62 protein-coding genes and 1 pseudogene are annotated in these 84499 nt (G+C 46.4%); 31 read left to right on the forward strand and 32 right to left on the reverse strand.

Annotation, left to right across the window (positions count from 1 at the left end; translation table 11 throughout):
- Positions 1 to 39 precede the first annotated feature (39 nt).
- The gene (locus VFC92_02590; GenBank protein HZK07065.1) at positions 40 to 288 is read right to left on the reverse strand and encodes a hypothetical protein; all 249 of its coding nucleotides are present in this window, start codon (positions 286 to 288) and stop codon (positions 40 to 42) included.
- Positions 289 to 395: 107 nt separating this feature from the next.
- A complete protein-coding gene (locus tag VFC92_02595) occupies positions 396 to 4850 on the reverse strand; it encodes a two-component regulator propeller domain-containing protein (GenBank protein HZK07066.1) in 4455 nt (1484 codons plus the stop codon).
- 469 nt (positions 4851 to 5319) lie between these two features.
- Between VFC92_02595 and tsaE the strand changes: the two genes are divergently transcribed.
- The 4 genes from tsaE to VFC92_02615 all read left to right on the forward strand — a co-directional run bounded on the left by tsaE (position 5320) and on the right by VFC92_02615 (position 9643).
- Positions 5320 to 5739 carry a tRNA (adenosine(37)-N6)-threonylcarbamoyltransferase complex ATPase subunit type 1 TsaE gene (tsaE, locus tag VFC92_02600; protein ID HZK07067.1) on the forward strand — a complete coding sequence of 140 codons (420 nt, stop codon included), beginning with the start codon at positions 5320 to 5322 and terminating at the stop codon, positions 5737 to 5739.
- An 18-nt stretch (positions 5740 to 5757) separates the two neighbouring features.
- Complete coding sequence (locus VFC92_02605) at positions 5758 to 6951, forward strand: alanine dehydrogenase (protein HZK07068.1); 1194 nt, start codon at positions 5758 to 5760, stop codon at positions 6949 to 6951.
- A 195-nt stretch (positions 6952 to 7146) separates the two neighbouring features.
- Positions 7147 to 8157 (forward strand): tRNA-dihydrouridine synthase, encoded by a 1011-nt coding sequence (locus tag VFC92_02610; GenBank protein HZK07069.1) that lies wholly within the window; start codon positions 7147 to 7149, stop codon positions 8155 to 8157.
- A 304-nt stretch (positions 8158 to 8461) separates the two neighbouring features.
- Positions 8462 to 9643: a class I SAM-dependent rRNA methyltransferase gene (locus VFC92_02615; protein HZK07070.1), complete on the forward strand. Its 1182-nt coding sequence runs from the start codon at positions 8462 to 8464 to the stop codon at positions 9641 to 9643.
- A 33-nt stretch (positions 9644 to 9676) separates the two neighbouring features.
- Here the strand turns inward: VFC92_02615 and VFC92_02620 are convergent, their stop codons facing one another.
- The 3 genes from VFC92_02620 to VFC92_02630 all read right to left on the reverse strand — a co-directional run bounded on the left by VFC92_02620 (position 9677) and on the right by VFC92_02630 (position 13325).
- Positions 9677 to 10075 (reverse strand): (deoxy)nucleoside triphosphate pyrophosphohydrolase, encoded by a 399-nt coding sequence (locus VFC92_02620; protein HZK07071.1) that lies wholly within the window; start codon positions 10073 to 10075, stop codon positions 9677 to 9679.
- Positions 10076 to 10173: 98 nt separating this feature from the next.
- Positions 10174 to 11943: a chloride channel protein gene (locus VFC92_02625; protein HZK07072.1), complete on the reverse strand. Its 1770-nt coding sequence runs from the start codon at positions 11941 to 11943 to the stop codon at positions 10174 to 10176.
- Between the two features lie 251 nt (positions 11944 to 12194).
- The gene (locus tag VFC92_02630; protein ID HZK07073.1) at positions 12195 to 13325 is read right to left on the reverse strand and encodes a transglutaminase-like domain-containing protein; all 1131 of its coding nucleotides are present in this window, start codon (positions 13323 to 13325) and stop codon (positions 12195 to 12197) included.
- A 173-nt stretch (positions 13326 to 13498) separates the two neighbouring features.
- Here VFC92_02630 and buk point away from each other — a divergent pair, with 173 nt between their 5' ends.
- Entirely contained in the window at positions 13499 to 14575 is a 1077-nt protein-coding gene (gene buk / locus VFC92_02635) for a butyrate kinase (GenBank protein HZK07074.1), read from the forward strand.
- A gap of 127 nt (positions 14576 to 14702) precedes the next feature.
- The gene (locus VFC92_02640; protein HZK07075.1) at positions 14703 to 15335 is read left to right on the forward strand and encodes a hypothetical protein; all 633 of its coding nucleotides are present in this window, start codon (positions 14703 to 14705) and stop codon (positions 15333 to 15335) included.
- 119 nt (positions 15336 to 15454) lie between these two features.
- Here VFC92_02640 and VFC92_02645 read toward each other — a convergent pair whose 3' ends face one another.
- The 8 genes from VFC92_02645 to VFC92_02680 form a co-directional block, all read right to left on the reverse strand.
- Positions 15455 to 16465 (reverse strand): hypothetical protein, encoded by a 1011-nt coding sequence (locus tag VFC92_02645; protein ID HZK07076.1) that lies wholly within the window; start codon positions 16463 to 16465, stop codon positions 15455 to 15457.
- A gap of 92 nt (positions 16466 to 16557) precedes the next feature.
- On the reverse strand, positions 16558 to 18492 hold the full coding sequence (locus tag VFC92_02650; GenBank protein HZK07077.1) for an acetoacetate--CoA ligase: 1935 nt from the start codon (positions 18490 to 18492) through the stop codon (positions 16558 to 16560).
- A gap of 405 nt (positions 18493 to 18897) precedes the next feature.
- The gene (locus tag VFC92_02655; GenBank protein ID HZK07078.1) at positions 18898 to 19098 is read right to left on the reverse strand and encodes a CDGSH iron-sulfur domain-containing protein; all 201 of its coding nucleotides are present in this window, start codon (positions 19096 to 19098) and stop codon (positions 18898 to 18900) included.
- Positions 19099 to 19271: 173 nt separating this feature from the next.
- The gene (locus VFC92_02660; protein ID HZK07079.1) at positions 19272 to 20420 is read right to left on the reverse strand and encodes an acyl-CoA dehydrogenase family protein; all 1149 of its coding nucleotides are present in this window, start codon (positions 20418 to 20420) and stop codon (positions 19272 to 19274) included.
- Between the two features lie 260 nt (positions 20421 to 20680).
- Positions 20681 to 22684, reverse strand: a complete 2004-nt coding sequence (locus tag VFC92_02665) for an acetyl-CoA carboxylase biotin carboxylase subunit (protein HZK07080.1) — start codon at positions 22682 to 22684, stop codon at positions 20681 to 20683.
- Positions 22685 to 22845: 161 nt separating this feature from the next.
- Positions 22846 to 23634, reverse strand: a complete 789-nt coding sequence (locus VFC92_02670; GenBank protein HZK07081.1) for an enoyl-CoA hydratase-related protein — start codon at positions 23632 to 23634, stop codon at positions 22846 to 22848.
- A 118-nt stretch (positions 23635 to 23752) separates the two neighbouring features.
- Positions 23753 to 24760 carry a DUF1028 domain-containing protein gene (locus VFC92_02675; protein HZK07082.1) on the reverse strand — a complete coding sequence of 336 codons (1008 nt, stop codon included), beginning with the start codon at positions 24758 to 24760 and terminating at the stop codon, positions 23753 to 23755.
- A 229-nt stretch (positions 24761 to 24989) separates the two neighbouring features.
- The gene (locus VFC92_02680; GenBank protein HZK07083.1) at positions 24990 to 26597 is read right to left on the reverse strand and encodes a carboxyl transferase domain-containing protein; all 1608 of its coding nucleotides are present in this window, start codon (positions 26595 to 26597) and stop codon (positions 24990 to 24992) included.
- A gap of 215 nt (positions 26598 to 26812) precedes the next feature.
- Between VFC92_02680 and VFC92_02685 the strand changes: the two genes are divergently transcribed.
- From VFC92_02685 to VFC92_02720, 8 genes and pseudogenes are all read left to right on the forward strand, one after another.
- The gene (locus VFC92_02685; protein HZK07084.1) at positions 26813 to 28366 is read left to right on the forward strand and encodes a DUF4301 family protein; all 1554 of its coding nucleotides are present in this window, start codon (positions 26813 to 26815) and stop codon (positions 28364 to 28366) included.
- Positions 28367 to 28447: 81 nt separating this feature from the next.
- Positions 28448 to 29014, forward strand: a complete 567-nt coding sequence (gene frr / locus VFC92_02690) for a ribosome recycling factor (protein HZK07085.1) — start codon at positions 28448 to 28450, stop codon at positions 29012 to 29014.
- 234 nt (positions 29015 to 29248) lie between these two features.
- Positions 29249 to 29857 (forward strand): TetR/AcrR family transcriptional regulator, encoded by a 609-nt coding sequence (locus tag VFC92_02695; protein HZK07086.1) that lies wholly within the window; start codon positions 29249 to 29251, stop codon positions 29855 to 29857.
- A gap of 2 nt (positions 29858 to 29859) precedes the next feature.
- Complete coding sequence (locus VFC92_02700; GenBank protein ID HZK07087.1) at positions 29860 to 31137, forward strand: TolC family protein; 1278 nt, start codon at positions 29860 to 29862, stop codon at positions 31135 to 31137.
- Between the two features lie 25 nt (positions 31138 to 31162).
- Entirely contained in the window at positions 31163 to 32071 is a 909-nt protein-coding gene (locus tag VFC92_02705; protein ID HZK07088.1) for an efflux RND transporter periplasmic adaptor subunit, read from the forward strand.
- Positions 32068 to 32988, forward strand: a complete 921-nt coding sequence (locus VFC92_02710; GenBank protein ID HZK07089.1) for an ABC transporter ATP-binding protein — start codon at positions 32068 to 32070, stop codon at positions 32986 to 32988. The genes VFC92_02705 and VFC92_02710 overlap by 4 nt, the downstream gene beginning before the upstream one ends.
- Before the next feature lie 91 nt (positions 32989 to 33079).
- Positions 33080 to 33793 (forward strand): annotated as a pseudogene (locus tag VFC92_02715) (ABC transporter ATP-binding protein).
- Between the two features lie 206 nt (positions 33794 to 33999).
- Positions 34000 to 34392, forward strand: a complete 393-nt coding sequence (locus VFC92_02720) for a hypothetical protein (protein HZK07090.1) — start codon at positions 34000 to 34002, stop codon at positions 34390 to 34392.
- Here VFC92_02720 and VFC92_02725 read toward each other — a convergent pair.
- Entirely contained in the window at positions 34389 to 35651 is a 1263-nt protein-coding gene (locus VFC92_02725; protein HZK07091.1) for an asparagine synthetase B, read from the reverse strand. The genes VFC92_02720 and VFC92_02725 overlap by 4 nt on opposite strands.
- Positions 35652 to 35716: 65 nt before the next feature.
- The gene (gene dnaB, locus VFC92_02730; GenBank protein ID HZK07092.1) at positions 35717 to 37276 is read right to left on the reverse strand and encodes a replicative DNA helicase; all 1560 of its coding nucleotides are present in this window, start codon (positions 37274 to 37276) and stop codon (positions 35717 to 35719) included.
- Positions 37277 to 37719: 443 nt separating this feature from the next.
- Between dnaB and VFC92_02735 the strand changes: the two genes are divergently transcribed.
- Positions 37720 to 39039, forward strand: coding sequence for a serine hydrolase domain-containing protein (locus VFC92_02735; protein ID HZK07093.1), 1320 nt, complete (start codon positions 37720 to 37722; stop codon positions 39037 to 39039).
- 188 nt (positions 39040 to 39227) lie between these two features.
- Here the strand turns inward: VFC92_02735 and VFC92_02740 are convergent, their stop codons facing one another.
- From VFC92_02740 to VFC92_02760, 5 genes are all read right to left on the reverse strand, one after another.
- Complete coding sequence (locus tag VFC92_02740; protein ID HZK07094.1) at positions 39228 to 40490, reverse strand: patatin-like phospholipase family protein; 1263 nt, start codon at positions 40488 to 40490, stop codon at positions 39228 to 39230.
- A gap of 525 nt (positions 40491 to 41015) precedes the next feature.
- Complete coding sequence (locus tag VFC92_02745; GenBank protein ID HZK07095.1) at positions 41016 to 42752, reverse strand: nucleoside transporter C-terminal domain-containing protein; 1737 nt, start codon at positions 42750 to 42752, stop codon at positions 41016 to 41018.
- A 49-nt stretch (positions 42753 to 42801) separates the two neighbouring features.
- Positions 42802 to 43392: a bifunctional nuclease domain-containing protein gene (locus VFC92_02750; GenBank protein HZK07096.1), complete on the reverse strand. Its 591-nt coding sequence runs from the start codon at positions 43390 to 43392 to the stop codon at positions 42802 to 42804.
- Between the two features lie 307 nt (positions 43393 to 43699).
- Positions 43700 to 44644 (reverse strand): MlaD family protein, encoded by a 945-nt coding sequence (locus tag VFC92_02755; GenBank protein ID HZK07097.1) that lies wholly within the window; start codon positions 44642 to 44644, stop codon positions 43700 to 43702.
- A gap of 65 nt (positions 44645 to 44709) precedes the next feature.
- On the reverse strand, positions 44710 to 45786 hold the full coding sequence (locus VFC92_02760) for an N-acetylmuramoyl-L-alanine amidase (protein ID HZK07098.1): 1077 nt from the start codon (positions 45784 to 45786) through the stop codon (positions 44710 to 44712).
- A gap of 174 nt (positions 45787 to 45960) precedes the next feature.
- Here VFC92_02760 and VFC92_02765 point away from each other — a divergent pair, with 174 nt between their 5' ends.
- From VFC92_02765 to VFC92_02780, 4 genes are all read left to right on the forward strand, one after another.
- The gene (locus VFC92_02765) at positions 45961 to 48789 is read left to right on the forward strand and encodes a putative LPS assembly protein LptD (GenBank protein ID HZK07099.1); all 2829 of its coding nucleotides are present in this window, start codon (positions 45961 to 45963) and stop codon (positions 48787 to 48789) included.
- A gap of 128 nt (positions 48790 to 48917) precedes the next feature.
- Positions 48918 to 49295, forward strand: a complete 378-nt coding sequence (locus tag VFC92_02770; protein HZK07100.1) for a RidA family protein — start codon at positions 48918 to 48920, stop codon at positions 49293 to 49295.
- A 427-nt stretch (positions 49296 to 49722) separates the two neighbouring features.
- Positions 49723 to 51888 carry a S46 family peptidase gene (locus VFC92_02775; protein ID HZK07101.1) on the forward strand — a complete coding sequence of 722 codons (2166 nt, stop codon included), beginning with the start codon at positions 49723 to 49725 and terminating at the stop codon, positions 51886 to 51888.
- Between the two features lie 79 nt (positions 51889 to 51967).
- Positions 51968 to 52909 (forward strand): nitronate monooxygenase family protein, encoded by a 942-nt coding sequence (locus tag VFC92_02780; GenBank protein ID HZK07102.1) that lies wholly within the window; start codon positions 51968 to 51970, stop codon positions 52907 to 52909.
- 55 nt (positions 52910 to 52964) lie between these two features.
- Here the strand turns inward: VFC92_02780 and VFC92_02785 are convergent, their stop codons facing one another.
- Positions 52965 to 54578, reverse strand: a complete 1614-nt coding sequence (locus tag VFC92_02785; GenBank protein HZK07103.1) for an ATP-binding cassette domain-containing protein — start codon at positions 54576 to 54578, stop codon at positions 52965 to 52967.
- Between the two features lie 314 nt (positions 54579 to 54892).
- Here VFC92_02785 and VFC92_02790 point away from each other — a divergent pair, with 314 nt between their 5' ends.
- Together VFC92_02790 and VFC92_02795 are read left to right on the forward strand one after the other, a co-directional pair.
- Entirely contained in the window at positions 54893 to 55135 is a 243-nt protein-coding gene (locus VFC92_02790; GenBank protein HZK07104.1) for a hypothetical protein, read from the forward strand.
- Positions 55136 to 55422: 287 nt separating this feature from the next.
- Positions 55423 to 57156 (forward strand): DEAD/DEAH box helicase, encoded by a 1734-nt coding sequence (locus VFC92_02795; protein HZK07105.1) that lies wholly within the window; start codon positions 55423 to 55425, stop codon positions 57154 to 57156.
- A gap of 374 nt (positions 57157 to 57530) precedes the next feature.
- On the opposite strand, the gene VFC92_02800 is transcribed toward VFC92_02795, so the two are convergent.
- Together VFC92_02800 and VFC92_02805 are read right to left on the reverse strand one after the other, a co-directional pair.
- On the reverse strand, positions 57531 to 57854 hold the full coding sequence (locus VFC92_02800) for a hypothetical protein (GenBank protein HZK07106.1): 324 nt from the start codon (positions 57852 to 57854) through the stop codon (positions 57531 to 57533).
- 21 nt (positions 57855 to 57875) lie between these two features.
- Positions 57876 to 58355 carry a hypothetical protein gene (locus tag VFC92_02805; protein HZK07107.1) on the reverse strand — a complete coding sequence of 160 codons (480 nt, stop codon included), beginning with the start codon at positions 58353 to 58355 and terminating at the stop codon, positions 57876 to 57878.
- Between the two features lie 122 nt (positions 58356 to 58477).
- On the opposite strand from VFC92_02805, the gene VFC92_02810 reads away from it, so the two are divergent.
- Positions 58478 to 59212 (forward strand): lysophospholipid acyltransferase family protein, encoded by a 735-nt coding sequence (locus tag VFC92_02810; GenBank protein HZK07108.1) that lies wholly within the window; start codon positions 58478 to 58480, stop codon positions 59210 to 59212.
- Between the two features lie 121 nt (positions 59213 to 59333).
- Here the strand turns inward: VFC92_02810 and VFC92_02815 are convergent, their stop codons facing one another.
- From VFC92_02815 to VFC92_02830, 4 genes are all read right to left on the reverse strand, one after another.
- On the reverse strand, positions 59334 to 60863 hold the full coding sequence (locus VFC92_02815) for a bifunctional GNAT family N-acetyltransferase/carbon-nitrogen hydrolase family protein (protein ID HZK07109.1): 1530 nt from the start codon (positions 60861 to 60863) through the stop codon (positions 59334 to 59336).
- Positions 60864 to 61019: 156 nt separating this feature from the next.
- A complete protein-coding gene (locus VFC92_02820) occupies positions 61020 to 61847 on the reverse strand; it encodes a class I SAM-dependent methyltransferase (GenBank protein HZK07110.1) in 828 nt (275 codons plus the stop codon).
- A 58-nt stretch (positions 61848 to 61905) separates the two neighbouring features.
- Positions 61906 to 62109, reverse strand: a complete 204-nt coding sequence (locus tag VFC92_02825; GenBank protein ID HZK07111.1) for a hypothetical protein — start codon at positions 62107 to 62109, stop codon at positions 61906 to 61908.
- A gap of 92 nt (positions 62110 to 62201) precedes the next feature.
- Positions 62202 to 64202, reverse strand: a complete 2001-nt coding sequence (locus VFC92_02830; GenBank protein ID HZK07112.1) for a hypothetical protein — start codon at positions 64200 to 64202, stop codon at positions 62202 to 62204.
- 114 nt (positions 64203 to 64316) lie between these two features.
- On the opposite strand from VFC92_02830, the gene VFC92_02835 reads away from it, so the two are divergent.
- From VFC92_02835 to VFC92_02855, 5 genes are all read left to right on the forward strand, one after another.
- Positions 64317 to 66188 carry a hypothetical protein gene (locus VFC92_02835; protein ID HZK07113.1) on the forward strand — a complete coding sequence of 624 codons (1872 nt, stop codon included), beginning with the start codon at positions 64317 to 64319 and terminating at the stop codon, positions 66186 to 66188.
- A 369-nt stretch (positions 66189 to 66557) separates the two neighbouring features.
- Positions 66558 to 68732 carry a TonB-dependent receptor gene (locus VFC92_02840; GenBank protein ID HZK07114.1) on the forward strand — a complete coding sequence of 725 codons (2175 nt, stop codon included), beginning with the start codon at positions 66558 to 66560 and terminating at the stop codon, positions 68730 to 68732.
- A gap of 160 nt (positions 68733 to 68892) precedes the next feature.
- Entirely contained in the window at positions 68893 to 69540 is a 648-nt protein-coding gene (locus tag VFC92_02845; GenBank protein HZK07115.1) for a hypothetical protein, read from the forward strand.
- A gap of 456 nt (positions 69541 to 69996) precedes the next feature.
- Positions 69997 to 71070: a histidine kinase gene (locus tag VFC92_02850; protein HZK07116.1), complete on the forward strand. Its 1074-nt coding sequence runs from the start codon at positions 69997 to 69999 to the stop codon at positions 71068 to 71070.
- Positions 71067 to 71825, forward strand: a complete 759-nt coding sequence (locus VFC92_02855) for a LytTR family DNA-binding domain-containing protein (GenBank protein ID HZK07117.1) — start codon at positions 71067 to 71069, stop codon at positions 71823 to 71825. Before VFC92_02850 ends, VFC92_02855 begins: the two co-directional genes overlap by 4 nt.
- A 194-nt stretch (positions 71826 to 72019) precedes the next feature.
- Here the strand turns inward: VFC92_02855 and VFC92_02860 are convergent, their stop codons facing one another.
- Positions 72020 to 72673: a protein-L-isoaspartate(D-aspartate) O-methyltransferase gene (locus tag VFC92_02860; protein HZK07118.1), complete on the reverse strand. Its 654-nt coding sequence runs from the start codon at positions 72671 to 72673 to the stop codon at positions 72020 to 72022.
- A gap of 395 nt (positions 72674 to 73068) precedes the next feature.
- Between VFC92_02860 and VFC92_02865 the strand changes: the two genes are divergently transcribed.
- From VFC92_02865 to VFC92_02875, 3 genes are all read left to right on the forward strand, one after another.
- The gene (locus VFC92_02865) at positions 73069 to 74040 is read left to right on the forward strand and encodes a Gfo/Idh/MocA family oxidoreductase (GenBank protein ID HZK07119.1); all 972 of its coding nucleotides are present in this window, start codon (positions 73069 to 73071) and stop codon (positions 74038 to 74040) included.
- An 82-nt stretch (positions 74041 to 74122) separates the two neighbouring features.
- Entirely contained in the window at positions 74123 to 74995 is an 873-nt protein-coding gene (locus VFC92_02870) for a hypothetical protein (protein ID HZK07120.1), read from the forward strand.
- 12 nt (positions 74996 to 75007) lie between these two features.
- The gene (locus tag VFC92_02875; GenBank protein HZK07121.1) at positions 75008 to 76432 is read left to right on the forward strand and encodes a sugar transferase; all 1425 of its coding nucleotides are present in this window, start codon (positions 75008 to 75010) and stop codon (positions 76430 to 76432) included.
- 276 nt (positions 76433 to 76708) lie between these two features.
- On the opposite strand, the gene eno is transcribed toward VFC92_02875, so the two are convergent.
- The 4 genes from eno to VFC92_02895 form a co-directional block, all read right to left on the reverse strand.
- On the reverse strand, positions 76709 to 77992 hold the full coding sequence (eno, locus tag VFC92_02880; GenBank protein ID HZK07122.1) for a phosphopyruvate hydratase: 1284 nt from the start codon (positions 77990 to 77992) through the stop codon (positions 76709 to 76711).
- 378 nt (positions 77993 to 78370) lie between these two features.
- A complete protein-coding gene (locus VFC92_02885; protein ID HZK07123.1) occupies positions 78371 to 78832 on the reverse strand; it encodes a hypothetical protein in 462 nt (153 codons plus the stop codon).
- A gap of 89 nt (positions 78833 to 78921) precedes the next feature.
- Entirely contained in the window at positions 78922 to 80940 is a 2019-nt protein-coding gene (locus tag VFC92_02890; GenBank protein HZK07124.1) for a T9SS type A sorting domain-containing protein, read from the reverse strand.
- Between the two features lie 674 nt (positions 80941 to 81614).
- The gene (locus VFC92_02895) at positions 81615 to 81914 is read right to left on the reverse strand and encodes a hypothetical protein (GenBank protein HZK07125.1); all 300 of its coding nucleotides are present in this window, start codon (positions 81912 to 81914) and stop codon (positions 81615 to 81617) included.
- A 270-nt stretch (positions 81915 to 82184) separates the two neighbouring features.
- Here VFC92_02895 and VFC92_02900 point away from each other — a divergent pair, with 270 nt between their 5' ends.
- The gene (locus tag VFC92_02900; GenBank protein ID HZK07126.1) at positions 82185 to 84284 is read left to right on the forward strand and encodes a S9 family peptidase; all 2100 of its coding nucleotides are present in this window, start codon (positions 82185 to 82187) and stop codon (positions 84282 to 84284) included.
- The last annotated feature ends 215 nt before the right edge of the window (positions 84285 to 84499 follow it).

Consider the following 84499-nt stretch of genomic DNA (forward strand, 5'->3'; position numbering starts at 1 on the left):
TGTTTTCATAGTTGTAGGTTTTAGTAATGTTTATAAATGTTAATTACTTTTTAATAATTTTCCCTTTGTACGAAGGATCGCTGTATTTATCACATCTCCTTCTGTATCAGTACAGTTGGAGTGAATGGTTTGGAAATTTTCTATGTCTGCCTGAGTTGAAAACTCAATGCCATCAGGCTGGCAGGCGTGCCCGCCAAATGCTGGCTGTGACTTTGGCAGGCGGGGTGGCGAAAATGCCATAGCTTGAATGGATATCGCCAATACGATTGATAAGGTTAGATTTTTCATGATAACAGTGTTTTAGGTTAAGCGACAAAACTAAGCCACGCGAATACTAACCGCTATCACTATTGTAACAATTGATATCAATCTGGTAACATGGAGGAAAAAGGCTACTATTTTGCGTATTCTAAAGGGGTTTCTCCAAAGTGTTCCTTGAAGCAGGCTGAGAAATAGGAAGGGCTGCTAAATCCTGTATCATAAGCAATTTCGGCAACAGTGGCACTTTTCGATTTAAGCAAAACAGCGGCTTTGTTCAGCCGGATTATTTTGATGAACTCCGTTGCGGATTGATCTGTGATTGCCTTTAATTTTCGATGCAGTTGCATTCTGCTCAGACCCATCTGACCGCTAAATGACGAAACGCCGAACTCACTATCCGACATTCCTTTTTCGGCCACTTCGTATGCTTTTATCAAAAATTGCTCATCCATGGAAGTAATTCCGCTATCTTTTAAGTCGGTCAGTTTTGGGGAAACTGAATAGGATAATTTCTTGCCAAAGACTTCGCGGAGCCTTTTTCTTTGTTTGATCAGGTTGTTAATCCTGACAAGCAATTCATCGGCATCAAAGGGCTTGGTGAGGAAATCGTCAGCCCCGGTCTCAAGCCCTTCCATTTTACTTTCTTTGGATACTTTTGCCGTTAAAAGTATAATCGGGATGTGACTTGTCCTTTCATCGGTTTTTAGTTGGAGGGTCATTTCGTTGCCATCTAATTCGGGCATCATCAGGTCGCTTACAATAAGGTCTGGAATACGTTCGATGGCTTTTTCTGCGCCTTCTTTTCCATTTGTAGCTTCCATAATATTATATGAACCAACAAGGTGGCTTTTAATGTACGACCGCATATCTTCATTGTCCTCTACAATCAAAAGCAATGGCAGGTTGCTGTTCTCAATCACTTCTGTTTTTATTTCCGTTTTGATTTCTACATCCTGTGAGAATAGATAATCATCGTTCAATAAATCATCATCCGTTTCCGAAATCTTCTTGCCGGCGTCTGAATTGGAGACCTTACGGAGATAGATTTCATCTTCTGTAAGATGGTCTTTGCCCAACGGAAAGAAAACAGTGAAAGTCGTTCCCACTCCGGCTTCACTATCCACTGTTATTGTTCCATGGTGTAATTCAACAAGTTCTTTGGTGAGGGCCAGTCCGATGCCGGTTCCGAGATAGGTTTTCATTTGTTGTTCATCCACCTGGTAAAAACGGTCGAAAACATGGGGCAGCTTTTCTTTTCGGATACCAATGCCAGTGTCGGAGAAGGTGATTTGAACCCCCCGAACCCCTTTTGGTAAATTGGGAGTGCCGTGGGTCTCCCCCCTCAAGGAGGGATTAAGGAGGGTAATGCTAACTTTAATCTTCCCCCCTTTTTCAGTAAATTTAAAAGCATTCGACAGCAGGTTATTGACTACCTTTTCAAATTTGATCGAATCAATGTAAACAATGTGCTCCTCCGCATCGCTTTCAAACTCAAGTTTGATACCTTTGTCCTCAGCCATTGAATGAAAAGATTGTAAAAACAAGCTGGTTAATTTTACAATATTTTCAGGGCGGGCTTTTAATTTCATCTTTCCCGATTCCAGCTTGGAAAGGCTCAACAACTGGTTGATCAGGGTTTGCAACCTTCGGGCATTTCGCCTTACCAGATTAATTTCCTGTTTTTGTTCTTCATTGTTTAGCGTACCAATGAACCTATCCAGGGGTCCCAGTATCAATGTTAGGGGTGTTCGGAATTCGTGGGAAATATTCGAGAAGAATTTATTTTTTTCTATATCCAGCTCTGCCAGGTTCTCAGCATTTTGGTGCTCCAGTTCCAATTCCTGTCGTAAGTATAGTTTTCTTAATTCGTTTCGACGAACCAGGTATAACAAGCCTGCGAATGCCAAAGCATAAATCAAATAGGCCCACCATGTTTTCCAAAATGGCGATAAAATCAGCAATTCCAGGCTGGCTCCTTCTTCATTCCAGTAGCCATCGTTGTTGCTGCCTTTTACCCTGAAAGTGTAATTCCCCGGACTAAGGTTTGTGTAATAGGCAGTCCGCCTGCCTCCAACATACTCCCAGTCTTCATCATAGCCTTCGAGCATATAGGCATATTGGTTCTTCCCCGAATTAATGTAATTGAGGGCAACGAAATCAAAGCTAAAATCATTTTCGTTGTATCGTAATTCAATATCCTCCAACTCGTAAAGTGGTTTATCAAAATACTTTGGTTCTCCCGCAACTGACAATGAAGTGATGTAAACCGGAGGTAAAATTTTGTTTTCTTTAATACTGTCCGGATGAAAAACGTTAAACCCATCCCTGCTGCCAAAACACAACCAGCCATCAGCATCTTTGTATGAACTTCTGTTTATGAATTCAAGACTGACCAATCCATCACCCATATCAAAGTTCCGGATAGAATAATCATGTGGATCAACCCTTGATAGACCCTGGTTTGATGATGCCCAGACAACTCCGCGGTCATCAATCTCAATGGCATTAATCGTATTGCTTGGTAGCCCATCATTTTTAGTAAGTTCGGTAAAGGTCATATTTTTTCGGTTCAATTTTAATATGCCTCCTTGAGAAGAGGAAAACCAAAGATTTGTAGAATCATCCTCTTCTATACCCCAAATTACGGATCGATCTGTACCACTTTTATCGAGAGCATCCGGTAAATAATGGACAAAGCTGGTATCCTTTCTGTTTAATCTTTCAAGATAATCCCCCCCAAACCAGAGTTCGCCATAAGAATCCTCAAAAATTACCCGGATATCATGATTCAAAATACTGGTGCTATCATTGTCATCAGGGTAAAAGCGTATAAATTTACCTGTTTCTCTATCCATTATGTTCAATCCATTTCTTGTTCCTATCCATAATGTGCCATGGCTATCTTCAACAACGCTCTCGATAATATTTTGGCTTATGGTTGCACTATCATCCAGATCATGTTGAAAACGTGTAAAACTGTTGGTGTTGTAATCATAGTGGTTCAAACCAGCCCAGGTCCCAAACCATAGGTTTTGATCGTGATCTTCATACATAGCACTTATCCTGTTTCCACTTATACTTTTAGGATCATCAGCATCATATCCGAAATGTTCAAGATTTTCATAAATTTTATGGTTATTCGTTTTTGACCTGTTCAATCCACCGCCATGCGCATCGCCAATCCAAAAGTTGCCTTTGCTATCTGAAAGGAACGTAGATATCCCTTTACCAGAAAGATTATTATTGACATTGGTCTTTTTTTGTATTTTCCTAAAAGCGTTCGAAAACTGGTTTATCCTGTTAACTCCACTGTTTGGCACAATTATCCACGTTTGGCCAGATCGGTCATCCAGTATTTGTTTTACATAACTATCACCTATACTGCTTAGGTTTTCCGGAGCGTTAAGGTAGTGATGCAAAACCTTTGTTGAGGGATTGTACCTGAAAAATCCATCAGTGCAGGGAAAGTTTAAATTACCGTTATTATCTTCATAAATATCGCTTAAAAAAATGTACCTGTCATGAAAATCAGATCGCTTTGGTACATGATAATTAGTAAATTGACGTGTTTTCTTGTTTAACAAAGAAAAGCCTTTTACGCCTGCGATCCAGATATTCCCGTTTGAGTCTTTAAATACTTTGTACAGGTAATTATTGATTATGGAATTTTTGTTGTTTTCATCATGCAGATATTGCCTGAACTTCCCTTTTTCTTTGTCAATGATTTCGAGTAAGCCTCCACCGAGAGTTGCAATCCAAATCGTTCCTTCATTATCTTCTACCATCGACCTAACCTCTTTACCTACAAAACTTTTGGGATTAGCCGGATCATTTTTAAAATGTGAAAATGTTGCGGATTTTTTGTTAAACCTATTGAGTGTAAAATCACCTCCAGTTTCACTTGAGCAAACCCAAACTACTCCGGACGCATCTATAAATATGTAATCAGTGGTGCTACCATAAATGCCTTTTGATGGATTCAAGGTATCTTTTGAGAAGGATCTGAACCGCTCTGTTTCTTTGTTAAATCGAAATAAACCTAAACCATAAACATCAATCCATAAATAATTACCATCTTGTAATATCATCTTAATGCTATTGTGATCACCTTTAAAACTCAGGGTATCCGGCAAGTAATTGATGAAAGTTTGGTTTGCCCGGTTGTATTTACTGATCCCCAAATATGTTCCAAACCACATGGTTCCGTTAGGTTCTTCTAAAATATCAAGAATCCAACTATTTAATAAAGATTCAGGGTTTTTAGGATCGGCAGTGAATACTTTGAATTCATAGCCGTCATACAGATTCAATCCATATTGTGTCCCAATCCAGAAAAACCCGTACTTATCCTGATGCATACAATAAACATATCCTGAGGTCAGGCCTTCTTCAGCGCCCATTTTTTCGAAACGGGTGGTTTTGTCGAGTTCGTAGGTGAATTGGGCATACGAGTAGGAAGTGCAAAATGAAATAGTCAGGAATGAGAAGATAAGAAATAATGATTTCACTGTTTCCCGGATATTTCTATTCCGGATACAGTTTTGCCTCGGCAAAGTCAACTGATTGATATGTTTGTGATGTGCTATCAAACTTTTCGTTTTACTCTTAAAAAAAACAATAAAACCCACTTACTTGTTTAAAAAAACCTTGAATCTGAAGCAAAGATTATTTTTCTAAAATTCATGTTGTTAAAGTATTACAGCTTTTTCAGCAGCTTCTAAATACTTCATGCTCACCACTCATTTCTTTCTTCTCACTTCTATTCTCTTCTTCAGAGGCAGGGATTGAAGCGGTAAAGCGGAAGGCCAGCCCTGACTCCCCAATCATCAAAATGATACGTGTAATTCTACTTTAACACATTAGATTTTTCTGCATTTTTACCCCGAACCCTAAAGGGAGAATGCAGAAAAATCAATCCACCTCCCTTTAGGGTTGGGGTTAAAGTGGATTGATTTTTCCATTTGAACTCAATCTGTTAAAGTAGCAGTAATTTGACAGTGAAAGTAATTTCCATAATCATTATCTTTGCACACCATTTTTGATAATTAGCAAGCAATCATGTCGCAGCAAGTTATAGCTCATTCTGTTGGTGATCTCGATCGGGTTGCCGGCCTTCTGCTGGCTGCACATCCGCAGGCGCGGGTATTTGCCTTTTATGGTGAGATGGGCGCCGGGAAAACTACTTTCATCCGAACGCTTTGTGGCCGGATGGGAATAACCGACAATGTTACCAGCCCTACCTTTGCCATCATCAACGAATATCATGGACGCAGCAATGGTGCTGTTTTTCACTTCGATTTTTATCGCATCAATAAATTGCAGGAAGCGCGTGACGTGGGTGCCGAAACTTATTTCGATAGTGGCGAATATTGCTTTATCGAATGGCCTGAGCAGGTCGAAGCATTGCTTCCGGACGAAACTGTGGAGGTGCGCATAGAGCGCGGAGAAGATGACCAGACAAGAGTTTTTACTTTTTAATAAAAAGATATGATAAACATGAGCACAAAAGAGCAGCTGATGCCACGTGAGGAGATGCTCGAGCTGGCCGGCAGGGGTCGACGTTTTAGCATTGGATTGCCGCGGGAGATGTCGTATCAGGAAAAGCGCATAGCGCTGGTGCCGGCGGCGGTGAAGATGCTCGTCGGGAATGGTCATCAGGTTTTTGTGCAACGCAACGCAGGCACGGCTGCCTGTTTTACCAATCAGGAATATTCCGAAGCAGGCGCGCAGATTGTCGATACTGCTGAAGAGGTGTTTCGCAGCGAAATTGTACTCAAGGTGGCGCCGCCTACAATGGATGAAATATCGATGATGCCCGGGCGCCAGTCGTTGCTCAGCGCATTGCACCTGGCTGGCTGCTCCAAAGAATACCTTCGGGCACTCATCAACAAGCGAACTACGGCTATAGCTTTCGAATATATCAAAGACAAATCCAAAGCTTCGCCAGTGGTGAAATCCATCAGCGAGATTGCTGGCACAGCTTCGATACACATTGCTGCCGAATATCTGAGCCACGAAAAATTTGGCGCAGGTCGTATGTTAGGTGGATTCACCGGCATTGCACCCTCGGAGGTGGTGATAATTGGCGCTGGCACCGTGGGCGAATATGCCTGCAAAATGGCGCTTGGTATGGGGGCGCTGGTAAAGGTTTTCGATAACTCCATCTACAAACTGCAACGGCTCAAAACCAATCTGCACCAGAATATTTTTACCTCTACCTTACAAGAAGCTGAATTGCTTCGTGCGCTAAAAACTGCCGATGTGCTTATTTGTGCCGTCTATGCGAAATCGCGTCGTGCGCCCGTCATTGTATCAGCGCCGATGGTAGAAAATATGAAACAAGGAGCTGTGATTGTGGATGTAAGCATCGATCAGGGAGGTTGCGTTGAGACGAGTCATGTTACTTCGCACAAAGACCCTGTTTTTAAGTACGCCGGCGTTACGCATTATTGTGTTCCCAATATCGCCTCGCGTTTTCCACAAACGGCTTCCATTGCGCTAAGCAATTATTTTGCTCCTGTGCTTACACGTGCCGGCGAACTTGGTGGTTTAGAAAAGCTACTGGTGCGCGATTATTTCTTTCGACAGGGAGCTTATCTTTTTAATGGAATCCTTACCAGCAAGGTTTTAGGCGAATATCTCGATCTTTCCTACCAGGACATCGACCTGCTGATGGCTGCGTTTCATTAACAAGTTATCGTCCTAATCTTTACAATTCATTCAAAATCCATTTACAGTTTTCCTCGACTGGAATTTCACAGTTTTACATTGTGTAAAACTCTGTGTTACTCAGTGTAATTATTTATTTTCAATCATCATTTGTAAATCCAACCATTTCCTTCCCCTAAACTGAAAACACTATTTTTGCCGCCTTTTAGCTTTTGTATGAATAATTTTTGGAACCAATTGCCACAACCCGCCTTTATGCTTGCGCCGATGGAAGACGTAACGGATACCTCTTTCCGTGAGGTGGTGATGCAGGTTTCCGACCCGCAGTTTTTTCAGGTTGTCTTTACTGAGTTTACCTCTACCGACGGACTTTGTCATCCTGTGGGCAGAGATAATGTGGTCAGCCGCTTGCGCGTAAACGAAAGCGAGCGCGCGGTGCTGCGCAGCAAAGGGATGAAAATAGTAGCCCAGATTTGGGGCGCTAATCCCGAAAAGTATTTTGAGGCCACCCAATTTATTACCGAAAATTTCGATTTCGATGGGTTGGATATTAATATGGGATGTCCTGTAAAGAAGATCATAAAACAGGGCGCTTGTTCGGCTTTGATTGGCAAACCGCAGCTTGCCGCCGAAATCATCCAGGCCACCAAAGAGGCGACCCATCTGCCGGTGAGCGTAAAAACACGGACGGGCATTAAACGGCACGACACCGAACAATGGATTGCGCATCTGCTCGACCAGAATCCGGCGGCCATTATTCTACACGCCCGCATGCAGAAGGATCAGTCGGAGGTACCTGCCGACTGGGACGAACTTCGAAAGGCTGTGGCAGTGCGCGATGCCACCGGAAAAAATATCCCGATCTACGGAAATGGCGACGTGAACTCAGTGGAGGATGCCATCGAAAAATGCAATCGGACCGGAGCTCAGGGCGTGATGGTGGGCCGTGGTATCTTTCACAATCCTTGGATGTTTAACCATCCGCAGCCGGAAATTACCACTGCCGACAGGCTGGAACTTCTGTGGCGGCACGTAAAGTTATTCGATAGTACGTGGGGGCGGGATAAGAATTTTTCTGTTTTGAAGCGTTTTTTCAAAATCTACACCAGCAACTTCTCCGGCGCAGCGCATTTGCGGGCAGCACTCATGGAGACCAATAATCCTGAGCAGGTGCGTGAAATCCTTGATGAGTTTTTGCGTCAAGCGGAAATAATTGATGTTCGTTGATCTCCAAAACACAAATTTTAAAAGAAAAATAAAAACCAAAAAACATTTTTCATGTCCAGTGGCCCGCAAACGTATTTATTTTGATATCGATGAAATTCGGAATATTCTCAGTGCCTTTAGGCACAAAATACGGGTAGAAAAAATCATGATAACAAAATGCCGTCCCGTTCGGGACGGAATATCTGGTTGTAGCGTCATTTCTACCCACATCGCATCCCTACGGAATGTTTGTTTAGAAGCATTTGGGAGTAAACATTTTCTTCATCTAATTAATTAAAAAAAACATTCAATAAACCATATTCCTATGCCAAATGATCTTCCAAAAGTAATCCTCAAAAGTGGCCGCGATCGTGCCCTGCGTCGTTATCATCTGTGGGTGTTTTCGGGCGCCATTCAATCTATCAGCGGCAAGCCTGACGAAGGCGAAATGGTAGAAATTTTTTCGGCTTCGGGCGATTATCTCGCTACCGGTCACATTCAGAGCGGTTCGATCATGGTGCGGATTGTTTCTTTTGAGCGCACTGATGGGGGCGAAGATTTCTGGCGACATAAAATTGAGCAGGCGCTGGCGGTGCGCAAAACACTGGGGTTTGTCGATAATCCGAAAACAAATGTTTTTAGATTGATACACGGCGAAGGCGACGGCATGCCCGGACTTATCGTCGATTATTACAACGGTGTGGTGGTGTTGCAGGCACACGATACAGGCATGTGGCGCCGCCGGCAAATATTTGCCAATATTTTGGGAAGCCTCTCCAGATTGAAGGTGCATGCGGTTTATGATAAAAGTGAAAATACATTGAACACTGCCAGCGAACAGGATGGGTTTTTGTTTGGAAATGCCGATGCCGTTGAAGTTGTAGAAAATGGTCATCGGTTTATTATTGATTTCCGCGAAGGGCAAAAAACCGGCTTTTTTATCGATCAGCGTGAAAACCGACGGCTGCTCGGAAATTATGCTCAGGGCAAAAAAGTTGCAAATGTCTTTGGATACACCGGAGGGTTTTCAGTGTATGCGGCTGCCGCCGGAGCTACGCAGGTTGACACGGTGGACGCATCGGCGAAAGCCATCGAGCTGGCCAGGCAAAATATGATGCTAAATGGTTTCGACAACGAAGCGCATCAATATTTCACGATGGATGCTTTTGCTTTTTTTCAGCAACAGCAAAATAAATATGATGTGATTGTGCTCGACCCGCCGGCTTTTGCCAAGCATCGTGCTGCTTTGCCCAATGCGCTGAAGGCTTATCGTCGCATCAATGAGGCGGCCATTGCTGCCATCGCACCCGGCGGATTGCTGTTTACGTTTTCGTGTTCGCAGGTAGTCACGCCCGAAGATTTCCGTACGGCGGTTTTTACGGCAGCACTGGCCAACGGACGTCCGTGCCGTATCTTGCACCGCATGACGCAGCCGGCCGATCATCCGATAAATATGTACCATCCCGAGGGCGAATATCTCAAAGGATTGGTGTTGCAGTTTGAATAATGATTTCCGGGTTTCCGGAATTCTCAAGTTCTTTTATAAAAGATGATTTGCTTCGAGCATCTCCCGATCGGCATCCGTCCAGTCCATATCCTTTAGGTTTTCCATTTCGACCCATTTCATCTGGTCGTGTTCGCTAAGGCGAAGCACGCCGCCAATTATTTTGCACACCACGGGAATCAGGTGAACGGACTTATCGGGATAGTGCCATGTAATCGGCTGGAGCTCCTCGATAGGCTTTATCTCCAGATTAAGCTCTTCGTGAATTTCACGGATGACACATTGATTGGGACTCTCTCTCGGTTCTATTTTGCCGCCCGGAAATTCCCACTTGCCCGGATGTTGCATTCGCTGCGATCGGCGCACCGCCAGATAACAATCGTTTCTGCGAATCAGTGCACAAGCTACATCGATGACTTTTGTTTTGCTATTCATGAATCTTATTTTTTACCCGATTACAATACCTCCAAAGTTTTGGCTTATTGAGATTTAGCTATTGGAATTTATTTTATTGTGATTTGGAATTTATTCTATCATTCCATCGAAACATCTTTTAAAACTTTGCGATAAGCATTAAAAATATTGGCGCGTGAAACAAAGCCCGCATACTTTCCCTGATCGATCACCGGCAAATTGTAATAACCCGTCTTACGAAATTTCTCCATCACGCTGTCCATCGGTTCGTTCATCGTCACATGCTCTTTGGCCTGCATGATATAGTTAGTGATAGGCTCGGAATATTTTTCGGGTTTAAACATATCCACCCGCACGTCGTCCAGGTCGATTAGGCCAACATAGGTTCTGTCGTCGGCCATCACCGGGAAGATGTTTCTTTTGGAGCGTGAGATCAGTTTGGTCAGGTCGCCCAGCGTGCTATTAGGAGAGATGGTGAGCAGGTCGGTATCGATAACGCGTTTTACATTGAGTAGGGTAAGCACCGTTTTATCTTTGTTGTGGGTGAGCAGATCGCCGCTTTCGGCCAGTTGTTTTGTAAAAATCGAATGTGGGCTAAAGATTTTTATGGTAGTAAAAGAGATGGCGGTAGTAACCATCAGCGGAACGATGAGCACATAGCCATTGGTCATTTCGGTAATCAGGAATATTGCTGTTAGCGGCGCCTGCATTACAGCGCCCAAAACCCCTGCCATACCCACAAGCGTAAAGTTGCCTTCGTGGAGCGGATTAACAAATCCAATTTCGTTGAACAGCCGGGAAACGGTGAAACCGGTAAGTCCGCCCATAAAGGCTGCCGGGGCAAAGATTCCACCGATGCCGCCTGCTTCGGTAGTGAGCGCCGTAGCGATAATTTTGGTTACGATAAGAATGATCATAAACAGGATCAAAACCCACCATACGTCGCGGTATTCGTAAAGTGAAGTATTGTTGAGTATTTGATCGCTCTGTCCGGTCATGATAAGCCTGACAGATTCGTAACCCTCCCCATAGAGCGGTGGCAGCAGGAAAATCAGAACTCCCAAAGCCAGCCCGCCGATTAGAAGTCGGTGTTTGATACGTTTCGTAAAAAGCTGGCGTATCAGATCATGCATCTTATTGAAGTAAAGCGAAACCAGCCCGCAGACAACCCCCAGCACTATATAATAATGCAGGTCGAATACTTCGAAAGGTTGCGTTACCGCAAAATGAATCAGAATGTCTTCAGCAAGCAGGAGTTTTGTAGTGATGGCGCCGGTGGCTGAAGCAATGAGCAGTGGTATGATGCTGGAGGTGGTAAGGTCGAGCATGAGTACTTCCAGACTAAAAATTACAGCAGCTACCGGAGTTGTAAATATGGATGCCATAGCGCCTGCTGCACCACAGCCAATGAGCAGCGTGGTGTTTTTGTAGTTCATGCGGAGCGTTTGCCCTACGCCTGAACCAATGGAGGCGCCGGCAGAAATGATAGGAGATTCCAACCCGATACTACCCCCGAAACCTGCCGTAAATGAACTTCCCAGCATTGCCGAGAAATATTTATGACGCCGCATTTTTCCGTCAAATCGCGAGATAACATGAAGGATGCGTGGTATGCCATGTTCGGTGTAATCGCGGATGACATATTTTACCAGCACCACAGTTATGACGATGCCTATGCCGGGATATAAAATATACCATAGGTTTTGAGCCGAGACGTCGAAAAATCCTGTTAGTACATTTTTGATGTAATAAACAAAGCTCTTGAGCAGAAAGCTCGAAAGGCCGGCACCCAGGCCGATGATGATGCTCAGGAAAATTACAAAATAGTTGTCGGGAATGTTTTTTACACGCCACACAAAAAACCGCCCGATGTATTTTTTTAAGTTCACGCTGTGAAAATAGTAATTTCCCCAAAGATAGAGTTAGAAACCGGGCTTTCGGGACGAAGAAGTTGTCGGGTCATCAAATTGCCAGGTTGTCGGAAGCCATTGGGTTCGCAGCCCCGAAGGAGATGCAACCCTATCGGGCTAAATCTTTTTTTTTACATCGCACAAGAAAAATTACGAACCTTCATCAGGGGTGCCTTCCTCTCCCGGGTTTGTGGCAACGACTGTCCGACATAAACCATCCTGCAATATTTTCATTTTTTTCTTTCTTTGAGTCTCTTTTGATCGGCAGCAATTCTGTTGAGAAGGGCATTTAGGTTTTTTCGGTTGTCATAAAATTTTTGTTGCAGATCGGTAGGAGGGTTCAGGGTGTCGAACATCGCACTTACCGCCTGTGCATTTTGTTCTATTCTGCTGAGCCATTTTTCCATGCGTTTAATGTCGTCAGGATCATCGCCACGTTGGGTGTTCGCGAATTTGACATATTTATTATAATCTTCGATCACATCGTTAAGTTTGTAAACCGCCCGGTTGTGCAACAAAACCTGTTGGTTGGCAAGGTGCACTTTATGCTGATGGCGGAGAATTGCGTAATGATCCTGCACCATCTCGCTGGCAAATCCTTGTTTTTCCATTCGAGCCATCGTTTCAGAACGCTGTTGCTCTTCCGAAAGCATTAGGTAACGCTCTACTTCCGAAAGATAATCCAGATAAATACCATCAGCTGGTGGTGCTCCTGACGCAAAGTCGTTGTGGCTCCACGGGCAGCTCAGCATCTGCATCAATGGGTCGAATGGCATGTGTGTTTTGATCATTTGCGACGGCGAAATTTTAAAATATTTCTCCGAAAACTCGTGCTGGTAAAGTTTGGTGCCCCTGTCTAAATAACCCGATCCCCAGGTAGGATCGAAAAAGAACCATGCACCATCAATTTTGAGCACATTCCAGGCATGGGGAGTTTTGTAGATTTCTGCATCAGGCTTCACATAGCCCGTTACAACCAGCGAAGCAATGCCTGCCTCGCGGGATAAAGCATCGAAAAGCTGCGCATAGTGGCTGCACACGCCCTTGCGTTTGGTTAGCGCCTCTGCGGTCACCTCTTCCATCGAGGCATAGGCGGTCACGTTTTCTACGCCAGGCAGGTCGTAGGTAAGATTGTGCGCCACCCAGTTATATATAGCGTAGGCTTTTGCTTCGTCGCTGGCAAGTCCGCTGGTAAGCGCTGCCGAAAGCGTTCCAGTCGAATGTGTGGCCTCGTCAGGAATCTGTTGCACACGCTGTGAAATTTCCGATTTTGAATAGGTTCCCTTCTGTGCATGCAACACACCGGCTGAGCCAATTACAAATATTAGTACAACAACAAGTTTTGGGATGGTAATTCTCATGGCAGAGCTAACGCATCGGTTCGCGTTTGCGTATCTGCCAAAACAAGGTATCGAAGCAAAATACCGGGGCAAACTTCCCTCTCTTCTTCTATTATTTCTTTGTTGGTGTTGTTGGCTTTCTGAAAAAAATCTATTTTTGAAAATTCATTCATAAAAAGATAGGGAGTATTACTATGCTGAACAAAAAAATCCTTGTAATCTATCCGCAGGTTTGCGATACAAAGATTGCTGTTTATCAAAATAATGGCTGGGAATTTTTTAAGACAATCAAGTTTGATGCGCTTTACGGAGCCGAAGGACGGATGGTATTGGATCAGGAAGTGCCGCGCACCGAGCAAGTGTTGCGGGAGCTTAAAGACAACGATATCGAACTCATCGATATAGAAGTGGTAATTGGGCGCGGCGGATTGGTAAAACCGGTGGCATCGGGAGTCTTTGAGATCAACGAGAAGCTGAAGGAAGACCTAAGACAGGGAGCCAGAATGCACGAAACCAACCTTGGTGGTCTGATTGCCGAGCGCATTGCTTCTATGATTCCGGAGGCAAAAGCCTATTTGGCCGATCCGGTGGTAGTAGACGAAATGGATGAAATTGCCCGTGTGAGTGGCCATCCTTTGTTTGAGCGTAAATCAATTTTCCATGCGCTCAACCACAAATTTGCCGGTCGTAATTATGCCAAATCCATCAACAAACAATACGACGAGCTAAATCTGATCATAGCACACGTGGGCGAAGGCGGCATTTCGGTGGGCGCTCACCGCAAGGGCAAAGTGGTGGATGTAAATCAGGCCTACGATGGCGAAGGGCCATTTTCGTGCACTCGCTCCGGAACCATTCCTTACGGCGATCTTATCGAAATTTGTTACAGCGGAAAATACGATAAAGCTGAGCTGCACAAAATGCTTGTCAATCAGGGAGGTCTGGTGGCGCATTTGGGTACCAGCAGCATGACAGTGATCGAAACACGCATGAAAGACGGCGATGATAAAGCAAAATTTATCGTCGAAGCCATGGCTTATCAGTTGGCCAAAGAGATCGGCGCCATGTACATCGCCATCGAAGGACAACTCGATGCCATTATCCTTTCGGGAAATATGTTCCAGTCCAAGTTTTTCACCGATCAGGTTAAGCATCGCATTCTGAAGCTGGGTCATGTGGTAATATCACCTTTCGTCACCGACATGGATGCCCTGGCCGACAACGCCATGATGATAATAAAAGAAGAAGCCAGAATATTAGAGTATGAGTAGGGAGAAGTCACCGGAAGGGTATTTTTAATTTATTATTTTAGTCATTTCTTATTTCTGATTTTCAGGTTTTGAAAAGTTAATTGGAGAAAACGTAATCAAATAGTTCTATAAAAATTTCAATAATAAAATGGATAATTCGCACTGGCTGGAAGATGCCGAGAGAGAAGAGCAGCAGAAACGTATGCGCCCCTTGCGCGAAGGAGCACGCATACAGGATAAAATTCACCTTGTAAAGGAAAATTATGAAGCCAATCATGCGCTTTACGATGAGTTTTTGCAATACATGACCGATTTGTGTGAACGTGCCAACCAACTGCCCATGGAGAAAAAACAACCATGGTTGAACATCGAGTACGTAGAAAAGGAATCAAAATACGAGAATCATCTTTACGCTTTTTCTACCAGCGAGCGCATTTCTAAAAATGTCATCACCAAGGCGTTTCCTTTTGTAAAAACCCAACATTACAAGCACGTACATAATCTTTATGTGTCGGTTTCAAAAAAAATGGGACTGGCAGAAGTGGAAGTGTGGGACGACTATTTGGCCAAGACGCGGCTTAACCTGGATGACGGGAAAGAACCTGAGACTTTGATAGATGATGGCCTGCCTCGTCTGCGTGTGCTTTTCGAATATCCCATGGAGCAGCTCGACAAACAGGTGGCTTATAAAATCCTCGACTGGCTTGCCTTCAAATCTGATGCGAAAAGTCTACCCTTCAATGAGGAACATTTTAAATACAACAAACGCGGGAGAAAGTAGAATAACGAAAAAGAGTTATCGGGTTTTCAGGTTATCAAATTGGCAAAATTGAATGGCGAACAATTACCGGAAATTCACTCAATCGGAGAAAAATTTTGAATAAATTCGGATGTTGAGATTTATTTACGCCCCGACATGATTTTGGGAATACGTCCGTTGCGGATAGATTCCGACCTGAGTTTGCGCCCGACAATTTTCTCCACCATCTTACCAATCTCCAAAATCCTGTCGATATCCAGATCAGTGTCGATGCCCATCTCGTCCATCATCACCACCATATCTTCCGTCGACACCAGCCCCACATCCGTCGGATCTTTGTAATAATAAGCTCCTGTTCCGGAAACCGGTACGCCACTCACGAAGTTGGCCGGCTGTCCGCCCAATCCGCCCATGGTCGATTCAAAATTTGTCATTCCGGCCTGCAATGCCGCCAGCACATTGGCCAGCCCCCAGCCACGGGTAGTATGAAAATGGGCGATTTGCTTGTGCGGGTTGTCCACACTGTCGAGCAGGCGCGAGAAATATTCGTACACGCGGTCGGGCGAAGCAGAGCCGTCGTGGTCGGCGTGTTCTACGTCGCTAACGCCAATATCGAACCAGCGTTTGGTAAACTCGATGGCGCGTTTCATCTCGGTGGGCCCTTCGATGGGGCAGCCCCAGATGGTGCTCACCGTACCGTTGACTTTAAGACCCGCGTCGCGCGCTTTCTTAACCCACTTCTCACTCATCTTCCAGTATTCGTCGAGGCTCAGGCCGGAGTTTTTCTGTTGGTGCGATTCGCTTGTCGATACCATCAGCAGGATGCGGTCGGGACCCCAGCCTTCTTTCCGTGTATCGATGGCGCGTTGCACGGCGCGTTCGCGGATGGTGATAGCCGTCAGCATCACTTGGTCGAGCAGATGCGCAATGCGTTTGCTGTTGCGAATCTTTTTAAAAAGCTCGTCGGCATCGGCAAACTGCGGCATCCCTTTAGGATTCCCAAAGTTGGATACTTCTATATGTTTGAAACCTGCCAGCAACAATTCTTCGGCAAGCCATAGTTTTGCTTCGGTAGGAATAAAGATTTCTTCGTGCTGAAATCCGTCGCGCACGGTGATGTCGCCGATGACTACTTTTTTGGGATATTTCATATAATATCAGGTGTTTTGAATAGAATGTTCTTTTTATTTATCTTTCTCAAAGAAGTGTAAAAAGGCAAATTAGTACCTCTTTGTTCAATCCTCTAATCCAAAATTCCCTGATACTGCTCCAGCGTCTCAGGATTCTTCAATGCGTCGCGATTGAAAACCTGCTGACCATGGATGATCTTTTTAACAGCTACCTCCACTTTTTTTCCGTTCAGTGTGTAAGGCACTCCGGTTACCTCTTTAATCACAGCAGGCACATGGCGCGGGCTGCAGCCCTTGCGGATGCTGGCTTTTATTTTTTGTATTAATTCTTCAGTCAGCTCATTGCCGGAATTCAGTTGAACGAAAAGCACCACGCGTTCATCGCCATGGTGTTGTTGCCCAACGATGACGGAGTCGGCAATTTCCTGCATATTTTCGACGATGGCGTAAATTTCGGCAGTGCCAATACGAACACCACCGGGATTGAGTGTAGCGTCGGAGCGGCCGTACATGGTGATGCCGCCATGATCGCTGATGGAGATGTAATCGCCGTGATGCCAAATGTTTTCGTAAACTTCAAAATAGGCTTTGTGATATTTCTCGTTGTCGGGATCATTCCAGAAATAAACGGGCATTGAAGGAAAAGCTGTTTTGCAAACCAGCTCCCCTTTCTGGTTGCGCACGGGTCGTCCGTTTTCGTCGAAGCAATCGATGTCCATTCCAAGGCCTGCGCATTGTATCTCGCCGCGATGCACAGGAAGAACCGGATTTCCCAGCATAAAACAGGATACGATGTCGGTGCCGCCCGCTATCGACGAGAGCTGCACATCTTTTTTCCAGCTTTCATACACATATTCAAAACTCTCGTCGGTGAGGGGAGAGCCGGTGCTGGTGATGAGCTTTAGCTTTGGAAATTCCGATATCTCTTTAGGAATTACGTCGGCTTCCTGCAGCGAAGCGATGTACTTGGCGCTGGTGCCGAAAATGGTAATGTCCAGCTCTTCGGCCATCCGCAGAAGTGCATCGGGAGCCGGATAAAACGGATTGCCATCAAAAAGCACCAGCGTGGAACCCACCGCCAGGCTGCTCACCACCCAGTTCCACATCATCCAGCCGCAGGTGGTATAGTAAAATATGGTGTCGTTTTCTTTCAGATCACAATGCAGACGCAGCTCCTTGAGGTGCTGGAGTAGCGTGCCACCTGCCGAATGAACGATGCTTTTTGGCAGCCCGGTAGTTCCCGACGAATACATGATGTACAAAGGATGATCGAATGGCAGTTGCTCAAAGTTGAGATCAAGGTTGCGTCGGCCAAAGCTTTCCCATGCAACCGCATCTTTAATTTTTGAAATATCACGCTTATGCGAATAATCTACCAGCACCACCTTTTTCACCGACGGAAGGTGCTCAAGAATCCCCTGCAATTTCTCCTGTGAATCGAACTGACGGCCGTTGTAGAAATATCCATCCGCAGCAATAATTACCGTAGGCTCAATTTGCGAAAAGCGATCGAGCACGCCCTTTATACCAAAATCGGGTGATGACGACGACCAGATAGCACCGATAGAAGCGGCAGCCAGCATAGCGATCACCGTTTCGGGCAGGTTGGGCATAAAGGCAGCGACACGGTCGCCGGATTTTACGCCAGCCGCCCGCAAACCATCGGCTATGCGGCAAACTTCGGCGTAAAGCTCATCGCGCGAAATGCGCCGCTCTTCGCCCTGCTCGCCTCTGAAAATGATGGCAGTTTGCCCTCCTCGGTGCTGCAACAAATTTCCAGCAAAGTTGAGACGAGCGCCTTCAAACCAACGTGTACCCGGCATCTTGTGTGCATCGTCCACTACTTGTGTTGCCTTTCGGGAATGAATGATTTTAGTGTAATCCCAAAATTCGCCCCAAAACTTATCCGGATGCGTCACGCTCCAATGGTGAAGCGTTGCATAATCGGCTTTGGTCAGATCATATTTCTCAGCAATCAACTGCAGGAACTCCCACATCTGCGATTGTTTCATTTTTTCAGGATCGGGTTGCCAAAGTATTTTGTCCATGTTGTTGAGGGTTTTGTTGGTTTATGATTTGAATTTGTCCTCATCCCAATTTTTTGGATTGTGCATGATGTAATTTTTTATTCGGCGGTATTCCTCATCCGATCGAATAATATGGTCGTGATAATTGATTTGCCACAGTCGGTTTTGTTTATTGAATTTTTTGATAGGTAAATTGTGGTCATCAATGTAATGGTCAATTTGGGTGGTTGAAGCCGATTTGAAGCCGGCCATAAATGATGAAATAGATTTGGGTCGGCGGTGTAATTTTAATTCTTCGGAACGCAGAGACGCACGGCCGGGCGTCTGTACATTCCCACCGTGCGTCTGTACATGCCGAATCCCAATTAGGGGAAATTATTGATCAGTCCGGCCGTGCGTTTGTACATCCCCAAATCCATCCCCAAATCAAATCGTTTTGAATCCAATTTGTTTGTGCATTCCGTCGCAGAAAGGTTTGTTTTTGGAATGGCCGCAGCGGCACAGGTATGTAGGATCTGCTATACGCAGCTCGTTGCCTTTGGCGTCGGTGAGCGTAAAATCCCCTTTGATGATGATCGGGCCGTTGTCGAGAACGGTGCATTCGGTTTTTTTTGTAGGTTTTTCCATTGTTTAATTTTTTAAAAATGAGTGATTGAAATGATTAAAGATTTTTTAGCCAGTTACAGATCAGGATGGTACCATCGATCATGTTGGTGCATTATTTTTTGAGAAACGTTTCAGTGATCCCTTTTGTTCCGTTGAGTTTTTTGGACATTACAAAAAAGAGGTATGAGAATAATTTAAAGCCCCAGGTGCCGCGAGATGACCAGTCGTTGAATCTCTGAAGTTCCTTCGCCTATCTGCAGTAGGCGTTGGTCGCGGTAGATGCGCTCGATGGGATAGTCTTTCATCAGGCCATAGCCGCCATGAATCTGTACGGCTTCGTCGGCCACTTCGCGAGCTATCTCGGAGCAGTAAAGCTTTGCCATGGCGGCTTCCTTTCCAAAGGGTAGCTCGTTGTCTTTGAGCCAGCAGGCGCGGTACAGAAACCAGCGTGCATGTTCTATTTTGGTGGCCATGTCGGCAAGCTTAAAAGCGTTGATTTGAAATTTGGCGATGGGTTTGCCGAACTGCCTGCGTTCCTGTGCGTATTTCATTGCCAGTTCAAAGGCGCCTTGTGCTGCGCCAAGACCCATAGCGGCTATCGACAGGCGGCCGTTGTCGAGGGTGGAGAGCATTATTTTGGAACCTTCGCCTACTTGTCCCAGCAGGTTTTCTTTTGGGATGCGGCATTCATCGAAATAAAGCTCGGAGGTGTCGGAAGCGCGCCACATCATTTTGCCGTGCATGGTAACACGTTTAAATCCGGGCGTATTTTTCTCGACGATGAAGGTGGTGTATTCCTTATGTCCGTCGTCGTGGGTTTTGGTGACGGTTTGCACGGCAGAGCCGATAGAGATTTCGGCTGAGCCGTTGGTAATAAATATCTTGGAGCCGTTGATGATCCAGTGGTCGCCGTCGGGCACTGCCGTGGTTTTGGTGCCGCGCGAGTCGGAACCGGCGTCGGGTTCGGTGAGGCCAAAGCCCCATAAAGCTTCGCCGGTACAGAGGCGGGGCAGGTATTTTTGTTTTTGTTCTTCGGTGCCGTAGTAATAAATCGGACCGATGCCCAAGCTGTTGTGGGCGGCCAGTGTGGCGGCCTGGCTGCCATCCACGCGGGCTATCTCTTCCACAGCGATGATGTAGGCGAGGGTGTCCATATTTTGGCCGCCGTATTTCTCGGGCAGATACATACCAAACAATCCCAGCTCGCCCATCTTACGGGTAAGCTCTGGAGAAAATTCTGCATCCTCGTCGAGCTGCTGCGCCACTGGTGCTATCTCGCGTTCGGCAAAGTCACGCACTGCCTGGCGAATCATCTTTTGGTCGTCGGATAGTTCAAAGTTCATATTATTTTGTGTTAGGTTTTTAAATCAAATTCAATCTCATAACAACTCATTGTTCGTTTCTGTTGTCGGCCAAGCCAATGTCGCACTGCGCGGCAGGGATTGGAGCGGCATCCCGCCGCAAGGCGGATATAGCGGAAAGCCCGTATGGCCGCCCAAAAATGTCATTTGTTAATCGTTATTCGTTAATGATTAATTGCGATCCGCCGGCTGGCGGAGAAGCAATCTGTTTATTTCTTCGCGTTGTTTCTTTGTCCCTCAATTTATTCTTCCTGCGCCTGAAGCATGAGCACCGGTTTGCTGCCATCGACCATGCGGCCGGCTTTTACATTTATCTTTTCTACGATGCCGTCGCGTGGCGCAAGTATGTTGTTTTCCATTTTCATGGCTTCTACGATGAGCAGTACGCTGCCTTTGGTGACTGTGTCGCCGGGGCTGACGTTTACTTTGACGACTTTGCCGGGCATGGGCGAAAAGATGAGGCCGTCGGCGCCGCCGTCGGGGCTGTCGATGCCGGTGTAGAAGTCTTCGCAGATGAGCAGGTCGTCGCGGTGGATGATGAAGATGTGGCCGTTGACGGAGACGTAAGCGTTGCCCATGTCGTCGTGGGAAATGTCGGCGCGGAAGATACCTACATCAGCTTTGATAGTGATTTTGTTTTGGCTTAAGTGTGAAATTCCGACGGAATAACTGCTCTCGTCGATGATGACCTGCGAAAGGCCGGCCTTGTCGGGATAGACGATGACTTCGTAGGTCTGGCCGTCGAGTTTGAGGCTGAAAGCGAGCACGTCGCGCCAGTAGCCGATGCGTTGCCAGATGGTGGATTTCTCTTTGCAGAACTGGCAGTTGAGATAATACAACACGTAAGCAGCCAGTGGCGCGTGGTAGAGGATGTTGCTGCGTTTGCCTTCGGATTTGCGTACCAGCTCGTCGAGGTGCTCGTCGCAGAATTTGGTGCTGATGGTGTTGTTGACGTAGTTTTGCTCTTGCAGCAACTCGATGAGAAAACGGATGTTGGTTTTGATGCCCTGAATGATATAGTCTTTGAGCACGTCGATCATTTTGGTACGCGCCCGTTCGCGGTCGTATTCCCACACTATAACTTTGGAGATCATGGGGTCGTAAAAGCTGTGGATGGTGGCGGCCTTGTTGGTGCAGGCGTCGATGCGCACGCGGTGGTTTTCGGGCTCGCGGTAAAAGATCATCTTGCCGGGCGACGGCAGGAAGTTGTTGGCGGGGTCTTCGGCATAGACGCGGCATTCGATGGCATGGCCGTTCTGGCGGACGTCGGCCTGCGTGAAGCTGAGCGGGTTTCCGGCAGCTACCAATATCTGTTCTCTTACCAGGTCGATGCCGGTAACCATCTCGGTTACGGGATGTTCCACCTGGATGCGGGTGTTCATCTCAAGGAAATAAAAATTAAGCTCTTTGTCGACGAGGAATTCAATAGTGCCGGCATTGCTGTAGTTGATAGCCCGTGTGATATTAACGGCAGCCTCGCCCATCTTTTGGCGCACTTCGGGCGTGAGGGTGGGGGAGGGCGACTCTTCGATGATCTTTTGGTAACGCCGCTGGATAGAGCATTCGCGCTCGAAAAGATGTACCGCGTTGCCGTGCTCGTCGCCCATCACCTGAATCTCGATGTGACGTGGCTCTTCCACATATTTTTCGATGAACACGGTTCCATCGCCAAAATAGGTTTTGGCTTCGCGCTGAGTGGTCTCGATGGCGTCGGGAAGTTCTTTCAGGTCGCGGACTATGCGCATGCCTTTGCCGCCGCCGCCGGCAGCAGCTTTTACCAGAATAGGCAAGGTAATTTTTGAAGCTTCGGCAATGAGCGTTTCAGTATCACCGGTGACGCCTTGCGTGGTGGGAACGTTTAGTTTTTTTACAAATTCTCGTGATTCTATTTTGTTGCCCATGAGCTTGATGGCGCGCGTGTCTGGGCCGATAAATGTGATGCCGCTTTTTTCGCAGGCTTCTGCCAACACCGGATTTTCGCTCAGAAAGCCATAGCCGGGATGGATGGCGTCGGCACCGGTTTCGCGGGCGATGGCAATGATTTTATCGACATTTAAATAAGTATCGGCCAGTTCCTGCTCGCCGAGGCAATAGGCTTCGTCGGCAAAAGTTACGTGCCAGGAGTCGCGATCCACCTCAGCATAAACGGCAACGGTGTGTATGCCCAGTGCCTTGGCAGCACGCATCACGCGGATGGCTATTTCGCCGCGGTTGGCGATGAGGATTTTGTTGAACAATTTATTCATAATGTATTAGTTTTCAATTTCCAATGGAATAATGTAGAGACGCACGGCCGTGCGTCTGTTCCGTTTTGAATATTATGCATTGCGTTGTATGGCCGTGCGTCTGTACGTTCCGTTTTGAATATTTATGCATTGTGTTTTATGGCCGTGCGTCTTTACTTTCCTCAGGGTATCCATTTGGGTTTTCGTTTATTCAAAAACGCAGCCATTCCTTCCTGCCCTTCGTCGGAGGCGCGGATTTCGGCAATCATCTTAGCGGTGTAGGTGATGGCTTCCTGCAGGGTGAGTTTGTTAGCTATTTGATCGATCAGGTTTTTGCAATGGGTCATGGCTTTGGGGCCGCTGGTGCGTAGGAGCGAAATAACTTCCTGGAGGTGACTTTCAAGTTGATCGGCTGGCAGGGATTTATTGACGAGCCGGTGGTGCTCGGCCTCGGCACCTTTAAAGCGTTTGCCGGTGAGCATCAGTTCTCTGGAACCATATTCGCCCACACGCTTGGTGACGTAAGGCGAGATGCAGGCGGGCACAATGCCTATCTTCACTTCGCTGAGCGAAAATGTGGTGTCGTTATCCGCGTAAGCAAAATCGCAGGCTGCCAGCAGTCCGTTGGCGCCACCAATGGCTGCTCCATGCACCACAGCAATGGTGGGCTTGGCGCAGGTGTAAATAGCGTAAAAACATTTGGAGAGGTTGAGGCTCTCGGCGTAGTTTTGCTCGAAAGTATAACCTGCCACGCCGCCCATCCAATGCAGGTCGGCACCGGCGCAGAAGGATTTGCCGCGTCCGCGCAGCAGCACAATGCGCACTTCAGGCATTGTGTTGACTTTGGTAAAAATATCAAGCACTTCGCTAATCATCACTTCGTTGAAGGCGTTGTGGATTTCGGGACGGTTGAGCCAAACAGTGCCTACATCGCCGGCTATCTCAAACTGGATGGTTTTGTATTCTTGCATGTTATCCGTTAATCGTTATCTGTTAATTGGTAATCGTTATCTGTTAATTGTTTTTCGTAATTCGTCAATCGTCGATATTTGCGAAAAGTAGAGCATCTTTGATTTTGTTGGTTCAATCTCATTTTCTCAATACATTTATTTTTCCGGCATCGAGCAGACGGCCTTCGGCGGAAAGCTTGTAAAGATAAATGCCCGCAGGGAATTTTGAAACGTCCAATCGAAGCGGCGCATCTTTATAAACAAATTGCTCTTGCAATCTCCCGTCAATGGTCAGAATCTGAATTTGAAATTCGGAAATTCCGGTTGTTTTTTCAATTTGAAAATTGACAATATCGTTTGCCGGATTGGGGAAAACTTTGGCGCGGTTGGGTTGTATGAATGGCTTATCTTCTATGTTTGTCCAGATCAGCCACTGGTCAAAGAGCACCTGCAGTGAGTCTATGGGTTCGACGCCATAAGGTGTTGAAGGTACAAGCAGGTCGCACCACCACTCGCCCGGCAGTGCATCGGCTTTTGCTACCCGGACAAATGCTGACAGCGACGAAGTGCCCTGGTTGAGGCAGCGTGTGTCGGCGCCCGGCACGTTCGCACCTTGCAAGGCCGACATCAGCTTTTCGGCAAGTGAACCTTCCGCTCTGAGAAAGCGCACTTCCATCGAATCGAGGATTTGCTGACCGAGCAGGATGTTGCCTTGGATGGAGTAGTTGGGACCAGTGATATGGTTTTTGTAATTATCACAGTTGACGCCAGTAAAAGCTGCACTGCGCGGATGCCCGTCTTCATCCATATCGACGATGCCATACTGCCGTAATTTCGGCTTGTTTTCATCGTCGTTGGCAACCAGCCAGTCGATAATCTCCTGTGGCGACATGCCCTCCATCATCCGGTTGTGGGCGTTTTGTTGGTTGGTGGGGCGCCACCACGCCTGGGTGTGAATGCCGCCTCGACCCACGATGATGTCGTTGATGATGAGCACGCCGGTTGGGATCGCACTCTCGTCGAGGCAGGAAGCACCGGCGCCACCAATTTCGCCGGTTATTGTATCTACGGCGATGATGGAAAAGGTGTCCTGCGAGAATGTGGCGATCGTGATCAGCGCAAATAATAATGTGATAATTTTATTCATAAAAATGATTTTTGTGGGAACGTAGAGACGCACGGCCGTGCATCTGTACATTCCCGATTATTTAAATTATGAGTCGCACGGTTGTGTGTTGTTCTTTATTTGTTATCCGTTAATCGTTATCCGTTATTTGTTAATCGTTATCTGTTATCCGTTAATCGTTAATTGTTATCCGTTAACTGTTCGCTACGAACCAACAACAATTAACTATGAACAATTAACTTTTTTACCGCTACATTCTGAATATTCCAAATTTAGTTTCATCATATTTTTTATTGAGTGAGGCAGCGATGCCCATTGCCAATATTTTGCGGGTATCGATAGGATCGATGATGCCATCGTCCCAGATGCGGGCGGTGGAGTAGCAGGCAGAGCCTTCTTCCTCGTATTTCTTCAGGATTTCCTGACGCATGGTCTCGCGCAAGGTGTCGTCGAGTTTTTGGCCTTTTGCGGCAAGCGAATCTTCTTTTACCTGAATCAGCACGCCGGCAGCCTGCTCGCCGCCCATCACCGATATTTTGGCGTTGGGCCACATCAGCAGCAGGCGTGGATCGTAGGCACGACCTGCCATGGCGTAGTTGCCGGCGCCAAAAGAGCCGCCAAAAACAACGGTAAATTTTGGTACCCCGGCTCTGGCGGTAGCATGCACAAACTTGGCTCCGTCGCGGGCGATGCCGCCGCGCTCGTATTCTTTACCAACGATAAAACCGGTGATATTTTGCAGATAAAGAATGGGCACTTTCCTGAAGGCGCAAAGCTCGATAAAATGGGCGCCTTTGAGCGACGACTCGCTGAAAAGTACGCCATTGTTGGCGATGATGCCCACCGGAAATCCCATGATGTTGGCAAATCCTGTTACCAGGGTGGCGGCATAACGCGCTTTAAATTCGTGAAAACGGCTGCCGTCCACCATGCGTGCAATAATTTCCCTGGAATCGACGGGCTTGCGCAAATCGACAGGCGCTATGCCGTATAGTTCTTCGGGATTATAATAGGGCGCTTCTATTTGGGAAAGCTCCAGGATTTGTTTTTCCTTTTTAGGAAAAGTCTGAAAGATATTTCTACAAATCTGAATGGCATGGCGGTCGTTTTCGGCCATATGGTCGGCCACGCCGGAGATGGCAGTATGCACGTCGGCGCCGCCTAGTTCCTCAGCGGAGACCTCTTCACCAGTGGCGGCTTTCACCAGTGGCGGGCCGCCGATAAATATGGTTCCTTGTTTTTTTACAATGATGGTTTCGTCGCTCATTGCGGGTACGTATGCGCCGCCGGCAGTGCACGATCCCATCACGATGGCGATTTGTGGGATTCCTAATGCCGAGAGCTGCGACTGGTTGTAGAAAAACCGTCCGAAGTCGAACCTGTCGGCAAATACGCGTGCCTGCTCCGGCAGAAAGACCCCGCCGGAATCGACCATGTAAACGCAGGGCAGATGGTTTTCGATGGCGATTTGCTGCGCACGCAAATGTTTCTTGATGGTTTCGGCCACGTAGGTTCCGCCTTTTACCGTAGCATCGTTGGCTACGATAATGCTCTCGCGACCGTGGATCACGCCGATGCCGGTGACGATGCCTGCCGATGGAAATCCATCATCGTGCATGCCCCAGGCTGCCAGCGACGATAGCTCCAGAAACGGCGTGTTGCTGTCGATGAGCAGGTTGATGCGCTCGCGTGCCAGCAGCTTGCCACGCTCTTTGTGCCGCTCTACCGATGCAGCCGGCCCGCCTTTGCGCACCTGCCGCAGCCGTTCACGGTATTGGTCCAGGATTTCCAGATATTTGCTTTTGTTGGCAGTAAATTCTGCGGAAGCGACGTCGATTTTGCTTTCTATTCTGTACAAGGCACTGAGTTTTTGCGGTGGATAATTGCGGATGTCGTCTAAAAATGTACGGGTAAAAATAGAAAGATTGCCTGACCCCTGTATCTGATGGGTTTTATTTTAACATAAATTAGGTGTAGTCCCCACGTTATTTTAAAACAAATTAATCCCGCTATCAGTGGTTTTTGCGGTATTTTTGCAGATATTCTTAATTCATAAAAAAAACTGAACGCATTATGCTTAACGAAAAAGATATCCGACAGATCGAAGAGAAAGGTATTAACCGCCAACGGATTGATCAGCAAATTAAAAATTTTAGAAACGGATTTCCATCAGCCCGGCTTACGGCTGCCGCTACTCCCGACAATGGAATCCGCGTTTTTGATGCGCACGATGTTGAGCATTTGGCCAGCTATTGGGATCAGCACAGCAGCGAGCGTCGGTTGCTAAAGTTTGTTCCTGCTTCGGGAGCGGCCACACGTATGTTTAAGCATCTTTTCGAATTTGCTGAAAGCTACAGCGGCAGCGATGAAGATATTGCAAAACTGCAAAATCAGAAAGGAACCGACAGCACATGGCATTTCCTGCAAAACATCCACAAGTATGCTTTTGCCCGCGACCTCGAGGAGGCGCTTAGCAAGGATGGTTTCGATCTCGATGCACTTTTAAAACAAAAGAAATATGATGTGGTGGTGCAGTATCTGCTGGATGATAAGGGTTTGGGCTATGCCAATTTGCCGAAAGGCTTGCTAAAATTTCATCAATACGAAGAGGCCTCGCGCCGTGCTCTCGAAGAGCATCTGGTGGAGGGCGCCCATTATGTAGCGGATGCCGATGGTATGGTGCAGCTTCATTTTACCGTTTCACCGGAGCACCGCGAGCGCTTTGAGCAGGCCGTGGCGCAGACCGTTCCGGAATATGAAAAACGCTATGGCGTAAAGTATCAGGTCACCTTTTCCGAACAAAAACCTTCTACCGACACCATCGCGGTTGATATGGAAAACCAGCCTTTCCGCGATGCTGATGGTAAGCTCGTGTTTCGTCCGGGTGGTCACGGCGCACTCATCGAAAACCTCAACGATTTGAATGGCGACATCATCTTTATCAAAAATATCGACAACATTGTGCCCGATCGTCTGAAGGAAGCCACGCATCTTTACAAAAAAGCTATTGGTGGACTGTTGCTGAAGCTCAAAGCGCAGGCGGACGAATATCTGCGGAAGCTCGAAAAAGGCGATGTTTCTAAAAAACAGATCGATGAAATAGTAGCTTTCGCTAAAAATGAGCTGATGCTGCAACTGCCTGATGATTTTTATAGATTAAGTGGTGAAGAAAAATGCGATAAACTTTTCGGGCTGCTCAACCGCCCCATGCGTATCGCCGGAATGGTGAAAAATGAAGGAGAGCCTGGTGGTGGTCCTTTCTGGCTCCGCAACGAAAAGGGAGATGTTTCGCTGCAAATTGTGGAATCTTCCCAAATCGATACAAGCGATCCGCAGCAAAAGGAATTCGTCGGCAAAGCGACCCATTTCAATCCAGTGGATCTGGTGTGCAGTGTGCGCGATTATCGTGGCAAAAATTTCGATCTGCATCACTACATCGATGCTTCCACAGGCTTTATCTCTAAAAAATCAAAAGATGGAAAAGACCTCAAGGCGCAAGAACTGCCGGGGCTGTGGAACGGTGCCATGGCCGATTGGATCACTCTTTTTGTAGAGGTGCCCATCGAAACTTTTAATCCGGTGAAAACCGTCAACGACTTGCTGCGGCCACAGCATTTGAACGAGTAGCTTTTAAAAAATAGTGCGCGTTGTGGCGTCATTTGCCGCAATGCTTTATCTTTGCACATGCAAACACTTAAAAATTGACAAATGATAACTGAAGATAGCCAATTTGTTCTTGACAGCGCCCTCGAAGGTATGCGCAACGCCATAACGCACCTCGAGCACGAGTTTCATAAGATAAGAACCGGCAAGGCTTCACCGGCCATGCTCGAAGATGTTAAGATTGATTATTATGGTGTGATGACGCCGCTTAGCCAGGCTGCCAACATCAATACTCCCGATGCCCGTCAGATTGTGGTGCAACCTTTCGACCGGAATATGTTGCCGGTGATGGAAAAAGCCATCATGGCTGCCAACCTCGGCTTCAACCCCCGCAACGATGGTGAAGTGCTGCGCATTCAGGTGCCGCCGCTCACCGAAGAACGTCGTCGCAATCTGGTAAAACAGGCGAAGGCCGAAGCCGAAAATTCCAAAGTTGCCATCCGCAGCGTCCGGCGTACCGCCAACGACGAAGCCAAGGATCTCAAGAAAAATGGTACGCCCGAAGACGAGATAAAACGCCTGGAAGAGGAGATACAGAAACTCACCGATAAATACATCAAAGAGATCGACGAACTGAGCGACCTGAAAGAAAAAGATATGATGGAGGTGTAGGACGAAATCTCAAATTTCAAACGTCAATTTTCAAATAAATCTCAAAGTTGAAGTCATAATTACCAAAAACTTCTACGAGCATTTGAGTGTTGTCTATTGATCATTTAACCGCTAACATTTTTGATAAATAAGAATCACTGGTTTTCGCCAAAAAGAAGTGATCGTAAGTTTAGGATCATTAATTAACCTTTTGGTTAAATTTGTTGGTTAAAAGTTTTTTAAAAATTTCAATAGATGGGCAACACCACTTCCGATACCGAACAGATCATCCTTCAGGCTGCGCGGCAGGAGTTTATCAGCAAAGGTTATGATGGCGCCCGTATGCAGGCAATTGCTACGGAGGCTGGGATCAACAAGGCGTTGGTGCATTACTATTTTCGCAGTAAGCAAAAGTTGTTCGATGCGGTATTTTTGGAGGTTTTCGCCAAAATCCTCCCACAGGTCGATCACCTCACGGATGGTACCGTCGACATCTTCACAGGTTTGCACAGCTTTATCTCCGGATACATTGATGTGATCATTCAAAACCCGCACATTCCCGGATTTATTCTTCACGAACTAAATCGTAACCAGGACGGAATTGCCCGCTTGTTTGCGCCTAAGATGTTGCAGCTTCAGCTTTTTGTGGCGCGTCTTGAGCAGGAGATGCAACTGGGAAACATCAAAACGATGGATGCAAATCATCTTTTTGCTAATATTCTCGGGCTGTGTATTTTCCCTTTTATAGCTCGTCCTATTCTGCAACTCATGCTCATGAACGATGACACCGCACGCTGGCAGCAATTTGTGGCAGAGCGCAAAGAAGAAGTCTATCAATTCATTTATAATTCGATACAACCATGATAATGAAATGTAAAGCATGGGTGCTGATGGTTCTGATGTTGCTGGCTACAGATCTGGTAGCTCAGCAGTTGCCGGACACGTTGCGTCTTGAGGAAGCACGAAGGCTTGCAGTGCAGGCTTATCCGCTGATTCGTCAGCAGGCACTGCACCAAGAGATAGCACAACTGCAGATCGAAAATCTCAACAAAAATTACCTTCCGCAGTTTGCTGCTAACGCCCGCGCCAGCTATCAGAGCGATGTTACTAAAGTGCCGATCGAAATGCCTGGAATGACCATCCCGTCTCCCGACAAAGATATGTACGACTTTTACCTTTCGCTCGATCAAATCGTCTGGGACGGTGGTGTAACGCGCCAGCAAAAGCTCTTGCAGCAAATCGACCTTGAAATTTCTCAGCAGCAACTGGAGGTAGAACTTTATAAAATAAAGGAACTGGTGAACGGCCTTTATTTCAAAATTTTGCTTTTGCAGCAAAGCCGGCAGCTTCTGGTTGCTAATCAACAGGCGGTTGCCGAAAAACTTGTCGAGATCAATTCGGGTGTTGCGCACGGCATGGTGCTCGCCACCAACGCCGATGTGATGCAGGCGCAGATTCTACAGATCGATCAAAATATCTCCGGAATGGATGCCGACCTGCGCGCCAATCACAACATGCTGGGGGAACTGCTCCAAATGCCGCTCGACCAGAATACGGTGCTGCTCTTGCCCGACCCGTCCATTTATACTTTATCATTTCAAAACCAGCGCCCGGAATATCTGTTGCTGGGCATGCAACAAAACAAATTGCAGCAATCGAGACAACTGACTTCATCGGCATACATGCCCAAATTGTCGGCAACCGCAAGAGCCGGATACGGCAAGCCCGGCCTCAACATGCTCAGCAATGAGTTTGATACGTATTATTTGCTTGGGGTAGGATTGCGCTGGGACATCATCAACTGGAACAAGAAGAGCAACCAACTGCAATTGCTCGAACTCAACAGCGAAATTATCCAAACGCAAAAGGAGGCTTTTGATCGCAACACACGCGTGAAGATGATTGATGACGTTGCGCAGATCGTGAAATATAGCAGCCTGATCGAAAAAGACGAAGAGATCATTACTTTGCGCCAACGCATCACAAGGGCGGCGGCATCACAACTCGACAACGGCAGCATTACTTCTTCGGCCTACCTCGACGAGTTAAACCGCGAAACGCGCGCTGCCATGGAGCTGGAGCTTCACCGCATACAACTTTCGATGGCCAGGGTGAATTATCTGAAAACAATTGGGGCTTTATAGTTTTTGACTTTTAAAAATGAAAATTATGACCAAGCATATTTTGAAAGTATTGTTTGCTTTCGCAATGACTTTTTCGATCGCTGCCTGCAACGATCGCGATAATCTGTCGGATGCCTATGGTAACTTTGAAGCTACCGAAGTTACCATTGCAGCGCAGGCTTCGGGCGAGATAATCCAATTCGACCTGGAGGAAGGCGACCGGCTTGTGGCGGGGCAAAAACTGGGATTTATTGATACCGTCGCGCTTAATTTGCGACACAGTCAGCTTGCGGCGCAGCGACAGGCTATTTCCGATCGAATCCCCAACTTCGACGCGCAGGTGGCGGTTTATCTACAGCAAAAAGAAAACATGAAACGCGACCTCGGACGTATCCAAAAAATGTATGAAGAAGGTGCTGCCACGCAAAAGCAGCTCGACGACCTCACCGGACAGATGGAGGTAATCGACCGACAGGTGCTGGTGGTGAAAAGTCAGAAACAAGCCGTGTATAGTGAGATGAAATCACTGGAGCAACAGATTTTGCTGGTGGATGAGTCGATACAAAAATCGTTGATCATCAATCCGGTGGAAGGTACCGTGCTTACCAAATATTCCAACGCCCGCGAGATGGCTGTGCCGGGGAAGGCGCTTTACAAAATCGCTGACCTCGATCCGATGAAGCTCAAAGTGTATATCAGTGGCGACCAGTTGCCCAACGTACACCTGAACGATAGTGTGGAAGTGTGGATAGACCGCACGGCTACCGAAAACCGTCGCCTGATCGGACGCGTAAGTTACATCAGCGACAATGCCGAGTTTACCCCTAAGATTATACAAACCAAGCAGGAGCGCGTAAACCTGGTTTATGCTGTCACCATCCTGGTGTCCAACGACGGCAGCCTGAAAATTGGCATGCCCGCCGAAGTAAATTTTGTGAAACACCAGGAGCCATGATTCCGGTTGAGGTTATCAATATCAGCAGGGCTTATGGCAAAGTGCAGGCTTTGCAGGAAATTAACCTGCAGGTGCAGTCGGGTGAGATTTTCGGATTGATCGGTCCTGACGGTGCGGGTAAGACCACGCTGTTTCGCATTCTCGTAACGCTGCTGCTTGCCGATAGCGGAAAAGTAAGTGTGTTGGGATATGATGTGGTGAAAGATTACAAAGCTATCCGACGGAAAGTTGGGTACATGCCCGGGCGCTTTTCGCTTTACCCCGATTTGACTGTGGAAGAAAACCTCACCTTTTTTGCAACCATTTTTAAAACTACCCTGCACGAAAATTATGATTTGATCAAAGATATTTATCAGCAGATAGAGCCTTTTAAAGATAGGCCTGCCGGCAAGCTTTCGGGTGGTATGAAACAAAAGCTGGCGCTAAGCTGTGCGCTGATACACCGGCCGGAGGTGCTTTTTCTGGACGAACCCACCACGGGTGTGGATGCCGTTTCGCGCATGGAGTTTTGGGACATGCTACAGCGCATCAGCAGCCAGGGAATCACCATCCTCGTTTCGACGCCATACATGGACGAGGCGCAGCGGTGCCACCGCGTGGCGCTGATTCAGCAAGGTATGATCATGCAAACCGATACGCCTGACGCCATCATCCGGCAGTTTCCGCACCGGCTTTTTGCCGTCAGCGCTCGCGACACCTACCGGCTCATCGGCGACCTGACACATTACAACCGAACCCGTACCGTTTTCCCGTTTGGCCAGGCATTGCATCTTACGCCTGCCGATGATCGATTGCAAACCGGTGAGATCATGGAATTTTTAAAAAGTAAAAATCATAACGATATTAGCGTAAGCGAAATAAAACCCAACATCGAAGATTGCTTTATGGATTTGATGCAGCAAAGGCAAAGCAAGTAAATGGTTTGGGAATCGGGAATAGGATGTATGTATCTTTTGAATAATAATTAATAAAAAAATGGACATGGCCTCCACATCAGACACCGAAAATATCATCAGCGTAAGCGGATTGTGGAAAAAGTTCGGGTCGTTTGCTGCCGTCAAAGATTTAAATTTTACGGTGCGGCGGGGTGAGATTTTCGGCTTTCTGGGTGCCAATGGTGCTGGAAAAACTACGGCCATTAAAATCTTGTGCGGATTGTGGAGACCCACTGCCGGGGAGGTAAAGGTGGCCGGTTACGACATTTACACCCAAAGCAATCTCATCAAAGAAAACATCGGCTACATGAGCCAGAAGTTTTCGTTGTACGAAGACTTGACTCCGGTGGAGAATATTCGTTTTTATGGCGGTGTGTATGGACTTTCGCGGGCGGATATTCGCAGTCGCACGCAGGACGCATTGCTTACGCTGGAATTGGAAGCTGTGAAAGACAAGCCCGTAAAATCGTTGCCACCCGGCTGGAAACAGAAGCTGGCATTCAGCGTTGCTATGCTGCACCGGCCGTCCATCATATTTCTCGACGAGCCTACCGGTGGTGTCGATCCGGTAACACGCCGTCAGTTTTGGCACATGATTTATCAGGCGGCTGATCAGGGCGTCACCATATTTATTACGACCCATTACATGGACGAAGCCGAATATTGCCACCGCATCTCCATCATGGTTGACGGGCGTATAGAAGCACTCGACACACCACAAAACCTCAAAACAAAATATGCCGCCGCTGATATGAACGAAGTGTTTCTGAAGCTGGCGCGGAAGTGATGGCGCAAGGCGCGGGGTGAAGAGCGCCGAGCGCAAGACTTTGTTTAAACGGGAGCGGGCTTTGACAAACTGGCTTCGACGAACTGGCTTCGACTACGCTCAGCCACCACAGCCATTAAAGCTGAGGAATCGCGACCTGAAGACTGCGAATTTTCTGAACCAGGGAAACATTACTTTTGCAGTGATTCTTATCAAAACAAAAAAACATGTTATTAAAAAAAATGAAATTGGGAATGTTGCTGCTATTGATGGCAACGTTGATGGCCGCATGCAGCAACGACAAAAACAAGGAAGTGGTTTGTACCACTGAGTTTAGGATAATTGGCGTAAAGGTTATCGGTGGTGAGCTCGACGATTTTTATACGCTACGTGCCACCACTGCCGACACCATCCGTTTTACGGCAGAAGGGCAGTACCCGTTCAACAACTGGTACCCGATTCTCAACGACAATTTTCAACCGATACTGGAGGGCAAGCGTGAAGATTTCGTTTTTGTAGGAATAAAGAATACCGCGGAAGTCGTCCGGGAGCAATTTTCAATTGGCGCCGATGTGTGCCATATTATCAAATACAGCGGTCCGGCGGAGGTGAGTTATTAGGTTTTTTGTTTTTTCTTTTTCGCTGCCGGAAACAACACATTGTTTAGAATGAGGCGGTAGCCCGGTGAGTTGGGATACAGGTTGAGGTCGGTTGGTGGATCGCCCACCAGGTGGCGGTAATCTTCGGGGTCGTGGCCACCATAAAACGTAAAGGTGCCAAAGCCGTATTCGCCATGAATATAACGCGCTTCGCCGGCAGCCTTGTGTTCGCCCAGAATCAACACGTTTGGCTTTACATATTTGATATTAAAGGCTGTTGTTTGTCCCATAAAACCTTTGATAACCTGCATGTGGTTTTGGCAAAGCATGGTGGGCACAGGATCCCACTTGGCTGAGAAGTCGAAAAGTGTAAAAAAATCATTTTGCTCGTTGATGCTTCGTGGGCGGGTGTCGGTGACGTCGATGGATGAAATTTCGTATTCGTAAGGGTTGGTCACAAGCTGGAAATCGCGGAAAGCGAAACAGTTGTCATAATTGAGGCGTTGCTGTGCGTCAGGGTCGGGTGGGTCGCCGTCGAACATTACATCCACAATATCTACCCCATCAGCTGCCAGTGCAACATCGAAGCTGTCGGGAGCCGAACACATCGAAAACAGATAGCCACCACCCGAAACGAAATCGCGGATTGTTTTGGCTACAGCCAATTTGAGTTGCGACACTTTATCAAATCCCAGCATGCGGGCATTTTCTTCATTAATACGGACATCTTCCTGATACCACGCTGCTGTGCGGAATGCGCGCCAGAATTTTCCGTATTGCCCCGTAAAGTCTTCGTGGTGCAGATGGAGCCAGTCGTACATAGGCAGAACGCCGTTCATAATTTCATGGTCGTAAACTACGTCGTAAGGTATTTCGGCGTAGGTGAGTGCCAGCGTTACGGCATCGTCCCAGGGCATTCGGTTTTTGGGCGAGTAAACAGCTATGTGTGGCGCCTTGTGCAGCTTCACCTCATCCATATTCACTTCGGCACGACTTATCTCCAGCGAAATCTGCTGCGACTGCACATCGGCCAGCACCTCATAGCTTACGCCGCGTATCACCATCTCATTTTCTATTTGTTGATGATGTTGACACATAAAGCTGCCTCCACGATAATTGAGCAGCCAGCTCACTTCCACCTCGCGCTCCAAAACCCAATAGGCTACACCGTATGCCTTTAGGTGATTTTTCTGTGTATTGTCCATCGGGATGAGCAGATAGGCGGCCTGACTGGTGAGTATCGTTAACAAAAAAAGAAGGGTGATCAAATATTTTTTCATGATGCGCTATAATTGATTGTCAGCATTAATAATGAAAAATGCCGGCTGTTATTGTGGAGGGGCTATCAGAACGGTATGCCGTTGGGACCTTCTTCCGGTTGGCTAAAGTCGTCATTGTTGCTCCCGCGCATGTCGGTAAAATCGTCGTTATCATTCAGTTTACTTTGGAAGGTCATCACACCATCCTCGAAAGCATTATTGGGAGCCATGGCTTCGTCGCCCGAATAGCTAAACTTGGCATTGCTATCGGCAAATTTTGCATATTGAGCTTCGAAGCGTAGTTTAATGTCGGCAAGTGCTCCGTTGCGGTGCTTGGCGATGATAAGCTCGGCCATGCCTGCCGAAGAAGATCCATCCTCCATCTCATCTATTTTATAATATTCGGGTCGGTAAATAAACAGAACCATGTCGGCATCCTGCTCTATGGCGCCCGATTCGCGAAGGTCGGAAAGAATAGGTTTTTTAAGGCCACCGCGCGTTTCCACCGAGCGATTGAGCTGCGAGAGCGCCACAATGGGTATGTTGAGCTCTTTGGCCAGGCTTTTAAGGCTTCGTGAAATGTTGCTGATTTCCTGCTCTCGGTTGCCTTTGTCGTTGCCGCCCTGCATGAGTTGTATGTAATCGATTATTATAAGTTGTATGTCGTACTGTTGTTTCATACGCCGTGCTTTGGCACGCAGTTCAAAGATAGTGAGTGCCGGTGTGTCATCGATGTAAAGCTTGGCACCAATCAGCTGTTTAAGGCGCGCATGTAATTGTGCCCATTCGTGTTGGCGCAGCTCACCTTTTCTAAGTTTATCGGCTGAGAGTTCTGTCTCGCTGGCGATCAGTCGTGTTACCAGTTGTACGGCAGCCATCTCCAGAGAGAAAACGACCACGGGGCGTTTGTAATCCACCGCCATGTTGCGCGCCATAGACAGTACAAAAGCCGTTTTGCCCATGCCTGGACGGGCAGCAATCACCACCAGATCCGACTTTTGCCAACCACCGGTAAGGTCGTCGAGCTTCGAAAAACCGCTCGGCACACCACTGAAGGTGCCTTGATTCTTACTGGCTTTTTCAATATTATCGATGGCTTCTTTCACCAATGTAGGCATGTCAGAGTGATCGCGGCGCAGGTTGTTTTCGCTCACCGAGAATAGTTTCTGCTCGGCTTTGTCGAGTAAATCGAAAACGTCGGCAGAGTCCTCGAAGGCTTCGGTAGTGATCTCTGCAGAGATTTCGATGAGGCGCCGCTGGATAAACTTTTGCAGAATGATGCGGGCATGGTATTCGATGTTGGCCGCTGAGGCTACCCGGCGCGTAAGCTGCGCGATGTAATAAGCGCCACCGGCAAGTTCCAGATCGCCGCTGCTTTTGAGCTGATTGGTGACGGTGAGCATGTCAACAGGCTGCTGCCGTGCAAAAAGCTCGACGATAGCTCCGTAAATCTTACGATGTGCTTCGGTGTAAAACATCTCCGGCTTCAGAAAATCCACCGTTTCCGAAAGCGCTTTCTGATCGATGAGCAATGCGCCCAGCACCGCTTCCTCCAGGTCGAGTGCCTGGGGTGGGATTTTACCATATTCGAAATAATTCTGTGTGTGGGTGCGCTGCACTTTTCTGCGGTTCTCAGTGTCAGTCACCTGCGTCTTGTTTTGAAATGTTTTTTCCTGTTCTGCCATGGTGCAAAATTACCCCATTCTATCAGCTTTGGAAAAACAGGAGGAAGTATTTTTATTAACAATCGGGTAAGGGCGGTAGATGTAAGTGGTCAGAGTTTTTGAAAGGAGAAGTTTTAGGTTAGCAGCAAAAGAGAGGTGAGCGGTGAGTTTTGAGAAAAAGTAAGTATTAATTAGTAGTTAGCAGGCATTCATTAGGCGGCTGACAGATGGTGGTTTTTTCATTTCAATATTCGATATTCTGTGGTTCGATATTTAAAAAAATGAGGATTTGGTTTTGGATTCTGAAAATCAAAAATTGTTGGATTGGAATATCACTGCCCCTCAACATCTTTCTGTAATTTTGCAAACGGTGTATCCGAATTCTTTGTTTGATGTCTAAACAAAACTAATCAATCTATTTTTGTATGAAAAAACAATTCATCCTTTTTTCGCTTTTGATGGCCAGTCTTGCTATGGCTGCTCAATCTGTTAATACTGCCAAGCTCGACTCGCTGTTTCAGCGCATCGACGAAAACGATCAGGGCATGGGCAGCATTTCTATTTTCAAGGCCGGACAGGAAGTTTATCAAAACACCATTGGCTTTGCCAATATCGAAGAAGAAGTGCCCGCCGACGCGCTTACCAAATATAGAATTGGAAGCATATCCAAAACTTTTACTGCGGTAATCATCCTGCAGCTTATCGACGAAAATCTGTTGACACTCGATACGAAGCTGAATAATTTTTTTCGCCTTCTTCCCAATGCCGATAAGATTACCATTCGTCAGTTGCTGAGCCATCGCAGTGGATTGTACAATTACACTGACAATCCAGAATATGCGCAGTGGTGCCAGGAGCCGCAAACTCGCGAGAAAATGCTGCTGCGGGTGAAAGAGGGCGGCACTGTTTTCGAGCCTGGTGAAAAGGTGGAATATTCCAACACCAACTATTTGCTACTTTCCTACATTGCCGAAGAGATTACCGGCCAGGGGTATGATGAGTTGTTGAAGAGGCGAATTGTAAAACCTTGTGGGTTGCAGAATACTTATTTCGGTGGCACTACCAACAGCGACCGCAACGAGGCTTTTTCGTATGCCCGCACTAGCCATTGGGAACAGGTTCCCGAAACCAATACTTCGGCAGCCATGGGTGCCGGCGGAGTGGTTTCTACACCCACCGATGTGAACCGGTTTTTGAATTGCCTTTTCACAGGAACACTTATTAGCGACAGCGCCCGCCGACAGATGATGGACATTCGCGATGGTTTTGGCCTGGGGTTATTTACTATTCCGTTTTATGAGCGCCAGGCTTATGGACACACTGGGGGCATTGATGGCTTTCAGTCGATAGCGGCATATTTTCCGGATGATGAGGTGGCCATAGCCTATACTGCCAATGCTGTGTCGATGTCACGGAATGATATTTTGATTGGGGCGTTGAGCATCATTTTCGACAAAGATTATCAGTTGCCTGTTTTTGCAGCAGCGATAACTTTGCCACCCGAAGAGCTTGATATTTATACCGGCATTTACAGCTCCGAAAGTTTTCCGTTAAAGATTACCATTAGTCGCGCCGATAGCACACTGATGGCCCAGGCTACCGGACAGTCGGCATTTCCGCTTAATGCTACAGGCGAGCATCAGTTTGGATTTGTTCCTGCAGGCATCGTCATCAGATTCAATCCTGAGACACACGAAATGACACTCATGCAAAGTGGAGCTACCTTTATATTGAAACGGGAGTAAAACGAATAGAATAAACCGCTAAGGCCTGGAAACGCAAAGGAAAGAGAAGAAAAACCACAGAGGTCACAAAGTTTTTTCACACAGGCCACAGAGGTTTCGCTTTCAAAAAATCTATTCGCTAAGATATCCCAACGGAATTTTCAGCCCTGAGATTCGTTTTTCGAATTCCTGATATTGCTCTATTCCTTTTAGTTTTCTTTCTGAGTCTGTTCGATCTGCAAAACAGAATCGCGCAATGTCTGACGTATCTGTTTGTATTTGTCCCAGTCGAAGCGGCGCACGAAAGCAGCCGCAGCCTTTGCTCCCCGCACAAAAAGATCAATTTTAGATTCTTCGTCCATGGCAAAGTTCAGCCAGTTGTGGTCGCCGATGTCGATTTTTTCGAGCAGCATCTTGTAGTCGGGGTTGCGCAGGATAAAATCGTAGTCGTGCAGGTGGCGTATCGAATTGAACATGGAGCTAAAAAGATTGCCGGGTCCGGTAATTTTGTTGATTGTATCGCGGTCTACGCCCAGCCTCACACCAAAGGTAGGCAGCCGTGGCACCACATTTTGTTTATGAAATATATCCATCGGGAAATTCGACAGGATGCCACCATCAACAAAAAAAGCCGTTTGTGGAGGTACGCCGTGGAAGCTGGCCAGCTCCTTCCAGTTTAGCAGTGCTTCCGGACCTCCAGGACAATCCTTGATGGCGAGCGGCCGAAAAAAGTAGGGCACCGACATGGAAGCGCGGGCAAAAATAGCCGGATTTACCTCTTGAGGCCTTTCCCAGTAAAGCGGCGCCATGCGTGGGAAATCCACTTTGCTTTCGGTTGTCAGATCGCCCGCAATAACTGCAAAGCGCGGACTTAGGCCGATAATGCTTTTATCGATACCGCTACGGATTTTGAGCGACGGCGGAACCTTTCCAAACACTCGTTCCAGATCGGCCACGGTGCTGATGCCATTGTCATGTAAAATATCGGTCATCCATTGCAGAAAGTCATCGCCGGGGTTCAACCCGATGTCTTTGCGAAGGATGCCGATCACCCGCATACCTTTTAATATCATATACATCATGCCATCGCCACGAATCAGCGCTTTGACAAAACTTTTCGCGCTATTCTCACCATCCACAAATTCCATTAGATTTTTGTTGGCCAGAATTTCAACCAGCCGTTCTGCTTTGGGTTGTGAAACGTCGCCCAGAGCGGCAAGCAACAATGCGTTGATCGAGCCGGCCGATGTCCCCGCCAGACTAAAAAATCGCAGCCCCATCTGTTCGAGTACATAGTTGTAGCCTATCAAAGCCACGCCAAGTACACCGCCGCCTTCCATCACCAGCTCTACATACTGATGACCCTTGTCGTCGACCACGTCGGAAAAAGATTTTTGTGGGATGCCTTCTTTCTTTAAGTCGTCGATGAGATGAAATACTGTCGGATGCTCGGTAAACTGTGTAATTTTCATAATGTTGAATTTTGATGTTAGTCGATCCGTTAATTATCTTTTCTGTATCAGATTACCCTGATGCCAGTTTTTCATTTCACCTATATTTTAGTTGTGAGTCGTGTAGAGTTTTAGGTTGCTAACCATTAACCTATTGAGGGCGCCATGTGTTCAAAAAAGGAAAGAAAGGCAGTTAGCAGTCTTCTGTCGGTAGAAGTACAATGAAAGAGGTTAAACAACGGCGTTTGGACAAGGCGCAGCCTCGTCCTTTCTATTTTTATAGGCTTTGCCTATTTAATTTTTAAAAACATTTTAAACAGGAAAGCAGGCACAGCCTGCAGTGATAGATGCAGCTTAGACTCAGCCAAAGCTGAACTGCATTTCTGATATTTTTGAATATCGAACAAAGGAATACTGAATAAAGCTCACCCTGAGTGTCGGATGGTGAGCGAAGTCGAACCAAGTCGAAGGGAATAATGAAATAAAAACCACTGACTGAGGGCTTCCTACTTCTTCCTCACCTCTCAGCGCTCATCTCTTTATTTCCTACCCGATTATCGCACCAATGATCGTAGCCGAAAGCAGCGAGGCCAGTGTGCCGCCAATCAGCGCTTTCATTCCGTACTTTGACAGAAACCATCGCTTGTTGGGCGCCAGTCCGCCGATGCCGCCAATCTGGATGCCGATGGAGGCAAAGTTGGCAAAGCCGCAAAGCATGTAGGTAGCCATGATCACTGACTTTTGATCGGTAAACAAACTTGCTTCTTTCATGGAGGCCAGGCTGGTGTATCCCACAAATTCGCTTGCTATCAGCTTTTCGCCTAGCAGTTGTCCGACTAGCGTGATGTCGTTAGCGCCCACTCCGATGATCCACATCAGTGGAGCGAAAGTGTAGCCCAGAATAAATTCCAGCGAAAGCTGTGTGTATTGCCCACTGGTAAGCGCGGCGATGCTTACGTTGAGGTTGGTCCAAACGCCAATCTTGAGCAGGATAAAGTTCATCATGGCGATGAAGGCAAAAAATACCAGCAGCATGGCGCCAACGTTGGCTGCCAGCTTGAGGCCTTCGGTAGTTCCGTTGGAGAGAGCGTCGAGGAAGTTTTTGCCGATTTTTTCCTGCGTCACCTCCACCTTCGTATCGATGGGTTCGGTTTGAGGCATCAAAATCTTGGACATGACGATGGCACCGGGAGCAGCCATTACCGAGGCGGTGAGCAGGTGTCGGGCATACATCAGCCGCTGTATCGGATCGTCGCCGCCCAGGAAGCTGATGTAGGCAGCCATTACGCCGCCGGCAACTGTGGCCATGCCACCAATCATCACCAGCAGCATCTCCGAGTCGTTCATTTTGGGTAGATATGCTTTGATCATCAGCGGCGATTCGGTTTGTCCCAGGAAGATATTGCCTGCTACCGAAAGGCTCTCGGCACCTGAGATGCGCAGCGCCTTGGTCATTAGCCAGGCCATCACCCACACCACTTTTTGTATTATTCCAAGATAGAAAAGCACGCTCGTCAAAGCGGAAAAGAAGATGATGGTGGGTAATATTTGCAGCGCAAAGATGTAGCCTGCCTTAGGAATGTCCATCAGATCATTAAAAAGGAAGGTGCTGCCTATTTTGGTAAAATCTAAAATCACGACAAAGATGCTGCCCACGAGGCCGAAGAAGCTTTCGATGAAAGGGATGAAGAGGATTGCCAGCGCCAGTCCTATCTGTATAAGCAATCCAATGCCCACCACGCGCCAGGATACGGCCTTGCGGTTGGTGCTGAAAAGCCACGCCAGCAATATCAGCACAATCATTCCCAGCAAACCCCGGAGTAGGGTTTTCATGGTCATGCCGCCGCCACGTTTTACAACAGAAGTCACGGCGTGCTGCTCGCGTGCATAGACGATGGTGGTGCCGTCGGTAATAAGTTGTAGCGTGTCGCCCGCAATGGCTGCAATATCATATTCTCTGCTGTCGATTTTGGGCAGGCTATCCGGAATGGTTGATGGATCGTAATTAAGGATGAGTTTTTTTTGTTGCAAGGCCCATTGCCCTGTGTATGCCGCGGTGGCTTCGGTAAATATTTGCTCAAACAATGCCGACTCGCCTTTTAGGTTAAGATGCGCTTCGCCACGCGGAATTTCCACAGGATTTCCTGAACTGTCGGTGGCTGAAATGGCTATCCAGTGCGCCGAAAGCAGCCGAAGGGCGCTGTCGTCGGGGGTGGAAGAGGGCTGTGAGAATGACGCAAAACTCATGAGCAGCGTCAGTAGGAGCAATAAAGGTTTCTTCATTTTAAAAAATAAAAATAAATACAGCTTTGAAAAAGAGCTGCAAATATCATTATTTTGATTGACCCCGGCGTTTTATTTCATCTCTGATTAAGGAAGCATTTTCGTAATCTTCTTTTTCTACAGCTTTCTGAAGCATCTCTTTGAGCTCCGGGATTGATTTTTTGTCGTGCTGCCGCTTGCCTTTGGGTTGATTGGGAAGCCACTCTTTTTCTTCTTTTTTGTTTTTCTCATCTTTAACGATGATGCCGGCTTCACTCATAATTTTTTCGGTAGTATAGATGGGGCAGTTGAAACGGATGGCCAGTGCTACGGCGTCAGAGGTGCGCGAATCGATCTCGGCCGTTTTCTTACCATTATCGCAAAAGAGCTGTGCGTAAAAAACGCCTTCAAAAAATTTGTTGATCACAACTTCCCGAACATTTATGCTGTAGGCATCGGCAACGCTTTTCAGCAGATCGTGGGTGAGCGGACGCGCCGGCTTCATTTTTTCGAGTTCTATGGCGATGGCCTGTGCTTCGAAGCCACCAATGATGATGGGTAGCCGCCGCTGTCCTTCGGTTTCGCTGAGGATCAGCGCATAGGCGCCACTTTGCGACTGGCTATACGACATTCCTAAAATCTCAAGTCTTATCTTGTCCATGGTTCAATCCACTTTTTTTATCGGATGACGAAAGTATAATTTTTTTCCGGGCAGTATGCCGGCTCCGGACAGCTTCTGCTGCTGATTGCTTATTCATCTATCAAACTTACCACGCCTGAAATTTGTTCAAATCTTCGGCTGTTGTTTGGCTTTGGAAGACTGATTTGAAAGAATCCGTTTTTTTTGAAAGGATCCATGAATTCACATGAATTAGGCGAATTAGCACGAAAAACAATTAATGATAATCCGCTTCCTTAGCGAAAAATCGCAGGCAGTTTTTATGCTAATAGATTAAAGTCTCAATTTTTTAAAACAACGAAAACTTCACGTACCGTTTCGGGTTTTGGCGGATATCTTCCAAAAGTTTGTTGAGGGTGCTGGTGGTGTTTTCCAGTTCGATGTACAGGCTGTCGTTGGTAAGCAGCTGCCCCACGGTGCCTTCACCCTTGCCCAATCGCTGTGTGATTTCATCAATGCGGGCGATGGCGTTGCGCGCATCGCGCAGCGTCTGTGGTAATTCGCTTTGCGCCAACGAATCGCTAAGGGCAGCAAAATTTGACATGACAGCATTTATATGATCATTGTTGTCTTTCAGGTTTTCGGTAATCGACTCTACGTTGATCAAAATTCTGTTGATGCGGTACTTTTCATTCATCAGAATGGTGTCGATATTGCCCGAAGCATTTTCGACATTCTGCAGGGTGTTACGAATATTTTGGATGGTTGCAGAAAGGTTGTTGCGGGTATCTTCATTAAAAATCGATTGCACCACCGCTATCACTGAGTCGACAGAGTTGATGAGCGATATGGCTTTTTTCTTGAGTGGTTCCATCTGTTCGTTTACCTGATCCAGGAGGTTTTGCTCTATTTCCGAGGTCAGCGTATCGCCACTTTGCGCCGTGCGGGGCGAATCGCCCAGCTTTATCTCGATGGCTTTGGAGCCAAGCAGGTCGGTGGAATAGATCCGTGCTATCGAGTTGGCCGGAATAGGCAAATCGTTATGAATCATCAGTTCAGCCATAATGGTCGCATTGTCGGGGTTGAGCTTCAGATTGTTTATCTTGCCGATGCTCAATCCATTAACAAGTACCTGGTTGTCGCGCTGCAATCCGTCCACACGATTGTACACCGCATACAGGTAGCGCTGTTTATCAAAAACATTGAAACCCTTCAACAGATTGATACCCCAGATCAGCAGACCCACGGCAACGATGAAGACGATACCTATTTTGAACTCTTTGGAAATTTTCAAGATGTATGATTTTTAATGGTTCACAAAATTAAATAAATTCTGTCACAGCTTTAAACCATGACGGCTCAAAAATGTTCGTCAGCACTGCATTTGATAACTTTTAAATTTTTGATATCTTTCTTTTTCAATATTCCTTTTTGTAAAAAAGTTTCGATAAGCTGCTGCGCCTCCTCAGCGGTGGAGGCGGCGCCAAAAGTACAACGATAACTTGTTCCTGATTTGAAGGCCCACAAATGTTGCATTTTGTTATAAGGTTTCTGTTCCAGTGGCTCCGTCGTGGGGCTGATGGCAAACTGCACGCGGTAGATTTCTTTTGTAATTTTTACTTTTGGTATTGTAATCGTGTCAGCGGTAACTGCTATTTGCGATGCTGGGAGAAGCGACTGCTGATAATCCATCACTGCACGGGCTATTGCGTTTGCAATGTTTTGTTGGTGGATGGTGTCGATAAGATATTTCTCTTCTGCCGGGTTACTCACAAATCCCGTTTCTATCAGTACGCCGGGCATGGCGGTGAGATATAAAACCATAAAACCGGCTTGCTTCACACCGCGGTCGTACATGTTTGCGGTGGTGCGCAACTGCTGTTGAACCATTCCGGCCAGGCTGATACTTTGCTCAAGGTTGTTGTTTTGCAAGAGATGCAGCATAATATAGTCTTCGTCGTTGTCGGGATTGAAACCTTCGTAATTTTCGGTGTAATTTTTTTCGGTGAGCAGCGCAGCATTTTCTTTTCTGGCTACTTCAAAGTTTTCCTGAGTTTTGTGTATGCCCATCACGTAGGTTTCGCTTCCAAAAGCAGTGGGTGAGGGGCCGGAGTTGCAATGTATGGATACAAAAAGGTCGGCGCTACTGCTGTTGGCCAATGCAGCACGCTGGTGCAGCGGTACAAACACATCGGTGGTGCGGGTGTAGATTACTTCCGCTCCGGGCATGAGTTTATTGATGGCAGCTCCGGTGCGCAAAGCAATGGCCAGTGTCAGCTCTTTCTCGTCGATCAGGGCGCCGGGTGCTCCCAGGTCGTGCCCGCCGTGTCCGGCATCAATTACTATTCGCTCCGCACTGCCCGCCCTTTGGCACAAACCTGATAAGCTTGCGGCCGTCATGCTGCAGATAAGAAAAAGTATTTTGAGGCGTTTCATGTTCCTTTGTTTGCTTTAGGGTCGCAAAGATAATTGTCTGTTTCGATCGCGCCATTGCGATAAGCAAATAATGAGCGCGCTGTAGCCCGCCGAAAATAGTTTATTTTGCATGTTGATTTGCTAACGAAATGCCTTTGGCTTTAGCCAGATTAAAAAATCTTGAAATATCGCCCGTTGAAATACTTTTTGTGTAAAAATGTCGCCGACAAAAGAAGGTTGCAACACCTATCAGCAAAGTTGATGCTGGTGTGGATGCTTGGCTTTTTGTCGGTTACAGCTTTTGCACAAACGCCTGCCGATCCCGACAGTCTTAACGCAAGCCATCCCGACAGTGTGCTTCTATTACGCAAAAGCGGAACGGGAAAACTTGACAGCATCTATCCATTCCGCGAAAGTGAAACAGGAAAATTCGACAGCGTGTATCCATTCCGCGAAAGCGAAACGATGAATCCCGACACAACAATGCAAGCCGACAGCCTTGTGAAAATAAAGGATCCGAAGCCTCCAAAGAAAAGTGTAGGGCTCGAAACCAACGTCAAATACAAATCGGCCGATAATATCCGCTACGATATCCGCAACAGCAAAGTATTTCTTACACAGAACGCCGAGATTGTTTATGGCGATATTTCCATCAAAGCTGCCTACATCGAGATCGACTTTAAAAGGAATCTGGTTTTTGCCAAAGGCCTGCCCGATTCAACCGGAAAAATGTTGGGAACACCGGTTTTCAGCGAGTCGGGGCAAACTTTTGAGGCGGAGGAGATGACTTATAATTTTGATACAAAAAAAGGAATTATTCACCAGGTGCGCACGCAGGATGGCGAAGGGTATCTTTACGGAAGCAGGATTAAGAAGATGCCCGACGATCGCATCAACATCGCCAAAGGATACTACACCACTTGCAATCTGCCCAATCCGCATTACGAATTTCGGTTTACCAAAGCGCAGTTGATCCCTGACAACAAGATAGTGTCGGGGCCGGCTTATATGGTGATAGAGAATGTGCCGGTGCCGCTGGTGGTGCCTTTCGGTTTGTTTCCCAATAAGTCGGGGCAGCGCTCGGGAATCATCATTCCGGGCATCGGCGAATCGGCCAACCGCGGCTTCTTTTTCGAGCGCGGCGGCTACTATTGGGGCATCAACGACTATATGGATCTTACCCTTACGGGCGATATCTACACCAACGGTAGCTGGGCGGTGCGGCCTACCTTCAGATACGCCAACAGATACCACTACGCTGGCAATTTCGATTTTAGTTATGGTGTTAATATCCAGGGCGACCGCGATTCACCTGATGCAGTTCACAAAAAAGATTTCCGCATTTTGTGGAACCATGGCCAGGATGCCAAAGCCCGACCCAACAGCCGTTTTTCGGCCAACGTAAATATTGTTTCTTCTTCTTTTAACAATTACAATCTTACCAGCTCCGAAAATTATCTGTCGAATACTTTCCAGTCGAGCATCGCGTATCAGACCAACTTTAACAACAATGTTTTTCTAACGGTCAACGCTTCGCACCAGCAGAATACCATCACCGGTGCTGTGAATATGACCCTGCCCAGCCTTAATCTAAATACCAAACAATTTTATCCCTTTCGCAAAAAAGTGATGAAAGGGAAACCTGCGTGGTACGAAAATATCTCGCTGAAATATGCCATGACCGCCGAAAACCAAATCCAAACCTACGATACATCGCTTTTTAAATCAGGATGGCTGGATGATTTCAAAATGGGGGTACGCCACAACATTCCCATCAGCAGTTCTATCAAATTGCTTCGGTACTTTACCATGACTAACTCGCTGACCTACACCGAGCGTTGGTATCCCTATGCAAAAGATTACAAATGGAATCCCGAAATGGTGATTCACAATGGTGATACTTTGAACGGGTTTTTTGAAATCGACACCACCTACGGATTTAAGGCGGCGCGGGAGTTTTCGTTCAGCTCATCGATAAGCACACGGCTTTATGGGATGTATCAGTTCAAAAAAGGTCCCGTAAGAGCCATCCGTCACGTGATGACACCAACCGCTTCGTTTAATTTACGTCCCGACTTTGGAAGCGAATTCTGGGGATATTATCAGGAAGTACAAAATGCACCCGATGGCACCATGCGGCGTTATTCGGTTTTTGAAGGGTTGCTTTACGGTGGCCCGCCCGACGGACGTTCCGGCATGGTGAGCTTCGGGTTTAACAACAATCTGGAGATGAAAGTGCGCTCGCGCAGCGACACCATTACCGGCACCAAAAAAATTGCACTCATCGACAATCTGAGCTTCAACATGTCGTACGACATCGCCCGCGACTCGCTGCAATGGTCGCCACTCACCATCCGTGGCAACACCATTCTTTTTAAAAAAATAAATGTTACGTATTCCAGTAGTTGGAGCCCTTATGCTGTGGACAGCAGTGGGCGTAGCATCAATACGTTTCAGTGGGAGATGGACAAGAAACCCTTTCGCATGAGCAGTGCAATATGGAATTTTGGATTGAATTACAGGTTTGGCTCCAGCGATTTTAAAAGAGGCAAAGCTGATCCGCAGCCTACCGGGACGCCGCTTACCGAAGATGCCGAGCTGCTCCAAAACTATTCAGAACGCGAGATACGCGAAATCGTGGATAACCCCGACAACTACATCAACTGGAACAACGCCTGGAATTTTTCCATCAATTACAATCTTAGTTTTTCTAATAATCCCATCTACATCAACTACGACCGGGAAGATAAACGCACCACCATACAAACGCTAGGCCTGTCGGGCGATGTGAGCATTACACCCAAGTGGAAAGTGAATTTTCGCACCGGCTTCGATTTCGATACCAAAAAGTTTAGCTACACGCAAATCGACTTTTACCGCGATCTGCACTGCTGGGAGATGCGCTTTAGCTGGATTCCGAGCGGATTTAGAAAGAGCTGGACGTTCGGTATCAACGTGAAAGCAGCCATCCTGCGCGACCTGAAATACGACCGCAAAAAAGATTTCCGCGACGCTTACCGATAATTCTTTCTCTACAATTTCTTACCCCGGTTGCCTTTCCCATGCCACTTATTTATATTTTTGCTTTTGTTCTCATTTAGCTGTTGCTAATATTTTTTAATAATCAATAATCATTTTAATAAATAAGAAATATGAAAAAAGTAATTCACACTTCCCAGGCTCCTAATGCTGTAGGTCCCTACAGCCAGGCCATCGAACACAACGGTCATCTTTTTATTTCCGGCCAGATTCCCATCGACCCCGCTATCGGCAAGATGATAGAAGGAGGCATAAAAGAACAAACCGAACAGGTGATGAAAAATATCGGCGCCATCCTCAAAGAGGCCGGCTACACCTTCGATCACGTGGTGAAATCGACGTGCCTGCTCAGCGACATGGACAACTTCGGCGCTATGAACGAAGTGTATGCCCGCTATTACACCAACAACCCGCCGGCACGCGCTGCCTATGGCGTGGTAAAACTCCCACTGGGTTCGCTCGTGGAAATCGAAACCATTGCAATGAAATAAAGATTTCAAAAATGTAGCCGCGTCATGACTTGTGACGCGGCTGTGTTTTTTTTGTCGGCTTAAGCCAAAACTGAAGAAAGATTCCAAAAGACAAAAAGACAAGATTCAAATAAACCGTAGCTGTTTAGGTGGTTTTAAGATTTACATTTAGTACCAGATTCTATGAGTTTAGGATTGGCCACCGCACACCCCCTGCCCCTAAAGGGGGAATTTGCCAACGCACAAGCGAAAGTGTGCGGGTGGCTTCTCCGCCAGTTGGTGGAAATGAGGGGTAAGCGCAGGCATTTTGGAAATGAAGCTTCATATCTTAAATTTGTGTTTTTGAAGACAGCATCTAAATATTTACAATAAATCTCAATGTCATGAATTTGACAACCCCGACAACCCAAAACCTTTATTTTATCATCAACTACTAAAAACATCAAACATGAAACATATTTTAAAAATATTATTACCGGCGCTGATACTGCTACAGACTACTGTGGTGCGCGCCGACGAAGGAATGTGGATACCGCTGCTGCTGAAGTCGATCAACGAAAAAGAGATGCAGCAGATGGGTTTGCGCATTTCGGCCGAAGACATTTACAGCATCAACCATTCGTCGCTCAAAGACGCCATCCTGCTCTTTGGCGGCGGCTGCACCGCTTCGATTATCTCCGACGACGGGCTTATCCTCACCAACCATCACTGTGGTTATGGTGAAATACATCACCACAGCTCTATCGAACACGATTATCTTACCGATGGCTTTTGGGCGATGAATCGCGAAGAAGAGCTGTCCAATCCGGGCCTTACCGTTACGCGTCTGGTACGAATGGAAGACGTATCGCAGCAAATGCTCAACGATCTTCCATCCGATCTTACCGAGAAGCAACGCGCCGAAGAGATTGACCGTCGTGCCAAAGCAATCACCGACGAAGCCGAAAAAGACACCCACTACGAATCAGCCGTGGAGCCGTTTTATTACGGCAACGAATATTATCTGCTGGTGTACGAAATTTTTAAAGACGTCCGCCTGGTGGGCGCTCCGCCTTCCAACATTGGTAAATTTGGAGGCGACACCGACAACTGGATGTGGCCACGTCATACCGGCGACTTTTCCCTTTTCAGGATTTACGTTAACGAAAATAACGAACCTGCCGAATACGCCAAAAGCAACGTGCCTTATCAGCCGCTCTATTCGATTCCCATTTCTGTAAAAGGTGTTAAAGAAGACGATTTCACCTTCATCTTTGGCTTCCCGGGAACTACGCAGGAGTACCTTCCTTCCGACGCTATCGAAACACTGACGCAGGTAGAAAATCCTGCCCGCATCAGTCTGCGCCGCCAGAAGCTCGACATCTACGAATCCTTTATGGTGCAGGATCCGGCCATTCGCATTCAATACGCGGTAAAGCATTCCCGTCTGTCGAATGGTTGGAAAAAGTGGATTGGCGAGAGCCGTGGCATACAGAAGCTCGACGGCATCGGACAAAGACAAAATTTTGAAGAAGGCTTTACGCGATGGGTCAACGGCTCACCGGAGCTTTCGCAGAAATATGGCGGACTGCTGCCCGCTTTTGGTGCAGCTTACGATGAGCTGGACGTCGCGCGCAAGCAAATGATCTATCTGATAGAAGCGGGACTGGGCATCGAGATTGTTCGTGCTGCACGCATGGCCACCGGGCTTGTTAGAGTTTCGGAAAATAAAGAGACCACCGAAGAAGATTTGCAGAAAGCATTGACGCGCCTGCAGGATAACGGCACGGATTTTTACAGCAATTATTACCAGCCCATCGACCGACGTGCGATGGTGACGATGCTTCAGTCATATCGAGATGCATTTCCTGCCGGTCAGCTGCCCCCCGTCTTTACAACCATCCGCGACAAATACAACAACAATATTCAGAAGTTTGCCGATGCACTTTTTGATAAATCGATATTTGCTTCAGAAAAATCTTTCAACAATTTCTTTGGTAAGTATAAACAGAAACAATATCGCAAAATAGAAAACGATCCGGCCTACCAGATGGCTACCGGGCTGATGGATTATTACCGCACCAACATCATGACCGTGATAAACCGGGAGGAGATAGCCGTGGACAGCATGATGCGTATCTATATGCGTGCACAGCGCGAATACCAGCCCGACAAGCGCTTCTACCCCGATGCCAACTCTACACTGCGTGTGGCTTATGGCAAAGTGAAACCATTTTATCCCCGCGACGGTGTTTTTTATGAATATCAGACAACCCTCGAAGGCATCATGGAGAAAGAAGATCCTGCCATTTATGACTATGTGGTGGAAGATAAACTGAAGCAGCTTTATCACGACAAAGATTATGGCCGCTATGGCATGGAGGAACAAATGCCCGTATGTTTTATTGCTACCAATCACACCACAGGCGGTAACTCTGGTAGTCCCGCACTCAATGCTGATGGCCAACTGGTCGGCGTCAATTTCGACCGCTGCTGGGAAGGTACCCTGAGCGACCTGATGTACGATCCAGACCAGTGTCGCAATATTATGATCGACGTCCGCTATTTCCTGTTTCTTGTGGACAAATTCGCCGGTGCCACACATCTGTTGGACGAGATGGTGATAGTGGAGTAACTGAAACTTATCAAAAGAAACATTTTCCGTAGCCCGGGCCTTCGGGCCTGGGAACACGGGAAATCTTAATTAAGAAAACATGCAAACACGAATCACTGATCTTTTTGGCATCCGTTACCCGATTGTTCAGGCGGGGATGATTTGGTGCTCGGGCTGGAAACTGGCTTCGGCAGTGAGTAATGCAGGCGGGTTGGGACTTCTCGGTGCCGGATCGATGCGCCCTGCAGTTTTTGAAGAGCACGTGCATAAGATGCAAAAAGCTACCGACAAGCCCTGGGGTGTCAATCTGCCACTGCTCTATCCGCAAATGGACGAGATCATCGATATTGTTTTGCGCGAAAAGGTGCGGATTGTTTTTACCTCGGCAGGTAACCCCAAAACCTACACCGGAAGATTTAAAGAGGCTGGGATTACGGTGGTGCATGTGATTGCAAATACGAAGTTTGCCGCCAAGGCCGAACAAGCCGGCGTGGATGCGTTGGTGGCCGAAGGTTTTGAAGCCGGCGGACACAACGGCATCGAAGAAACCACCACCATGACGCTCATCCCGCTGATCCGCCGTCAGACGAAGCTTCCGCTAATTGCGGCCGGCGGTATCGGAACGGGCAGACAGATGCTCGCTGCTATGGCGCTTGGTGCCGAAGGCGTGCAGGTAGGAAGCCGCTTTGCTGCCAGCACAGAGTCGTCGGCACATGAGGTTTTTAAACAGAAAATTGTTGAAGCCACCGACGGAGCTACCAAACTCTCGCTAAAAAGCATTGTTCCTGTGCGCCTTATCCGCAACAAGTTTCAGCAGCAAACCGAAGAATTTGAAAGGCGTGGCGCCAGCCCCGACGAACTGCGCGAGTTGCTGGGGCGCGGTCGTGCCCGCCTCGGCATGTTCGAAGGCGACGCCGACGAAGGCGAGCTGGAGATAGGGCAGGTGTCGGCGCTTATCGACAGCATAAAACCCGCTGCTCAGATTCTCAGCGAGATGATGGAGGAGTTTGATTCGGCAAGAGATGAATTAGTAACTCTTTGAGGAGTAAATAAGAAAAAAGGATCAATTTCCCATCTTTCAATATTTCCAAACAAACCTATTCGTACAACTTACTCCGCTGCTCTTTCAGCTTTTCATCGCTGATGTAATCATCATACTCCGTCAATTTGTCAATCATTCCTTTTGGGCCGATTTCGATCACACGGTTACAAACCGTTTGGATAAATTCGTGGTCGTGTGACGACATCAGGATGTTGCCTTTAAATTTGATGAGTGTGTTGTTAAAAGCCTGAATAGATTCGAGATCGAGGTGGTTGGTGGGTGTGTCGAGCAGCATCACGTTGGCGTTTCTAATCATCATGCGAGCAATCATGCAGCGCACCTTTTCACCACCCGAAAGCACTTTTGTATTTTTATAAATTTCTTCACCCGAGAAAAGCATCTTTCCCAAAAACCCCCTCAGGTATAAATCAGAAGTATCAGTCGAAAACTGGGCAAGCCAATCCGTAAGGCTGATATCATTTTGAAACAAATGCTCGTATTCAAGCGGGAGGTAGGCTTTAAGGATCGTTTGTCCCCATTCATAAGTGCCGCTGTAATCCTGATCATGGCCTTTCAGGATTTCAAAAAGAGCAGTCATGGCACGGGTATCCCGCGACAGGAAAACAATTTTGTCGTCTTTTTGAAGATTAAAATTTAAGTTTTTGAAAAGTAACGTGCCATTCATTATTTTGGTCAGGCCTTTCACTTCCAGAATGTTATTGCCGGGTTCGCGTTCCGGTGTAAAAATGATGCCCGGATATTTGCGCGTCGAAGGTCTTATTTCTTCAATATTCAATTTCTCGATCATCTTTTTACGGCTGGTTGTCTGTTTCGATTTTGAAGCATTGGCGCTAAATCGGGCAATAAATTCGAGCAGTTCTTTTTTGCGATCTTCGGCTTTTTTATTCTGGGTTTGCTGCTGCCGGAGTGCGAGTTGGCTCGATTCGTACCAAAAAGTGTAATTGCCCGGAAACTGCTGAACACGGCTAAAATCAATATCAACAATGTGTGTGCAGATCGAATCGAGGAAGTGTCTGTCGTGCGACACAACCAAAACCGTATTGTCGAAACCGGCAAGGTAATTTTCGAGCCAGTTTACCGTGTCGAGGTCGAGGTCGTTGGTAGGCTCATCGAGCAAAAGGTTGTCGGGCTTGCCAAACAGTGCCTGAGCCAGCAAAACTTTAACTTTTTCCTTGGCGCTCAACTCATTCATCAATTTGTAATGAAGCTCTTCCTTGATGCCAAGTCCGCTCAGCAAACTGGCCGCATCACTTTCGGCGCTCCAGCCGTCCATTTCAGCAAATTTATCTTCCAGTTGCGAAGCTCTGTTTCCGTCATCTTCAGTAAAATCGGTTTTGGCGTACAGCGCATCTTTTTCGTTCATCACCGTCCATAATTTTGAATGACCCATCAAAACTGTCGAAAGAACCGTGCAATCGTTGAATTCTGAATGGTTTTGACGTAGCACTGATAATCGCTCGCCGGGACCAAACATCACGGTTCCTTTGGCGTTTTCGATTTCACCATACAACATTTTGAGGAAGGTTGATTTGCCTGCGCCATTTGCGCCGATGATGCCGTAACAGTTGCCGGCAGTGAATTTCATATTTACGTCCTGGAACAATACGCGTTTCCCGTATTGAATGCCCAGGTCAGAAACTATAATCATTCGATTTTATGTTAGTTATGCAATATTTGGCCTTTTTTTTGAAAAACAAAATTCTCTGGTTATAGAGAAAATCAGGTTCCTGTGAAAGGATGTGTTTTATTCAGTTTCAAAATTCTCAGATCCCTAAAGTGATTCAAAGTGTAAATTTTGAGGCGGCAAAAGTAGGCTAATCTTTTTGGCCTTTTCAGGAAGATAGTCTGATACTCAAGAAAAAATATTCGACGTCAATAGGATTTTAAAACAATAAACGGAAGTTCTGCATTCTGATAAAGTTGTCGATGTCATAAATAAAGCTCCAACAAAAAACGATGAATATGAATATCGACGCCCGCAAAATAGAATTTGTACAAGAATTTTTAAAAGTGCAAAGTGAGGAAGTCATTTCCCGACTGGAAAAAATATTGAAAAAAGAACAAAAAACTTCTACAGAACAATTATTTGAACCAATGGCTCAGGAAGAATTGGATGGTCGAATCGATCAATCAGAATCTAATTTTCGGAATAGTCGATTTAAAACCAGTTCTGAGCTTTTAACCAAATATGAAAAGCAGCAATGAAAGTTATTTGATTGGAATTTGTAGGGTTTCAACATCCGTAAATTTTCGGAAGAAAGAAAATGATATTTAAGTTTATAAAGCTCGTCAGATTTGTTTCAGCCTTTCTCTGTAAACTTTTGCAAATGACGCTTTTGTGGCTGAATAGAATAAAGTGTACTTTTGCCGACCGAATATTGTGTAAATGGATTTTGAGGATAAGTTGAATTCCCACCATACTGTTGCGCTGAGCGCGCCGGAAGAAATTTACCACCGTCCGGAAAAACGACAATTAAACTAATAAGCATTTGATGACATTTGATGAAATGGGCATAGCGCCCGAAATACAACAAGCTATTTTGGCAATGGGCTTTGAGAGTCCATTGCCCATACAGGAAAAGATTATCCCGATACTGCTCACCCGCAACACCGATATCATCGGTCTGGCGCAGACGGGTATGGGCAAAACAGCTGCCTTTGGTATTCCCATCGTGCAGCAAACCGACGTACGTGTTAATAAACCACAGGTGGTGATACTTAGCCCGACGCGCGAGCTGTGTATGCAGATTGCCAGAGACTTGACCAATTATGCCGTGAACACACCCGGGCTGAAGATACTGGCCGTATATGGCGGAGCCGGCATCGTGCCACAGATGAATGCGCTGAAACAAGGCGTGCAAGTAATCGTGGCCACCCCCGGACGACTGATCGACCTGATAAAACGAAAAGTTGCCAACCTCTCCTCCGTTTACCGTGTGGTGCTCGACGAAGCCGACGAGATGCTCAACATGGGTTTTACCGACGACCTCAATACAATCCTGGATCAGGTGCCGGAAGACCGCAACACGTTGCTGTTTTCGGCTACCATGCCCTCGGAGATTCGCAAGATTGCATCGCGCTATATGCGCAGTCCTGAGGAGATATTGATAGGCACACGCAACGCCAGCGCCGAAAATGTGAAGCATCTGCTATACACCGTGCATGCCCGCGATAAATATCTGGCGCTGAAACGTATCGCCGACTTTTATCCCAAAATTTATGGTATCGTATTTTGCCGCACCCGCATCGAAACGCAGGAGATCGCCGATAAACTGATTCAGGACGGCTACAGCGCTGACTCTCTGCACGGCGACCTGTCGCAGCCCATGCGCGACATGGTGATGCAAAAATTCAGAGTGCGCAACATTCAGTTGCTGGTGGCTACCGACGTGGCTGCCCGTGGACTGGACGTGAGCGACCTGACGCATGTAATTAATTACAGCCTGCCCGACGACTACGAGATATATACCCACCGTAGCGGCCGAACAGGTCGTGTGGGAAAAGACGGAATTTCTATTGCCATCACGCACCTTCGTGAGAAATTTGCGGTGAAAAAAATAGAGGATAATCTACACATCCGCTTCGAGCGAATGAAGATACCCACCGGCAAAGAGATTTGCGAAAAGCAGCTTTTTAATCTGGTGGATAAGATGGAACATGTGCAGATGGACAACGAAGCCATCGACGATTTCCTGCCGGTGATCTACAAGAAGCTCGACTGGATGAGCAAGGAGGAGGTCATCAAGCGGTTTGTTTCGATGGAGTTCAACAGGTTTTTGGATTATTACCAGGATGCCGACGAGCTAAACGAGCCTGTGGAGCAGCGCGAGCGCGGCCGCGGCCGCGACAAAGAACGCCAGCCACGCCAAAGCGATGGTAATGCCGAGAAAGGCTACACGCGCCTATTTATAAGTGTGGGCAAAATGGATGGGCTGGTTCCCGCCGGACTTATTGAGCACATCAATCGCAACATGCCCACCGTGAAGGTACCCGTAGGCCGCATTGACCTATTGGAAAAATTTTCGTTTTTTGAAGTCAAAAGCAGCTATGCACAACAGGTGGTGGAGCAGCTCAATAACACCCGCTACCGCGGCAGTCGTATCGATATCAGCCTGGCTCAGGGCAAAGAAGCTGTGAGAGGGAAAGATGGCGGTGCAGGTAATAAGAAAAGCTATGCGCCACGTTTCGATCGCCGCTCCGACAAGCCAAAAAAGCGCAGGTATTAAGCGTCTGGAAGAAGTTATGAGTGGTGAGAAAGCAGAGGTGAGCGGTGAGTGGTAAGAAAGAATTAGTAGGTAGGCCGCCAGCAGTCAGAAGCTTAAGTGATGCCAGACATTTTTTTAATTCAATATTCTGTATTTTCTCCGACAAACTGGTTTCGACAAGCTCAACCACCGCAGGGCAGGTTTTATTCTGTATTCAATATTCAAAAAACTTGTAAGAGATGGCAACTCTGATGGCGGAAGTGTAAACTTCCCGTTGGGCTGCGAACCCAGGGGTTTGGTTGAATCCTCATCATAGCTCTCTGCGTCCTGCTCTCCGCGCCCTGCTTTTCGCGTCCTGCTCTTAGCGCCCTGCGCCACGCTCTTTGCGCCGTGTGTCAGACTATCGAAATCGCTGCCTTTACGGCCTGCTCCAGGATATCGATGGCGGCGTTGGCAGCGCGTTGGGCAATTGCCTTGGTGATAACAGCCATTGCGTTAAGCTCCGCTTCCAGAATCAGCTTTTCGTCGTCTATCCGCGATTTAAACTTATCCTCCGGGAGGTCGCCGCTGATGCGTAGCTCGGCAAGGAGAAACAGGCGATCTTTGCGGCGCAGTATAAACTCTTCGGCGACGCATTTCACTTCATCCCAACTGTCGGCCACGGTGTCTTTGACGCCGGCCAGCATATCGTTGATCACTTTGTTGATGTCGAGTTTCATAATGTTTCAATTTTAAAGTTGTTATTCGGGTGGGTTGGTGGCTAATTCTTTTCCTTTTTCGGCTACCTGCATCGCATAAAACAGGTCGCTGAAAGTCTTACGGTTGAGCTTTATCAGTCCGTTGCTCAGGGTGTTGTCGCTGCGGTGTTCCTCTTTGTATTTCTGCCACAGCTCCAGCGTTATCTCCACAATGCGGGTAGAGTTTTGGTTGAGCGGTTTGATTTTGTTTTGGTTCAGAAGCGAACCAAGCATCACTTCGATATCGACATATTGCGGGACAAAAAGCTCAAAGGCGCGCCCATCATTTTCGGGCCTGGTGGTTTCGAGCATCATCAGATAAAACTTGTCCACCTGCCGGGCGGTTTCTTTTATATCAGTGGCAAGCGTCGCGTCGTACTCAGGGACAAAGGTTACCCGGCAGCCATACATCGCAAAGGTTGCGAACAATAATAACATCAGCAGCAATTTGCTGTTGCGTGTTTGGATGGTAAGATTTTTCATAACTGTTAGTATTTGAAATTTTGTAATGAGAATGTGCTTTTCTGATCTTAACAGAACAAAGTTATTATTATAATAATCGAAGTTGCATTATTTGTTAATTTGCAAAAGATAAATTAAAACGGATGCACAAACTTATAGATTATATTTTATCGGTAGTATTTTACATTTCCTTCGCGGTGGTGGTGTTGTTTTTTCACCCGGTGCAGGTGGGAGCGCACTTGTTGTTGGGCGAGCGTGCAAGGCAGCGGGTGGTGACAGCGCTCAACTTTATGCTGCTACAGTCGATGCGCTTAGTAGGCTGCCGGTTCACTTTTCGTGGATTTGAAAAAATCCCCAAGGGCGGGCCTGTTGTCATTGTTTCTAATCATCAAAGTATGTTCGACGTCCCGGTTTTAGTGTATGGCTTCCGGCGGTTCAACCCAAAGTTTATCAGTAAGATCGAACTGGCGCGCAATTATCCCAGTATCTCCTACAATCTTCGTGCGGGTGGGTCGGCGTTGATCGACCGCAGCGACCGCGCCCAAGCCGTAAAAGAAATCACCAGGGTAGGAACGCTTATCGAAAGTACGGGCGAAGCAGTGTGTATATTTCCGGAGGGTACGCGAAGCAAAACCGCCAGGATGAAGTCGTTTATGCCCGCCGGCCTAAGTGCATTGCTGCATGCCGCCCCTTCGGCACTTATCGTTCCTTTTGCCATCGACGGTCATAACCACCTGATAAAGTATGGCGCCTTTCCGTTGCATACCTTTCAGCGGATAACTTATACCGTTCTCGATCCCATCGAACCCAGCCAGTTTCCTGATCTGGAGATTGTAAAAATTGTCGAAGACAGGATTCGGGAGGTGTTGGAGGGATAGATAGATGGCCGTGGGCAGTGTTTAGCAGGATGACTTCAACTAAAATAGTTGTGTTTTTTGTAATAAAAGTTTTTCACAATTGAAACAGACGAAGTCAGAAAAAACTACGGACACAGCACTATCAAGGTTTCTGGGTTTTTTTTAAATCGAATATATCCGTTCTCCTGTCTTCCAGGTTGCGCACGGTGCCGAAGCGGTGAAGTTCGCGAAGCAGATGGATGTCGACGTCGGCCACCAATATCATTTCAGTGTTGGGCGTTGCCTGGGCTTTGATGCCGTTGGGCGGGAACGAGAAGTCGCAGGGGGTGAGTACCATCGATTGGGCATAACGCGTGTCCATGTTGTGTACTTTGGGCAAGTTGCCTACGCTGCCCGCGATGGCCACATAACATTCGTTTTCGATGGCACGGGCACGGGCACAGTTGCGAACTCTTGCATATCCGTCCTGGGTGTCGGTGAGAAAAGGCACAAAAAGTATCTCCATACCTTCGAGTGCCAGCAGCCGGCTCAGCTCCGGAAACTCTACATCATAACAAATCAGGATGCCGATTTTTCCGCAATCGGTATCAAAAACCTTAAGCTGCTCGCCTTTTCCCCATCCCCAAATGTTGCGCTCGCCGGGCGTGATGTGTAGCTTTTCGTAGCGTTCGGTGGTGCCGTCGCGGCGACAGAGGTAGCCATTGTTGTAAGGCCGTTCGTCGCGCATCTCGGGCATGCTGCCGGTGATGATGTTGATGTTGTAGGCGATGGCCAGCTCGCAAAAGCGGCGCAGGATTTCCGGTGTATGTGCAGCCAGCTCGCGCAGCGCTTCGGGCTGCGACAGGTGATTGTTGTCGGCCATGAGCGGGGCATTAAAAAACTCCGGAAACAAAGCGAAGTCGCTGCGGTAGGCCGCCACTGCATCCACAAAATATTCGACTTGGGATAAAAGTTCGTCCAGATTTTTGTAATGCCGCATTTGCCATTGCACAAGTCCCAGCCGAACTACCTTTTTTTGCACAGCAGCCACCTTGCGTTTTTTGGTGTAATAGATGTTGTCCCACTCCAGCAGCACCGCGTATTCGTTGGATTCTTTGTCGCCCTCCAGGTAATTTTTCAGCACCTTGGCCACATGAAAATCGTTAGAGAGCTGAAAGTTTAGCACCGGATCGTAAATCTCCTTTTGCTTCACCTTGTTGATGTATTCTTTGGGCGTAAGCGTGTCGGCATATTTGTGATATTCAGGGATGCGACCGCCAAAGGCTACTCCACGCAGGTTGAGCCGCTCGGCGAGGTCTTTCCGGTAATCGTAAAGTCGGCGTCCCAGGCGCAATCCTCTGAACTCTGGTTTTATAAAAATATCGATACCATACAGCACGTCGCCATCCGGCAGGTGCGTGTCGAAAGTGTAGTTGCCGGTGATTTCGCGATAGGTATGATGTTCATCAAAACTCTCGTAGTCGACGATAATGGAGAGTGCACCGCCGGCAATTTGTTGATTTACTTTTATTACCACCTGCCCTTCGGGAAACCGCTCGATGAGACGCTGCAAATATTCACGTCCCCAAAAAGCGTTGGGCATGTGTGTGTAGGATGCCAGGGTAGCTTCTTTGAGTTGCTGATAATCGTCGAGCGTAAGAAACGATAATTCTATGTTTTCGATCGGGGCCATAATGTGTGTTTTTAAAATAAAGTAAAGGAAATTTTCCTGATTTCGTCTTCAAGACCCCGTCTGGCTCCTCCCTTGAGGGGGAGGATTCCATCCTATTTTATCTGAAATTATTAAAACAACAATTATAAACCAAAACAGGCACCTGCTGCTGTTAGTTTATCTTTCCGATTTTCCGGGCATAGCTGGTGTAATGTTTAGGCCGACGCTGAAATAATGAGCCGGCCGGACAGGATTTTGCAACGTGTGCGTTTTGTATTTTAAAGGCGAATATACAGCCGAAAGTGTGTTGCCGGCGTGATAGAGATTATGGTGAAGATGTGGTGGTAGCCCGTCGAGGATGCCGGCAAAAACATCAAAACGCGGGGTTTCGGGATTACGTGCATAATCGTGCCATACCACAATGCTTCGATCGTGCAACAGATTGGCAAAGACTTTCTGCGTATCATTTTTCACCATCTCATAGTGATGATCGCCATCGATGAAAATCAAATCATATTTCTGATTGAGACCCGCGAAATCAAAATGGGAGGTGTCGCCGCGCAAATGGGTGATGTTGGGTAGGTGGTTAGAGAAAAAACCGATTAAGTCAATATAATCCTCACTCATCCCCACCTCTCGCATTTGCTCATCCGAAAGGTTGAGTGTGGTGCAGTGTGCAGCATGTGGAGCTACGTTGGCCACGCTTTCGCCGCGCCACGTGCCTATTTCGAAATATCGGCACCCTTCGATTCCGGCAGCCAGTTGTTGAAGTAGGAAATGATCGGTAGGCAGCGAGCCGCCATCGAGAAAAGCAAAAATCGGAACCTCGCCCTTCGATGCACCCGTAATGGTGGTAAGTTCTACCACCGGCAAGCCTTGGGCAAAATGATGCAGCTTGTCGACATGCCGGCGCCAATTGTCGTCGGTGTCGATGACGTGATTGAGCAATGAAGGCTGGCGCACCAGCAAACGGATGGCTTTGAATAATTTCGCGGCTTTCGACATAATTCTTTTTGGTTAGTTTCTGTCCGCAAAAGTATTTCATTTTTCAGCAATGGCTTATTTATCGTTTTTGCACAGAAGCAAGCAGCAATATGCCGCCTATTAGCAGCACAATACTTACCGTGATGGGCAGCCAGCTAATGGAGCTAAAAACGATTTCGTTGCCGAAGAGACTCAGGCTATGCGATCTGTTCATTGCCTGAATTCCAAACGCAAAAGTGCCGATGACGCCCAGGATTACGATAATGATTCCTACAATTTTCATGATGGTTATAGTTTTGATTTCCTCACTAAAGATTCCGACTTGATCCTATTAACAATAATATACCTAAGAGGTTAATTAATGTTCTGTTTATTTTAGAAATCGTAATAAAAATCGTATGGAATGATGTGTGGTTTTGTGGCTTCAAACGATTGGAATTCACCACGTGGGCGCGAGTTTGTCTGAGCCATAAAGGCATTTCCGTCAGCAGGATGGGGAAACCAGCTCAGCTTTATTTCGAGGGTTTGGAATACCAGGTTTTCGTTTTTAATCAATACCCCAACCCCGATGCCCGAATATAGTTTGTTGTTATAAATGGGGCGGTTTGCGGGGCCTGCCAGGCTCGCTTCATAGAAAAGTTCCAACGCAAACTGAAACCCATAGATTATCCAGGGGGTGTAGGTAACCATGCCGGTGGTGATGTTGAGCTGCTGGTTGCCGTCGAACTTATACAATTTGAGGCCACCCATCTGGTTGAGGTTTTGCACATACATCTTTTCGTTGCGATAGCGATTGATGCCTGCCGAATAATACATGCGGAACTGCAAGCGTGTATTGTATTTTTCGGAGAATTTAAAACGGTTGCTGAAGTAGTGTGTGCTGAAGTTGAAAAGGCCTTGTCTTAGCTGGTGATCATCAATAAAGGCACCGGCTTCTGCCAGCATGTAGAGGTAGCCAAACTTATCCAGATAATCGCCTGCCGAAAGCGAGATGCCGCCATACGGCCGGTTGAAAAATTCAGCCAGTTCGTAGCCGGCTGTCAGCGTGAGATTAAAACCGTAAGGGATGTCCTCGGTGATGCCAAATCCATAGATGTATTTGCTTTGGTAATAGTCGTTGCGAACAAATGATATCGACCCCAGAAAGTCGGCTCGGTGCTGGTATCGGATGTTGGTATCCCGGCGGGTAGTAGGACGGAGGAGGTAATGAAGGTAATTGTAGCGGGCTGCCAGCACCAGATATTCGGCGGCCTCGGCGGGGTTGGGATGCGAAGCAAACGAATAACCTGCCACACCTTCGATGTTATGATAATGGATCTGATAGATTTTGCCGGAATCGTCCTCAGCATCCGGCGGGTAGCTGTACTTACTGTCGAGCCTGTAATACTTATCTTCGACTTTGGCCAACCCGCCCCAACTCGACTTTGTAGGCACATATTTACGAGTGGCTTGCAATCGCCGCAGCTCCGTGTTTTCGTCGCGATCTATCATGGCCTGTGCAGCTATAAACGACCCGCCGATATTGGGAACCTCATAACCCAGATAACTGTAGCGAACATAGGGCGATTTGACAGGCATCAGCGTAAAGGTATTGGTGAAAAAATGTCCCCAGCCCATAAGGTTAACCGTGTACAAATCAATTTTGTACTTATCAATTCCCGACGATCGAAATGAAGCTCCGTAAGGATAGATGTCTTTAACAATCACCACCACATCCACCGAGTCGCTGCCTGCCACGTTGTCCACAACGCGGATGCGGGCATCGTTAAGCGAACGCAGCTCACGCAGCAGCCGCTCACTGTTGCTCATCAGGTAGGGTTCTATCCGGTCGCCTTCGCCAAAAAGCAAGTTGTCACGGATTACATAATTTCTGGTAGCTGGATAGGTCTTGTTAAGCCACCGGAAAAACTTCGACTCCGTTTGGTAAGCGGTATCCATCACCGTGGGGCCAATGGCATCGAGCACCAGGTATCGGATGTTGCGGATAACTTTGCCTTCATAAGGCTCAAAACGCTTTTCCGGTTTTTCGATGGCTGCGGTATCTTCTTTCGGTTCTTTGTGTGGATTGGCAAAAGTAGCCGCATACAATTCGCGGGTCAGACGGCTGCCCTGCGTTTTTTCTTTCAGCATCCGGCGCAATCGGTAGGTTCGTAGCTCGTCGTTTTGCCGTATTACCGAGTCATTAAAAATCAGCGTAGTGTCGTTTTTGAAAGTGTAGGTGCTATCGTAAATTTTTATCCGAGTGCCTTTTTCTATAAAAATGGTATCCGTAACACTCCGGTTCTTCTGCTGAGCATGCAGCGACGAAAACAACATCAAAAACAACATGAGCTGAAGCAGTTTTACGGAAGGTTTTAAGAAGGCTGAACAGGTCATATTGTTTTTAAAAACTTTGCGTAAAAATAGAAAAATCTGCTTCGACGGCAACACGGCAAAGATAAAAGATGTTTTACGCTATCTTCGCCTTTTGCTTTTTAAAACCACTATTAGATGAGAAAATTGATAGGTTTGTCTTTTTTGTTGATCTCTTTCACCGCCCTGGCCGACACCCTCACAGTAATGCATTACAACTTGCTCAACTATGGCAACTTTACGAGTTACTGCACCATTTACAACAATCCGCCCGATGCAAAAACCGCCCATCTCAAAACCGTTATCGATTATTATCTGCCCGATATCCTTTCCGTAAATGAGATAGGCACGGAGGCTTTTTATCAGAATAAGATTTTAAATGAAGCGCTCAATGTTTCGGGGCGCACCGGCTATTTGCGTGCCGAAGCAACCAACCTGGCGGGCAGCGACATCATCAACATGCTTTATTATCGTGCCGATAAACTGGGGCTGGAGCGGCAGGAAGTGATTCCCACCATCCCTCGCGACATCAATGCCTACCGGCTTTTTCATCGCCCGGTGGCACTTACCGGCGATACTATTTTTCTTTGGATCATCTCAGCGCATCTCAAAGCAGGTAGCACCAGCTCCGACAAAGAGCAACGCGGCGTAATGGCGCAGGCTGTTGCCGATTTTATTAATACTAATAACATCACCGATGCATGTATGCTTGCCGGCGATCTGAATTTGCAAAAAGCTACAGAGCCTGCCTGGCAATTTTTGGCAGCATCATCCAACGCTGTGGCACCATTCACCGATCCTGTCGACATGGAAGGTAATTGGCACATCAATCCGGCTTTTGCTTCGGTGCATACCCAATCCACACGTATCAACAGCAACGGGTGTGCTTCCGGCGGCGGCATCGACGACCGTTTCGATTTTATTTTGGTAAGCCCCGGCATGCTTGAAACCGATGCGTCGGTAGCGTACATCGACGACAGTTACGTTATTGCCGGGCAGGATGGGCAGCGATTTGACGGCTCCGTACTCGTCCCGCCCAATTTCTCAGCGCCGCAAGCTGTGCTCCAGGCCATTTATCAGTTTTCCGATCACATGCCGGTAATGATTAAGCTGGACATAGAAAGCCCTGAAGCGCCGTTGCCACAGTCCTGGAGTTTTACGGCCACCTCCCGCGTTCATCAGGTGCTGGTGCCGTTGGCTTGTCAGCCTTCTTTGTTTGGTCAGCCTTTGGCGGCCGGCAGTTACATTGGCGCTTTCTTTTTGGACAACAACAGCGAGCGATGTGCCGGATACAAGCAATGGAATGGGATCGACAATGTTTTATTAAAATTGTATGGTGATAATCCTGCTACGCCCGATAAGGAAGGTTTTACTGGCGGTGAGCCGCTCCTATTCAAAGTGCTCAATATGCCGCTGATGAATGAATATTATACTTCCGTAGATTTTAACGAAGCTTACTCCGCTGCGGATGGTTTGTTTGTAGCGGGGGGGTCCTCGGCACTCACACGCTTGCAGGCCGATTATTTGCAAAGCTTTCCGCTCACAATCGAAGCGGGCTGGTCGGCGGTCTCTTCGTTTTTACAACCCATTTACCCGACCGCTGTTTCCCTTTTCGGTAACAACCTGCAGCATGTTATTTATTACGCAGACAGCACTTCCGTCTATTGTCCGCAGGCCGGACTTATCAAGGCGCCGCTTTGGAAGGCCGGCGCATCTTATCTCATAAAATGCAATGCCGATTTCACCATCGACTTTCAGGGATTTCCACTTTTTGAGAAAACAATAATTCTGAATGCTGGCTGGAATCTTCTGCCAGTGCCCGTCGGACGCTACGTGGCGACGGAGGAGCTTTTAGAGAATCTCGGTAATAATCTGGTGGCTATAAAAGAAGTAGCCGGAACTAAAGTTTTCTGGCCGGAACGCGATATTCATTCACTTGACCAGCTTATTCCCGGAAGGGCGTATTTTATTAAATTAAACTTGGGTGATGTTTTGATTCTTCAGGAGTGATTTGGCCCGGAAGGATGATTTATTTCTGGTTTTTACTGGAGAGGCGGGGGAAAACGACATAATTTCTTTCACCGCAAAGGCGCAGAGGCGCGGAGGAGGGCTACTAAAATTGTTTCACCGTAACGGCAATATCAAGAAAACTTTTGTTTTCTTCTTTTTTCTCTCCATCTCTCCGTCTCTCCGCCTCAGCGGTTTATTTAAACTTTAAAGTTCAATCAATCCTCCACTTTCCCGGACAGCATGGGTTAGGTGAAATCGGGTAGGAAAAGTACAATTCAATCCTAAAATCCGACACTTCAATACTTCTTATTTTTATTTGGTTGATTCCACCCCGTCATTTGCACGCATTATCATCAACATAACAATGCGATGCTTAACAAATATCTGATATTCATTTTTATTTTAATGCAAATAGCCCTAAATGGAAAGGCTCAAAGCTCTATCTCAGGAACGGTGCACGACAAAAGCGGCGAGCCTCTGACGGGTGCCAACATTTACCTGAAAGAAACATACGACGGGGTTTCGAGTGATGCAAAGGGCAATTTTACTTTTAAAACCAACGAAACGGGGAAGCATACACTTAGGATTAATTTCATTGGTTTTGAGGGATTTGAAAAGGAGTTTGATTTAAATAACTCTTCCATTCATATTGATGTCGTTTTGCATGAGGCCTTCAATCAGATGAAGGCAGTTACGATTACCGCCGGTACCTTTGAGGCTGGCGATGCCCGGCGCTCGGCAAGCATGACTTCGCTCGACATGGTTACTACGGCCGGTGCAATGGGTAGCGTGTTTGGAGCTTTGCAAACGCTTCCCGGCACTTCAGCCAATCCCGAGTCAGGAAAATTATTTGTGAAAGGTGGAAGCAGCGAGGAGTCGCAGACCTACATCGACGGCATGTTGGTGCATGTACCTTATAATTCTTCACCACCATTAACATCTGTGCGCGGACGGTTCAATCCCTTCATGTTTAAGGGAACAGTTTTTAGCACCGGTGGCTATTCGGCAGAATACGGACAGGCTTTATCGTCGGTTTTGCAACTTTCGACTACAGATATGCCTGCCGAAGATGAACTGAATATTTCGCTTCTAACTGTAAGCGCGGGTTTGGCCGGAACCAAAACATGGCGGAAGGGAGCCATAACTGCCACGATCGATTATACCAATTTGAAACCTTACATGAGCATCGCGCCACAAAACTACAACTGGAACCATCCCCCGGAATCGCTAAGCTCGGAAGTGAGTTTGCGACAAGAAACCGGTTCGTCAGGCATGATGAAGCTTTATGGCAATTTCACCACCACAACAATGTCGCTCATGCAAAGCGATCTGAATAATGACGGACAGCAGGTTGCCTACTCCATAAAAAACGACAATACCTATATCAATGGATCTTGGAATACGCCCCTTGGCCAAAAGTGGATTTACAAAACCGGATTGTCTGTGAGCGAAAGCCATGATCAGGCCTCTTACGGTCAAAACATGATGGATGATAACCTGCGTGGCCTGCATTATAAAAATGTTTTTATCCATCAGCTTAGCCAAAATAAAGTTAATGTGAGGCTGGGGGCTGATTTGTTTTTATGGCAATATGACAGTAAATTTAGCGAGGGAGACAGCAGCCTGAAGGCGAGTTATCAGGATGTATCGCCGGCTGCTTTTGCCGAGGCCGAAATTTATCTGTCCAACAAATTTGTTAGCCGTTTGGGTGGAAGGCTCGAATACAATGGCCATCTGGATGCTGCCACCTTTTCGCCGAGGTTTTCTACCGCCTACAAGATTGGAGCGCAAAGCCAGGTTTCGCTGGCTTACGGGTGGTTTTATCAAAATCCTTTAGACCAATATTTGCTTTATACCAGCCAGGTAAAGCCGGAGCGTGCCGATCATTACATCCTGACTTTTCAATCCATAAAAAATAATCGAACCTTGCGGTCGGAGATTTATTACAAGGCCTACCAAGATCTTGTAAAAGTAAATCCGGAAACTTTTTCGCGTGTCAACGCGTATTCAAATTCGGGTGATGGTTATGCTTATGGGCTGGATGTGTTTTGGCGCGACAACAAAACCTTTAGGAATGCCGAATATTGGGTTTCGTATAGCTATCTGGAAACGGAGCGCGATTTCAGAAACTACCCGTATCGCGCGATACCCGATTTCGCAAGCAAGCACAACTTGTCGGTAGTTTTTAAATATTGGTTTGATGACATCCGCTGTTTGGCAGGCATGAGCTACAAATTTGCTTCGCCACGTGTGTTTCACGATCCCAATGTACCGGGATTCAAGAATCGCCAAACCATTCCTTATCAAACCATGGATATCAACATCACATACTTACATCGAGAGAATATCATTTTTTATGCAGCCATCACCAATGTTGTGGGTTTTAAGCAGGACTACGGAGAGCGATTTGCCATGCAGGCCAATGCTGAGGGCTACTATGCAAGTGAACCGATAATTCCCGGTTCCAACCGTTTCTTTGTGGTGGCGTGCTTTATCACCCTCTCCAAAAGAGGAGATTTAAACCAGATGGATAAAATAGAGTAGGATGAGTAGTGAGAAGTGAGAGATGAGAGGTGAGAGGAGAGAGGAGAGTCGTCAGAGTTCTAAGAAAACAACAGATTGCTTCTCCGCCAGCTGGCGGATCGCAATGAACCATTAACAAATAACAATTAACAAATAACAAACATTTAAAACATCATTAATTATGAAAAAAGTAACACTAATTATCACAGCAATTTTAATTTCAGCGGCGTCGTATGCCGGCGGAAACAAGTACCAGGAAAAAATGGGCGAAACCCTCGCCGGATTTTCCCAGGTGGAATCGGTAGCAGATTACCAGAGCCTGGCCAACAAATTTATGATGATAGCCCAGGCCGAAAAAACTGAGTGGCTGCCCTATTATTACCATGCACAATGCTATATTCTGATGAGCTTTAGCGAAAATGAAAATCCGGAAAAAAAAGACGAATACCTGGATGTGGCCGAAACATCCGTAGCAAAGATGCTGGAGTTGGCTCCCTCCGAATCGGAAGTGTATGTTATGCAGGGCATGCTTTACACTGCAAGGCTGGTGGTTGATCCGATGAGCCGAGGCCAAAAATACGGTGCGCTTTCAGCCCAATCCATAGGCAAAGCCCTGGGTATTGAACCCGAAAACCCACGGGCAAGATACATGCAGATAGCCAACGAGATGGGAACGGCCAGTTACTTTGGCAGCGACGTTTCTGTCCCTTGCCAAAAAGCCCGCGTGCTTTATGATGGATGGGATAATTATCAACTGAAATCCCCAATTCACCCCCGCTGGGGCAAAGGCCAGTTAGTCGATACTATGGAACAATGTGGGGAGAGGTAGAAAAATAGTATTCACTCTACGAAATTGTTTTATCCCGCTTAAAGCGGATGATCCAAATTCATTGTTGCCCGATGAAAATAATTTTCCATAAATAGATTCTTCTCCGCCGGTTGGCGGATACGAATGACAAGTTCTTGTAGGTAATTGGAATGCAATAGATTTCTCTCCGACCAGTTGGCGGATCGAAATGACACGACTGGCGCGGAAAGGGGTGGGGGTGGAAGGTTCGGACGCACAGCGCCCGAACCTTCCACCCCCAATTCCTAACATAGCGTGTCATTTCGACTGGAAAATTTGCGAAGCAAATTTGGAGGGAGAAATCTATTTCAAAAAACCAAGATCATTAACACCATGACTTTAGGGCTATGAAAATGGTTCTGTCATTAGTAGCGTATTGAAGAGTCTATTGGTTTTAACCAGACACCAATACTCTAAATTATTAAATACATTTGCTCCATGCAAACAATCGAAATCAAAAAGAAGGAAACCAAGCGGTTTTCGGCACTTTATCCTTTCAATAAGGTAGCTACTTTCATTTTGGCCAATCTCCTGCTCAGCTTATTTATAATGCTGGCCTTTATGTGGAACTCTTTTGAAAGTCTTCACAACTTTCTGATTTCTTTTGGCTGGTCATTCACTATTTGCACGACCCAATGGCTGGGACACGGATTCATTTTTAACTATCTGGACCAAAAAATCGATTGGATCGAGCAGCCCGCAAAAAGAGCTTTGGCCGGCCTTGTTGCTTTGGTCATTTATTCGTCGATTGCCTTTTATTTTATCCAAACACTTTTCTTTTTCCTGGTGCAGGGTGAGTTGCCGACAGTTACGTGGAGGTGGGCTGTGAATTGGGTGCTTTATCCTGTGGGTATTTCTTTTGTGATAACCATGACCTTTACCGCCATCGGATTTTTTAGAGCCTGGAAAGATTCGTTCAAACGTGCCGAACGGCTCAATACCGAAATGATGGCCCACAAATACGAGGTTTTACGCAATCAGATTAATCCTCATTTTTTGTTCAACAGCTTTAATGTGCTCACCGATTTGGTGTATGAAAACCAGGATGCTGCCGTGAAGTTTATCCGGCAACTAAGTCATTTGTTCCGGTACGTGCTCGAAAGCCGAGATAAAGAGTTGGTGCCGCTTGGTGATGAAATTGAATTTGTAAAATCCTTTGCCTTTTTATTGCAAACGAGATTTGAAAACAAGCTTTTTATCAATATTGATGTGGATGCGGCACAGGCAGAAATGATTGTCCCGGTAAGTATTCAAATGCTGATCGAAAATGCAGTGAAGCACAATGAAGTCTCGGATGCTTACCCCTTAAAAATTGATATTAGGAAGGATGGCGATTATATCGAAGTTTCAAATTCGTTAAAAGCCAAAACGGCTAAAGATGCATCTACCAATATGGGATTGAAAAACCTGCAGCAGCAGTTCGCATTTTTTTCAAATAAGGAAATCGAAATCGAAAAAACAGCCACTGCCTTCACTGTAAAACTCCCACTTATCAAAATCGGACGAGCATGAAAGTACTGATTATCGAAGACGAAACCCGCGCAGCAAACCGCTTAATAAAGTTGCTCGAAAAATTAGCGCCGGAAGCAGAACTTATAAATACTTTGGAATCGGTGCGGGATAGTGTGAAATTTTTGAAATCCAATACAACCCCCGATTTAATTTTCTCCGACATCCAATTGGCCGATGGGCTGAGCTTTGAAATATTTAAGCAGGTCGAAGTGCAATGCCCAATTATCTTTACCACAGCTTACGATCAATATGCCATCGAAGCCTTCAATACCAATGGGATCGATTATCTGCTGAAGCCCATTGAGGAGGAGCGACTGGAGCAGGCATTAAAAAAACTGGAAAGCCTTAGCGCAAAGCCGGATATGCAACAGATAATCCGGATGATGGCTGGAAATTATCCCTTAGCAAAAAAGTACAAAAGTCGCTTTATGGTAAAGGTTGGTGAGCAGATAAAAACCATCAGCACCTCCGAAATCGTAGCTTTTTATAGCTTCGACACGGCCAGCTTTATCCATACGCAAAACAAGCGGAATTACATTGTCGATTTTAGCCTGGACCAACTGGAGGAGTTACTCGATCCCGGAAAGTTCTATCGGGTAAACCGCAAGTTCATTGTTAGCCTTCAGGCTTGTGGCCAAATATACGCATGGTCCAACAGCCGCCTCAAAATTGAAGTGGAAGGCCTGGACGAGGAGATTGTGGTGGCCCGTGAGCGTGTTTTAAAATTCAAGGAGTGGCTTGACGGTGGTGAATAAGTGTTTGCCAGTGGTGAAAATGAAAAGAAACTAGTTTAACCGCAGAGGCGCAGAGTCGCGGAGGAAGACAAATAACTGGTTATCCGCAAAAGTGCCATCAAGAAACCTTTTGTTATATCTTTTCTCTCCGTCTCTCCGTCTCTTCATCTCTCTTTCTCTCCGCCTCAGCGGTTTATTTAAACTTTAAAGTCCAATCAATCCTCTGCTTTCCCGGGCAGCATGGGCACGAATACAAAGCCGCCAAAGATTTGTTCTTCATAGTCGTTGTCGTTGTGGCGGATGATGCGGGTCATCTTTTGAAGGCCCTGTTCACCTACCGGTGCCACCAGCATTCCACCATCTTTGAGCTGCTGCCTGAGTGTGTCGGGGATGACAGGAATGGCTGCTGTGATAAGGATGCGGTCGAAAGGAGCAAAGGCAGGTAGTCCTTCATAGCCATCTTTGTAGAAAATGCGCGCGGGATAGCGCATGCGATCGAAAAACTGTTTTGTTCTTTTGTACAAATGCAATTGCCGTTCGACTGTGTAAACTTTTGCACCCAAAGCCAGCAATACCGACGCCTGGTATCCTGAACCCGTTCCCACCTCAAGAACTTTCATGTTTTCACCTACCTCCAGCAGCTCTGTCTGAAAAGCAACCGTGTAAGGCTGCGAGATGGTTTGGCCGGAGCCGATGGGGAAGGCTTTGTCCTGGTAGGCGTATTCGAGAAACGACGAGTCCATAAAAAAATGGCGCGGCACCGTATTGATGGCTTCCAGCACGCGTGCATCGGCGATGCCTTTGCTTTGTAGCTGTGCCACGAGTTTTTTGCGAAGGCCTTTGTGGCGATAAGTATCGGGTTTATCCATGATAAAAATTAGAAACTGAAATCCTTGCAAAGCTACTATTTTGGGCGGGAGGCCGGCAAAAAGTTGATGCTTTTGAAGGTTCCAAAACTTCCAATTGGCATTTACTCCCTTTAGGAGAGAGTTCGGGGGTGAGGTTGAAAAGCAAACCGCTCACTCACACATACTCCCTATCAGCCCGGCAGAAGAGCTCCCCTCTCCATTTGGAGAGGGGCCGGGGGTGAGGTCTAAAGGCGGGGTTATTGATAGCCGTTTAATTGTGATTGTTTACCCCAGCTACTGACGTTTGACTTTTGTGATTTGGAACTTATTTGTCTTTTGTCCTTTGACTTTTGGAACTTATCTTAGCCTCTGCTGTGCCAAAATCCTTACTTTTGCATCCACATAATAAAATCACTATGTTGAAAATCGGAGTGCTTGGCGCCGGCCATCTCGGGAAAATTCATATCAAATGTATCCGCGAAATTAGCGACTACGAGCTGGTGGGTTTTTACGATCCTAACGTTGAAACGGCTACCCGTGTGGCTGAGGAGTTTGGGCTGAAAAACTTCGACTCGCTCGATTCCATCATCGAGGCCGTGGATGTGGTGGACATAGTAACGCCTACCGTTTCGCATTTCGATTGTGCGGCAGCAGCTTTGCGCAAATCGCGCCACGTATTTATCGAGAAACCCATTGTGACCACTCCGGCAGAAGCCCGCGAGCTGATGAAGATTGCCGCCGAGGCTGGCGTTAAAGTGCAGGTAGGGCACGTGGAGCGTTTTAATCCCGCTTTTCTGGCAGCCGGTAAATACATCAACAATCCAATGTTTATCGAGACGCACCGCCTGTCGCAGTTCAACCCGCGTGGCACCGACGTGCCGGTGATCCTCGATCTGATGATCCACGACATCGACATTATCCTGAGCGTGGTGCGTAGCAACGTGAAAAAAATCAGCGCAAGCGGTGTACCCATCGTTTCTGACACTCCCGACATCGCTAACGCCCGCATTGAGTTCGACAATGGCTGCGTGGCCAACCTCACCGCCAGCCGTATCTCGATGAAAAACATGCGCAAATCACGCTTCTTCCAGCGCGACGCCTACATCTCTGTTGACTTTCTGAATAAAGAGCTTGAGATTGTGCAAATGAAAGACATCGATCGCGATCCCGACGATCCTTTTGCTATGGTGCTCGATCTGGGCAAGGGAAAAGGCATGAAGGAAATTATTATCGATAAACCGATGGTGGAGCCAAATAACGCCATCATCGTTGAGCTGGAAAGCTTTGCCAACGCCATCAACAACAATGCTACCCCGCCCGTCACCATCAACGATGGCTATCAGGCGCTGGAGGTGGCTTATCGCATCCTCGAAAAGATCAACTATTAGACAGCTGGTGCAGGGCGCAACAGACAATATAAGCCGGGCGGCGGCCGTTTCAGAAATTCAATTAAAAACAAACAATGTGCGGATGAATATTTTGAAAAATAAATGGTGGGTGCTGACGATGATTGGCAGCATGGTGATTTTCTTTTCGGCCTGTTCGGATGAAAATCTCGAACCCGGCGTTCCGGCCTTTGTTTCGTTAGATTATGTCGAGTTTTCAACGAATCCTTCGCAGGGTTCTCCTTTGCAAAATATTTCTGATGCATGGGTATTTGCCAACGGCGCCACCATCGGCGTTTTCGAGATGCCCGTGAAGGTGCCCGTTTTGGTTTCGGGCAAAGGCGAGTTGCGTATTGAGGCGGGCATCAAGCTCAACGGCATTGCCACCACGCGCGTCAACAATCCTTTTTTTGAACCCATTGTCATCAAGGATTTCAATTTTATTTCCGATTCGATTCTTGATGTGGATTTGCATACTACCTATCGCGAAAGCACCATCTTCGACTGGATAGAGGATTTTGAAGAGTTACCACTGTCGCTCGATACTACCAACCTGGGTGGAAAGGCTTTCATCACCCGCACTTCCGAAGGAGCCATTAGCGGAAACTTTGCGGGCATTATCCAGCTCGATGGGCAGCACAAAATTTTCGAGGCAGCCTCCTTCCAGGACTATACCTTGCCGGTGGACGGACGTCCGGTGCTGCTCGAGATGCATTATAAAAACACCACTCCTTTTTCGGTGGGAATCATTGCACAAAGTCCTTCGCAGGTCATCAAAAAAGAAATTATCGTGCTTTATCCAAAGCAGGAGTGGAACAAGATTTATATCAACCTTACGGATCAACTGCGCGAAAGTTCTAATGCGCGCACTTTTAAAGTTTTGATCCGCAGTTATATCGACGCGGACGATGAGCAGCACACCATCCATCTCGACAATCTCAAACTTATGCACCGATAAACCTGATGAAAGATGCAGACACTTAATAAAAAGACTCAGCAGGCCAGGTATGTTTTTGCCGACTGGCTCGCGGCGGCGCTGGCCTGGATGCTTTTCTTCGCTTATCGTAAAGTTTCGGTAATCCCCGATCTGCTGCACAATCTTCACGAAATTTATGGCGACCCCAACTTCTATCGCGGCATGGTGGTGGTGCCTCTGTTCTGGCTAATTCTTTACATAATTGCCGGAAGCTACCGTCGCATCTACCGAAAGTCGCGCCTCCGCGAGATCACCGCCACTTTTACAACGGTATTTATTGGCGTGGTTATCATCTTTTTTACGCTGCTGCTCGACGACGTCGTTTCCTCACCCGCCAGCTATTACAAGTCGTTCACCATGCTTTATCTGCTGCAGTTTGTCTTTACGGCTTCTTTCCGACTTTTTATCACTACGCGAACCGTCAAGAAAATTCACCATAAAGTTCTTGGTTTTAATACCATTATCGTAGGTAGTAATGAGAATGCGGTGAATCTTTACAAGCAGCTGGATGCACAGTTTCCGTCGTCGGGAAACCGGTTTCTTGGTTTTGTTAATGCGCGTGTTTACGACAAATATCAATTGGCTGATCATCTGCCGCATTTGGGCTTTTATAAGGAGTTGCCCCGGCTGGTGCGCGAGCTGAAGGTGGAAGAGGTGGTGATAGCCATCGAACGCAGTGAAACGCAGTTGGTCGAGAAAATCCTGACGCAGATAGAAGACACCGATGTTATCATCAAAATTATACCAGCCATGCAGGATTATCTGCTGGGCAGCGTAAAGACGACTTCCATTTTTACGGAGCCGCTCGTGCAGATTTCGCCGCACATGATGCCGCCCTGGCAGGAATCCATCAAGCGCCTGATCGACTTCAGCGCTTCGCTGGTGGCCATCATCTTGTTATTGCCTGTTTACATTTTACTTTATCTGTTTGTGAAATTTTCTTCGCCGGGACCCGCATTTTATTTTCAGGAGCGCATCGGACTGCACGGAAAACCATTTATGATTCCAAAGTTCAGGTCGATGTATGTTGGTGCCGAGAAGGACACGCCCCAGTTGTCGTCGAAGGATGACAGCCGCATTACGTCGGTCGGGAAGTTTATGCGCAAAGTACGTTTGGACGAGCTGCCGCAGTTTTTTACGGTGCTTACCGGAAGGATGTCGTTGGTGGGATATCGTCCCGAGCGCCAGTTTTTTATCGATCAAATCGTAAAACGCGCCCCACATTATCGTTTGCTTTTTAAGATAAAACCAGGAATCACATCGTGGGGACAGATCAAATTTGGCTATGCCAGCAATGTGGATGAGATGGTGCAGCGGCTTAAATATGATATTTTGTATGTCGAAAACATGTCGCTTGCCATGGATTTCAAAATCATGTTTTACACGGTCCTAATCATTGTGAAGGGGAGTGGGAAATAGAAGTGCCTCTCTTTTATTTTTGGACGTTTCGAGGTCCTTCGGACGCTCGAAAGTCTGAGGGTAAGGGCGACTTTCTATTCTCAAAGATTCAAGATAGAAACGTTAAACTTAAAAAAAAGTAAAAGTTGAATTTGCTTGCCGGTGAGCACGATAATACGTGAAAATTGAAAAACTACGAATTATGTTTCTTAGCTGTTATAGTTTCTGTTTTAATAAAGCAAAACTCCCGGAGGTAGATTGCCTTCGGGAGTTTTTGTTATTATTGATTTGCTGTTATTATTTGGCGTTTTTAAATGCTTTAATACCTGCAAATCTTGATGTTTTTCCTAGTTCATGCTCTATCCGCATTAACTGGTTAAACTTCTCTATGCGTTCACCACGGCAACCACTTCCGGTTTTTAAGTGACCTGCATTTACTGCAACGGTGAGGTCGGAAATAAAGCTGTCGATGGTTTCCCCACTTCGGTGCGACACAAAACAATTGTAAGAGTTTTTGTATGCCAACTCAATGGTTTCAAGCGTTTCGGTTACAGTACCAATTTGGTTTAGTTTGATAAGGATAGAATTAGCCACACCTTTTTCAATACCTTCGGCCAGGATTTTCTTATTGGTACAGAAAATATCATCCCCAACAATTTCTGTTTTTTTACCGAGAACATCTGTCAGATTTTTCCAGCCTTCCCAGTCATTTTCGGCCAAACCATCTTCAAGCAGAACAATCGGATATTGGTTTACCCAACTTTCCCAAAGTTTAACCATATCATCACTTGAAACTAATTTTTGTGTGCTTTTGAAAAATTTATATTTCCCATTTTCCCACATTGCACTTGCAGCCGGGTCAAGACAGATACTTACATCTTTCCCGGGTGTATATCCAGCTTTATGTATGCCTTCTAAAATCATTTCAACAGCTTGATCATTCGATTTCAAATCAGGAGCAAACCCACCCTCATCACCTACACCTGTGCTAAGACCTTTTGCTTTTAAAACCGATTTCAGGCTATGGAATACTTCTTCACCCATGCGGATGGATTCTCTAAATGAAGGCGCATTGTGCGGCGCAATCATAAATTCCTGAAAGTCCACATTGTTGTCAGCATGACTACCTCCATTTATAACATTCATACAGGGCACTGGCAATAAGTAAGCATTACTTCCACCTAAATACTGATAAAGTGTTGTCTTTGTACTTAATGATTTGGCTCGGGCATAAGCCATTGAAACGGCTAAAATAGCATTTGCTCCAAGTTTAGATTTATTAGGCGTTCCGTCTAATTCGATCATCAGGTAATCTAATTCGCGCTGACTTTGGAAACATTTGCCTACTATTTCTTTAGCGATAATCGTATTCACATTTGCCACGGCTTTTAGTACGCCTTTACCGCCGTAACGATTTTTATCGCCATCCCTCATTTCTACCGCTTCCCGTTCACCTGTTGATGCTCCACTTGGTACCATAGCACGTGACAATGTTCCGTCTTCCAGTTGCAAGTTCACTTCAACTGTAGGATTTCCCCTTGAATCGAGTATTTCGATTGCTTTTACTTTTTGAATTTTCATTATGTAATTCCTCTGTTTTTAAATTTATTATTTTTATTAAAGTTAATTAATCTCGTGATGTGTTCCTTCATCTTGAACACAACCTCTGTGTAAATGTAATGTTACGTTTATTTCTTCATTCCCCTTTACCAAAAGGTTTCTACAAATCTAATCTGGCTGGGTTCGCTTGCCCGGGTTCCCTTCATTTTACAATCTGAATCTCTCATTTTTAAAATCCTAATTTTTCATTCCAACAAAAGTAAGCATGATTTGGACAGGGAACAACCGCACAGCCTTTTTTATTTTCAAACATTTCCTTGTTAATCGCATTCCATAGCTGTGACCATTTCCATTTTAATAAAAAAAACTCCCGGAGGCAGATTGTCCTTCGGGAGTTTTTTATTTAATTTCTACATCAAGCTGTCTACCTTCTTCAAATGCTTTTTTGTCCATTCCAGAACCAACAGCAATTCCAATTGCTAGTCCTATTGGTAATCCAATTCCTAAAAAAGCCATATTTCCAAGGCTAACACCAAAAGAAACACCAATCGGAATACCAAGTGCAGTCATTCCAGTAACTAACCAAAGTTTTCGATAGTAGTTTTTTGGCACCAACTTAACCTCTTTTTCAAGCAATTTGATAATCATAGTTTGCTTTCTTTTCATTCTTTTTCCCATATCATCTCCTAACATAGAAGTTGAATTCATCTCTTCAACGTCTTTATTAATAGACATAACCAGCTTATCAGGCAAATCCCTTTTTCGCAATTCAGATAGTAGTTTTTCAAACTGAATATACGTTTCTTTAAGTTTGACATTGTTCTCAATGCCTGGTTTTTGATTTAACTCATTAATCTTCATTCGTCTGTTTTTTTAATATTAAGCACAACTTCTGTGTAAACGCTATGTTACATTAATTTCTTCATCATCCTTTACCAGAAAGGCCACTCTTATCTTTGGATTATCAATTTTTGTTTTCCGATAAAGTTTTCCGATTTGATCTCGACCAGGTAGATTCCGTTGCTTAGCTTGCTGATGTTAATTTCCTGTTGATTTTTTTTCAGTGTTTCAGTTTTTACCAATGAACCATTCACATTAAAAATATTCAATGTTTTATAGGTATTGTCATCTGTGTCAACACTTATCGTAAAAAACTCAGAAGCAGGATTCGGGTAAATAGCAATGCTGTTTTTTATGTCTATTTCTTCTATTCCCACTGGTAAAGGTCGTTTCCAAACACCAGAGTTATGAGTTCCAGCAAAGATATTTGTTTCGCTGATGGCTAATGTATAGATAGAGTTACTCGTCAAGCCGTCATTAAACTCCGTCCATGAGACTCCATTATTTCTTGATAAAAATACTCCGCCTTCCCGAGTTCCTGCAAAGATATTTGTTCCGCTGATGGCTAATGATTGGACGAAAGCATTTGTCAAGCCGTTACTAAACTCAGTCCATGAGCTGCCATTATTGGTTGATAAAAACACGCCGTCCGAAGTTCCTGCAAAGATATCTGTTCCGCTCATGGCTAATGATTGGACATAAGGATTTGTCAAACCAGTATTCACCTCAGTCCATAAGCTTCCATTATTGCTTGATATAAACACACCGGCATCATAAGTTCCTGCAAAGATATTTGTTCCGCTGAAGGCTATTGAGTTGATAGCATTAGTTGTAAAACCGTTATTCACCTCAGTCCACGAGTCTCCATTATTGATTGATAAAAACATTCCGCCGCCCCAGGTTCCTGCAAAGATATTTGTTCCGCTGATGGCTAATGATTGGACATAAGGATTTGTCAAACCGGTATTAACCTCTGTCCATGAGCTTCCATTATTGGTTGATAAAAATACGCCTCCGTTAGTTCCGGCAAATAAATTTGTTCCGCTGATGGCTATTGGTCTGACCCAAGAGTTTGTCAAACCGTTATTAACCGCCGCCCATGAGTTTCCATTATTGGTTGATAAAAATACTCCGTGTCCAAAAGTTCCTGCAAATATATTTGTTCCGATCATGGCTAATGAATGGACAGCAGTATTTGTCAAACCAGTATTAACCAAATTCCATGAGCCTCCATTATTGCTTGATAAAAACACTCCGCCATAAGTTCCTGCAAAGATGTTTGACCCGCTTATGGCTAATGATTGGACGAAAGCATTTGTCAAGCCGTTACTAAACTCAGTCCATGAGCTGCCATTATTGGTTGATAAAAACACGCCGTCCGAAGTTCCTGCAAAGATATTTGTTCCGCTGATGGCAAATGCTTGGACATAAATACTTGTTAAACCAGCATTAACCTCAGTCCATGAGTCTCCATTATTGGTTGATAAAAATACTCCGAGTCCAAAAGTTCCTGCAAATATATTTGTTCCGCTGATGGCTAATGCTTGGACATAAGGATTTGGCAAACCGGTATTAACTGCAGCCCATGAGCTTCCATTATTAGTTGATAAAAATACGCCGCCGCCGTAAGTTCCTGCAAAGATATTTGTTCCGCTGATGGCTATTGCTTGGACTTGAATACCTGCCATCCCGTTACTAACCTCAGTCCATGAGCTTCCATTATTGCTTGATAAAAATACGCCAACCGAAGTTCCAGCAAAGATATTTGTTCCGCTGATGGCTATTGAATGGACATAAGAATTTGTTAAACCGGTTGCCGTCCAAGAGCCTCCATTATTGGTTGATAGAAACACTCCGTAGCCCGAAGTTCCAGCAAAGATATTTGTTCCACTGATAGCTAACGAAAGGACTCTAGTACTTGGCAAACCGTTATTAACCTCAGTCCATGAGCTTCCATTATTGCTTGATAAAAACACTCCGCCACCATAAGTTCCTGCAAAAATATTTGTTCCGCTGATGGCTAATGATAGGACACTTCCTCCCTCAGGTCCGCTGGTTTGCTGCCATTGGGCATTTGCCGCAACCGCTGTAGCAATTAAAACTGTTAAGATAAATGTAAATTTTTTCATGCTTGTTTTTGTCAGTGTTTATCGTGCTGACGCCGCACTTTTTTTGTTTTATCAATAATTTTGTTGATCCATTTGCTTGCATCTAACCTCTTTGTATTTGTAATGTTACGTTTATTCCTTCATCATCCTTAACCAAAAGGTTTCTACAAAACTAATCTGGCTGGGTTCGTTTGCCCGGGTTTCTCTGTTATGAAACCTTTTTGCGTTGGTGTTGCATGATTTTTTCATGGTTCAATAATTTTCCAATAGCCGGTCTTGTCACTCCCTTTACGTTCTAATATTCCCTTCTCTTTAAGTTCTTTTATTCTTCGTTTTGTAGTGCTTAAACTTACATTCAATCGCGCACCAATTTCGACTGCTGTTATTTTATTATTTTGCTTTATCAAATAAAATAGAGTGTCATTTACAGTGTCATTTTGCGTTTTTACAGTGTCATTTACAATGGGAACAAAATGAACTCTTTCGCTTTTTCTGCTTTGTTTGGCTCACCCTGTCGTATGTATTCTTCAAAGTTATCCATTGTCTGAGCTATGATTTACTTTTCGATTTATGTCTGTCGTTTCTGTTTATTAAGCTTGGCGTTAACGGCGGGTGGTATGAAATCCTTTAGGGTTCCTGCTTATTTGCTTACAAGGATACCAATACCTGGTACGGCTCAAAATAAATTTCACAGTTTATTGTTGCTTGTTTTCGTCCTCTACAAGCTTTTCATCTATTATTTCTTCAGCTTCGTTAATCTTTTTTTCCACCTTTTCTATCCTTCCTTTCTTGTCCTTCTTTTTTAGTTTGTCAACAAGTTTTCGCAGAAAGGGGACGTATTGTGCTAATAAAAACAAACCGGCAAAGACAAGTACATACCCCAGCGGGATAAATGGGATCAACATAAAAACCCCGCCAAGCAACAAAATTAGAATGCCGGCCACCAGCCTGATGTATTTTTTATGCTCCGGCTTAATTGAAATCAACTTTTTCATTGTAAATCTTTGTGTTTTAAATAACTGCTAAAAGTGTTGCTTACTAAAACCATTGTTTACCGAAACTTGTTTATTCGCCACAAAGATTCCTACACCTGGTATTTTGCAAAATAAAATTTCAACCTACGCTCAGGTTGGTTTTAGATGCTTTGGTAAACCGTTTAAATCGCAGACTTTGATTGGCTGCCGCATGGCAAAACCTGCCCACCTTTTGAAAATGAATTATCTTCGCATCTTCTAACTTTATTAATAACAAAACGTATTTCAACAATGAAAAAATTATTCTTTCTGATGATTGTCCTGGTTTCTGTTGTAATCAGCAGTTGCAATCAGGCTGGCACCGAGCAAAATGCTACAAAGGATGAGGCCGTGATCGACAAGCCGCAGCTCACCCTCACCAGCAACCGGATGACGCCCGAGGTGCTGTGGTCGTTTGGCCGGCTGAGCGATCCGCAAGTTTCGCCCGATGGCAAAACCATCCTCTACGGTGTTTCTTATTACAGTATCGAACAAAACAAAGGCAACCGCGATCTCTATGCTGTAGATGCCGATGGAAGCAACCAACGCCGCATCACCAAAACGGCCAAAAGCGAATACAATGCGCTGTGGCGTCCGGATGGCAAAAAGATCGGCTTCCTTACCACCGAAAGCGGGTCGATGCAAATGTGGGAGATGAACCCCGACGGCACCGGCCGCCGTCAAATCAGCGATGTCGATGGCGGCATCAGCGGGTTTAAATATTCGCCCGACCAATCCATGATCGTTTACACCAAAGAAATCCCGGTGGAGAACAAGTTTAAAGATATCTACGAAGGGCTGCCCAAAGCAACCGGCCGCCTGATCGACGACTTGATGTACCGCCACTGGGATACCTGGACGGATACTTACAGCCATATTTTCGTGGCCAAATACAACGGCACTGCCCTTAGCGGTCACACCGACATTGTATCAGGCGAGCCCTGGGATTCGCCCATGAAACCGTGGGGAGGTATGGAGCAGGTCAACTTTTCGCCCGACAATAAATCGATCGTTTACACCAGCAAAAAGCAGGAGGGGAAAGCATATTCCATCTCCACCAATAGCGAGAATTATATTTATAACATCGAAACCGGCGAAACGCAAAATACCACCGAGGGCATGATGGGCTTCGATATTGCCCCTCAATATTCGCCCGACGGCAACTACATTGCCTGGGAAAGCATGGAGCGCGATGGATTTGAATCGGACCTAAACCGGCTTTTTATTTTAAATATTAATACCGGAGAAAAAATTTATGCTTCCGAAAACTTCGATCAGAACGTGGGCAGCCTGCTATGGTCGGCCGACAGCCGGTCGGTGTATTTCGTAAGCGATGTGCAGGGAACTTTCCAGATTTACGAATATAATATGGATGCCAAAGAGGTGCGAAAAATTACCGATGGCATGCACGACTATGGCACCATTGCCTGGGCTGGCGATAAGCTGGTGGCTACCAAACAAACCATGGCGACGCCTACGGAATTGTTTATGGTCGATCCGGTGAGTGGCGCTGAAGAGCAGATCACTTTTACCAACAAAGACTTGCTCGATCAACTGGTGATGGGCAAAACGGAAGGCAGATGGATGAAAACCCACGATGGCATGGATATGCTCACCTGGGTGATCTACCCGCCTGATTTCGATCCCAACAAAAAATATCCTACGTTGCTTTATCTCAAAGGTGGACCGCAGGGACCGCTAAGCCAGGATTTCCATTACCGCTGGAATTATCAGATTATGGTTGCTAATGATTACATCATCGTAGCTCCGAGCCGTCGCGGCGTTTCAGGTTTTGGACAGGAATGGCAGGAGCAGATCAGCACCGATTATCATGGCAAAAGCATGAAGGATTATCTCACTGCTATCGATATTATGGCCAAAGAGCCTTTTGTGGATGCTGACAATCTGGGAGCTATCGGCGCCAGCGCGGGAGGATGGGCTGCCTATTATCTGGCCGGAAATCACGAAGGCCGCTTCAAAGCATTTATCGCCCACGACGGCATCTTCAACGAAGAAGCCCAATATCTGGAGACCGAAGAGATGTGGTTCGAAAACTGGGACAAAGGTGGCCCCTTCTGGGAAAAGAGCAACAAGATCATCAAAGATGTCTATGAAAATTCTCCGCATAAATTTGTCCAAAATTGGGATACGCCCATTCTTGTGATTCATGGCGAGCAGGATTTCCGCGTGGTTTACACACAAGGCATGACAGCCTTCAACGCAGCTATCCTGCGCGATGTGCCGGCCGAGTTTCTCTTCTTCCCCGATGAAAATCACTGGGTACTCCAACCACAAAACGGAATCCTGTGGCAGCGCACATTCTTTGCCTGGCTGGATAAATGGTTGAAGTAATAAAGAGAATATAGAAAACAGAACACGGATAACACAGATGATACAGATTTGCACTGATCCGTGAAAATCAGTTTAAAAGAAACCGGTTTCTGTCTTTGCGACGGAGGCCGGTTTGTTTTATTACCAGATGTCTTTTAAAACATAATTTACAGATAATGATTTTTGTTTTCCAAATGCTCGCGCTACCCCTCAATCCCCTAAAGGGGGTCGGGGGG

This window comes from Bacteroidales bacterium, assembly GCA_035647615.1.
Taxonomy (GTDB): Bacteria; Bacteroidota; Bacteroidia; order Bacteroidales; family 4484-276; genus SABY01.

Coding starts and splice junctions, on each gene's coding strand:
- VFC92_02660 (HZK07079.1), bottom strand. CDS start 20,420: ATGAACTTTGAACTATCCGACGACCAAAAGATGATTCGCCAGGCAGTG.
- VFC92_02675 (HZK07082.1), bottom strand. CDS start 24,760: ATGAATAAAATTATCACATTATTATTTGCGCTGATCACGATCGCCACA.
- VFC92_02835 (HZK07113.1), top strand. CDS start 64,317: ATGAGAAAATTGATAGGTTTGTCTTTTTTGTTGATCTCTTTCACCGCC.
- VFC92_02665 (HZK07080.1), bottom strand. CDS start 22,684: ATGAATAAATTGTTCAACAAAATCCTCATCGCCAACCGCGGCGAAATA.
- VFC92_02650 (HZK07077.1), bottom strand. CDS start 18,492: ATGGACAAAATACTTTGGCAACCCGATCCTGAAAAAATGAAACAATCG.
- VFC92_02770 (HZK07100.1), top strand. CDS start 48,918: ATGAAAAAAGTAATTCACACTTCCCAGGCTCCTAATGCTGTAGGTCCC.
- VFC92_02740 (HZK07094.1), bottom strand. CDS start 40,490: ATGAAAATTACACAGTTTACCGAGCATCCGACAGTATTTCATCTCATC.
- VFC92_02855 (HZK07117.1), top strand. CDS start 71,067: ATGAAAGTACTGATTATCGAAGACGAAACCCGCGCAGCAAACCGCTTA.
- eno (HZK07122.1), bottom strand. CDS start 77,992: ATGAAAATTCAAAAAGTAAAAGCAATCGAAATACTCGATTCAAGGGGA.
- VFC92_02745 (HZK07095.1), bottom strand. CDS start 42,752: ATGAAGAAACCTTTATTGCTCCTACTGACGCTGCTCATGAGTTTTGCG.
- VFC92_02825 (HZK07111.1), bottom strand. CDS start 62,109: ATGAAAATTGTAGGAATCATTATCGTAATCCTGGGCGTCATCGGCACT.
- VFC92_02670 (HZK07081.1), bottom strand. CDS start 23,634: ATGCAAGAATACAAAACCATCCAGTTTGAGATAGCCGGCGATGTAGGC.
- VFC92_02640 (HZK07075.1), top strand. CDS start 14,703: ATGGATAATTCGCACTGGCTGGAAGATGCCGAGAGAGAAGAGCAGCAG.
- VFC92_02800 (HZK07106.1), bottom strand. CDS start 57,854: ATGAAACTCGACATCAACAAAGTGATCAACGATATGCTGGCCGGCGTC.
- VFC92_02775 (HZK07101.1), top strand. CDS start 49,723: ATGAAACATATTTTAAAAATATTATTACCGGCGCTGATACTGCTACAG.
- VFC92_02895 (HZK07125.1), bottom strand. CDS start 81,914: ATGAAAAAGTTGATTTCAATTAAGCCGGAGCATAAAAAATACATCAGG.
- VFC92_02610 (HZK07069.1), top strand. CDS start 7,147: ATGAATAATTTTTGGAACCAATTGCCACAACCCGCCTTTATGCTTGCG.
- VFC92_02795 (HZK07105.1), top strand. CDS start 55,423: ATGACATTTGATGAAATGGGCATAGCGCCCGAAATACAACAAGCTATT.
- VFC92_02590 (HZK07065.1), bottom strand. CDS start 288: ATGAAAAATCTAACCTTATCAATCGTATTGGCGATATCCATTCAAGCT.
- VFC92_02620 (HZK07071.1), bottom strand. CDS start 10,075: ATGAATAGCAAAACAAAAGTCATCGATGTAGCTTGTGCACTGATTCGC.
- VFC92_02820 (HZK07110.1), bottom strand. CDS start 61,847: ATGTCGAAAGCCGCGAAATTATTCAAAGCCATCCGTTTGCTGGTGCGC.
- VFC92_02865 (HZK07119.1), top strand. CDS start 73,069: ATGTTGAAAATCGGAGTGCTTGGCGCCGGCCATCTCGGGAAAATTCAT.
- VFC92_02780 (HZK07102.1), top strand. CDS start 51,968: ATGCAAACACGAATCACTGATCTTTTTGGCATCCGTTACCCGATTGTT.
- VFC92_02645 (HZK07076.1), bottom strand. CDS start 16,465: ATGAAATATCCCAAAAAAGTAGTCATCGGCGACATCACCGTGCGCGAC.
- VFC92_02860 (HZK07118.1), bottom strand. CDS start 72,673: ATGGATAAACCCGATACTTATCGCCACAAAGGCCTTCGCAAAAAACTC.
- VFC92_02720 (HZK07090.1), top strand. CDS start 34,000: ATGTTATTAAAAAAAATGAAATTGGGAATGTTGCTGCTATTGATGGCA.
- VFC92_02890 (HZK07124.1), bottom strand. CDS start 80,940: ATGAAAAAATTTACATTTATCTTAACAGTTTTAATTGCTACAGCGGTT.
- VFC92_02845 (HZK07115.1), top strand. CDS start 68,893: ATGAAAAAAGTAACACTAATTATCACAGCAATTTTAATTTCAGCGGCG.
- VFC92_02790 (HZK07104.1), top strand. CDS start 54,893: ATGAATATCGACGCCCGCAAAATAGAATTTGTACAAGAATTTTTAAAA.
- VFC92_02710 (HZK07089.1), top strand. CDS start 32,068: ATGATTCCGGTTGAGGTTATCAATATCAGCAGGGCTTATGGCAAAGTG.
- VFC92_02810 (HZK07108.1), top strand. CDS start 58,478: ATGCACAAACTTATAGATTATATTTTATCGGTAGTATTTTACATTTCC.
- frr (HZK07085.1), top strand. CDS start 28,448: ATGATAACTGAAGATAGCCAATTTGTTCTTGACAGCGCCCTCGAAGGT.
- VFC92_02870 (HZK07120.1), top strand. CDS start 74,123: ATGAATATTTTGAAAAATAAATGGTGGGTGCTGACGATGATTGGCAGC.
- VFC92_02805 (HZK07107.1), bottom strand. CDS start 58,355: ATGAAAAATCTTACCATCCAAACACGCAACAGCAAATTGCTGCTGATG.
- VFC92_02725 (HZK07091.1), bottom strand. CDS start 35,651: ATGAAAAAATATTTGATCACCCTTCTTTTTTTGTTAACGATACTCACC.
- tsaE (HZK07067.1), top strand. CDS start 5,320: ATGTCGCAGCAAGTTATAGCTCATTCTGTTGGTGATCTCGATCGGGTT.
- VFC92_02785 (HZK07103.1), bottom strand. CDS start 54,578: ATGATTATAGTTTCTGACCTGGGCATTCAATACGGGAAACGCGTATTG.
- VFC92_02850 (HZK07116.1), top strand. CDS start 69,997: ATGCAAACAATCGAAATCAAAAAGAAGGAAACCAAGCGGTTTTCGGCA.
- VFC92_02735 (HZK07093.1), top strand. CDS start 37,720: ATGAAAAAACAATTCATCCTTTTTTCGCTTTTGATGGCCAGTCTTGCT.
- VFC92_02615 (HZK07070.1), top strand. CDS start 8,462: ATGCCAAATGATCTTCCAAAAGTAATCCTCAAAAGTGGCCGCGATCGT.
- VFC92_02685 (HZK07084.1), top strand. CDS start 26,813: ATGCTTAACGAAAAAGATATCCGACAGATCGAAGAGAAAGGTATTAAC.
- VFC92_02705 (HZK07088.1), top strand. CDS start 31,163: ATGACCAAGCATATTTTGAAAGTATTGTTTGCTTTCGCAATGACTTTT.
- VFC92_02760 (HZK07098.1), bottom strand. CDS start 45,786: ATGAAACGCCTCAAAATACTTTTTCTTATCTGCAGCATGACGGCCGCA.
- VFC92_02830 (HZK07112.1), bottom strand. CDS start 64,202: ATGACCTGTTCAGCCTTCTTAAAACCTTCCGTAAAACTGCTTCAGCTC.
- buk (HZK07074.1), top strand. CDS start 13,499: ATGCTGAACAAAAAAATCCTTGTAATCTATCCGCAGGTTTGCGATACA.
- VFC92_02885 (HZK07123.1), bottom strand. CDS start 78,832: ATGAAGATTAATGAGTTAAATCAAAAACCAGGCATTGAGAACAATGTC.
- VFC92_02815 (HZK07109.1), bottom strand. CDS start 60,863: ATGGCCCCGATCGAAAACATAGAATTATCGTTTCTTACGCTCGACGAT.
- VFC92_02700 (HZK07087.1), top strand. CDS start 29,860: ATGAAATGTAAAGCATGGGTGCTGATGGTTCTGATGTTGCTGGCTACA.
- VFC92_02750 (HZK07096.1), bottom strand. CDS start 43,392: ATGGACAAGATAAGACTTGAGATTTTAGGAATGTCGTATAGCCAGTCG.
- VFC92_02875 (HZK07121.1), top strand. CDS start 75,008: ATGCAGACACTTAATAAAAAGACTCAGCAGGCCAGGTATGTTTTTGCC.
- VFC92_02695 (HZK07086.1), top strand. CDS start 29,249: ATGGGCAACACCACTTCCGATACCGAACAGATCATCCTTCAGGCTGCG.
- VFC92_02900 (HZK07126.1), top strand. CDS start 82,185: ATGAAAAAATTATTCTTTCTGATGATTGTCCTGGTTTCTGTTGTAATC.
- VFC92_02630 (HZK07073.1), bottom strand. CDS start 13,325: ATGAGAATTACCATCCCAAAACTTGTTGTTGTACTAATATTTGTAATT.
- VFC92_02605 (HZK07068.1), top strand. CDS start 5,758: ATGAGCACAAAAGAGCAGCTGATGCCACGTGAGGAGATGCTCGAGCTG.
- VFC92_02655 (HZK07078.1), bottom strand. CDS start 19,098: ATGGAAAAACCTACAAAAAAAACCGAATGCACCGTTCTCGACAACGGC.
- VFC92_02840 (HZK07114.1), top strand. CDS start 66,558: ATGCTTAACAAATATCTGATATTCATTTTTATTTTAATGCAAATAGCC.